This is a genomic window from Pseudanabaena sp. PCC 9330 (assembly GCF_055795045.1).
On sequence record NZ_JAYFES010000116.1, the window covers coordinates 112,443 to 227,785 of the forward strand.

The 115,343-nt window shown below is 58.4% G+C and carries 99 protein-coding genes, 2 tRNA genes and 2 riboswitches (1 of these 103 only partly in view); of the genes, 53 read left to right on the top strand and 48 right to left on the bottom strand.

Annotated features, from left to right (window positions below):
* The first annotated feature begins 71 nt into the window (after positions 1 to 71).
* The 8 genes from AC0QKW_RS21330 (at position 72) to chlP (ending at position 9,037) form a co-directional block, all read left to right on the top strand.
* Positions 72 to 884 (top strand): hypothetical protein, encoded by an 813-nt coding sequence (locus AC0QKW_RS21330; protein WP_473153118.1) that lies wholly within the window; start codon positions 72 to 74, stop codon positions 882 to 884.
* 160 nt (positions 885 to 1,044) lie between these two features.
* A complete protein-coding gene (locus AC0QKW_RS21335; RefSeq protein ID WP_473153119.1) occupies positions 1,045 to 1,896 on the top strand; it encodes a DUF4230 domain-containing protein in 852 nt (283 codons plus the stop codon).
* Positions 1,897 to 2,016: 120 nt separating this feature from the next.
* A complete protein-coding gene (locus tag AC0QKW_RS21340) occupies positions 2,017 to 2,820 on the top strand; it encodes a glutathione S-transferase family protein (protein ID WP_473153120.1) in 804 nt (267 codons plus the stop codon).
* A 3-nt stretch (positions 2,821 to 2,823) separates the two neighbouring features.
* Entirely contained in the window at positions 2,824 to 4,113 is a 1,290-nt protein-coding gene (locus AC0QKW_RS21345) for an FAD-binding oxidoreductase (RefSeq protein WP_473153121.1), read from the top strand.
* A 207-nt stretch (positions 4,114 to 4,320) separates the two neighbouring features.
* Positions 4,321 to 6,360 carry an elongation factor G gene (locus AC0QKW_RS21350; RefSeq protein ID WP_473153122.1) on the top strand — a complete coding sequence of 680 codons (2,040 nt, stop codon included), beginning with the start codon at positions 4,321 to 4,323 and terminating at the stop codon, positions 6,358 to 6,360.
* A gap of 216 nt (positions 6,361 to 6,576) precedes the next feature.
* Positions 6,577 to 6,999, top strand: coding sequence for a YeeE/YedE family protein (locus AC0QKW_RS21355; protein ID WP_473153123.1), 423 nt, complete (start codon positions 6,577 to 6,579; stop codon positions 6,997 to 6,999).
* Positions 7,000 to 7,031: 32 nt separating this feature from the next.
* The gene (locus AC0QKW_RS21360; protein WP_473153124.1) at positions 7,032 to 7,481 is read left to right on the top strand and encodes a DUF6691 family protein; all 450 of its coding nucleotides are present in this window, start codon (positions 7,032 to 7,034) and stop codon (positions 7,479 to 7,481) included.
* A gap of 320 nt (positions 7,482 to 7,801) precedes the next feature.
* Entirely contained in the window at positions 7,802 to 9,037 is a 1,236-nt protein-coding gene (chlP, locus tag AC0QKW_RS21365; protein ID WP_473153125.1) for a geranylgeranyl reductase, read from the top strand.
* Between the two features lie 372 nt (positions 9,038 to 9,409).
* Here chlP and uvrA read toward each other — a convergent pair whose 3' ends face one another.
* Both uvrA and AC0QKW_RS21375 read right to left on the bottom strand, forming a co-directional pair.
* Positions 9,410 to 12,490 carry an excinuclease ABC subunit UvrA gene (gene uvrA / locus AC0QKW_RS21370; RefSeq protein WP_473153126.1) on the bottom strand — a complete coding sequence of 1,027 codons (3,081 nt, stop codon included), beginning with the start codon at positions 12,488 to 12,490 and terminating at the stop codon, positions 9,410 to 9,412.
* A gap of 281 nt (positions 12,491 to 12,771) precedes the next feature.
* Positions 12,772 to 12,844, bottom strand: a tRNA-Arg gene (locus AC0QKW_RS21375).
* 163 nt (positions 12,845 to 13,007) lie between these two features.
* Between AC0QKW_RS21375 and cobO the strand changes: the two genes are divergently transcribed.
* Positions 13,008 to 13,676 carry a cob(I)yrinic acid a,c-diamide adenosyltransferase gene (cobO, locus tag AC0QKW_RS21380; RefSeq protein ID WP_473153127.1) on the top strand — a complete coding sequence of 223 codons (669 nt, stop codon included), beginning with the start codon at positions 13,008 to 13,010 and terminating at the stop codon, positions 13,674 to 13,676.
* A 43-nt stretch (positions 13,677 to 13,719) separates the two neighbouring features.
* Here the strand turns inward: cobO and murA are convergent, their stop codons facing one another.
* On the bottom strand, positions 13,720 to 15,075 hold the full coding sequence (gene murA, locus AC0QKW_RS21385) for a UDP-N-acetylglucosamine 1-carboxyvinyltransferase (protein ID WP_473153128.1): 1,356 nt from the start codon (positions 15,073 to 15,075) through the stop codon (positions 13,720 to 13,722).
* Positions 15,076 to 15,282: 207 nt separating this feature from the next.
* On the opposite strand from murA, the gene AC0QKW_RS21390 reads away from it, so the two are divergent.
* The 5 genes from AC0QKW_RS21390 to AC0QKW_RS21410 all read left to right on the top strand — a co-directional run bounded on the left by AC0QKW_RS21390 (position 15,283) and on the right by AC0QKW_RS21410 (position 19,168).
* A tRNA-Leu gene (locus AC0QKW_RS21390) sits at positions 15,283 to 15,366 on the top strand.
* A 32-nt stretch (positions 15,367 to 15,398) separates the two neighbouring features.
* Positions 15,399 to 16,175, top strand: a complete 777-nt coding sequence (locus AC0QKW_RS21395; RefSeq protein ID WP_473153129.1) for a TrmH family RNA methyltransferase — start codon at positions 15,399 to 15,401, stop codon at positions 16,173 to 16,175.
* A gap of 173 nt (positions 16,176 to 16,348) precedes the next feature.
* Entirely contained in the window at positions 16,349 to 17,785 is a 1,437-nt protein-coding gene (lpdA, locus tag AC0QKW_RS21400; protein WP_473153130.1) for a dihydrolipoyl dehydrogenase, read from the top strand.
* Positions 17,786 to 17,940: 155 nt separating this feature from the next.
* A complete protein-coding gene (trpC, locus tag AC0QKW_RS21405) occupies positions 17,941 to 18,834 on the top strand; it encodes an indole-3-glycerol phosphate synthase TrpC (protein ID WP_473153131.1) in 894 nt (297 codons plus the stop codon).
* 79 nt (positions 18,835 to 18,913) lie between these two features.
* A complete protein-coding gene (locus tag AC0QKW_RS21410; RefSeq protein WP_473153132.1) occupies positions 18,914 to 19,168 on the top strand; it encodes a DUF5340 domain-containing protein in 255 nt (84 codons plus the stop codon).
* Between the two features lie 231 nt (positions 19,169 to 19,399).
* On the opposite strand, the gene AC0QKW_RS21415 is transcribed toward AC0QKW_RS21410, so the two are convergent.
* Together AC0QKW_RS21415 and AC0QKW_RS21420 are read right to left on the bottom strand one after the other, a co-directional pair.
* Positions 19,400 to 20,308: a lipase family alpha/beta hydrolase gene (locus tag AC0QKW_RS21415; protein ID WP_473153133.1), complete on the bottom strand. Its 909-nt coding sequence runs from the start codon at positions 20,306 to 20,308 to the stop codon at positions 19,400 to 19,402.
* 7 nt (positions 20,309 to 20,315) lie between these two features.
* Positions 20,316 to 20,882, bottom strand: a complete 567-nt coding sequence (locus AC0QKW_RS21420; RefSeq protein WP_473153134.1) for an HdeD family acid-resistance protein — start codon at positions 20,880 to 20,882, stop codon at positions 20,316 to 20,318.
* Positions 20,883 to 20,999: 117 nt separating this feature from the next.
* Here AC0QKW_RS21420 and AC0QKW_RS21425 point away from each other — a divergent pair, with 117 nt between their 5' ends.
* On the top strand, positions 21,000 to 21,824 hold the full coding sequence (locus AC0QKW_RS21425; protein WP_473153135.1) for a sulfurtransferase: 825 nt from the start codon (positions 21,000 to 21,002) through the stop codon (positions 21,822 to 21,824).
* 31 nt (positions 21,825 to 21,855) lie between these two features.
* Here AC0QKW_RS21425 and AC0QKW_RS21430 read toward each other — a convergent pair whose 3' ends face one another.
* On the bottom strand, positions 21,856 to 22,671 hold the full coding sequence (locus tag AC0QKW_RS21430; protein WP_473153286.1) for a TerC family protein: 816 nt from the start codon (positions 22,669 to 22,671) through the stop codon (positions 21,856 to 21,858).
* A 207-nt stretch (positions 22,672 to 22,878) separates the two neighbouring features.
* Between AC0QKW_RS21430 and AC0QKW_RS21435 the strand changes: the two genes are divergently transcribed.
* Entirely contained in the window at positions 22,879 to 23,562 is a 684-nt protein-coding gene (locus AC0QKW_RS21435; RefSeq protein WP_473153136.1) for a hypothetical protein, read from the top strand.
* A gap of 195 nt (positions 23,563 to 23,757) precedes the next feature.
* On the opposite strand, the gene AC0QKW_RS21440 is transcribed toward AC0QKW_RS21435, so the two are convergent.
* The 5 genes from AC0QKW_RS21440 to AC0QKW_RS21460 all read right to left on the bottom strand — a co-directional run bounded on the left by AC0QKW_RS21440 (position 23,758) and on the right by AC0QKW_RS21460 (position 28,484).
* Complete coding sequence (locus AC0QKW_RS21440; RefSeq protein ID WP_473153137.1) at positions 23,758 to 24,954, bottom strand: hypothetical protein; 1,197 nt, start codon at positions 24,952 to 24,954, stop codon at positions 23,758 to 23,760.
* 284 nt (positions 24,955 to 25,238) lie between these two features.
* Positions 25,239 to 26,210 carry a PhoH family protein gene (locus AC0QKW_RS21445; RefSeq protein ID WP_473153138.1) on the bottom strand — a complete coding sequence of 324 codons (972 nt, stop codon included), beginning with the start codon at positions 26,208 to 26,210 and terminating at the stop codon, positions 25,239 to 25,241.
* Positions 26,211 to 26,269: 59 nt separating this feature from the next.
* Entirely contained in the window at positions 26,270 to 26,623 is a 354-nt protein-coding gene (locus tag AC0QKW_RS21450) for a KH domain-containing protein (protein WP_473153139.1), read from the bottom strand.
* 31 nt (positions 26,624 to 26,654) lie between these two features.
* Positions 26,655 to 26,933 (bottom strand): 30S ribosomal protein S16, encoded by a 279-nt coding sequence (gene rpsP, locus AC0QKW_RS21455; protein WP_473153140.1) that lies wholly within the window; start codon positions 26,931 to 26,933, stop codon positions 26,655 to 26,657.
* A 123-nt stretch (positions 26,934 to 27,056) separates the two neighbouring features.
* Positions 27,057 to 28,484: an NADP-dependent isocitrate dehydrogenase gene (locus tag AC0QKW_RS21460; RefSeq protein WP_473153141.1), complete on the bottom strand. Its 1,428-nt coding sequence runs from the start codon at positions 28,482 to 28,484 to the stop codon at positions 27,057 to 27,059.
* 268 nt (positions 28,485 to 28,752) lie between these two features.
* Between AC0QKW_RS21460 and AC0QKW_RS21465 the strand changes: the two genes are divergently transcribed.
* From AC0QKW_RS21465 to AC0QKW_RS21485, 5 genes are all read left to right on the top strand, one after another.
* A complete protein-coding gene (locus tag AC0QKW_RS21465; protein WP_473153142.1) occupies positions 28,753 to 29,388 on the top strand; it encodes a response regulator transcription factor in 636 nt (211 codons plus the stop codon).
* Between the two features lie 107 nt (positions 29,389 to 29,495).
* A complete protein-coding gene (locus tag AC0QKW_RS21470; RefSeq protein WP_473153143.1) occupies positions 29,496 to 30,200 on the top strand; it encodes a GUN4 N-terminal ARM-like repeat domain-containing protein in 705 nt (234 codons plus the stop codon).
* A gap of 2 nt (positions 30,201 to 30,202) precedes the next feature.
* Positions 30,203 to 30,343 (top strand): DUF2256 domain-containing protein, encoded by a 141-nt coding sequence (locus tag AC0QKW_RS21475; RefSeq protein ID WP_106868355.1) that lies wholly within the window; start codon positions 30,203 to 30,205, stop codon positions 30,341 to 30,343.
* Between the two features lie 88 nt (positions 30,344 to 30,431).
* A complete protein-coding gene (locus AC0QKW_RS21480) occupies positions 30,432 to 31,385 on the top strand; it encodes an isoaspartyl peptidase/L-asparaginase (RefSeq protein ID WP_473153144.1) in 954 nt (317 codons plus the stop codon).
* A 5-nt stretch (positions 31,386 to 31,390) separates the two neighbouring features.
* Positions 31,391 to 31,531: a hypothetical protein gene (locus AC0QKW_RS21485; protein WP_473153145.1), complete on the top strand. Its 141-nt coding sequence runs from the start codon at positions 31,391 to 31,393 to the stop codon at positions 31,529 to 31,531.
* A 229-nt stretch (positions 31,532 to 31,760) separates the two neighbouring features.
* Here the strand turns inward: AC0QKW_RS21485 and AC0QKW_RS21490 are convergent, their stop codons facing one another.
* On the bottom strand, positions 31,761 to 32,738 hold the full coding sequence (locus tag AC0QKW_RS21490; RefSeq protein ID WP_473153146.1) for an NAD-dependent epimerase/dehydratase family protein: 978 nt from the start codon (positions 32,736 to 32,738) through the stop codon (positions 31,761 to 31,763).
* Positions 32,739 to 32,966: 228 nt separating this feature from the next.
* Here AC0QKW_RS21490 and AC0QKW_RS21495 point away from each other — a divergent pair, with 228 nt between their 5' ends.
* The 3 genes from AC0QKW_RS21495 to AC0QKW_RS21505 all read left to right on the top strand — a co-directional run bounded on the left by AC0QKW_RS21495 (position 32,967) and on the right by AC0QKW_RS21505 (position 35,581).
* Positions 32,967 to 33,470, top strand: coding sequence for a type IV pilin protein (locus AC0QKW_RS21495; protein WP_473153147.1), 504 nt, complete (start codon positions 32,967 to 32,969; stop codon positions 33,468 to 33,470).
* Positions 33,471 to 33,609: 139 nt separating this feature from the next.
* Entirely contained in the window at positions 33,610 to 34,350 is a 741-nt protein-coding gene (gene ubiE / locus AC0QKW_RS21500) for a bifunctional demethylmenaquinone methyltransferase/2-methoxy-6-polyprenyl-1,4-benzoquinol methylase UbiE (RefSeq protein WP_473153148.1), read from the top strand.
* Complete coding sequence (locus AC0QKW_RS21505; RefSeq protein ID WP_473153149.1) at positions 34,337 to 35,581, top strand: DUF445 domain-containing protein; 1,245 nt, start codon at positions 34,337 to 34,339, stop codon at positions 35,579 to 35,581. Before ubiE ends, AC0QKW_RS21505 begins: the two co-directional genes overlap by 14 nt.
* Here AC0QKW_RS21505 and AC0QKW_RS21510 read toward each other — a convergent pair.
* Both AC0QKW_RS21510 and AC0QKW_RS21515 read right to left on the bottom strand, forming a co-directional pair.
* A complete protein-coding gene (locus AC0QKW_RS21510) occupies positions 35,578 to 36,513 on the bottom strand; it encodes a LysR family transcriptional regulator (protein ID WP_473153150.1) in 936 nt (311 codons plus the stop codon). The two genes, AC0QKW_RS21505 and AC0QKW_RS21510, sit on opposite strands and share 4 nt — an antisense overlap.
* Positions 36,514 to 36,695: 182 nt before the next feature.
* Entirely contained in the window at positions 36,696 to 38,921 is a 2,226-nt protein-coding gene (locus AC0QKW_RS21515; protein WP_473153151.1) for a hypothetical protein, read from the bottom strand.
* A 375-nt stretch (positions 38,922 to 39,296) separates the two neighbouring features.
* Between AC0QKW_RS21515 and ilvA the strand changes: the two genes are divergently transcribed.
* Together ilvA and AC0QKW_RS21525 are read left to right on the top strand one after the other, a co-directional pair.
* The gene (ilvA, locus tag AC0QKW_RS21520; RefSeq protein WP_473153152.1) at positions 39,297 to 40,808 is read left to right on the top strand and encodes a threonine ammonia-lyase, biosynthetic; all 1,512 of its coding nucleotides are present in this window, start codon (positions 39,297 to 39,299) and stop codon (positions 40,806 to 40,808) included.
* 124 nt (positions 40,809 to 40,932) lie between these two features.
* The gene (locus AC0QKW_RS21525) at positions 40,933 to 41,223 is read left to right on the top strand and encodes a hypothetical protein (RefSeq protein ID WP_473153153.1); all 291 of its coding nucleotides are present in this window, start codon (positions 40,933 to 40,935) and stop codon (positions 41,221 to 41,223) included.
* Here AC0QKW_RS21525 and AC0QKW_RS21530 read toward each other — a convergent pair.
* Genes AC0QKW_RS21530 through AC0QKW_RS21540 form a run of 3 tightly spaced genes read right to left on the bottom strand, consistent with a single transcriptional unit; the run spans position 41,195 to position 44,629 of the window.
* Positions 41,195 to 41,527 (bottom strand): type II toxin-antitoxin system PemK/MazF family toxin, encoded by a 333-nt coding sequence (locus AC0QKW_RS21530; protein WP_473153154.1) that lies wholly within the window; start codon positions 41,525 to 41,527, stop codon positions 41,195 to 41,197. The genes AC0QKW_RS21525 and AC0QKW_RS21530 overlap by 29 nt on opposite strands.
* Positions 41,528 to 41,529: 2 nt before the next feature.
* On the bottom strand, positions 41,530 to 41,748 hold the full coding sequence (locus AC0QKW_RS21535; protein WP_473153155.1) for a hypothetical protein: 219 nt from the start codon (positions 41,746 to 41,748) through the stop codon (positions 41,530 to 41,532).
* A 40-nt stretch (positions 41,749 to 41,788) separates the two neighbouring features.
* Entirely contained in the window at positions 41,789 to 44,629 is a 2,841-nt protein-coding gene (locus tag AC0QKW_RS21540; protein WP_473153156.1) for a tetratricopeptide repeat protein, read from the bottom strand.
* 381 nt (positions 44,630 to 45,010) lie between these two features.
* Between AC0QKW_RS21540 and AC0QKW_RS21545 the strand changes: the two genes are divergently transcribed.
* The 3 genes from AC0QKW_RS21545 (at position 45,011) to AC0QKW_RS21555 (ending at position 49,256) form a co-directional block, all read left to right on the top strand.
* Positions 45,011 to 46,213, top strand: a complete 1,203-nt coding sequence (locus tag AC0QKW_RS21545) for an argininosuccinate synthase (protein ID WP_473153157.1) — start codon at positions 45,011 to 45,013, stop codon at positions 46,211 to 46,213.
* A gap of 341 nt (positions 46,214 to 46,554) precedes the next feature.
* Positions 46,555 to 47,370: a sulfite exporter TauE/SafE family protein gene (locus tag AC0QKW_RS21550; protein WP_473153158.1), complete on the top strand. Its 816-nt coding sequence runs from the start codon at positions 46,555 to 46,557 to the stop codon at positions 47,368 to 47,370.
* A 63-nt stretch (positions 47,371 to 47,433) separates the two neighbouring features.
* Positions 47,434 to 47,520, top strand: a riboswitch (Fluoride riboswitch).
* A gap of 104 nt (positions 47,521 to 47,624) precedes the next feature.
* Entirely contained in the window at positions 47,625 to 49,256 is a 1,632-nt protein-coding gene (locus tag AC0QKW_RS21555; protein WP_473153159.1) for a cation:proton antiporter, read from the top strand.
* 184 nt (positions 49,257 to 49,440) lie between these two features.
* On the opposite strand, the gene AC0QKW_RS21560 is transcribed toward AC0QKW_RS21555, so the two are convergent.
* The 6 genes from AC0QKW_RS21560 to AC0QKW_RS21585 form a co-directional block, all read right to left on the bottom strand.
* Complete coding sequence (locus AC0QKW_RS21560; RefSeq protein WP_473153160.1) at positions 49,441 to 49,587, bottom strand: hypothetical protein; 147 nt, start codon at positions 49,585 to 49,587, stop codon at positions 49,441 to 49,443.
* Positions 49,588 to 49,626: 39 nt separating this feature from the next.
* Entirely contained in the window at positions 49,627 to 50,463 is an 837-nt protein-coding gene (locus AC0QKW_RS21565) for an ABC transporter ATP-binding protein (RefSeq protein ID WP_473153161.1), read from the bottom strand.
* 155 nt (positions 50,464 to 50,618) lie between these two features.
* Entirely contained in the window at positions 50,619 to 52,619 is a 2,001-nt protein-coding gene (locus AC0QKW_RS21570) for an ABC transporter ATP-binding/substrate-binding protein (protein ID WP_473153162.1), read from the bottom strand.
* Positions 52,620 to 52,891: 272 nt separating this feature from the next.
* The gene (ntrB, locus tag AC0QKW_RS21575; protein ID WP_473153163.1) at positions 52,892 to 53,737 is read right to left on the bottom strand and encodes a nitrate ABC transporter permease; all 846 of its coding nucleotides are present in this window, start codon (positions 53,735 to 53,737) and stop codon (positions 52,892 to 52,894) included.
* Positions 53,738 to 53,850: 113 nt separating this feature from the next.
* Entirely contained in the window at positions 53,851 to 55,167 is a 1,317-nt protein-coding gene (locus tag AC0QKW_RS21580) for a CmpA/NrtA family ABC transporter substrate-binding protein (protein WP_473153164.1), read from the bottom strand.
* A 608-nt stretch (positions 55,168 to 55,775) separates the two neighbouring features.
* Positions 55,776 to 56,270 (bottom strand): hypothetical protein, encoded by a 495-nt coding sequence (locus AC0QKW_RS21585; protein WP_473153165.1) that lies wholly within the window; start codon positions 56,268 to 56,270, stop codon positions 55,776 to 55,778.
* 129 nt (positions 56,271 to 56,399) lie between these two features.
* Between AC0QKW_RS21585 and dnaK the strand changes: the two genes are divergently transcribed.
* A complete protein-coding gene (gene dnaK / locus AC0QKW_RS21590) occupies positions 56,400 to 58,310 on the top strand; it encodes a molecular chaperone DnaK (protein WP_473153166.1) in 1,911 nt (636 codons plus the stop codon).
* 177 nt (positions 58,311 to 58,487) lie between these two features.
* Positions 58,488 to 59,834 carry a (Fe-S)-binding protein gene (locus AC0QKW_RS21595; protein ID WP_473153167.1) on the top strand — a complete coding sequence of 449 codons (1,347 nt, stop codon included), beginning with the start codon at positions 58,488 to 58,490 and terminating at the stop codon, positions 59,832 to 59,834.
* A gap of 149 nt (positions 59,835 to 59,983) precedes the next feature.
* Here the strand turns inward: AC0QKW_RS21595 and AC0QKW_RS21600 are convergent, their stop codons facing one another.
* From AC0QKW_RS21600 to AC0QKW_RS21615, 4 genes are all read right to left on the bottom strand, one after another.
* The gene (locus AC0QKW_RS21600) at positions 59,984 to 60,889 is read right to left on the bottom strand and encodes a pirin family protein (RefSeq protein ID WP_473153168.1); all 906 of its coding nucleotides are present in this window, start codon (positions 60,887 to 60,889) and stop codon (positions 59,984 to 59,986) included.
* A 155-nt stretch (positions 60,890 to 61,044) separates the two neighbouring features.
* Positions 61,045 to 62,700: an Ig-like domain-containing domain gene (locus tag AC0QKW_RS21605; RefSeq protein WP_473153169.1), complete on the bottom strand. Its 1,656-nt coding sequence runs from the start codon at positions 62,698 to 62,700 to the stop codon at positions 61,045 to 61,047.
* Between the two features lie 4 nt (positions 62,701 to 62,704).
* Complete coding sequence (locus tag AC0QKW_RS21610; protein WP_473153170.1) at positions 62,705 to 63,496, bottom strand: TIGR03943 family putative permease subunit; 792 nt, start codon at positions 63,494 to 63,496, stop codon at positions 62,705 to 62,707.
* A gap of 97 nt (positions 63,497 to 63,593) precedes the next feature.
* Complete coding sequence (locus AC0QKW_RS21615; protein ID WP_473153171.1) at positions 63,594 to 64,619, bottom strand: permease; 1,026 nt, start codon at positions 64,617 to 64,619, stop codon at positions 63,594 to 63,596.
* A gap of 236 nt (positions 64,620 to 64,855) precedes the next feature.
* Between AC0QKW_RS21615 and AC0QKW_RS21620 the strand changes: the two genes are divergently transcribed.
* The 3 genes from AC0QKW_RS21620 to pdxH all read left to right on the top strand — a co-directional run bounded on the left by AC0QKW_RS21620 (position 64,856) and on the right by pdxH (position 67,264).
* Positions 64,856 to 65,539 (top strand): zinc metallopeptidase, encoded by a 684-nt coding sequence (locus AC0QKW_RS21620; RefSeq protein ID WP_473153172.1) that lies wholly within the window; start codon positions 64,856 to 64,858, stop codon positions 65,537 to 65,539.
* Between the two features lie 163 nt (positions 65,540 to 65,702).
* Positions 65,703 to 66,623, top strand: a complete 921-nt coding sequence (gene thyD, locus AC0QKW_RS21625) for a thylakoid membrane protein ThyD (RefSeq protein WP_473153173.1) — start codon at positions 65,703 to 65,705, stop codon at positions 66,621 to 66,623.
* A 5-nt stretch (positions 66,624 to 66,628) separates the two neighbouring features.
* Positions 66,629 to 67,264 carry a pyridoxamine 5'-phosphate oxidase gene (gene pdxH / locus AC0QKW_RS21630; protein WP_473153174.1) on the top strand — a complete coding sequence of 212 codons (636 nt, stop codon included), beginning with the start codon at positions 66,629 to 66,631 and terminating at the stop codon, positions 67,262 to 67,264.
* Here the strand turns inward: pdxH and AC0QKW_RS21635 are convergent.
* The 6 genes from AC0QKW_RS21635 to hemF all read right to left on the bottom strand — a co-directional run bounded on the left by AC0QKW_RS21635 (position 67,253) and on the right by hemF (position 72,691).
* Complete coding sequence (locus AC0QKW_RS21635) at positions 67,253 to 67,759, bottom strand: lipocalin-like domain-containing protein (RefSeq protein ID WP_473153175.1); 507 nt, start codon at positions 67,757 to 67,759, stop codon at positions 67,253 to 67,255. The genes pdxH and AC0QKW_RS21635 overlap by 12 nt on opposite strands.
* 3 nt (positions 67,760 to 67,762) lie before the next feature.
* Positions 67,763 to 68,245, bottom strand: coding sequence for a peptidoglycan-binding domain-containing protein (locus AC0QKW_RS21640; protein ID WP_473153176.1), 483 nt, complete (start codon positions 68,243 to 68,245; stop codon positions 67,763 to 67,765).
* 109 nt (positions 68,246 to 68,354) lie between these two features.
* Entirely contained in the window at positions 68,355 to 69,905 is a 1,551-nt protein-coding gene (locus AC0QKW_RS21645; protein ID WP_473153177.1) for an ABC transporter ATP-binding protein, read from the bottom strand.
* Positions 69,906 to 69,938: 33 nt separating this feature from the next.
* Entirely contained in the window at positions 69,939 to 71,051 is a 1,113-nt protein-coding gene (cobD, locus tag AC0QKW_RS21650) for a threonine-phosphate decarboxylase CobD (protein ID WP_473153178.1), read from the bottom strand.
* Between the two features lie 7 nt (positions 71,052 to 71,058).
* On the bottom strand, positions 71,059 to 71,352 hold the full coding sequence (locus AC0QKW_RS21655) for an HU family DNA-binding protein (protein ID WP_473153179.1): 294 nt from the start codon (positions 71,350 to 71,352) through the stop codon (positions 71,059 to 71,061).
* A gap of 304 nt (positions 71,353 to 71,656) precedes the next feature.
* The gene (hemF, locus tag AC0QKW_RS21660; protein WP_473153180.1) at positions 71,657 to 72,691 is read right to left on the bottom strand and encodes an oxygen-dependent coproporphyrinogen oxidase; all 1,035 of its coding nucleotides are present in this window, start codon (positions 72,689 to 72,691) and stop codon (positions 71,657 to 71,659) included.
* 490 nt (positions 72,692 to 73,181) lie between these two features.
* Between hemF and AC0QKW_RS21665 the strand changes: the two genes are divergently transcribed.
* The 3 genes from AC0QKW_RS21665 to AC0QKW_RS21675 all read left to right on the top strand — a co-directional run bounded on the left by AC0QKW_RS21665 (position 73,182) and on the right by AC0QKW_RS21675 (position 78,614).
* On the top strand, positions 73,182 to 73,670 hold the full coding sequence (locus AC0QKW_RS21665; protein WP_473153287.1) for an SRPBCC family protein: 489 nt from the start codon (positions 73,182 to 73,184) through the stop codon (positions 73,668 to 73,670).
* A gap of 353 nt (positions 73,671 to 74,023) precedes the next feature.
* Positions 74,024 to 77,614 carry a sensor domain-containing diguanylate cyclase gene (locus AC0QKW_RS21670; protein ID WP_473153181.1) on the top strand — a complete coding sequence of 1,197 codons (3,591 nt, stop codon included), beginning with the start codon at positions 74,024 to 74,026 and terminating at the stop codon, positions 77,612 to 77,614.
* Between the two features lie 52 nt (positions 77,615 to 77,666).
* Complete coding sequence (locus AC0QKW_RS21675; RefSeq protein ID WP_473153182.1) at positions 77,667 to 78,614, top strand: bestrophin family protein; 948 nt, start codon at positions 77,667 to 77,669, stop codon at positions 78,612 to 78,614.
* Positions 78,615 to 78,684: 70 nt separating this feature from the next.
* Here the strand turns inward: AC0QKW_RS21675 and AC0QKW_RS21680 are convergent, their stop codons facing one another.
* Positions 78,685 to 79,239, bottom strand: coding sequence for a pentapeptide repeat-containing protein (locus AC0QKW_RS21680; protein WP_473153183.1), 555 nt, complete (start codon positions 79,237 to 79,239; stop codon positions 78,685 to 78,687).
* 120 nt (positions 79,240 to 79,359) lie between these two features.
* The gene (locus AC0QKW_RS21685) at positions 79,360 to 79,977 is read right to left on the bottom strand and encodes a hypothetical protein (protein WP_473153184.1); all 618 of its coding nucleotides are present in this window, start codon (positions 79,975 to 79,977) and stop codon (positions 79,360 to 79,362) included.
* A 269-nt stretch (positions 79,978 to 80,246) separates the two neighbouring features.
* On the opposite strand from AC0QKW_RS21685, the gene AC0QKW_RS21690 reads away from it, so the two are divergent.
* Positions 80,247 to 80,975 (top strand): PHP domain-containing protein, encoded by a 729-nt coding sequence (locus AC0QKW_RS21690; RefSeq protein ID WP_473153185.1) that lies wholly within the window; start codon positions 80,247 to 80,249, stop codon positions 80,973 to 80,975.
* A gap of 1 nt (position 80,976) precedes the next feature.
* Positions 80,977 to 82,047 (top strand): alpha/beta hydrolase, encoded by a 1,071-nt coding sequence (locus tag AC0QKW_RS21695; RefSeq protein ID WP_473153186.1) that lies wholly within the window; start codon positions 80,977 to 80,979, stop codon positions 82,045 to 82,047.
* A gap of 268 nt (positions 82,048 to 82,315) precedes the next feature.
* On the opposite strand, the gene AC0QKW_RS21700 is transcribed toward AC0QKW_RS21695, so the two are convergent.
* Entirely contained in the window at positions 82,316 to 82,489 is a 174-nt protein-coding gene (locus AC0QKW_RS21700; protein WP_473153187.1) for a hypothetical protein, read from the bottom strand.
* Between the two features lie 216 nt (positions 82,490 to 82,705).
* A riboswitch (Glutamine riboswitch) is annotated at positions 82,706 to 82,786 on the top strand.
* A 328-nt stretch (positions 82,787 to 83,114) separates the two neighbouring features.
* On the opposite strand from AC0QKW_RS21700, the gene recJ reads away from it, so the two are divergent.
* The 4 genes from recJ to AC0QKW_RS21720 all read left to right on the top strand — a co-directional run bounded on the left by recJ (position 83,115) and on the right by AC0QKW_RS21720 (position 89,748).
* Entirely contained in the window at positions 83,115 to 86,462 is a 3,348-nt protein-coding gene (recJ, locus tag AC0QKW_RS21705; RefSeq protein WP_473153188.1) for a single-stranded-DNA-specific exonuclease RecJ, read from the top strand.
* A 101-nt stretch (positions 86,463 to 86,563) separates the two neighbouring features.
* The gene (locus AC0QKW_RS21710) at positions 86,564 to 87,193 is read left to right on the top strand and encodes a lysostaphin resistance A-like protein (RefSeq protein ID WP_473153189.1); all 630 of its coding nucleotides are present in this window, start codon (positions 86,564 to 86,566) and stop codon (positions 87,191 to 87,193) included.
* Positions 87,194 to 88,130: 937 nt separating this feature from the next.
* On the top strand, positions 88,131 to 89,066 hold the full coding sequence (locus AC0QKW_RS21715) for a WecB/TagA/CpsF family glycosyltransferase (protein ID WP_473153190.1): 936 nt from the start codon (positions 88,131 to 88,133) through the stop codon (positions 89,064 to 89,066).
* A 535-nt stretch (positions 89,067 to 89,601) separates the two neighbouring features.
* The gene (locus AC0QKW_RS21720) at positions 89,602 to 89,748 is read left to right on the top strand and encodes a hypothetical protein (protein WP_473153191.1); all 147 of its coding nucleotides are present in this window, start codon (positions 89,602 to 89,604) and stop codon (positions 89,746 to 89,748) included.
* Positions 89,749 to 89,790: 42 nt separating this feature from the next.
* Here the strand turns inward: AC0QKW_RS21720 and AC0QKW_RS21725 are convergent, their stop codons facing one another.
* The 5 genes from AC0QKW_RS21725 to AC0QKW_RS21745 all read right to left on the bottom strand — a co-directional run bounded on the left by AC0QKW_RS21725 (position 89,791) and on the right by AC0QKW_RS21745 (position 95,963).
* On the bottom strand, positions 89,791 to 90,873 hold the full coding sequence (locus AC0QKW_RS21725) for a glycosyltransferase (RefSeq protein ID WP_473153192.1): 1,083 nt from the start codon (positions 90,871 to 90,873) through the stop codon (positions 89,791 to 89,793).
* Between the two features lie 474 nt (positions 90,874 to 91,347).
* Positions 91,348 to 91,869, bottom strand: a complete 522-nt coding sequence (locus AC0QKW_RS21730; RefSeq protein ID WP_473153193.1) for a LabA-like NYN domain-containing protein — start codon at positions 91,867 to 91,869, stop codon at positions 91,348 to 91,350.
* 1,555 nt (positions 91,870 to 93,424) lie between these two features.
* Entirely contained in the window at positions 93,425 to 94,219 is a 795-nt protein-coding gene (cobA, locus tag AC0QKW_RS21735; protein ID WP_473153194.1) for a uroporphyrinogen-III C-methyltransferase, read from the bottom strand.
* A 134-nt stretch (positions 94,220 to 94,353) separates the two neighbouring features.
* On the bottom strand, positions 94,354 to 95,328 hold the full coding sequence (locus AC0QKW_RS21740; RefSeq protein WP_473153195.1) for a sirohydrochlorin chelatase: 975 nt from the start codon (positions 95,326 to 95,328) through the stop codon (positions 94,354 to 94,356).
* 317 nt (positions 95,329 to 95,645) lie between these two features.
* Complete coding sequence (locus tag AC0QKW_RS21745) at positions 95,646 to 95,963, bottom strand: hypothetical protein (protein WP_473153196.1); 318 nt, start codon at positions 95,961 to 95,963, stop codon at positions 95,646 to 95,648.
* Positions 95,964 to 96,404: 441 nt separating this feature from the next.
* On the opposite strand from AC0QKW_RS21745, the gene fusA reads away from it, so the two are divergent.
* Both fusA and ftsH read left to right on the top strand, forming a co-directional pair.
* Complete coding sequence (gene fusA, locus AC0QKW_RS21750; protein ID WP_473153197.1) at positions 96,405 to 98,498, top strand: elongation factor G; 2,094 nt, start codon at positions 96,405 to 96,407, stop codon at positions 98,496 to 98,498.
* Positions 98,499 to 98,731: 233 nt separating this feature from the next.
* Positions 98,732 to 100,639, top strand: a complete 1,908-nt coding sequence (ftsH, locus tag AC0QKW_RS21755) for an ATP-dependent zinc metalloprotease FtsH (RefSeq protein WP_473153198.1) — start codon at positions 98,732 to 98,734, stop codon at positions 100,637 to 100,639.
* Between the two features lie 203 nt (positions 100,640 to 100,842).
* Here the strand turns inward: ftsH and selD are convergent, their stop codons facing one another.
* Positions 100,843 to 103,143, bottom strand: coding sequence for a selenide, water dikinase SelD (selD, locus tag AC0QKW_RS21760; protein WP_473153199.1), 2,301 nt, complete (start codon positions 103,141 to 103,143; stop codon positions 100,843 to 100,845).
* 127 nt (positions 103,144 to 103,270) lie between these two features.
* On the opposite strand from selD, the gene AC0QKW_RS21765 reads away from it, so the two are divergent.
* From AC0QKW_RS21765 to lysS, 6 genes are all read left to right on the top strand, one after another.
* Positions 103,271 to 103,921: a PRC-barrel domain-containing protein gene (locus AC0QKW_RS21765; protein ID WP_473153200.1), complete on the top strand. Its 651-nt coding sequence runs from the start codon at positions 103,271 to 103,273 to the stop codon at positions 103,919 to 103,921.
* Positions 103,922 to 104,137: 216 nt separating this feature from the next.
* Positions 104,138 to 104,791: a uracil phosphoribosyltransferase gene (gene upp / locus AC0QKW_RS21770; protein WP_473153201.1), complete on the top strand. Its 654-nt coding sequence runs from the start codon at positions 104,138 to 104,140 to the stop codon at positions 104,789 to 104,791.
* A gap of 149 nt (positions 104,792 to 104,940) precedes the next feature.
* Entirely contained in the window at positions 104,941 to 105,267 is a 327-nt protein-coding gene (locus tag AC0QKW_RS21775) for a ssl2009 family thylakoid membrane protein (RefSeq protein ID WP_473153202.1), read from the top strand.
* A gap of 110 nt (positions 105,268 to 105,377) precedes the next feature.
* On the top strand, positions 105,378 to 105,662 hold the full coding sequence (locus AC0QKW_RS21780; RefSeq protein WP_317035063.1) for a YggT family protein: 285 nt from the start codon (positions 105,378 to 105,380) through the stop codon (positions 105,660 to 105,662).
* A gap of 163 nt (positions 105,663 to 105,825) precedes the next feature.
* Entirely contained in the window at positions 105,826 to 106,362 is a 537-nt protein-coding gene (locus AC0QKW_RS21785) for a P-loop NTPase family protein (protein WP_473153203.1), read from the top strand.
* A gap of 53 nt (positions 106,363 to 106,415) precedes the next feature.
* Positions 106,416 to 107,957, top strand: a complete 1,542-nt coding sequence (lysS, locus tag AC0QKW_RS21790) for a lysine--tRNA ligase (protein WP_473153204.1) — start codon at positions 106,416 to 106,418, stop codon at positions 107,955 to 107,957.
* A gap of 142 nt (positions 107,958 to 108,099) precedes the next feature.
* Here lysS and AC0QKW_RS21795 read toward each other — a convergent pair whose 3' ends face one another.
* The 3 genes from AC0QKW_RS21795 to AC0QKW_RS21805 form a co-directional block, all read right to left on the bottom strand.
* Positions 108,100 to 108,543 carry an HNH endonuclease gene (locus tag AC0QKW_RS21795; RefSeq protein ID WP_473153205.1) on the bottom strand — a complete coding sequence of 148 codons (444 nt, stop codon included), beginning with the start codon at positions 108,541 to 108,543 and terminating at the stop codon, positions 108,100 to 108,102.
* Positions 108,543 to 108,824 carry a hypothetical protein gene (locus AC0QKW_RS21800; RefSeq protein WP_473153288.1) on the bottom strand — a complete coding sequence of 94 codons (282 nt, stop codon included), beginning with the start codon at positions 108,822 to 108,824 and terminating at the stop codon, positions 108,543 to 108,545. The genes AC0QKW_RS21795 and AC0QKW_RS21800 overlap by 1 nt, the downstream gene beginning before the upstream one ends.
* Positions 108,825 to 109,058: 234 nt before the next feature.
* Positions 109,059 to 111,989, bottom strand: coding sequence for a pentapeptide repeat-containing protein (locus AC0QKW_RS21805; protein ID WP_473153206.1), 2,931 nt, complete (start codon positions 111,987 to 111,989; stop codon positions 109,059 to 109,061).
* A 147-nt stretch (positions 111,990 to 112,136) separates the two neighbouring features.
* Between AC0QKW_RS21805 and AC0QKW_RS21810 the strand changes: the two genes are divergently transcribed.
* Together AC0QKW_RS21810 and AC0QKW_RS21815 are read left to right on the top strand one after the other, a co-directional pair.
* Positions 112,137 to 112,427, top strand: coding sequence for a hypothetical protein (locus tag AC0QKW_RS21810; protein WP_473153207.1), 291 nt, complete (start codon positions 112,137 to 112,139; stop codon positions 112,425 to 112,427).
* Positions 112,424 to 113,626, top strand: a complete 1,203-nt coding sequence (locus AC0QKW_RS21815) for an acetate kinase (RefSeq protein ID WP_473153208.1) — start codon at positions 112,424 to 112,426, stop codon at positions 113,624 to 113,626. The genes AC0QKW_RS21810 and AC0QKW_RS21815 overlap by 4 nt, the downstream gene beginning before the upstream one ends.
* Positions 113,627 to 113,753: 127 nt before the next feature.
* On the opposite strand, the gene AC0QKW_RS21820 is transcribed toward AC0QKW_RS21815, so the two are convergent.
* The 3 genes from AC0QKW_RS21820 to AC0QKW_RS21830 form a co-directional block, all read right to left on the bottom strand.
* Positions 113,754 to 114,257: a DUF421 domain-containing protein gene (locus AC0QKW_RS21820; protein ID WP_473153209.1), complete on the bottom strand. Its 504-nt coding sequence runs from the start codon at positions 114,255 to 114,257 to the stop codon at positions 113,754 to 113,756.
* A gap of 292 nt (positions 114,258 to 114,549) precedes the next feature.
* Positions 114,550 to 115,272, bottom strand: coding sequence for an acireductone synthase (mtnC, locus tag AC0QKW_RS21825; RefSeq protein WP_473153210.1), 723 nt, complete (start codon positions 115,270 to 115,272; stop codon positions 114,550 to 114,552).
* Positions 115,273 to 115,318: 46 nt separating this feature from the next.
* Positions 115,319 to 115,343, bottom strand: the 3' end of a protein-coding gene (locus AC0QKW_RS21830) for a methylthioribulose 1-phosphate dehydratase (protein WP_473153211.1). It continues 605 nt past the right edge of the window; the window shows 25 of its 630 coding nt (coding positions 606–630); its start codon lies off the right edge, out of view; the stop codon is at positions 115,319 to 115,321.

The window sequence follows — 115,343 nt, forward strand, 5'->3', positions numbered from 1 at the left end:
TCGGTTTTTTTCTTTTTGCTGTGAAGAAACGCTGGTCGTCTAGGTAATATCCTCAGAGCTGGGGAACACTGGTGGTCAGCCTTGCTAACTCTCTGGAGTACCCCGTGGCCATTGCCGAAGAGTCGCCCCCCGTCCCGAGTCCGGCTAGACTAGACGCCCGGCCCCAGTGGCTGGCGCGGCTGATTTCCCCCACCAACCACCAGCTCACTCTGGGAGGCCATGTAGCCCTGGCCGGTAGCCTGTTGTTGGGTAGCCTGGTGGTCAACCTGTGGATGTTTTCGTTTGCCAGTAGCCAAGAACGCGACTGGCTCAACCTCGGCACCGTAACCAAAACCGTTGAAGACAGCCAGGCACTCGCCACCAACGTGGGGGCTACCGCTGCCGAGCGCGCCCGCATGGTCGATCAATTTATGCTGGTGCAGGCCCGCACTGAGACTCACGCTCAGGTGATGGGTCTATTTTACAAACTCAACTTTATTGCCTTGGGCACCGTGGGTTTTGCCACCGGGTTGGCTTCGATTTCGCTATTTTTTATCAGCAAGGCGGGCTGGGAGCGGGTCAACAACGCGCTGATCAATTTATTTATTGTGTCGACGGGGCTGGTGATCTTTCACAGCAATCTGATTTTTGTCTTCAAGTTTCAAGACAACATTCGCCTCAACGGCCAGCTCTACGGCGAGTACACCCAGCTCTACAACGCCATTCTCACCTATTGGGCGATTCAGCCCAGCACTACGGAGAGCCCCGATCCGGCGGCATTCATCGTCGCTACCGATCAACGTCTGGCAGAATTGGGCAAAATCACCCTCGATTTTGACGTTAGCCGGGTTGACCAGTTAACTCAGCCGCTGGAGGATCTGGGCCAGGGCTCTCTGCCCGAATGACGCCACTACTGACCGGTCAATCTGCCGATGGCGGCGGTCATGATCTAGCTAGCGATCGCCGCTAACAGCCAAAGCAGTTGATGCTCACCAACAATGCGCAGTACATTAGAATTATAGCCGCCTCACCTCGCCACCCTGCTACCACCCCGAGCCACTGTCTATGCGCCCTGTACTCCCCGATCGCCCTACCCTCGCCTCGCCACCCTATGGCGATTCCAGTACTCCGGTCGAGCCCAGGCCTATCCCCCTCCCTCAGCCTGAGGTCAGTCAGCAATCGCGGTCGCAATTGCGCCCCCTTCGGGCTGCCTTTAATGCGCTGATCGGTGGTGCGGTGCTGGTGGGTCTGGCGGCAGGGGTAGGCTTTTGGCGATCGCCCGATCGGTTTCTCCAGGGCGTGCGGCTCATGCTCACCTCGCCCCCCAGCGAATCCCAGGTAGATGTGCGATCGGTGGTGGTGACTCAGCTGCGGGGGGCCAGCGAATTGACCACGGCGATCTTTGCTATGGAGGCGGTGGTGCCGACCAAGAGCGATCGCACTTTAGCCGGCTACGTGATTGGCTCTACCAACCTGCTCTACATTGCCTACGGCGAGGTGCGGGCCGGGGTCGATCTATCGCAACTCACCAGCGACATGGTGCAGGTCGGCGACGAGTCTTCGATCTATGTAACGCTGCCGCCCGCCCAGATTCTCGACAGCAAGCTCGACCTGAGCAAATCTAACGTCTACGACTACAGCCGGGGGTTTTGGGGCCTGGGGCCAGACGCCGCTCCCGAGCTGCAAGCCCAGGCCCAGCGAGAGGCCCTAGCCAAAATCGAAGCGACCGCCTGTACAGAAGGGCTGCTCACCGAGGCCAATCGTCGGGCCGAGCTGACCGTGGGCCAGCTCCTCGCCACTGCAGGCTTTGAAACCGTCACCGTGATCACCCAGCCGCCCAGCAATTCTGCCTGTGCAGGGCCGATAAATAGCGATACAGTGTTACCGGGTTTACCAGTACCCTCCCTGCCTCAATAGCCTGATCCTCGCATGTTTCAGTTAGCAGTCTGGCTAGGGAGTTAGCCAGGTTGCTTGGGTGGTGATCAGGCCTTGGCTCTGGTCGGGATACTGGGAAATGGAACACCTACAAGGATTGCCATGCTAGAGCTGTATCAGTTTGAAGCCTCTGCGTTTGCCGAAAAAATACGCCTGATTCTCGACTATAAGCAGGTGCCCTACCGCCAGGTCGAAGTCACCCCCGGTGTGGGCCAGGTCGAAGTGTTTCAGCTGTCGGGCCAGCGGCAGGTGCCCGTGCTCAAAGATGGTGAGCAGATTATTCCCGACTCGACGGCGATCGCATTTCACCTCGAAAAAGCCTACCCCGATCGACCCCTCATACCCACCGACCCCAAGCAAAAGGGGCTGTGTCTGGCCCTAGAGAGTTGGGCCGATGAGGCGATCGTGCCCAAGGCTCGGGTTGCCATGGTCGGGGCTTTTAAGCAGCACCCCAACTTTCGCACGGCGCTGCTGCCCAGTTTTACCCCCGCACCGCTGCGTAGTCTAGTAGGGGCTCTGCCCGGCGATATTTTGAACCTGGTGGGCACGGGGGTCGGCTTTGGCCCCGACGATATCAAAATCGCCACCGCTGGCCTGCGCCAGGATCTCGAAGCCCTGGTGCTCATGCTACAAACTAGCCCCTACCTGCTGGGCGATGCGCCCACCCTGGCCGACTTTGCCGTGGCTGCGGCCACCATGTACCTCAAATTTCCCAGCGCTGTGTATGTAGATCTGCCCGAGGGCATTGGCGGCAAGGGGGTGCCCGGCATTGCCGATGTGCCAGAGTTTGAGACGTTTTTTGCCTGGCGCGATCGCCTCTATGCTGAGTTTCGCATGGCCCGCACCAACGTGCCTCCGGCTGGCCCTAGCTCCAGCAGCGGCCCCACCCCCATCAGCATTGACTAGGCCATGACCAAGATTGCTGAAATTCTGGGAGATGTGGTGGGCCGTGACTGCATGCTCCCGCCAACATCCCTCGATCTGCCTGAATACCTGAGCCCAGAGGCGATCGCCTACCCCACCACCGAGGCCGAGCTTTCGGCGGTCATGGTCTGCGCCCATGACCACGGCTGGCGAGTTATACCCTGCGGTCGCGGCAGCAAGCTGTCCTGGGGTGGGCTGGGCACCGGGGTAGATCTGGTCGTCAGCACCGCCCGGCTCAACCAGGTGATCGACCACGCCGTGGGAGATATGACCCTCACTGCCCAGGCCGGGGTAACCCTAGCCGATCTGGCTCCTCAATTGGCCCAGCACAACCAGTTTCTTGCCCTTGACCCGGCCTACCCAGACCGGGCAACCCTCGGCGGCCTGGTGGCGACGGCCGATACCGGCTCTCTGCGCCAGCGCTACGGCGGCCTGCGTGACATGCTGATTGGCATTGCTTTTGTGCGCTACGACGGGCAGATTGCCAAAGCCGGTGGGCGAGTGGTCAAGAACGTCGCAGGCTACGACCTCATGAAGCTGCTGACCGGCTCCTACGGCACCCTAGGGGTGATTTCGCAGCTCACCTTTCGCCTGTACCCGGTGCAAGAGGCCTCTCAGACGGTGGTAGTCACTGGGGATGGCGCAGCGGTAGAGTCTTTTTTGAGCAATCTGCGGCTGTCGCCCCTGACGCCCGTGGCCCTCGATGTGCTTTCTCCTGGGTTGACCCGACACCTTGGCCTAGGGAATGCCCTGGGGCTGGTGGCCCGATTTCAGGCGATCGCGCCGGGGGTAGAGGAGCAGGTCAAAGCGCTGACAGCCATGGTGGGAGCCGGTCTGTCGGCCCAAGTGCTAGAAGGGGTAGCCGATGAAGATCTGTGGACGGCAGCCCGTGAGGCGTTGTTTCCCTCCAACAAGCCCTCTGAGCCAGCCCTAGTGGCTAAGGTGGGCATTGCCCCGGCCCAGGCAGTGGCCTGGCTGAGACAGCTGCCTGAGGATGGCCTGGCTAGAATTCATGCTGGCAGCGGCATAGGAACGCTACGTTTAGGGACAGCTAGGCCAGAGACAGTGGAGGCTCTGCGAGCCAGTCTGGGCAAGATCGCTAGCACCCAAGCTGCTAGAAACTCTAACTACCTCACCCTGCTCGAAGCCCCCGACTCCGTAAAATCTGCCGTGGATGTGTGGGGTTATGACGGCAATGCTCTCGGCGTAATGGGGGCGATCAAGGCCCAGTTTGACCCGCAGCATCGCCTCAGCCCCGGTCGCTTTGTCCTCTGATGGCGCTGTTTTAGTGGTGCTACACAATCCGACAAACCCCACCACAAAACTTCAACAGGTGAACTTTCTAGAACCGAGTTAATTCCCTGGTTAGGGTGGAGTTAACCTGAGATTAGACCCAGCGGAGTCGCTTCATATCTCGCTCGTCGAGCCTTCGTTCTGGGGGCTTTCCTTTACATGCCATCGCTACATGGCAAGGAGTTTTCTATGTCTCAAAATGTTTTGCTAGCCCGGCGCAATGTGGCGCTGGTAGGTGCCTACTCTAGCGGTAAAACCACCCTACTAGAGAGCATCTTGTCGGTGACCGGTGCCATCACGCGCAAGGGTAGCGTCGACGAGGGCAACAGCCTTGGTGATAGCTGCCCTGAAGCCCGTACCCGCCAGATGACCGTCGAGCTCAATGCCGCCAGTACTCAGTACGGCGGCATTTCTTTTACCTTTCTAGACTGTCCGGGGTCGGTAGAGCTACAGCAAGAGACCAGCCACGCCCTGATGGGCGTCGATGCGGCGATCGTGGTCTGTGAAGCTGACCCCAACAAGGTGCTCACCCTCTCCCCCCTGCTGCAATTTCTAGACGCCTGGGAAATTCCTCACCTGATCTGGGTCAACAAGCTCGATCGCGCCAATGGCACCTTTGCTGAGGTGCTCGCCGCTCTGCGCGGCATCTCAGCTCGCCCGGTGATCGCCCAGCAGTACCCGATTCGTCAAAACCACGACCTGGTGGGCTTCATTGATCTGGTGAGCGAGCAAGCTTTTCACTACCATGCCGGTGCCCCCGCCGACCCTGTGCCTCTGCCCTCCTCGCTTCAGACAGAAGAACAGGCCGCCCGCGCCGAAATGCTCGAAACCCTGGCCGACTACGACGACCACCTGCTCGAAGAACTGCTGGAGGATATCGCTCCCCCAGAGGACGAAATCGTCCGCGACCTAAAAATGGAGCTGGGGGCCGACCTGATCGTGCCGGTGTTTTTGGGGGTGGCGCTGAGCGACTACGGTGTGCGCCCCTTGCTCGATGCGCTGGTGAAGGAAGCACCAGAACCCGCCGTCACCTGCGATCGCCGGGGTATTGCCTGCGACGATGCCACCCTGGCCCAGGTGCTCAAGACCTACTACACGCCCCAGGGCGGCAAACTATCGCTGGTGCGGATCTGGTGCGGCGAGCTGAGGGATGGCGACAGTCTCAACGGCAATCGCATGGGCGGCCTCTACGACCTGATGGGCAGCCAGCAGAACAGCCTGAGCCGGGCCGAGGCCGGGCAGATTGTGGCCGTAGCTCGACTGGAGAATGCTCAAACCGGCGACACCCTCACCACAGATACCCTCGCCGGTAACCTCATTGCACCACTCCCCACAGCGCCAGCCATTGCCCCGGTCTATGCCCTGGCCATCACCCCCGCAAAGCGCAGCGACGAGGTCAAGCTCAGCGCCGCCCTGACCAAGCTGCTAGACGAAGACCCATCGCTGTTTTGGGAGCAGCACGGCGACACCCGCGAGGTGATTCTCTGGGGGCAGGGAGATGTGCATTTGAATCTGGCGATCGATCGCCTCAGCCGCAAGTACAACCTGCCTATGACTACCCACCTGCCGCAGGTGCCCTACAAAGAGACCATTCGTGAGGCCAAGGCTGAGGTGCACGGGCGCTACAAGCACCAGAGTGGCGGTCACGGCCAGTTTGGCGATGTCTATCTATCGATTCAGCCACTGCCGAGGGGCGCAGGCTTTTCGTTCCGCGACACGATTGTGGGCGGCGTCGTGCCCAAGCAGTACATTCCTAGCGTCGAAACTGGCGTGCGCGAATATCTCGACCACGGCCCCCTGGGCTATCCGGTGGTAGATGTGGCGGTAACTCTGACCAACGGCTCGTACCACAACGTCGACAGCTCTGACAACGCCTTCAAGCAGGCGGCTCGCATCGCTATGCAAGAGGGTCTGGCCGCCTGTCAGCCCACTCTGCTCGAACCCATCGTCCAGGTAGAAATCTCTGTACCCAGTATCTACACCGCCAACGTGCTGAAGCTAATCACTGGGCGGCGCGGTCAGATCTTAGGCTACGAGGGCAAGGCTGACTGGCCCAGCTGGGATGTGGTCACCGGGCAGCTGCCCCAGGCCGAGATGCAAACCATGATTTTGGAGCTCAGGTCGCTGACCCTGGGGGTGGGCTTCTTTAAGTGGGCCTACGACCACCTCGACCCGGTGCCCGAAAAGCTAACGGAGCGAATTTTGGCCAGCAGTGAGGGCGATCGCTAACCCGAAGATAGGCCGAGGTCAGTGCGCTTAGAAGAGCCACGGCTGATCCTAAGCGCACTCGGGTGGCGAACTGACGCATAGCCATCGCCCCAAAACACTGGCATGCCTCGGCCATAGCAATCCGGCTTTTCCGTTACCCCTTTTCATTAACCAGGGGAGGACAACTTAGCGGATTTATATTACTATATCGTTAAGTAATAAAAGAGGGACTCTTCCATGGCGTCGGAATGGCTCTACGGTCTTTTTGGAGGCCTGCTGATTGGCCTCAGTGCCACTTTTTTGCTGGCGCTCAACGGTCGCATTGCAGGCATTAGCGGCATGGTCAACGGGGCCATTACCTTTGCTGCTGGTGAGGCCTGGCGCTGGCTGTTTTTGGTGGGCCTAGTGGCCGGGGGGTTGATCTATGAGTACGTTTTGGCTCCTCAGCCCACCCCCACCTACGACTTTGCCCCGGTGACCATGGTGGTGGCTGGGCTGCTGGTGGGCTTTGGCACCCGCCTGGGTAATGGCTGCACTAGTGGCCATGGAGTCTGCGGGCTAGGGCGGCTGTCGGTGCGATCGCTGGTGGCGGTGGTTACCTTTATGACCGCTGGCATTGTCACGGTTTTTGTCACTCGGCACCTGCTGGGCTGGGGTTAATTTGGGCCTACGATTCAGGAGTATATCGACCGATGACAATGCAGAATTTATCTACGCAGAGCAGCCTGGCTCAGCATTTTGTCGCCCTCGCCTCGGGGCTGCTGTTTGGCCTAGGCCTGGGGTTTTCGCAAATGATTGACCCCCAGCGGGTCATTGGCTTTTTAGATTTGACGAGCAGTTGGGATCCTACCCTGGCTTTTGTCATGGGCGGAGCCGTTGCCGTGACGCTGATCTCGTTTCGCTTTATTCTGCGGCGACCGACGCCAATCCTGGGCAGCAGGTTCTTTGTGCCCTCCCGCAGCGATATCGATCGCCCCTTGATCATCGGTGCCGTACTCTTTGGCGTGGGTTGGGGGCTGGGGGGCTATTGCCCAGGGCCAGCGATCGCAGCGGTGGGGCTCGGCTCGGCCAATCCGCTGCTGTTCATCGTGGCCATGGTGGCGGGGTCGTTGGTCTGCAAAGCCCTCCATCGCCCGGCTTAGCTTCTGGCCCGATTTAGCCTGGGCATGGTTACGGCTCACTAGCGCCCTGTCAGCACCACTCGATCCAGGCCAGGCTGATGGCGGCAGTGTTTCTGTGGGGTGATGGGTCAGTTCCCATGGCGATGGGGCCTCGGCGTCTCGACTGGGAGCAGGGAAATCATAGAATTCTCTCTGGCTAGAGAATAGATTGTCGCCAGCACCCGTAACCCAATGTAAACGAGTGTTTCAATCGAGTTACAACCCGCGCGAGTGGCCCAATATGCCCAAAAACCCGTGATACGATGCATCGGTAGCTTTTTGCAATAGTGGAGTAGGCACCCTTGGTACTTCGGGTAGCAGTAGTAGGATCAGGTCCAGCAGGCTCCTCGGCTGCTGAGACATTAGTTAAAGCCGGTATTGAAACGTACCTCTTCGAGCGCAAGCTCGACAACGCTAAGCCCTGTGGCGGTGCAATTCCCCTGTGCATGGTCGAAGAATTTGACCTGCCCCCTGAGATCATCGATCGCCGTGTGCGCAAGATGAAAATGATCTCCCCCTCCAATGTGGAGGTCAACATCGGCAGCACCCTCAAGGATGACGAGTACATCGGCATGTGCCGCCGTGAGGTGATGGATGGCTTTTTGCGCGATCGCGCTGCCCAACACGGCGCCAAGCTGATCAACGGCACCGTCCACACCCTTGAGATTCCCACCACCGAGACTGGGGCCTACACCCTGCACTACACCGAGCACCGCGAAGACGGGCTGGTGGGCGACAACAAATCTCTTCAGGTCGATCTGGTGATTGGCGCTGACGGGGCCAACTCTCGCGTTGCCAAGGCGATCAAGGCTGGCGACTACAACTATGCGATCGCCTTCCAAGAGCGCATTCGCCTGCCCGAAGACAAAATGGCCTACTACGAAGACCTGGCCGAAATGTACGTGGGCAACGATGTTTCCCCCGACTTCTACGCCTGGGTGTTCCCCAAGTACGACCACGTGGCTGTCGGTACCGGCACCATGCGCGTCAACCAGGCCAAGATCAAGGGCCTCCAGGCGGGCATTCGCGCCCGTGCCGCCAAGCGCCTAGAGGGCGGCGAGATTATCAAGGTCGAAGCTCACCCCATTCCTGAGCATCCCAGACCCCGCCGGGTCGTCGGTCGGGTGGCGCTGGTGGGCGATGCTGCCGGTACTGTCACCAAGTCCTCCGGTGAGGGCATTTACTTCGCCGCCAAGTCGGCCCGCATGTGTGCCGAAACCATTGTGGAATTCTCCAACAATGGCCAGCGCATCCCCACCGAAGCCGACCTCAAGGTCTACCTGAAGCGCTGGGATCGGCAGTACGGCATGACCTACAAGGTGCTAGATCTGCTGCAAACGGTGTTCTACCGCTCCGACGCCACCCGCGAGGCCTTTGTCGAAATGTGCTCTGACATCGACGTGCAGAAGCTCACCTTCGACAGCTACCTCTACAAAACCGTGGTGCCTGCTAACCCGCTGGTGCAGATGAAAATCACCGCCAAAACCGTGGGTAGCCTGATTCGCGGCCATGCCTTGGCTCCGACTCGCAGCTGGTAGGTAGCGATCGTTCAGTTCCTTTCTAAACCCCTTAAGATGACTGGCTTTGACAATATTCTGTCAAAGCCAGTTTTTGTCTTTAGGCCAATTTGGGCAACAAAAGGACCCAAGATTTTTGGTTGCCGCCCGAGGGCGCAGACCCTGCACTCCGCCATAGGGGTATCTTGTTTCTCAAAAATCTCCCTAGTGGTCTGTCAAGCCTAAGTTTGTAGGTTGGGTGGCGCGCTAGCATAACCCAGCAATGCTGACTGCCGTTGGGTTACGCTCTGCTTCACCCAACCTACAGGAACCCCAATTTTTAGCTTTGACGCTGCACTAGGAGCAAGGGCAATTTGCCTGTAATACCAACCGATTAGGGCCTGGCCGATTGACCTAGGATGCAGAAACTGCCTCGCTGGCCGGGGGGTGTTGCTCTAGTACCTTGGCCAGGTACTTGCCGGTGTAAGAACCGGGTATCTGGGCCACAGTTTCGGGGGTGCCCACCGCGATCAGCTCGCCGCCGCGATCGCCCCCCTCTGGCCCCAGATCGATCAGCCAGTCAGAGCAGCGAATCACGTCTAGGTTGTGCTCGATTGTCAGTACTGAGTTGCCCTTGTCTACCAGGCGCTGCACCACGTCGAGCAGTTTGTGCACGTCGTAGAACGAGAGGCCTGTTGTCGGCTCGTCGATTAAGTAGAGAGTCTTTCCTGTAGAGCGGCGGGCCAGCTCTGTGGCCAACTTCATCCGCTGGGCTTCGCCGCCGGAGAGGGTGGGAGCGGTCTGCCCCAGGCGAATGTAGCCCAGCCCCACATCTACCATAGTTTGCAGCCGGGCCTGGGCCTGGGGAATGTTCTCGAAGAACCCCAGGGCTTCTTCGGCAGTCATATTCAGCACGTCGGAGATGTTTTTGCCCTTGTAGGTGACTTGCAGGGTGTCGCGGTTGTAGCGCGCCCCCTTGCACACCTCGCACTGCACGTAGACATCGGGCAGAAAGTTCATCTCGATGACGTTGACGCCCTGGCCACCGCAGGCCTCGCAGCGCCCGCCCTTGACGTTAAACGAGAACTGCCCCGCCTTGTAGCCCCGCGCTTTGGCTTCGATGGTTTCGGTGAACAGGTTACGGATCACGTCGAACACGCCGGTATAGGTGGCGGGGTTAGACCGGGGCGTGCGCCCAATGGGCGACTGATCGATGACGATTACCTTGTCCAGCGCCTTCAGCCCGTCGAGCTTGTCCATGCGCTTGGGAAAGGGCACCTTGCTGCCAAAGTGGTGCTGGAGTGCGGGGTACAGCAGCTCGTTCACCAGGGTTGATTTGCCCGAGCCCGAGACCCCGGTGACGCACACCAGCGCCCCCAGGGGAATTTCAACATCCAGGTTTTTTAGGTTGTTGTGGTGAGCGTTTTTGATCGTGAGCGATCGCCCATTGCCCGGTCGCCGCTCTGCGGGAGTCGGAATCGCACGGCGCCCCGACAGGTAGGCCCCGGTGAGGGAATCCTTTGCCGTCATTAGGGTTTTGAGATCGCCCTCGGCGACGATCGCACCCCCATGCACCCCCGCCCCAGGGCCAATATCAACTAAATAGTCGGCGGCGCGGATCGTGTCTTCGTCGTGCTCCACTACGATCAGGGTGTTGCCCAGGTCGCGCAGGCGGTAGAGGGTGTTGAGCAGGCGATCGTTGTCGCGCTGGTGTAGGCCAATGCTGGGTTCATCCAGCACGTACAAAACTCCAGTTAGACCCGAGCCAATCTGGGTGGCCAGGCGAATGCGCTGGGCTTCCCCACCGGAGAGGGTCATGGCGGTGCGGTGCAGAGTCAGGTAGTCTAGCCCGACATCCATCATGAATTGCAGCCGGGCGCGGATTTCGCGCAGCACTAGGGCACCGATTTGCAGCTGCCGGGCCGAGAGCTTGGGGGCCTCGCCCTCTTCGCCCACCAGGTTACGAATGCGCTTGAGGCATTCGCGAATGGAGACGTTGGTGAGATCGCTGATCGAGTGGGGGCCGATACGCACCGCGTTAGACTCGGGCTTGAGGCGGGTGCCCTGGCAGACTTCGCAGGTCTGGTCGATCAGGTATTTTTCGAGCTTTTGCTTGTGCAGTTCAGAGGTGCTGTCTTTGTACTGGCGATCGAGGATGGGCAGCACGCCTTCGTACTGGCGCTGGTAGCCTTTGCGCTCCCGATACCGCGAGTCTGACTCTATATATATTTTCTCTTCGCTGCCGTGGAGCACGATGTGCTGCTGCTCGGGGGTGAGCTGATCCCACCGGCTTTGAATTTCAAAGCCAAAGGCTTGGCCGACGCTGTAGAGCAGGGAAAAGTAGTAGGTGTTGTCTTTCTCAGACCAGGGGGCGATCGCCGCATAGACCGGCAGGGTGGGGTCGGGCACCACCAGATCGGCTGAAAATGTGCGCAGACTGCCCAGCCCGTGGCAGTGGGGGCAAGCCCCGTAGGGCGAGTTAAACGAGAACAGGCGGGGCGACAGCTCTTCCATCACCGCGCCGTGCTCGGGGCAGGCAAAGTTTTCGGAAAACACCAGCTCTTTGGGCTGTCCGTAGCTGCCCTCTGCCTCAGCGGCCTGGGGTAGGCGATCGGTTAGAGAGACGACGTTGCTACCTGGCTCCGTGGCGGCGGTCTCCTGGGGCTTCTCCGCCAGAATGTCAATTACCGCGATACCCTCGGAGCGCTTCAGGCAGGTGCGTAGCGAATCTGCCAGCCGATCCTCCAGGCCCTCTTTCTTCACCAGGCGATCGACCACCACTTCGACGTTGTGGCTGTGGTTTTTGTCCAGCTCAATGTTGTCGGTCAGCTCCCGCAGTTCGCCATTCACCCGCACTCGCACAAAGCCCTCGGAGGCGAGGCTAGAGAGTAGTTTCTTATGGGTGCCCTTTTTGCCCCGCACCACCGGGGCGAGCACCTGAAAGCGGGTGCGATCGGGCAGGGCCATCACCCGGTCAATCATTTGATCGATGGACTGGGGGGAGATGCTGCGATCGCAGTGGGGACAGTGAGGATCACCTGCCCGCCCGTAGAGCAGGCGCAGGTAGTCATAGATTTCCGTCACCGTGCCGACGGTGGAGCGGGGGTTGTGGGAGGTCGATTTTTGGTCGATGGAGATGGCCGGGCTGAGCCCCTCGATCGCATCCACATCGGGCTTATCGACCTGGCCGAGAAACTGGCGGGCGTAGGCGCTGAGCGACTCTACATAGCGGCGCTGGCCCTCGGCAAAAATGGTATCAAAGGCCAGAGAAGACTTGCCTGAGCCCGAAACCCCGGTAAACACAATCAGCTGGTTGCGGGGAATCTCTAGATCGAGATTTTTTAGGTTGTGCTGGCGCGCCCCGCGAATGCGAATGACGTTGTCGTCGAGGGCGGCATGGTGGTGGGCTAGACCAGTGTGTTCGTTGCCATTGCCGGACGCTCGGGCCTTTTTAGAGGCAGCGGTTTTCTTAGCAGAAGCGTCCGATTTGGGCATGTCTGGGGGCTTAGTGACAACGCATGTACCAATTTAACATTCTTAAACACTTGTCAAGATTCGACAACTCTGGACAAGAGGAATTAATGCTCACGGTTTCAGGCTTTAACCCGACAGGGGCCTGGGGCAATTCACGATGGGCAAAGTCGCAACACACCATTTCCCGAGGCTTTGATCGGTTGCGCTCGCAGGCAAAACCGTGAAACCCGCCCACTGGCCGAGGGATTCTAAAGCGCACAGAGACGTACAAGCGCCTAGCGCATCTTAAACATGTATGACAACGAGCATGGCAGGATTCGAACCTGCGACCGCTAGAACCGGAATCTAGTGCTCTATCCACTGAGCTACATGCCCTTAGGCTGAATTATCTTAGCATCTACTGGGACTGTTGAGACGACAGTCTGGTTTTGCCCCTAGGGATGGCGCTAAACCCTTAGGATAGGCAGAGCAGCGATCGCCCGTCACCGCCGCCAAAGCCTGAACAGGCGTGCCCATACCCCAATACTACTGACGACCCATGACTCAACCCACCGATCGCCTCGATGCCGCCGCCGCCAGCCTCAACCAGGAGGCCGAGGCGGCCAACCTGTCTGAGGATCAGTACCGCCGCAAGATGCAGCGCCGCCAGGAGGTGCAGCAGCAGCGCATTGCCGATCGCACCGTAGAGAAAGGCCTTGTAGTTGTCAACACCGGTAACGGCAAGGGCAAGACCACCGCTGCCCTGGGTATGGTACTCAGAGCCCTCGGCCACGGCTATAGAGTCGCCATTGTGCAGTTCATCAAGGGGGCGTGGGAACCGGCAGAAAAGGCCATCCTCGAGCGGTTTGGCGATCAGCTTATCTTTCACGCTATGGGCGAGGGGTTTACTTGGGATACGCAGGATCGCGATCGCGACACCCAGACGGCCCAGGCTGCGTGGGAAATGGCCCTCAGCTACATCCACAACCCGGAGTACAAGACTATTTTGCTCGATGAGGTAAATATTGCCCTCAAACACGGTTTTCTGACGGTGGATCAAGTCATCTCTGGCCTAGCCGACAAGCCGGAGATGACCCACGTGATTCTCACCGGGCGCGGTGCCCCCCAGGCGCTGATCGATCGCGCCGATCTGGTCACCGAGATGACCCTGGTAAAGCATCCCTTTCGCGAGCAGGGCGTTAAGGCCCAGCCGGGGATTGAGTTTTAGCGCGTTTCCCCAACCGGCGATGGGCTAGACCAGGGCCACGGGCCTAGGCCAGGGGGATGGGGCTGTCGGTGTGGTAACGGCGCAGGTTGGCCCCCAGCAGGCGCAGCTTGCCTTCTAGGTCGTCGTAGCCGCGATCGAGGTGTTGCAAACCCTGAATGGTAGTGGTGCCCTTGGCGGCCAGACCCGCCAGCACTAGAGCCGCAGAAGCCCTCAGGTCGGTGGCCAGCACCGGCGCGCCGGAGAGCTGGTGCACCCCTTTGATGATGGCGCAGTTGCCGTTGAGGCGAATGTCGGCCCCCATGCGGTTGAGCTCGGCCACGTGGCGCAGGCGGTTTTCAAACACCGTTTCGGTGATTAGGCTACTGCCTTCGCAGACCGCCATCAGGGCCATAAACTGCGCCTGCATGTCGGTGGGGAAGCCAGGGAAGGGGCCAGTCTGAATGTCGGTAGGGACGATGGTGTTGGCAGGCACGTAGCGCACCCGGTTGGGGCCGTCGATCACCACCTGGCCACCCATTTCGTGAAGCTTAGCAATGACCGCCGTGAGGTGCTCAGGAATAATCGGCGCAATGCTGATTTCGGAGCGGGTGATGGCCCCAGCCACCAAGAAGGTGCCCGCCTCGATGCGATCGGGAATAATGCCGTAGTCGGTACTGTGCAGACTGGGCACGCCGACAATGGTAATGGTATTGGTGCCCGCGCCGCGAATGCGCGCCCCCATGGCGCGACAGAAATTGGCTAGGTCAGTCACCTCGGGTTCTTGGGCGGCATTTTCGATAATGGTCTCGCCGTCGGCCAGGGTGGCCGCCATCATCAGGGTTTCGGTGGCCCCTACGCTGGGATAGTCGAGGTAGATCTTGGCCCCTTTCAGCCGCCCGCCGCTGCCGGGTACATAGGCATTGACAGTGCCATGCTCAATGTGAACATCGGCACCCATGGCCTGAAGGCCGCGCACATGGAGCTCGACCGGGCGGGCACCAATGGCGCAGCCGCCGGGCAAAGGCACCCGAGCAACCCCCATGCGGGCCAGCAGCGGGCCGATCACAAAAAAGCTCGCCCGCAGGCGGCTCACCAGGTCGTAGGGGGCCTTGGTGTGGGAAATAGTGCTGGCGTCAACTACCAGGGCATCGCCTTCGCGCTTAAGGCTAATGCCTAGGGCGGTTAACACCTCTCCCATGCGCTCAATATCCATCAGGTGAGGAATATTGCGAATGCGGCAGGGCTGAGAGCAAAGCAGGGTGCCCGCCATCACCACCAGGGCCGAATTTTTTGCCCCACTGATGGTGACCTGGCCAGAAAGGGGAGTACCGCCAGTAATCTCTAGTACAGCACCGTCCGTCTCGGTGACGATCGCAGGGCTGGGTAAACCAATGGATGTAACGATAGCGGTATCCTCCACAGCTGATAACTCCACCTTTTCCCAAATTTTCGTCTAGATTCTACTCGAAACCATCGATTTCGCCACAGTAATCCAGACCAATTTGCCAGGTTTGGCCACCCCAGAATAGCCGATTCGATTAAAATCACGAAATATTTTTTTACAGGCTTGACTCTGCTCCCATATCAAGGCATGATTACAAATCGCAGCACCAATAGTGCTCGGCCAGCGGAACTGGCGGAATTGGTAGACGCGCTAGGTTCAGGTCCTAGTGTTAGCAATAACTTCCGGGTTCAAGTCCCGGGTTCCGCATCTAGAACGACATAGCCAGGGGGTTACGGTCAATGCTCACGAGCTTGCAAAACCCTCTGGTGAAGTCCATCAAAAAATTGCATCAGGCTAAAGAGCGGCGATCGCAGCAGCAATTCCTCCTCGAAGGCACTCACCTGATCCAGGAAGCTCTAGCCGCCGACTATCCCCTAGACACCGCCTGCCATACCCCCGAGTGGGAGCAGCGGCATCCCGATCTAGCTCTGGCCTTGAGCCAGCGAACCCAGCGAATTGAGCGGGTCTCTGAAGCAGTTCTGACGGCGATGGCTACGACCCAGCATCCCGATGGGGTAGTGGCCATCGCCCCCCAGATTCTCCGGCCTCCCAATCCGGCGATCGCAGGGATAGGGCTAGTAGTTGAAACTCTCCAAGACCCCGGCAATCTGGGCGCGATTATTCGCACAGCGGTGGCGGCAGGGGCCGAGGGCCTCTGGCTCAGTGCCGACAGTGTCGCCCCCGACCACCCCAAGGTATTGCGGGCCTCGGCAGGGCAGTGGTTTCGTCTACCCATGGCCGTGGCTGACGATCTTCCCCGGTTATTGACAGGGTGGCGTGGGGCAGGAGTGCAGATCGTTGCCGCTAGCTCCCACGGGGCGGTGGACTACTGGGCCGTGGATTTTGCCAAACCTACGGTGATCGTGCTGGGCAACGAAGGGGCCGGGCTGTCGGCGGTGCTGGAGCAGCAGGCCACGGTGCGGGCACAGATCCCCATGGAGTCTGCGGTGGAGTCTTTGAATGTGGGGGTCTCAGCCGCGCTGCTGCTCTATGAGGCCAAGCGGCAGCGGCACTAGCTTGTCTGATTGCCCACCGTGGTCAAGAATGAAAGAAAAATCTATGGCCTGGTTGACGCAGCTAATCGATGCAATGTTTTGGGTTGAACCCCATGGTTGACGGAGGTCTGGGTTAGATTGACGTTGATCGGCCTCGTTGTTGTATTTGTGAATCACCTGTTCAGGAGCCTGCTGTGAGCGACGCATTTGATTACGACCTGCTGATTATTGGCGCTGGGGTAGGGGGCCACGGGGCCGCCATCCACGCGGTGAAGCGGGGGCTAAAGACCGCCATCGTTGAGGCAGACGTGATGGGGGGCACCTGCGTCAACCGGGGCTGCATTCCGTCGAAGGCGCTGCTGGCGGCCTCGGGGCGGGTGCGGGAGCTGCGCAACGAGCACCATCTCAAGTCTCTGGGCATTTCGGTGGGCAATGTCACCTACGATCGCGAGGCGATCGCCGACCACGCTAAAAGCCTGGTGAGCAAAATTCAGGGCGACATGACCAACAGCCTTACCCGGCTGGGGGTTGACATCATCAAAGGCTGGGCGCGGCTGGCGGGGGAGCAAAAGGCGGCGATCGCCACCCCCGACGGCGAAAAGATTGTTACCGCCAAAGACATTATTCTGTCGCCCGGCTCAGTGCCCTTTGTGCCCCCCGGCATCGAGACCGACGGCAAAACCGTTTTCACTAGCGATGAGGCCCTCAAGCTCGACTGGCTGCCCGACTGGGTGGCGATCATTGGCAGCGGCTACATCGGGCTAGAGTTTTCGGACGTCTATACCGCCCTGGGCTGCGAGGTCACGATCATTGAGGCATTAGATCAGCTGATGCCCACCTTTGACCCCGACATCGCCAAGATCGCCCAGCGAGTGCTGATTGCCCCCCGCGACATTGAGACGAGAGCTGGGGTGATCGCTCAAAAGGTGACTCCTGGTTCTCCGGTGGTGATCGAGCTGGCCGATCGCGAAACTCGCGAAGTGGTCGAGACCCTGGAAGTAGACGCCTGCCTGGTGGCCACGGGTCGCATTCCAGCGACTAAGGATCTGGGCCTAGAGAAGGTGGGCGTGGAGACCGATCGCCGGGGGTTCATCCCTGTTGATGACCACCTGCAAGTGACCCGCAACGGCGAGCCGGTGCCCCACCTGTGGGCGATCGGTGACGCCACCGGCAAAATGATGCTGGCCCACGCTGCCTCAGCCCAGGGCATTCTCACCGTCGAAACCATCTGCGGCGATGCCCGCCAGGTGAACTATATGAGCATTCCGGCGGCGGCCTTTACCCACCCTGAGGTGAGTTTTGTCGGCCTCACCGAGCCCGCCGCGAAGGCCAAAGCCGAGGCCGAGGGCTATGCCATTGATACGGTGAAGACTTACTTCAAGGGCAACTCTAAGGCTCTGGCCGAGGGCGAAGTCGATGGGCTGGCCAAGGTGATCTACCGCAAAGACACCGGGGAAATTCTCGGTGCCCACATTATTGGTCTGCACGCGGCGGATTTAATTCAGGAGGCGGCTAATGCGATCGCCAGCGGCCAGACGGTCACCGACCTATCGTTTTATGTCCACACCCACCCCACCCTCTCGGAGGTGCTCGACGAAGCCTTCAAGCGTGCCGTGGTCGTCCCCGCCTGATCTCCCTAGGGTGGGCATTGCCCACCTTCCCACCCTGCCTCGAACCAGTCAATCCTGCTGCTGCGTCGCTCCACGCTTCGCTCTGACTTACTGGTCTTTTCCTGGGGCTTCAGGGTGGGCATTGCCTACAATTTAAGATTAAAACCTCAAAATCGATGAAGATTCGCCGTCGCCCTCCCAACCCCGCTGTCGCGGTCAAACATTTGCAATACCAAATCAAAACCGACGACGCCGAGCCCAGACACATTCTTGAAAAAATTGTCTGGCACAAAGAAACCGAGGTTGCCCAGCTGCGGGAGAGACTGCCCCTAGCCGATCTGCAGCGCCAGGTGCTCGATGCGCCGCCGCCCCGCGACTTTGTCGCCGCTCTGCGGGATGGCAAAACCTCTCCTGCCCTGATTGCCGAAGTCAAAAAAGCCTCCCCCAGCAAGGGGGTGATGCGCGCAGACTTTGACCCGGTGGCGATCGCCCAGACCTACGCGGCCCACGGGGCCACCTGCCTCTCGGTGCTCACCGACAAAACCTTCTTTCAGGGAGACTTTGAATATCTGAGCCAGATTCGTCAGGTGGTCGATCTACCGCTGCTGTGCAAAGAGTTCATCATCTACCCCTACCAGATGTACCTGGCGCGGTCTAAGGGGGCCGATGCCGTGCTGCTGATCGCCGCCATTCTCTCTGACCAAGACCTGACCTACTTTACCCAAATTGCCAAAGCCCTGGGCATGGGGGTGCTGGTCGAAGTCCACACGCTGGAGGAGCTGGATCGGGTGCTGGCGGTGCCGGGTCTGGCGCTGATCGGCATCAATAACCGCGACCTAGAGACCTTTACCACCCGCCTAGAGACCACCGCAGATCTCATTTCGGCGCGCCGCGATGCTCTGACGGCTAGCGGTGCTCTGGTGGTCAGCGAGTCGGGCATTCACACCCCGGCAGATTTGCGAGCGGTGCAGACCGCCGGGGCTGGGGCCGTACTGGTGGGCGAATCGCTGATTCGTCAGTCCGATCCGGGGGTGGCGATCGATCAGCTTTATCAAAAAAACACAAACTAACCGTTGAAAGCTGGATCTGAGTTACCAAAATTTTCGTTTCAGTCTGGTTTAATCAACGGACATATCCCGGGGCACCGCAATGGCACAGTTGGGAAAACCCATTCCGCTACCGTCGCATATTCACTACGAGCTGCTGCTGCAGCTGCTTGAACAGCAGACCATGGCGGCGGCCTACCAAGACCCTCGGCTGCGTCTTCATGTACAAGAGCTGATTATTACGTTGCGCAAGGCGATGTCGCAGCAGCGCCAGCTAGAGGAGACTTGTAGGCACGCCAGCATTGATGTCGAGTACCAGTGGTCGACCAACCAGATGGGCGATCGCTTTGCGAGTTAAGACACCTCAGCTCGACTTTAGCCAATCAAGCGGTATGACAAAGTAACGCTCTCCAGGCGTCGAAGATCGTGCGAGAGACTTCACCCTGGGAGAACGAGGCGCAAACGCTATCGTCATGCCCCTACGGTTCGGCCTTTTGGGAATCGGGGTTATGGGACTCGGATTTGGTCTCAGACCCTCATCTCAATTCTGCTTGCTACTTTCTTTTGGATCAAGTGGCTAAAGTCGAGCTTAGGAGACTGGAGAAATCTCCGACGACAAGGCTCCATCGGCGGCGCGCAGAGCACCCAGGTCGTGCCACATCTCTCCGGTGTGCAGCCAGCCCACGTAGCCTGAATAGAGGCAGTCGCCCTCGGGCGAGGCCAAAAACACGTGGTGAATGCCCAAGGGGCTCCGCCACAGGCGAATGCTGGTGCCGTCGGCAAAGGTATGCCAGGGGGCAGCCTGGGCAAAGTCACGTTGGTGGGCATCGGTCATACCCGGTATCTGGCGGAGTTTTTGCACTAAATCATGGGGCCGAAGCAGGTCACTGAGGCTGCTGCCGCCCCAAAACTGCTGAATCTGATCGACCACGCGGGGATGACAGCGCAAGGCCGCATGGCTGATGCCCCCCAGACAGACAAACTGGGCATTGGGTACTCGTGTACTCTCAACGGGGATGGTGCCGTCGCTGCCGCCATCCACATCTCCAGCGATAGAGAGGGTAGTGATGTCGGCAGCAATGCGAGCGGCTAGGGAGCGGCGATCGCGCCCTAGATCTGCGGCGATGCCCACCCCCACCTGGAGCGGGTCTAAAATTCTCCCCAGGTCAGCCCCACCGACGGGCGACCCCACCAGGGTTAAAAACTCAACCCGTGGCCACCATTCTGGGTGACGATTGAGCACCTCTAGCCAGATCAGCCCGCCCATGGAGTGGCCCACAATGCGCACCGGCAGATCTGGCTGACGGGCCAGGGTCGCCGTCGCCAGGGCGTCAACTTCATCCACCAGGGGAGCAATGCGCAGCCAGGTCATCGCATAGTTGAGACAGGGGGCAACAATCTGCCCCTGCCCCTCTGCTAGCTGGGTTGCCAGGGTCATCATCGCCTGGTTGGTGTCGGCCCAGCCGTGCTGGACAAAGAGTAGATAGTTGTCAGCCATGGGTGTTCTAAGGCCGCTCTCGCCGAGCGGCTAGGGCCGCCCCTAGCAGAGAAGCGCCGTTCAAGATCAGGCTGAGGCCTACGTATAGCCCGATCAGCCACAGCGCCCCAAAGGGCCAGCGGTTGATCACCAAAATGCCTAAAATCAGCGTCACAATGCCGTTGATAGCCACCAACCACGACAGGGCACCCCCCACTCTGTAGACAAAGGCCATGAGAATAGTAAAAATACCCTCGGCGATAAACAGCACCCCCAGGGCCAAGGCAAACACCGCTGCCGATTTAACCGGATTTACCACCATATAGAGGCCAGCAATGGCGTAAAACACGCCCACCACTAAACTCAGGCCAATGCCCTTGACCGCATGCGCCTTTAGCGCCTGCACAATTTGTATAAAGCCGCTAAACAATACCAGCCAGCCAATGATGGAGGTAAAGAAGGTAATGGCTAAACTCGGTATGGCGATCGCAGCTACCCCCAGCACCATCAGACCAATGCTCAGGAGAATCACCCAGCCGGTCGCGATCCTGAGTTCAGTCCTAGGTTTGGAATCTAAGTGAGGGTCTATGGCCATGGCGCACACCTCAACGGTTAGGATCTGACAGCCATCTTATACCCTACTTTTACGGTACACCGCTATCCCCTGCAGGCTGAGACAGTTCTCCCCCATGCAACAAATTTGGCTGAACCAATGCCCTACTCCAATCCTTTGATCACTGCTGACTGGCTCGCCCAGCATCTAGACGACCCTCAGGTGATGATCGTCGACTGTCGCTTTGCCCTGGCCGACCCCCACCAAGGCCAGCAGCAGTACGCCGATGGCCACATTCCAGGCGCCTGGTACCTAGACCTCAACCGCGATCTGTCTAGCCCGGTACAGGCCCACGGCGGTCGCCATCCTTTGCCCAATTTAGAGACCTTTAGCCAACGGCTCTCTGCCCTAGGGGTCACCTCCGCTGGCCCAGACTCTACTCTAGTCGTGGCCTACGACGACTCACGCTTTGCCTTTGCCGCCCGGCTGTGGTGGCTGCTGCGCTACCTGGGCCACGATGCCGTAGCGGTACTCGATGGCGGCTGGGGCAGCTGGGTATCTGGGGGCTATCCTACCAGCACGGCTCTGCCCGTCGCCCAACCGGGCAATTTTGTGCCCTCGCCCCAGTCAGATTGGGTGGTGGATATTCAGCAGGTGCGCGATCGCCCGGCGGGCACAGTGCTGATCGACTCGCGATCGCCCGATCGCTACCGAGGCGAAGTTGAGCCCATCGACCCCGTTGCGGGCAGTATTCCCGGAGCGGCTAACTACTTTTGGCAGGCCGTATCCACCGACAACGGCCAGATGAAACCTCAAGCCGAACTCGTCCAGCACTGGGCCGACCTAGATGCCGCTGAGGAGGTCATTGTCTACTGTGGCTCAGGCGTCACCGCCTGCGTTAACCTACTGGCTCAAGCCGTAGCCGGTCGCCCTATGGCCAAACTCTACCCCGGCGGCTGGAGCGACTGGTGCTCCTATCTATAGCCAGCTCCATCGCGACTTCTTGGTCTTACGGCTAGTCTTGCTGCAGCGGGATGGCCGGGGTCGGGTCGTCCTGGCTAGACAAGGCTTCGACGGGCACCCTGCCCTGGGCCTCTAGCTCAGCCACCGTAGGCAATTTGCCATTTTCTAAAGGTATGCTTTCTCCGATCGCCTCGGCGTCGGTACGCTTGGAGAAACCCCAGGCAAACACACCGGCAATCACGGCTACCATCATCCACTCTGGCGGCACCAGGGTGGGGTCGATCACCCGCACCAGTAGGCGAATACCCACAAAGGCCACCGTGACAAAACCCGCATCTTCTAAATGCTCAAACTCTTCGAGCCAGCGGATAAACAAGCCCGCCATAAACCGCAGGGTAATAATGCCAATGGTGCCCCCTAGCAAAATCACCACCACATCCTTGGATAGAGCTAGGGCAGTGGTCACGCTGTCGAGGGAGAAGGCCAAGTCGGTAAAGGCAATAACCGGGATTGCTTGGAGCACAGTGGCAAACCGAGGCCCATGGTGCTGGGCCTCTGCGTCAGTTGCAGCGGTGAAGTGCTTGAACACCAGCCACAGCAGGTAGGCTGCCCCCATCACCTCAAACTGCCAAAATTGCAGCACCCAGCCCGCCGTCAAAATCAGCCCGACCCGCAGCACAAAGGCGATCACCAAGCCATAATTTAAGGCCCGACGCTGCATGGCTTCACTGTCGAGACCCTGGGCGATCGCCGCCAATGCGATCGCATTGTCAGCTGACAGCACCGCCTCTAGGGCAATCAACACCGGCAGCAACAGCAGGGTATCAACCCCAAAGTTGGTAGAAATATCCAGCAGTCGGTCTAGCATTAGCTCTATCCAGCCGCCCAGGGCAGCCATGGTAAAGGTCTAGGGTAAAAGCGCCACGATCGCAGACATACCAGGCGCAGACATACCAAGGAAATTTCCCCGCCTGCACTAAGCCTGCCAGGCCAGCGGCGCAATAGCTTCAGTCTAACGTGCCCCACTTCCTTAGAATAGTACGGTTACCATCCACCCGCAGGGGAGACCGCTGGAGTGCTAAGTACGCTGCTGACCCAATTTCGCCAACGGCACCCCCAGGGCAGCCTGATGTCAGATCTGCTCACGATCCACGATGGCCTGTATGTGGTGCGGGTCTGTGCCGCCGTCGAGGGCACTGTCTTGACCTGTGGCTTGGGGGCCACCACCAGCCTAGAGCAAGCCGAAGATCTGGCCACTACCCGTGCCCTTGAGCGGCTGAGCATTGCCTCTGCGACTGGCTCTGCCCCAGCGACGGCGATCGCATTTCCCTCTCTCCCTGCTTCGCCCCCTGCCTCCCCGACCTTGGTAGAACCTACCTCTACCCACCTTGCCCCATCTCTAACCTTGGTAGAACCGCCCTCAGACGACCTCGACCCACCTCTGACCTACTCAGAGCTAGAGTCAGCGGCAGAGGCCTTGACCGTTCCCCCAGCGCCCCAGATCACCCCGCCCCCACCGCTGTCATCCCCACCCCAGGACAATGGCCCGATCCATCTCGATGATTCCTCGCTAGCCCCCATCGACCTGTCAGACATCATTGCCCAGACCGATGTCGAGCTTCAGCGTCTCGGCTGGGGCGTCACCCAGGGCCGCGAATTTTTAGAGAAAACCTACGGCAAGCGATCGCGCCACGACCTCACCGACGACGAACTGCTAGAGTTCCTGCTCTTTCTTGAAACGCAGATTCCCCAGGCCTGAACCTCTGAAGATACTGGGGCACCTGGGCGCACCTTAGCCAACGCGCTGGTATGGCCATTGTGGTTAAGACAGGCCAGTGCGCTGGCTAGACGCCGCTTCGCCACCCGAGTCTGCGCCAGTGACGCTGACCGCCGTGCTAAGCCAGCTGGCCGGATAGATTTACAGTCTTGTGTAGCCCGCCACGGCAGTGATTGATTACTCTCCCGCTTGGGCATAGATCAACCGCCAGGCATCGACAGTGGCCGTCCCAATGGCGCGGGTGGCCATATCCCCATTGGTCTGTTCATAGCTGAGCCGGGGGGAGGCAGCTGGGGGATTTGCCAATGCCCTGGCCAGCTCATCACTGATGGGGAAGCGATTGTTGATACCGGTCAGCACAAAGGTCTGATCGCCAAGCTCTAACACGATCTGATCGACGGCCCAAGCCGTGTAACGTTGGGGGTCAGATTCGTAGAGGTGAATCGCTACTTCGTTGGCACTCCAGTTGGTCAAAATGCCGGTCGAGCTGCCCGACCAGCTATCGAGGCTGTAGGCCCGGTCGAGAACTGCCAGGTAGTCGCCGTCAAAATCATCGTGAACAATTACCGGTTGTGAGCAAAGCACATCGGACTGGGTGCGCCAGCGGGCTTCTTCGATGGTGGGCAAATCGGTGGGGAGACTGGCCGGTAGCCGCGACCTAGGCTCTGTTCCAGCTTCGGATAACGCCGCTACGTCTACGGGTTCGGCATCGTGATAGAGGGTGGCCCAGGCGGCGATAGTGGCTGGGCCAATGGGGCGCGTGGCATAGTTGCTGCCCCCAGCGATCGACACCCGGAGCCAGACCTGGTTCGGCTGAGCGGTTTTGAGCGCCCAGGCTACCTCATCGGGGATGGCAAAAACCCTGTGCTTGCCCGGCAGGTGAAACACGCGATCGCCCACCTTCAAGCTTGTCCCAGTCACCGGATAAATCGGGTGCTGTACGTCGCAGACTACGGCAAAATAACAGGTCTGCCACTGGCCGTAGCCATACACCTCTAGGCGATCGCGCTGCCACTGGCTGGCAATCCCCGGATTGCGAAAGTCGGCGGCAAAGCCCTCTTCATAGAAGCGATCGAGCACGGCCACAGCCGAACTGCCCTGGTCATTTTGCACCAGCACCAGAGTTGACCAGGGCACATCGGCCTCATTCATCCAGGTATCGGCATTGACAATGGGGTAGCCCGTTATCGGGTCAATGGCACGGCGCGGCGCAGGGGTGACTTCGCGATTAGTTTCGCGGCGCTCAGCCAGTAGCGGTGTGGCCCCATCAGCGAAAGTTAGCGGTTGGGTTGTCTCTCGGCCCAGAGCCTCGGCCCCAGCGAGCACCATCAGCGTAGCCGCCAATGCACTGACCAGCACAGAAAGACGTTTCATGGTTTTGCCCTCCACAGAGGCTCTCGCAAAGCGATGCACCAGGGCAATGTCAAAAGTTGGTTAAAACGCTGAGACTGAAGAGATGCAAGCGCTTAAACCAAGGCAACTATGCGTCGGAGTAGCTGACTCCACGAGTACAGCCCACACCTCTAGTATCGCGCTTTGTTACCCTAGGCGTTGGGTTTATTGCCCAAATGCAATATCCCAGAGCAACCTATTTTTTAGCAGTCGTCTCGACGGCCTCAGCAACCTGTGGCGCTTTGCCTGCAAGCGGCGATCGCGTCTTATCTTTGCCTGGCGGGCTTGGCCTCGTAGTTTTCGTAGGCCGCCACAATGCGCTGTACCAGGGGGTGGCGCACCACATCGGCCTGGTTGAGCTGGCAAAAGGCAATGCCATCGACCTCGCGCAAAATGGTTTTGGCGATCGCCAGCCCTGAGGTTTGATCGGCGGGCAGGTCGGTCTGGGTAATGTCGCCGGTCACCACCATGCGCGACTTAAATCCGAGACGGGTCAACACCATCTTCATCTGAGCTGGGGTGGTGTTTTGGGCCTCGTCCATAATTACAAAGGCGTTGTTGAGAGTGCGCCCTCGCATATAGGCCAGCGGGGCCACCTCGATAATGCCCCGCTCCATCAGGTTGGCAATTTTTTCGGGGTCAACCAGCTCGTGGAGGGCGTCGTAGAGAGGACGTAGGTAAGGGTTCACCTTTTGCTGTAAATCGCCGGGCAAAAACCCTAGCCGCTCCCCCGCTTCCACCGCCGGGCGAGTGAGAATCAAGCGCTCAAACTCGTTGTTCAGCAGCGCCTGAATGCCTACCAGGGTGGCCAGAAAGGTTTTGCCGGTGCCCGCCGGGCCGATGCAAAACACCATGTCCTGGCTACGCAAGGCTTTGACATACTGCTTTTGGCGAAAGGTCTTAGCCCGTACCGTCTCGCCTCGCCGAGTACGCGCCACGACATCTTGGTGGATGGCCTGAAGCTCGTCGGTGCGATCGGTGTCGAGGGCGTGCCGGGCCGTCATGATGTCGGCGGTGGTGACCATCTGCCCCTGGCTCCACAGGGGCTCTAGAGCCATCACCAGGCGCTGGGCAAGGGCTGCACCATTCTCGGTGCCTGAAATTAGTAACTCCTGACCCCGCAACACCAAAGCCGCCCCAGTTTGGGCGGCCAGGAGCTTAATGTTTTCGTCTCGGTAGCCGGCCAGAGCCAGGGCGCCCTCTGAAGTGGGCAACTCAATGCGCAAAGAAGAACTCATTTAAACCAAAAGGTTAGACCTTGCAGTGCCTAGAGATGCTAAGCGGCCTCCAGACCGAGCTAGTCAGTCCTAAGCTTGGGCCGCAGCTGAGGCTTGGGCTTGCTAGCAGAGCGAGGCGGGCTCTTCACGGGTCTGTGGTCACCCTCGTCATCTTGGTCAGAGGTGCCGTAGACATCGATGTAGGCCGACCAGCCCGAAAGCGCTGCCGTAGATCTTAAAATCGTGCGAATCGCCTGAATATTGCGTCCGCCTCGGCCAAACACCTTGCCCCGCTCATCGCCCTTAAAGGCAACTCTAATCCACACCTTCGCCTGAGTGGCATTTTCTTCGCAGTCTATGCGCAACGAATCTGGCGAGTCTAAGAAAGGCTCTACCAAAAACCGAACCAGTCCTGGGAAGTCGGGGCTATCCATGGCGGGGCGGGGGCTAAAGACAATCGGCGGCCTAGGCCTCTACCTTGGCCTCGGTGCTCACCTTGATAATACGCTTCTCAAGCAAGTTGGCTTTCTCAAGAATGTGGCGCACGGTTTCGGTGGGCTGGGCACCCTGCTCAAGCCGGCGGGTAATGGCGGGCACGTCAAGGCGAGTTTCGTCGGTGCGGGGATTGTAAAAGCCCACTTCTTCGAGGGGACGACCATCGCGGCGGGACGCGCTATTGATGGCGACGATGCGGTAGCTAACTTCCCGCTTTTTACCAAAACGCTTGAGTCGAAGCTTAATCATAGGGTTTGAGCAACATTCGTAAGGTTGAAGGGTTTGGGTAAAGACAGCAGCACCCAAATTAATCCACAGGTTTCTAATCCTACCATTAGAAACCCGTGGATTCAATCTATGAGTTTAGCGCAGCTAGTCTTCAAAGTGCTTGACGATCGCCTCGGCGAACTCTGAGCACTTCAGCGGTGGGTTGACCGGCGGCTCCATCATTCGGGCCAGGTCGTAGGTGACCTCGCGGGAGGCGATCGCCGCCCCCATACCTTTTTTGATCAAATCCGCCGCCTCTTGCCAGCCCATGTACTCCAGCATCATCACGCCGGAGAGAATGACGGAGCCGGGGTTGATGCGGTCTAGCCCCGCGTGCTTAGGAGCGGTGCCGTGGGTGGCCTCAAAGATGGCGCAGGTGTCGCCAATGTTGGCCCCTGGCCCCATGCCCAACCCGCCGACGATCGCCGCCGCTGCGTCCGACAAATAATCGCCATTCAGGTTCATGGTGGCGAGAATGGAGTACTCGTCGGGTCGGGTCTGGATCTGCTGGAAGATGCTGTCGGCGATGCGATCGTTCACCATGATTTTGTCTTTCCACTGGCCGTTGCCGTGGGTGTCCCAAATGGCGGCGAGAATGCTCTCGACTTCGGCATGAATGGCCGCTTTTTTCTCGGGGGTCAGCGCATCGTAGCCGGGCTCAATCTGGCGTGCATTCTCTTCGGTGGAGATATCCGGATTGGCTTCTTTATTGCCCAAAATCCAAGATTCGCGCTCGGTGACACAGTCGGCGCGAAATTCTGAGGTAGCCAGCTCGTAGCCCCAGTCACGGAAGGCCCCTTCGGTGTATTTCATGATGTTGCCCTTGTGCACCAGGGTGACCTGCTGCTTGTCTTTGGGCAGGCGCAGGGCGTGCTTCATAGCGCGGCGCACCAGGCGCTGGCTGCCGGTTTTGCTGATCGGCTTGATGCCGATGCCTGCATCGAGGGGAATCTGTTTTTTGCCGTGCTCGGGCGTGGCCGGAATCAGCTCGGTGTTGAGGTATTTGATCAGCTGGTCGCAGATCGGGTCGCCCTGCTTCCACTCGATGCCCAGGTAGATGTCCTCGGTGTTTTCTCTATAGATAATGACGTCGAGCTTTTCGGGGCTGCGGTGGGGGGAGGGGGTGCCAGGGTAGTACTTGCAGGGGCGCACGCAGGCGTAAAGATCGTTGATCTGCCGCAGGGCCACATTGAGGGAGCGGATGCCGCCGCCCACGGGGGTGGTCAGCGGCCCTTTGATCGCCACGCCAAATTCTTCGATCGCCTTGAGGGTGTCGTCGGGCAGGTACTGGTAGGTGCCGTACTGTTCGCAGGCTTCGTCACCGGCATAGACCCGAAACCAGACAATCTCGCGCTTGCCGCCGTAGGCTGCCGCCACCGCCGCATCAAATACCCGCTGGGCCGCAGGCCAAATGTCTACCCCCGTTCCATCGCCGCGAATGTAGGGAATTATAGGCATGTCTGGCACCACCGGCTCGCCATCTTTAAAGGTGATGCGTTCGCCCACGGTCGGGGGGGTGATCCGTTCGTACATCGCAAATTGCCCGATTAACGACAAAACATCCCATAGTCTAATGCGCTTTAACCGACATTTTTGCTCGTTTAGCAACGATTTAAGTTTGGGTCTGCTCTCAGACTGGACAGCCCCTGGGCTACCCTAGGTGGCCTGCCAAAGTCAGAGGCCAACCTAACGACTCTGGCCTGCCCCTGCGATCGCCCCTCTCGATTAAGTCTGTCTCCTTAGGCCCGTCTCTGCGCCCCTAAATACCCTCTCATCCTGCGTACTTTAAAGATCTGGATCTATGAGCACTGTCCTAATCGTTGATGATGATGCTGTTTTGCAGATGGCCCTGACTCGGCGTCTGCAAAGTCAGGGCTTTGAGGTGATGAATGCGACCTCGGGCGAAGAGGCATTGGCTCTAATTAAGGCCAGCCCGGCTGATGTGGTGGTCTCAGATGTCATGATGCCCGGTATGACGGGGTTTGAGTTTTGCCACCAGCTGCGATCGCAGCCCGAGGGTGAGATAGTACCGTTCATCTTTCTCTCTAGTCTGGGAGAAGTTACCAACCGGGTGCAGGGCCATTTGATCGGCGCTGACGACTACCTGGTCAAGCCCTTCTCAGCCCAGGAGCTAATTGCCAAGGTGAAAGGGGCGATCGCGCGATCGCAACGCCTCCACAGCGCCATGACGCGCCAGATCGAGCAAACCGCCCAGCCATCCCCCCTTCCCCTGTCGCCAGCCGAAGAGCGCGTCTTTTGGGAAGTGGTGCAGGGCTTTACCAACAAGCAGATCGGCGAACACCTGTTTCTCAGCCCCCGCACGGTGCAGACCCACCTCAGCAACATGCTGACCAAGCTAAAACTAGAAAATCGCTCTCAGATCGTGCGTTTCGCCTTTGAGCAAGGCTATCGGCTGCCGGCGGAGTCTGAGAAGTGAGGGTGGTGAGGATGGTGAGAAAGCACTTTCTCACCATCCTCACCACCCCTTCACCCCGCTACCCAAGACGTTCTATCATTGGGAATGGGCTCTCTCATGCGGTAGCTATGGTTTCGGACGGCGACACATTGGTGAATTTGCGATCGCAGCTGCAGGGCGATGCGCTCAAGAAGCAGCTTTCGGCAGTGCATGAGCTGTTGGCCCTGGGGCAAGAGGGGATCGAGGTCTTGACCAGCACCCTAGCCGATCGCAAAGACGAGCTGGCGGCGGTGCTAGACGGCAAAATTTTTCAGGTGCTCTACGCCACCCAGCAGGATAGCCTGCGAGAGTTTTTGGCCCAGCACTGGCCCCAGGGGCGGCTGGACACACCCTCGGAGTTGGGGGTTGACTACGAACCCCTGCAAAAGCTGCTGATTCAGCAAGACTTTGAAGAGGCTGACCGGCTGACGCTGGCCAAGCTGTGTGAGCTGGCGGGGCCAACGGCGGTAAAGCGCAAGTGGGTTTACTTCACTGAGGTAGAGCAGTTTCCGGTGGTCGATTTGCAGACCCTTGACCAGCTGTGGCAGATCTACTCAGAGGGCAAGTTTGGCTTCTCGGTGCAGCGGCGCATCTGGCTCAGCCTGGGCCAAAATTGGGATAAGCTCTGGCCCCGCATTGCCTGGAAGGACGAGAATATCTGGACCCGCTACCCCGGCGGCTTTATCTGGGACTTGAGCGCCCCCGATGGCCATCTGCCCCTGTCAAACCAGCTGCGTGGCGTGCGCATGATGGCGGCGTTGCTCAACCACCCGGCCTGGAGCCAGGAGGGCTAAAGGTGGCCAAGCAGCGGGCTAAGGCTGACCTGCCGACAAAGGTGTGTCCGGTGTGTCAGCGCCCCTTTACCTGGCGCAAAAAATGGGCCGACTGCTGGGATGAGGTGAAGTATTGCAGCGATCGCTGCCGCCGCCGTCGTTAGAATCTGGTCTGACGGTGCGATCGCCCCCGCTACAGTTCTCCGGCGATCGACCCTTTAAGATTAAGGGGCGTGCGTAAGGACAACCACTATGACCCAGGCTTTACCCAAGGTGATCATCCACGGCGGGGCCGGTAGCTCCCACGGCCATAAGGATCGGCTGATGACGCTGCGGGCAGACCTGCACAGCATTGTCAAGCAGGTCTACACCAAAGCCGAAGCCGGGGCCAGCGCCCGCGACTGCGTGGTGATGGGGTGCCAGCTGATGGAAGATTCGCCTCACTTTAATGCGGGCTATGGGTCGGTGCTGCAATCTGACGGCCAGGTGCGCATGAGTGCGGGGCTGATGGATGGCCATGCCCAGCGGTTTAGCGGCATTATCAACGTGTCGCGGGTGCGGCACCCGATCGATCTGGCGGCCTACCTGCAACCCGCCCCCGATCGCGTACTGTCTGACTTGGGCGCGGCTGAACTGGCGCGCGAGATGCGCCTGCCGCCCTTTGACCCGGTGACCGACCTGCGACTGCAAGAATGGCTGCGGGAGCGGGCCAACAACTTTCAGAGCGCTATGGCCGGGGTGGTGGCCGAGACGGTAGACGCCCCTGAGGATGTTGAAAGTCGGCGCGGCACCATTGGGGTGGTAGTGCTGGATCTGGAGGGGCATCTGGCGGCGGGCACCTCGACCGGGGGCAAGGGGCTAGAGCGCCTGGGCCGAGTGAGTGACTCGGCCACCGTGGCGGGTAACTATGCCAATGCCTTTGCGGCGGTGAGCTGTACGGGCATTGGCGAAGACATTATCGACGAGTGTCTGGCGGCCCGCATTGTGGTGCGGGTGAGCGATGGCATGGATATTTTGGCGGCGTTTGAAAAATCGTTTGGGGAAGCAGCGGCCAATGGGCGCGACTTTGGTGCGATCGCCCTTAGCCACCGGGGCCAAATCGCCTGGGGTAAAACCAGCGACGTGCTGCTAGCGGCCTACCATACGGGTGATGCCGTGGGTGATACCCTAGAGCTAAACTCAGGTACATTAACCGGAGTGGTGTAAGCCCCATGACTGACCCCAACTCGCCCAAGCGCAACCCCTCGGCCTCTGAGAAAAACGTGCTCAACATCGACGTGCCGACGCTGATGGTAATTTTGACCGCCCTGATTTTGCTGCCCCTGCTGGCGACGGGTTTTATTTCCCAATAGCTCATTTCAGTCATTTCGCAGTGGTTTCAGGCCCAGGGCAGAGAGTCTTGGGATTTGATCAACTCGCTATTGCGCTGACATATTGCACATTTCAAACAAAATCCTGCTTGGCTACCCCCGCTTGGTAGGGGCGTAGCATGCCAAGCCCCTACCAAGCGCCTACGAGGTTCCTGATTATGAATCGGGGCTGATCAAAGCGGATTTCGTATCAGCCATCTATAGCGAATCGCTATCGGCCCAAAATGCCGTGAACCCGCAGCAGGTCTGCCAGGGTGAGGCAGTAAGGCTCCATGCCAAAGCTGGCGGGGTTGACCGCCCCGGCGTAGACAAAGTGGCGATAGCGTATACAGAAATAGTCCCAGGGGGCCATCTGCACCCGAAACACCTTAATTAGCACCTCGGCCAGCCACAGGGACAGGGGAATGCGAAACCAGATGCGTTGGCCAAAGTAGCTGCTGATCTGCTCGACGGCCTGGTTGACCGTCAGGGGCGGGTTGCCCAGCACATACTCGCGATAGCCGCCGGTGGTGGGATGCTCGACGAGGTAGTTGACCACCGTGGCAATGTCTTGGGCATGGGCAAAGTGAAACCCGGCATCGGCCTGAAAAAACCGCACTAGACCTACCCAGCGGGTGACATCTTTGAGCCCAGCGGAGATAAACGAGTAGGGTTTGTCTTTGTCGCCCCCAAACACCAGGGTGGGAAACACCGTGGTGATTTTGTTGTAGATCGGCAGATTGGGCAGCCGCTGGTGGCATTCGTACTTGCTGCGAATGTAGTCGGTACCCAGTCGGCCCGCCTCGGGTAGGGGGTTGCTCTGCCGGTTCAAAATGCTGGCGGTGGAGAAATAGATCACCTGCTGGCAGCGCTGGGGGTCGAGGTGGGCCATCACGGCCAGGTTGGCGTCAATGTTGATGGCGTCGACGTAGGCGGGGTCGCCCCCCCAGGCGGCAGCGGTCAAAATGGCAATATCCATCGAGGCTAGAAGGTCGGCGAAGGGGGCGATGTTTTCTAGCCCCCCGTGCAGAATGTGCACCCTGGGATGGTCTTGCACCGGCAGCTGCAGCTTTTCGGGATGGCGCAGCAGTAAGAACAGCTCGTAGCGATCGCTCCCTAGCAGCAGTTCAAGAATATAGTGACCGATGCAGCCGCTGGCCCCGGTCATAAATACGCGCAGCGGTTCGGGGCGGGAGGGGGTGGAATGCACAGCGTCCAAAGCACACACAGGTCGAAGATCTATAGACAGACAGTTTAGACGGTTTTGGGAATAGGAAGGAAATGGCGGTCGTCTAGACGCCATAACTCTGCACTAGGGCCACTGTTGCGCTTGTTAAAGAGCCAATAAATCTACGCAGATCTACCCGGTTTTTTCAGAGAAATTGCGTAGATGGCTGAGAGACCTACTGGTGAGTGTTGAGTTTCTATGGCTATCTGGATGCCCCCTTCCCGCCACCGCCTCAGACGTTTGGGTACCTCTGACCCAACCGGGTTTACTCTGATCGAGCTGCTGATAGTGGTGGTGGTGATCGGTATCTTAGGGGCGATCGCACTGCCAAGCTTCTTAAGTCAGACCGCCAAAGCCAAACAGGCCGGAGCCCTCAAATACATCGGCGTGATCAACCGATCGCAGCAGATGTATTTTTTAGAGCACAACCTCTTTGCCCCCTCCTCGGTAGCGCTGGGTTTTGACCCAGGCAGTGCTCCGACCGGCTATACCTACAACATCGATAGCAACCAGGGCATTATGACCAGTGCCCAGGCCACTCCCACCAGTCCGGCTTTGCGCGGCTATGCTGGGGTGGCGTTTACCAATATGGATGCTGGGGGCGTGGCCAGGGTCGATACTCTCATCTGTCAGGGCACCCCAGCCGCCGTGCCAGCGCCCACCCTGGTAGAGACCGGCGGTGAGAAACAGGTGGCCAACTGCAACACCCTATAGTTTTGGGCTCTAGACGACGGGATGGGAGTGCTCTAGGCATTGGGGACGCCTTGCTCCATGTAACAAACCCCACGCGGTACTGTGGCTGAGGCCCAGGGGCAGCGCTAGAGTAAAGGTTGATCTTTCTGTCGCTGCCACCGTGGGACTCGCCCAGCCAACACCGCCAACCGCCGCTGAGATTCAGGGGCTGTTTAACCGCATTGCCCCGGTCTACGATCGCCTCAATGAGCGGCTCAGCTTTGGCCTGCACCGGGTGTGGAAGCAGATGGCTATCGGCTGGAGCGGGGTTGCTCCCGGCCACACGGCTCTAGATGTGTGCTGCGGCAGTGGCGACCTGGCCCTGATGCTGGCGCGATCGGTGGGGGCTACGGGTACCGTCTACGGGGTCGACTTTTCTTCTGAGCTGCTGGCGGTGGCGGCAGAGCGCTGGGCGCGGCGATCGCCCCTGGTGCCGCCCGCCACCCTGCAATGGATTCAGGGCGATGCCCTGGCTCTGCCCATCGAGACCGCCAGCATTGACGCCGCCACCATGGGCTACGGCCTGCGCAACCTCACCGACATTCCCCAGGGGCTGGCAGAGCTGCGGCGGGTGCTTAAGCCCGGTGCCAGGGCAGCCATTCTCGACTTTCACCGGCCCCAGGGGGGGTTAGCCGGGCAGTTGCAGCGGTGGTACTTAGAGGCGCTGGTGGTGCCCACCGCCCGAGAGATGGGGCTCACCGACGAGTATGCCTACATTGGCCCCAGCGTCGATCGCTTTCCCACCGGGCCTGAGCAGGTGGCCCTGGCTCGTCAGGCGGGGTTTGAGCGGGCGGTTCACTACCCCATTGCCGGAGGGCTGATGGGGGTGTTGGTCGTGGGCCGTGGCCATGATTGGATCTGATCTGTGGCTGCTATTGGCCCCGCCGGTGGTGGGCGGTGTGATTGGCTATTTCACCAACGATATCGCCATCAAGATGCTGTTTCGCCCCTACCGGGCGATTTATTTGGGCAAGCGGCGGCTGCCCTTTACCCCAGGGCTAATACCCAGCAACCAGGAGCGGCTGGCCCAGCGCATCTCTGACACGATTATGGGGTCGCTGCTCACCCCCGAAGAGCTGCAAAACCTGGCCCGCCGTCTGCTGCAAACCGATCGCACCCAGGCGGCGATCAAGTGGCTGTTGCAGTTAGCCCTCGACCAGGTGCAGAGCCGCGCCCAGGAGCGCACCGCTAAGATTGCCGGGGCCATTTTGCAAGACCTGTTTGGCAAGTCGCTGCCGCGCCTGATTCGGGTGTGGGCGCGGCGTGACGATTTTCTCGAACCGCAGCTCAACCAGCTGTTTGATCAGGTGCTGGTCGACTTTAAGCTCACCCCTGACCAGGCCGACCAGATCGCCACCTGGCTGCTGAGCGGGGTGTTTCCGCCCGATCGGGTCAGGCAGCTGGTGATTGACTTTCTTACCGATCGCAACATTCAGGTGATCGACACCATCTTTCGCGAGCGCACCAGCGGCACCTACTGGGTGGTGGCCAACCTGTTTGGTGTGCGCAATGCTCTCGGTCGCCTGCGGGCCTTTTGCCTCGACGAGCGGGAGGTGACCAACGCCCGCATTGGGGAGCTGATCGTGGCGCTGCAGCTTAAGAAACGGCTCCAGGATTCACTCCAGCGGGTGTCGCTGCAAAATCTGCCGGTCTCGACGGTGCGCCAGGTGCGCCGCAACCTGCGAGAGGCGGTGCAGGGCTATATTCAAACCCTGGGGCCTGATTTTGTGCGCGGTCTCGGAGCCTCGGTCAACTGGGAAACCCTGGCCACCCAGCTGCTCAACCGGCTGCAAAATTCGGCGGTGATCACCCAATCTCTCGACCCGGTGAGCGAAGAGCTGGCGCTGATTTTAGAACGCTACCTGGAGCGCGATCTGGAGTCGCTGGTGGCGCAGATTATCCCCATTCTCAATATTGATCAGGTGATTATCGACCGGGTGCGGGGCACCTCAGCGAAGGATCTGGAGCTGGCAATCCAGGGGATTGTGCGCAGCGAACTCCAGGCGATTGTCAATCTGGGGGGCATTTTGGGCTTTGCCATCGGTCTGCTCCAGGCGGTGTTTTTCTACCTCCAGCGATCGGGTCTCTCTTAGGGGGCCGGGGCGGTGGCCAGGGTTGCTGGCGCGATCGCCTGGCCGAGATTTTTGAGCACGTCGAGAAAGGCGTAGATGGCGGGGGTGTGCATGGCTTCGGCCAGCACCGCTGCCCCCACCACCCGCACCAGGGGCACCGGCAGCCCATACACCTGCACCGAAGCCGGAATGGGCTCCGCCGCCAGGCGGGGGAGCACGGTGGCACCCAAACCCTGGGCCACCAGATTGACGATGGTGGTGTCGGTCTCGACCTCAGAGACCACGTTGAGCTGGTAACCGTAGGACTGAATATGGTCGTAGACCTCGCGCATCATGATGCGATCGGCGGGGGGCATGATCAGCGGGTGCTGGGCCAGGTCGGCCCAGGTCAACTCGGCCCCAGCCGGCTTAAACTCTGGGGGAAACAGCGCTACGTAGGCGTTTTCTAGAATTTCCCAGGTGTCGAACTCGTCGCCAGCGGGCAGCAGGGTGAGACCAATGTCGGCGCGGCCCTCCCGCAGGGCTTTCTCTACCTGGAGGTAGTTGTCGTGCTCGCTGAGGTTGACGGCGATGTCGGGGTGGTGGTGCTTAAACTGGGCGATCGCATCGGGCAGCAGGTGAATGGCAATGCTGCGGAAGGAGGCGATGCGCACCTGGCCTCCCTGGAGCCCCCGAGCTAGGTCGGCCTCGCGGGCGATCGCCTCGGTCTGCTGCAAAATAGTGCGGGCATGGCTGACAATGCGATCGCCCACCGGGGTCAGCCGCGCCCCGTGTCGCCCCCGCGAAAACAACACCACCCCCAGATGGTCTTCTAGAGCCGAGATGCTGTGGCTCACCGCCGACTGCGACATGTCGAGGTAGAGAGCCGCCTCGCTAAAGGTCTCTTGGTCGGCCACAGCCACCAAAATGCGGAGCTGAGACAGCTTCATCTGGTTTTGATGGTTGTCTTTCATCGGTGTCTGCGTCAGCCCAAAACATCCTAGGAGCCTACCGCAGACCCAAACTGCAAACCGCTCATAGACGACATCAGAATCTTAGGCCGATGCGGGAACAAAAATACCGAAGACGTTTGTCGTCTGCCCAGGGCGCAGGCTCTGCGCCCCGACACGGGGAGATCTTCTTGCTCAGAGACGCTTTACTCAAAACGTCCGGTGGCCCAGGTCAACAGGTCGTAGCCCGTGGGGCGATGCACCACCAGCCCCATCGCTCCGCCTGGGGTCGCGGCGGTCAGAGCGACTAGGGTTTGGGCGGTCAGCAGGTCGCTATAGAGAATGGCATTGTTGGCCGTAAGAATGACGGTTTTGGGAGCATCGCCAGCGACCGGTATGCCAGCCCTTTTTAAGTCGGCTAGGGCGATCGCATCCCAGGTCAAGACCTGCTCTAGCTGGCCGTCACCGTTCAGGTCGAGGCTGTGCTGGCGAGGGGGCGCGGCCAGCTCCGAAGAAGATGCTGCACTGGCCAGATAGGGCCGGAGGGCGGCGGCGATCGCCCCAGCAGTCGGGGTATGGCTCTGGCTGCGATCGAGCCACACCAGAGCACCAGCGGAATAGACCAGCGGTGGCAGCACCGAGGCGGTGGCGGCGGGGCCGGTGGCCAGCAAAGTGGGGATGCCATTGGCTAGGGTGACCCCCCGCAGGGTGAGGGGGGCAGAGATGCCCGTGGTGGGGCTGACCCAGTGCAGAATTTGGGGCCATGGCCGAGCCGTCGGCTCTAGGGCTAGCCATACTGACGCCAGCTCTGCGTCGGGGGGCAGGGTGAAAGAGCCTGGCTGCCAGCCCTGGGATTGTTGCCTGGCCCGCAGCTCTACGGCATACCACTGGCCCAGCGCTGGGTCGAAAGACTGCCCTGGGGCGGCATAGCCCCCCTCGGGCGTGGGAATGGCAGTGGCCTGGCCTACGATCGCCTGCACCGGCTCTAGGGCCAGGGCTGATGCGGCGCTAGCTGAAGTAGCCGCCTGAGCATCGGTGGCCCCCGAAGCAGAACCTGAAACCTGAGCGACAGCCCCAGAGGAGAGAATCTGCGCCAACCGCTGGCGAGCGGCGGCAGACACCGACTGCCGATCGAGCCAGTCTTGGGTGGCCCCCTCTGACCGGCTGGGCTGGCTCTGCTGGGCCTTGAGGGCTAGGCCACCCCACACGTAGACGGCGGGTGTCGGGTCAGGCTGGCCCGCTGCGGTGCTAATGCGGTTCCACATGCGGCCGCGATCGCTACCCAGCCGATGCAGCAGCGCTGGAATAAGGTCTGGAGTTGATTCCAAGCGCAGCAGGGCATCTTCCCAACGCCCATCGATGAGCTGGGCCAAAATCTGCTGGGTGGGAGCCGACCAGTCTTGGTCAGCCTGGCGGCGGGTGATGGCGGCGTGGCGATCGCTCAGGCGCAGCTGGGCCTCGGCGGCAGGGTTCCAGACCCCAGGCTGGGCGGTTTTGAACTTGGCCAATTGGGCCTGGGCTGACCCCCACAGCCCCCCCCTGGCCAACCGCAAGGCCTGCTGGTAGGCCCCAGCCTGGCCCGCAGCATCTACCGGCACCTGCACCCACGATACTGGCCGTAGGCGCGGCGGTGCCCCAGCCAACACCTGCCAGCCGCGCAGCGCTGGCTCTAGGCCCAGGGTTTCATCCACAACCAGATCGGGCGGGCCGTCGCCATCGAGATCGGCCCACTGGGGCAGCTGATTGGCTGGGCTGCTCCAGGATGCTAGCGGCGTTAGGCGCTGGGCCTCGGGGTCAAAATGTAGGAGCTGCCCGTAGCGCAGGGTCAACCCCTGCTGTTGCCAGGTGCCCTCCAGAGTCAGCCAGAGGCCGTTGGCATCTGTCGGGGGCGGCGGCAGCGGCACCACTCGCATCAGCGCAAAGCTGGGGGGTACCGCCGTCGGCCCCTGGGAGCTGCGGAGCAGGGGGGCTAGTACCGTATCTTGAGCCAGGGGATCGATCGGCAGCGATGCGATCGCCCTCAGCTCTCCCTGCTGCGCCTGAAACACCGTGAGGGAGACAATGCTCTCCGATTCCAGTACCGGCAACAGCAGCACCTCATGGCCTGCGACGTCGAGGTCACCCAGCCGCAGCGGTTCGCCGAGCCGCTGGCTCCCCTCCAGGCTCTGTTGCAGCTCCTCTAGGGTGGTCGCTGGGGGCAGGGCCGTTTGGGGCGATCGCTGCCACTGAGCCAACGCCTGGGGCCATTTCTCTAGGGTGGCTGCCGGGTCAAGCATCAGCCGCAGACCCAGACGAAAGCTCAACCCCAGCAGCGCCACCCCGCCAGCCAGGCCACCCACCGCCAGCAAAACCCCCAACCAGCGCCAAAGCCGTGACGGTCTAGCCCTCACCCACACCTGCACCGGCCCAGCGGTGCCTGGGCGGCGGGCCAAAGACCGTTCAGTGGGCTGTCCAGCAGGACTTCCTGAAGGGCGTATAGAAGAACGAACAGACATAGGCGGAGTCACCGCACCAGTTTTATCTGCAACTCTATCTCACGATTCCAACTTGCGCTCCCCAGGCCTGCATCCCTCAGCTCAATCTTTGAGAAAGCCTGACTCTCCTGCTCGAAAACCCATAGCTGCAGGCCCATTAGTTACGTCATCCCATAGAGACGCAAAGCGTTCTAACCTGCCAACACGTCAACCTGCCAACGCGCCAACCCCCTCCGCCAAACTCTCCCCAGCGATCGATCTCCAGCCTGCCCCCTCAAACCCATCCCCCCCTCACCGTAGAATTAAGCTTGACCCCTTCGCCCTAGCTCCCCAATGCCCACCGACTACCTCGAACGCATTCTCACCGCCAGGGTCTACGATGTGGCCCAGGAAACCCCCCTGGAGGAGGCCCCTAACCTGTCGGCGCGGCTGCACAACCGGCTGCTGCTGAAGCGCGAAGATATGCAGTCGGTGTTCTCCTTTAAATTGCGGGGAGCCTACAACAAAATGGCCCACCTGTCGGCCGAGCAGCTGGCCGCTGGGGTGGTGGCGTCGTCGGCGGGCAACCACGCCCAGGGGGTGGCCCTGGGGGCCAAGCAGCTGGGCACCCGCGCCATCATCGTCATGCCCACCACCACCCCGGCGATGAAGGTGAATGCGGTGCGGGCCAGGGGCGGCGAAGTGGTGCTCTACGGCGAAACCTACGACGACGCCTACGCCCACGCCTGCCAACTGGCCGAGGAAAAGGGCCTGACCTTTGTCCATCCCTTCGACGACCCGGATGTAATTGCGGGCCAGGGCACCATCGGCATGGAGATTTTGCGGCAGCATCCCCGGCCTATTCACGCCATTTTTGTGGCGATCGGCGGGGGCGGGCTGATTGCGGGCATCGCCGCCTACGTCAAGCGGTTGCGCCCTGAGATCAAGATCATCGGCGTGGAGCCGATCGAGGCCGATGCTATGGCCCAGTCTCTCAAAGCGGGGGAGCGGATGCGCCTCAGCCAGGTGGGCCTGTTTGCCGATGGGGTGGCCGTGCGCCAGGTGGGCGAAGAGACCTTTCGCCTCTGCCAGCAGTATGTGGACGAGGTGATCTTGGTCAGCACGGACGACATCTGCGCGGCGATTAAAGATGTGTTTGAAGACACGCGATCGATTTTAGAACCGGCGGGGGCGCTGGCGATCGCCGGAGCCAAAGCCTACGTCGAGCGTGAAGGCATCGCTGACCAAACCCTGGTGGCCGTCGCCTGCGGGGCCAACATGAATTTCGATCGCCTCCGGTTTGTGGCCGAGCGGGCCGAGATCGGCGAACACCGCGAGGCCATCTTTGCCGTCACCATTCCTGAAACGCCGGGCAGCCTCAAGTCATTCTGCGAATGCATCGGCACTCGCAACCTGACCGAGTTTAACTACCGCATTGCCGACAACCACGAAGCCCACATCTTCGTTGGCCTAGAGGTGCAGGGCCGCGCCGACGCCCAAAAGATGGCCCGGCTGTTTGAGTCGGAGGGCCTCAAAACCCTCGATCTCACCGATGACGAACTCTCGAAAATGCACCTGCGCCACATGGTCGGCGGCAAGTCGCCCCTGGCCCATGACGAGCTGCTCTACCGGTTTGAGTTTCCCGAGCGCCCTGGCGCGCTGATGAAATTTGTCAGCGCCATGAGCCCCGACTGGAACATCAGCCTGTTCCACTACCGCAACAACGGCTCCGACTATGGCCGCATTGTCACCGGCATTCAGGTGCCGCCCGACGAAATGCCCCAGTGGCAGGCCTTTCTCGACGGCCTCGGCTACCAGTATTGGGACGAAAACCAAAACCCCGCCTACAAGCTGTTTTTGGGCTGAGGCTGCTAGTTCCAGTCGGATGGTATTCGGTCTTTAGGAGAATTTGGGCGGTTCGCAAATGCCACAATAGCGGTAGGAGGTGTTGCCATGGTGCAGACATTACCGATTGAGCAGTTGACCTTGTATGACCTGGAGCAGCACTTTGGGCTTCAGGAGGTCACCGATACTCTTTCAGGAGCGGCTTCGCCAACGCACGTTTTTCTCAGAATGGCAGGGCGATTTGTCTGCGCTGAGCCCAGCGGAACTGGAGCAGTTGGCGCGGGTAGAGGCGGCCTATGCCAATCTGGAACGGCGATCGCTGCTCGAAAATACCGTCAAGCTGGCGGTGGTGGCCCCCCTGCTCGACTTAGCTGGGCTGGTTTTGCCGCTGTTCTACGTCACGATCGCTATGGGCTTAGCCCCCATAGCACGTTGAGCACAGTCATAACCCTGGCCCAATCTTGGGCCGCAAGATGCCCCAAACAGCGGCTAACCGTACTTTTCTCTAGGGTCGCTAGCTTGTGTAGCCGGACGACTGAAGGCAGCAGCAAACCCGCCTCAGCCTGGTTTGTAAGGGCGACATCAAAAGCTGTGGTGTAGGGTTGGCTTGTAATGCGGGCCACCACAATATCTGGGTCGTCTGTATCTAGCAGCACCAGGGCTGGGCGCTGTTTTTGGCGAATGCCATCGGTGAAGGGAAACGCCAGCAAAACCACATCTCCCGGTTGATAGGTGGTCATAGTTACAGCGTGTCGTAGATGGCATCAGCTTCGCTGTAGCCTGCCAAAAACTGCTTAGCCGCCATCGCACGCCACTCGGCTTCTTCCTCGCCTTCGGGCGAGTCTTGAACGAGCACAATGACTCGGACAGCGTGATGCCCTGCCAACTGCGCCAGGGCAGACTCTGGCAATTTGAGCTGCCCATCGGCCATCACTTCCCCCGCAAACTCATAGGCTTTCATCGCTGCTTAATCCCCAAGTATCAATTCAAACAACGACCCACTACTCACCATTCTCTACTTTGGCTAAGTTTTCGCGGCAGCGCACCGTCCAGGGGTGCTCGGCCCCCAGTTTGGGTTCGAGGATGGCGATCGCTTGTTGGTAGAGCGATCGCGCTTCTTCGATGCGACCCTGGGCGGCGCGGAGGGTGGCGAAATCATCGAGGAAACGACCGTTAAAGTGGTGATCTGTGGGTAACGCTGCTTGGGCAATGGCTAACGCTTCTTGGCAAAGTTCTTCGGCGCGATCGTAGTTAGCCGTTTCGCGATAGCATCGGGCCAAGTTATTGAGGCTTACGGCTAAATTAGGATGCTCATTACCCAGAAACTGCCGAAACAGATTTATAGTTTCTATTAACAGAGGTTGGGCTTCGCCATAACGGCCTTGCTGTTGGTAAAGCGCCGCCAGATTATTAAGGCTATAGGCCACATCAGGATGCTCACAGCCCAACAGCCGTTTGCGCATCGCCAGGGCGTCTTGGTAGAGCGGTTGGGCTTCGTCATAACGACCTTGCTGTTGGTAGAGCACCGCCAGATTGTTAAGACTACTAGCCACATCAGGATGCTCATCGCCCAACAGCCGTTTTTTCATTGCCAGGGCATCCTGGTAAAGCGGTTCGGCCTTGCTGTAATGGCCTTGACCTCTGTAGAGTTCTGCCAGATTGTTAAGACTAAGAGCCACAGCGGGATGCTCGTCGCCCAACAGCCGTTTTCTCATTGCCAGGGCATCCTGGTAAAGCAGTTCGGCCTTGCTATAGTGGCCTTGACTATCGTAGAGCACTGCCAGATTGTTGAGGCTACTGGCCACAGCGGGATGCTCGTCGCCCAATAGCCGTTTTCTCATCGCCAAGGCATCCTGGTAGAGGGGCTTGGCCTCGCTGTAGCGGCCTTGATTATCGTAGAGCGCCGCCAAATTATTGAGGCTTTGGGCTACATCGGGATGCTCGTCGCCCAATAGCCGTTTTCTTATTGCCAGGGCATCCTGATAGAGAGCGGCGGCCTCGCTATAGCGGCCTTGATTATCGTAGAGCGCCCCCAGATTGTTAAGGCTCTGGGCTACATCGGGATGCTCGTCGCCAAATAACTGCTTCCTCATTGCCAGGGCATCTTGGCAAAGGGATTCAGCCTCGTTGTAGCGGCCTCGATAATACTCTAGCTGCCCAAGACTATTGAGACTAGAGGCAATGTCTTCATGCTCGTTCCGTAGCAGGCTTTGACGTAATCTTAGTGATTGCCGTAAGAGCGGATCAGCCAGGGTATATTGCCCCCGTTCTATCAGGTAAGCACTCATTACGTGAAATACGTCAGCGGCTCTGGTTGAGGCAATATTGCTCTGCTGGCAATGGCTAGCCAGTTCTTGGACATGGTTCACCAGTGGGGTCAAGGCGAGCCAATCTTGGTAATCAAAACCCTCGTCTTTCTCTGGGGTCAACTGCGCGATCGCCCTAAACAACGGTTCCACCAAGCTCTGGCAGCCGTCATCTCCTAGCTCAGCCCGTATCACCTCCTGCACCAGGCGATGCAGGCTAAAGCTCTGGCTCTCTGGCTCCACTCGAATTAGTGAATAGCTACACAGCGGGTTCAGTAAGTCGTAGAGTTCCAGGGGATCGTCGGCTGCGTCGGCCAGGGCCTTGGTCAGAGGCTCTCCCAGCTCTGCCGCCCCCTGGGTAAACAGGTTAAAGGGAATGCCGTCGGGATGCAGAAAGGCGCAGTAGTTCAGCAGGGCCGCAGCGGCGGGGGCGTCTTTCTGCACCTCCTTTAGGTTTAAGGCCCAGGTGGTAGCTACAGAGTCGGGGTAGTTGCCCAGCTTGGGTTTGGCTTTTTCGAGCCGCTTGAGCCGCTGTTTGCGGTAGCTGTTGAGGTAGTCGGTAAAAGGCACTCGGTTGGTGACGATGTAGGCGGCGGCCTGTTCGAGGGCGAGGGGCAGGTAGCCTAGTTCTGCGGCGAGGTCGGTGGCGGCTTGGAGTTCGGTGGTTGATTCAATTCCCCGCGTTGTGCGAATGCCATAGAGCCTCTGGCTCGGCTGCGCCAACGCCCCTACGGAGTTCATGCGTCCGGTACGGGTTAGGAGAAATGCTACGGCATCTTCTGCGTTCAGCGTCTCTATTGTTACCGGCTGCACAATGCCCAGGTCTTGAAAGTCTTGGGCTCGGGAGGTCACCAGAATATGGCCCTTAATCTCGCGGGGTAAAAACGGCTCCACCAGTTCGGGGCGATCGCCGTTATCGAAAATTAGCAGCCAGCCCTCTTCTCGCCCCAGCCACACCCGCACCGACTGCACGGTTTCATCCTGGTTTTCGGCATCTTTTAGCGGCAGGTTGAGGCGCTGGGCGATCGCAACATAGCCACTGGTCAGCTCCAGCTCCGTATCGGCCCCCACCCAAAACACATAGCGATAGTCGTCGCGATAGCGGTAGGCATATTCCACCGCCGTCTGGGTTTTGCCAATGCCCCCCAGCCCGCTAATTGCCTGGGTCTGCGAAATCGCCGCCGTTTGCCCCTCATTCAGCTGTTGGTACAGCGTCGTCAGCACCTCATCCCGCCCGGTGAAATAAGGATTGCGGCCATAGGGCACGATCCACGGCGGCTCTTCGCCATTGTTTTTACCTTCCTTATCCCCCAAACATCCTGGACAAATCTGCTCCAGCACCTCATTTAGATGCTCTAGCCCGCAGCCCGTTGCCCCTTCCACCCAGCTCAGCAGCGCCGCCACCCGGTTGCCCTGAGCTGCTACACCCTCGGGCACAATTCCCGGTGGTGGGTTGAGGGTAAACCGCAGTTGCTCAAATTGGGGAGCCGGTAAAGCGCTGAGTGTTTGAAACAGCGTCAGCCTGGGGTGGCGCATAGCGGGGGTGGGGCAAATACTGAGCTAATCCTAGCCGAAGATGTTTATGAGAAAGGTCAGTTGGCAACAGACTCAAACTATGGCGCTCAATTTTTTCGTGCTTAACCTAGCCTGTCGCTGCAAAACCTAAGAGGGCAAACCATAGTGAGACCGCCAAAACCTTTCAGCGATCGCTGTTGTCATAACCATGCGCCAGATGTCATCAGATCTTGCTAAATCGCCGTAGTGCAGGGCGGGCAACACCATATAAGATAGCCATGGCCAGATTGCCAGAGCCTCACTATACCTATTGAGGATTTGAGTTGTGGTAAGTTTGGCGGGTCGTCCTGCCCGGACGAGTGTTAAATAGAATCCCCATTATCGGAAAGCAGGAAGTTGCCCATGGGTCGCGCAGAGAAAGTTGTTTTAGCCTATTCCGGTGGTGTTGACACCACTGTGTGCATCCCCTACCTGATGCAGGAGTGGGGCGTCAAAGAGGTGATTACCCTAGCGGCGGATCTGGGCCAGGGCGACGAGCTAGAGCCGATTCGCCTCAAGGCGCTGAAAGCGGGGGTGAAAGAGTCGCTGGTGGCCGACCTGACCGAAGAATTTATTACCGACTACGCTTTTCCGGCCATTCAGGCCAACGCCCTGTATGAAAACCGCTACCCGCTGTCTACCGCTCTGGCCCGCCCGCTGATTGCCAAGGCCCTGGTGGAGGCCGCCGATCGCTACGGGGCCGACGCCGTGGCCCACGGCTGCACCGGCAAGGGCAACGACCAGGTGCGCTTTGATGTGGCGATCGCCGCTCTCAACCCCAGCCTCAAGGTGCTGGCCCCCGCCCGCGAGTGGGGCATGGGTCGCGAAGAAGCCATTGCCTACGGCGAAAAAAACGGCCTCAGCTTTCAGGTGAAAAAGTCTAGCCCCTACAGCATCGATCGCAACCTGCTGGGCCGCAGCATCGAGGCCGGGCCGCTCGAAGACCCCATGACCGAGCCGCTCGAAGAAGTGTTTTTGATGACCGAGGCGATCGAAAACACCCCCAACGAGCCGGAATATGTAGACATCGGCTTTACCAAAGGCCTGCCCACCCATCTCAACGGCCAGGCGCTCAGCCCGGTGGAGTTGATCACGCAGATGAATGCGATCGCTGGTCGCCACGGCGTGGGCCGCATCGACATGATCGAAAACCGCCTGGTGGGCATCAAGTCGCGCGAAATCTACGAAGCCCCGGCCCTGCTGGTGCTGATCGACGCCCACCGCGACCTAGAGAGCCTGACCCTGACGGCAGACGTCACCCAATACAAGCGCGGCATCGAAGAAAGCTACAGCCGCCTGGTCTACAACGGTCTTTGGTACAGCCCCCTCAAGCTGGCCCTCGATGCCTTCATTCAGCAGACCCAGGAGCGGGTGACAGGCACCGTGCGGGTGAAGCTGTTTAAGGGCACCAACCGGGTGGTGGGTCGTCAGTCTGAGCTGGCCCTCTACAGCGACGCCCTCTCCACCTATAGCTCTGACGACCAGTTTGACCACAAGGCCGCCGAGGGCTTTATCTACGTGTGGGGTTTACCCACCCGCGTCTGGTCTGAGAAACTGCGGGGGTAAACGCGCGAAACTAGGGTTCTGGCGGTTTAGCCCCAGACATGGGGGCGATCGGCTTCTCCGACTAGCTAAAGCTGGTCGGAGAACTTGGTCTTGTGGGCGTCATTGCCCTTTGGCAGGTTTGTGGATGCGCAACCAGAGCTGTCTATCGGCCCGGTGCTGCCTACTTGACGGTGATGACGGCAGCAGTTGGCCGGGGCTTTTTTTAGTCAAACGCAGTTGGCATGGTAGGGAGAGTGCATGAGTAGACGAGTGGGGGTAGGGAGCGGCTGCGATCGTCGCTTTCCACCTTTTACCTGCCTGCTTTCCCCGTACAATCAGCACGCAGAATAACGCAAAGAGATATGGGTGACATTTTCATTTTGGTTCTAGTGGGCATCGCGGCTGGGGTGCTCGGCGGCATTCTTGGTATTGGTGGCGGCACGATCATGGTGCCGGTGATGGTGGCCCTGGGGTTGTCGGGGGTCGAGGCGGTGGGTACCAGCACCCTGGCGATCGTGGTGATTTCGCTGGTGGGCAGTCTGCAAAACTGGCGCATGGGCTTTCTAAAGTTCAAAAACTTGCTGCTGCTAGGGCTGCCAGCGGTGGTGACGGCATTTGTAGGCACGCGGCTGGCAACGGCTTTTCCTGAGTACGTTTTGCTGGGGGTGTTTGGCCTGTTTTTGCTGCTAAATATCTACCTGGTCAACCTCAAAAAGCAAATTGTGGCCCAGGCCAAACACCGCGAAGCTCTCGCCCAAGAGGGCGGGGGTGAGCCGTTGGCCCCAGCCCAAGAGATTGACCCGGTGCTGGCCCGCACGGGTATTGGCGGACTGGCGGGGTTTTTGGCGGGGTTGTTTGGGGTGGGCGGTGGCGTGGTCATGGTGCCCCTGCAAATTTTGCTGCTCAAGGAAGATATCAAAACCGCCATTCAGACCAGCCTGGGGGCGATCGTGATTACGGGGCTGTCGGCCTTGACCTGGCACAGTCTGGCGGGCAATGTGCAGGCGCTGACTGGGGTGATTTTGGGTCTGGGGGGTGTGGTGGGGGTGCAAGTAGGCACACGGGTGCTGCCGCGCTTGCCCGATCGCACGGTAACGCTCTTATTTAGCGCCCTGCTGGCCCTGCTCTCGCTGTATTTCTTCTACAAGGCCTGGGGCAGCTACGCAGCTGTGGCCTAGACGGTCAGCCTAGCTTTTGGGCGTCGTCAATCTGCTGGTTAGCCCTGTGGCCCGTGGCATAATACCAGAGATGGCGATGGAGCTCGCCGAAACCGCCTGGCGTTGGCTGACTCGTTGGTAACGCACCAGGCTGATGGCTCCTACTGTTCCGGCTTGTGGCGGAAGGGTAGGGGCCTTAGGGCTTTTAAAACACTTTTGCAACAAGCCACGGTGGTAACCGCCTCAATCTCAGCGTGGCCCGAGAGTAAAAAACAGTGTTAGAAAGCATTCTTTGGATTTTACTGATGGGGTTTTTTGTCGGGCAGATCGCTCGGCGGCTAAAGGCCCCCGCCCTGGTGGGCATGGTGCTGGTGGGCATTTTGCTCGGCCCCCAGGTGGGCAATGTGATCAGCCCAGGGGTGTTAGACGCGGCAGATGGGCTGCGCACCATTGCCGTGATGGTGATTTTGATGAAGGCGGGCCTGGGCCTCGATCGCGAAAAGCTGGCCCAGCAAGGGTCGGTGGCGCTGCGGCTGGGGTTTTTGCCCGCTGCCTGTGAGGCGATCGCCGTTGCCGTTGCGGCCGTGTGGCTATTTCAGTTTGATTTTGCCACGGGGCTGCTGCTGGGCTGTGTTATCGGGGCCGAGTCGCCAGCGGTGATTGTGCCCGCCATGCTGCGGCTCAAAAGCCTGGGCTGGGGGGTTAAAAAAGGCATCCCCGACGCGATTTTGACCGGCAGCGCCCTGTCAGATGTGCTGCTTCTGCTAGGGTTTAGCCTACTGCTGGCGTTTCTCAGCCAGGGGGCGGCTACGGGGTTTGGCCTGCTCACCCTCAGCCCGGTGCAGCTGCTGCCGGTGCAAATCATCGCCCAGATTAGCCTGGGGGTCTTGCTGGGGTGGCTGACGGCGCACCTGCTGGTGTCACTGCTGGCCCGGCAAAACTGGACTCAAAATACCGTGCAAGATGCCCTGGTGGCGGCGGGGGTTGCCCTGTTGCTGGTGGTGGTAGCCGAAGATTTTCCGGTGTTTTCGGGCTATTTGGCGGTGATGGTGACCGGCTTTTTTCTGATCGAGCTAGATGCCCCCCTGGCGCGGCGGCTGCGGAGCGGCTTTGACGGTCTTTGGACGATCGCCCAGATCATTCTCTTCGTGCTGCTGGGGGCGAGCATTCAGCTCAGCGTGCTGGGCGATACGCTGGGGCTGGGACTGCTGGTGCTGGCCATTGGCACCCTGGTGGGGCGATCGCTGGGCTGGTATCTATCTACGGTAGGCAGCAACTGGACTTGGAAAGAACGGCTGTTTTTGCTGCCGGGCAACTCGGCCAAAGCTACGGTACAAGCGGCGATTGGGGCAATTCCCCTGGCCCAGGGCATTGAGGGCGGCGAGATTATTTTGGCCCTGTCGGCCCTGTCGATTTTGGTGACCGCGCCCCTGGGAGCCTGGGCGATTCCCACCTTTGCGCCCCGGCTGCTCGAACGGGGGGAAGTCGACCCCACCAAAGTCACCGTGGCCCGCCAGATTGTCTTGCTGGCGGCAGTAGATACCTCGGCCCTGGCCCGCCCGGTGCTCACCAAAGTTGCCGAACTGGCCCGCCGCAGCGATGGCGATGTGATCGTGCTGCACGTGATCCGGGTCGATGACACCAGCGGGGTAGAGCAGCTGCAAGCGTTGACAAAGCTGCTGCTGGCCGACATTCGCCATCGCTTTTTAACCACCGCTGGCCCAGTGCCCGAAGCCATTGTGCAAACTGCCCAGACCCATGGCGCAGCCGAGATTGTCATGGGTAAGCGGGGGCATCGCCCCCTAGACGAGGTGCTGGTGGGGTCAGTGTCGCAGTCCGTCTTAGAAACCAGCCCCATCCCGATCGTGGTCGTGGAAGACAACGCTGTGGTCGTAGATAAAATCTGAAACACCAGAGGCTTGCGGTGTTTCGTCGGATGGGCTTGCCGCCGACAGCACGCCTGTCGGCGGCATTGTCGCTGGGCACCACGGTTCTATGTTTGAAGAGGTCTAGCGGTAGGCATTTCAGAACAATGCCCTAATTTTCTCGCGATGGCTCGACCAGGCTGACCGAAGGCTCTGGGCCGCAGATTTAGGTGTCGTCGTGGGCGTGGCGGTGGTAGAGGAAATCGAGGGCCTCGTTGCGCAGCTCATAGAATTTGGGGTCTTCCATGATGCGGGCGCGATACTCCTTCGGAGTGGCTTCGCCAACGCGGGGGCGGGCAAAGGGCACCGCCATGACTTCGCCGCTTACCTCAGTCCTTTGGGCCTCTGAACGTTAGGTATCGGCGTGGGCGTGACGGTGGTAGAGGAAGTCAAGGGCCTCGTTGCGCAGCTCATAGAATTTGGGGTCTTCCATGATGCGGGCGCGATCACGAGGGCGGGCAAAGGGCACTGCCATGACTTCGCCAATTTGGGCGGCGGGGCCGTTGGTCATCATCACAATGCGATCGCTTAAAAACAGCGCCTCGTCAATGTCGTGGGTGATCATCAGCACGGTGATCTGGTGGTCTTGCCAGATCTTGAGCAATTCTTCCTGAAGTTCTTCGCGGGTGATCGGATCTAACGCACCGAAGGGCTCGTCGAGAATCAGCACTTTGGGGCGCAGGGCCAGGGCGCGGGCAATGCAGACCCGCTGCTTCATGCCGCCGGAGAGGGCGCTGGGCTTTTTGTTGGCCACATCGGCTAGGCCCACCATCTCTAGGTGCTCCATGACGATGTGCTTTTTGGCTGCTTCGGGCTTGTTAGCGAACACCGAGTTGACGCCTAGATAGATGTTTTCGTAGGCGGTCAGCCAGGGCAGCAGCGAGTAGTTTTGAAACACCACCATGCGATCGGGGCCGGGCTCGCGGATGGGCAGGGTTTGCAGGCGCACTTCGCCCTCGGTGGGCTGACGAAACCCGGCCACCATGTCGAGCAGGGTCGATTTGCCGCAGCCCGAGTGGCCGATGACGCAGACAAACTCGCCTTCGTTCACCGCCAGGTCGATGCCGTCGAGCACGACAAAGTCGCCCGTGGGGGTGGGGTAGACCTTCGACAGGTTGTCGATGATCAGGAACGGTTCCTGGGTCTGCTGGTAGGTGGTGGATTGGGTAGGGGAGTTGAGCACTTGCATGGTCGGGGTGGGTGAGTAAGGGGTGGGGAGTAGGGAGTGAGGGGTAGGGGGGGAGGGTAGGCAAATCCCCTCCTGGGAGGGGTAGGGGTGGGTTTTCCCCTGGCCAAGGCTGACCCACCCCGCCCTGCGGGCACCCCTCCGAGGAGGGGAGGGGGTTACCGGGTGCTGGCGGCGTCCAGCATGATTTCTTCGATGCGCAGATCGCGTTTGATGGCGAACTTGTCGAGGTATTTCAGCGGTTCGTCAGGGTCAAATTCTATGCCGTCGAAGAGGTGGCTACTGTGGCGATCGCGACCAATATCCAGCAGCCCCAGCTCGCGGGCGGCCTGGCCAAAGATGTCGGCTCGCTTCACCCGTTCGGCGATCGCCAGCCAGTTGCGCGGGAAGGGGGTAATGCCCCAGCGGGCCATCTGGGTCATCATCCACACCGCCTCGGAGACATCGGGGTAGTTGGCTTTGCCGGTGAAGAACTGGATGTAGTTGAGTATTGGCTCAGGGGTACTGCCGTCGCCGCGATCGTAGGGGTCAATAAAGCCGGGACGAATGTGGGCTTCGTCGGCCCCCACATATTCAGGCTTGGCCAACATTTCAGCAATTTCTTCGCGGTTGCGGCGATCGTCGCAGTATTCGCAGGCTTCGAGCAGGGCTTTGACTAGGGCCACGTGGGTTTTGGGATACTGTTCGGCCCAGGCTTCGGTGACGCCCAGCACTTTCTCGATGTGGCCGGGCCAGATGTCGTTGTCGGTGGCCATCACCACGCCCAGCCCTTCACTGACGGCGCGGGCGTTCCAGGGTTCGCCGACGCAGTAGCCGTCGATAGAGCCCGACTTTAGCGTAGACACCATCTGCGCCGGGGGAATAACAGTGACGCTAACATCGCGATCGGGGTCAATGCCGCCCGAGGCCAGCCAGTAGCGCAGCAGCAGGTTGTGCATTGAGGTGGGGTGCACGGCGGCCAGGGTGTGAACGCGATCGGGGCGGCGATCGATCGCCGCTTTGAAGTCGGCCAGGCTGCGCACGCCGTCGTCAAACAGGCGCTTGCTAAAGGTGATGGCGTTGCCGTTGCGGCTGAGGGTGAGGGCGCTGACCATGGGCCTGGGCTGCTGGTTGCCGTAGCCCAGGGTCATGCCCAGGGGCATACCGGCCACCATCATGGCGGCGTCGAGGCGACCGGTGGCGACCCCGTCGGCGATCGCATTCCAGCTCGGCTCCCGGTTCAGCGTCACATTGCTCAGGCCGTGGGCCTCAAACAGGCCCTTCTCCTTGGCCACCACCAGGGGCGCACAGTCCACCAGGGGAATAAAGCCCAGTTCCAGATTCACCTTCTCCAGACCGTTGGCGGCCATGGCCACCACGGGCTTGGCCTTGTGCAGCTTGGCCCGCTTCTGCTGATTGAGGAAGTAGACGATCTCGTTGCGCAGGCTGTAGTAGTTAGGGTGCTTGACCACCTCCATGCGCTCCCGGGGCCGGGGGAAGGGTACATCCACGATCTGGCCCACGTGGGCCTCGGGGCCGTTGGTCATCAGCACGATGCGGTCAGACAGCAGCAGCGCCTCATCCACATCGTGGGTCACCATGACGCAAGTAACTTCGTTCTCCTGGCAGATCTGCATGAGTTGTTCCTGCAGACCGCCTCTGGTCAGGGCATCCAGTGCCCCAAAAGGCTCATCCAGCAGCAGCAGCTTGGGGCGAATGGCCAGGGCGCGGGCGATCGCCACCCGCTGCTTCATGCCGCCGGAGATCTGGCCGGGGCGCTTGTTCGCCGCCTTTTGCAGCCCCACCATCTCAATGTGGTGGTCGATCATGCGATCGCGCACTGGCTGGGGGTGCTTCTGCATGACCTGGTTCACCGCCAGGGCAATGTTCTCGCGCACCGTCAGCCAGGGCAGCAGCGAATAGTTCTGAAACACCACCATCCGGTCTGGCCCCGGCTCCGTCACCTGTCGCCCCTCTAGCACAATGCCCCCCGTCGTCGGCTGATCTAGCCCCGAGAGAATGTTTAACAGGGTCGATTTGCCGCAGCCCGAGTGGCCCACCAGCGACACAAACTCGCCCTTGTGAATGTGCAGGTCGATATTTTTTAGGGCAATGTATTCGCCACCGCTGGGCAGCTTAAAGACGCGATCGACGTGGTCAACTTCAACAAAGACAGACATGGCACAACAGGGGATGAAGGTGCAGGCGAACAGAAGAATCTTGGACGGTCATCCCCTCCTAGGAGGGGCAGGGGTGGGTCTGCAAGAATTTTGGATTTGCGATTGTGGAACCGTAGGGTGCATCCGCGCAGCGATGCACCGCTAGGGAACCTCTGACGAATACATTTCGATGGGGAGAAGGTAGGGTGGGCACCGCCCACCACTCACCTCTGGCAGAATCACAGGTTGACTATTGTGGAAGCGAGGCTGAAACAGCCTTAGCGCTATGCACCCTACTGTTTTTGCTCCTCAGGGAGCACCAGGGTGCCGATGAAGACGATTAGGCGATCGAGCAGCAGACCCACAACACCCACGTAGACAATCGCAATGATGATGTCGCTGATGCGGGAACTGTTCCAGGAATCCCAGATAAAGAAGCCAATGCCCACACCACCAATCAACATTTCTGCTGCCACAATCGCCAGCCAAGAGAGGCCAATTCCGATCCGCAGACCTGTGAAAATGTAGGGCACCGTAGCGGGAAAGAGAATCTTAAAAAAGTAGGTGGGTTTGGATAGCTTCAGAACTTTAGCGACGTTGTTGTAGTCCTGGGGAATTTGGCGAACGCCCTCGGTGGTGTTGATGATAATGGGCCAAATCGCGGTGATAAAGATGACGAAAATAGAGGCTGGCCCCGCCTGCTGAAGCGCCGCCAAGGAAATTGGCAGCCAGGCCAATGGAGGGACCGTTCTCAAAATTTGGAAAATCGGATCAAGGGCGTTGTACATTAGCGAGCTAGTACCCACCAAAATGCCGAGAGCCACCCCAGCCACCGCCGCCAAAGAAAAGCCAATGGCCACCCGTTGCAGACTGGTTAGCACCTGCCAAAATAGCCCTTTATCAGTGCCGCCGTAGTCGAAAAAGGGATTGATAATTAGTTCCCAGGTATCTTGAACGGTGCGGATGGGGGTGGGCAGGGTGGCGCTGGGGCTCATGGTTAGCACTTGCCAAATCGCAAGGAAAATTAAAATGGCCACAGCGGGGGGAATCAGTCCTTTTAGCCCATTGAGCACCTGCTGGCTCAAGCGGGCTACATCAAACCGTGGTCGGGTTGGGCGAATGTCAAGGGGTGCGGTCATCGATGATCTCCAGTGGCGAGGTTGCGGGGCAGCGAGACGTCAAAGGGGGTGAGGGACGTAATTCCCCCCCCGATGTGCCCCCTCCCAAGGGGAGAGGGGTTGGGGGTGAGGGCTTAGACCTTTTTGATCTTGAGGCTGTCCAGGTAAGCCTGGGGATTTTCGGGGTCGAAGGTGACGCCATCGAAGAAGGTTTCTACGCCGCGAGAGGTGCTGGCCGGAATGGCTGCCTCTTGGCCAATGGCAGTGGCCGCTTCGCGCCAGAGATCTTCCCGGTTCACGCCCTCTACCCAGGCGTTGACATCGGTGTCCTGGGGCAGCAGACCCCAACGAATGTTCTCCACCAAGAACCAAAGGTCGTGGCTCTTGTAAGGGTAGGAGGCGTTGTCGGCCCAGTATTTCTGCATCAGGTCGGGGAGTTCTTCCACCCGGCCATTGCCAAAGTCAAACTTGCCCATAGAGCGATCGATGATGTCGTCAAAGGGCACGTTGAACCAGGCCCGCTCCGAGAGAATGCGGCACATTTCCTCTTTGTTTTCGGCCTGGTCGCACCACATTTGGGCTTCTAGCACCGCCATCAGCATTGCCTTGGTGGCGTTGGGGTTGGCATCCACCCAGTCGGCCCGCATCCCAAAGGCTTTTTCGGGGTGGTCTTTCCACATTTCCCCGGTGGTCAGGGCGTTGAAGCCAATCTGCTGGTTCACGGTTTGCAGAGGCCAGGGCTCGCCCACACAGAAAGCATCCATGTTGCCCACCTTGGCGTTGGCCACCATCTGGGCCGGAGGCACCACAATGGTAGAGATTTCGGTGTCGGGGTCAATGCCACCCGCCGCCAGCCAGTAGCGAATCCACATATCGTGGGTGCCGCCGGGGAAGGTCATCGCCGCCTTCAGGTCTTTTCCGCCAGACTTGAGTCGTGCAAACTCAGCCTTCAGGGGGCTGCTATCTACCCCGACATTGAGGCTGGCATACTCACTGGGCAGAGAAATGCCCTGGCCATTGACGTTGAGGCGGGCCAGGATGTACATCGGCACCTTGTTGCCGTCGGTGACAATGCCGTTAGAAATCAGGTAGGGCATGGGGGTGAGAATGTGCGCCCCGTCAATGCCGCCGCCGCCGGAACCCAGCACCAGGTTGTCGCGGGTGGTGCCCCAGGAGGCCTGCTTTTCTACTGACACGTCGGTCATGCCGTATTTGTCGAAAAAGCCCTTGACCTTGGCGATGATCAGCGGTGCCGAGTCGGTTAGGGCAATAAAGCCAAGCCTGGCGGTGGTGGTTTCAGGTGGATCAATTGCTACTGCGGCACCGGTCTCAGCTGGGGCCTCTGAAGAAGTGGAAGCTGGCCCATCTTGACTACAAGCGTGGAGGAGCACAGTACCCGCAGCGGCAGTACCTGCGGTGATCAAAAATTTGCGGCGATTTAATCGAGTCATGAGGTGCTTTCTCCAGCGGTATGCGATGCAAGAACGACGATACAAATAACAAAAAGAATCAGCCCGTTATCTAACAGGCAAGCTCAAACGCATTCGACTCTCTAATCTGTCACCACTACAATTTGACTCTCCATAAAATCAGACTTAAGTGAGTCAAACTGTGGCGACGCTAGCAGAATATTCGGAGAATACGTTTTCAAACAGAGACAATCAGGGCATTGACCGACTTTAGAAAGAGTCTTGCCCTAAGACAAGTAGGAAAACTAGGCTGATCTTTTGCAGATGGGTAATTCTGCTAGGAAAATAAGGTTCAGAGTTGACAAAATTGCGAGCCTTAAGGTGATCTAGCTAATTAAGATGCCAAGTAAAAACTTCCATTTCTGTATTTTTGCTCTGGGCATTTGAAGTTAAGTTATTCAAACTTTGCAGAGCGTTTTGTATTTTTGGTCACTCTTTAGAGCAAGTCATCCTTTTATCGCATGGGCAGAATGTAGGTTTTGCATAATCTGCGCAAAAAAAATGCCGGGGAGCGCTGCGCTCCCCGGCGAACTAACCGGCTGATCATCTTTCTCGGGCTTTGCTGGCGGGCCTAGGATGCTGCTCTGGATCTAGAGAAACTTGCTAGCCATGCTGATTAGCCCGGCCATCTGGCCCAGGTCAACCTCGCCCGAGAGCACCTTTTGCAATAGCCCGCCGCCCTGGGCGTTAGAGCCCTTGACCAAAAACTGGGCGATCAGAGGGGTGATGCTTTTGACCATGGCTGGGTCGGCCCCGACATGCTGAGCGATCGCGCTCACCTGCTCTGACGCTAGCAGCTGCTCTACGGCTCCGGTGGCGGCGACGGCTTGCAGCACCCCCATCAGTGCCCCAGGATTGCCTTGCCCTTTGGCCTGAAGCACGCCCTGAAGATCGCTGGCAATGCCGCCGATTTTGTTGTTGTCGACTGGGGCGTTGTTGAGGCTGCCCAGTAGAGACCCCATCAGACCGCCGTTAGCCTCAGTATCGGCAGCGGCGATCGCCTGATTGACCATGCCCATTAAATCCATTGAGTTCACCAGGGTATCTTCACCGCTCAGGCTAAGCGCTTTGCCGGGCGATCGCAAGGTGGTCTGGTTACGAGTCTGCTGGGCGATCGCTGCAACCCCGCCTTCGGCGGTTCGGTATCCCCCCCTTCAGAGAAATAGGCTTTGCTAGCACTATAGATATAGCTGTCAAGCCGGAGCAAAGAAAATATGGGAAAAGTAGTTGGAATTGACTTGGGCACCACCAACTCAGTGGTTGCTGTTATGGAAGGTGGCAAACCCACCGTGATCGCTAACGCCGAAGGCTTTCGCACGACCCCCTCAGTCGTCGCCTACGCCAAAAACGGCGATCGCCTGGTAGGCCAGATTGCCAAACGCCAGGCGGTGATGAACACCGAAAACACCTTTTACTCGGTCAAGCGCTTTATTGGCCGTCGTTACGACGAGGTGAGCAACGAGTCCACCGAGGTGGCCTACAAAGTGCTGAACGTGGGCAACAACCTTAAAATCGACTGTCCCCAGGCGGGCCAGCAGTTCTCCCCAGAAGAAATTTCGGCCCAGATCCTGCGCAAGCTGGCCGACGATGCCGGTAAGTACCTGGGCGAAAAAGTCACCCAGGCCGTGATCACCGTGCCTGCGTACTTTAACGACTCCCAGCGCCAGGCAACCAAAGACGCCGGCAAGATCGCCGGTCTCGAAGTGCTGCGGATTATCAACGAGCCTACCGCCGCGTCGCTGGCCTACGGCCTAGATCGCAAGAGCAATGAAACCATCCTCGTATTTGACCTGGGTGGCGGTACCTTCGACGTCTCCATTCTCGAAGTGGGCGACGGCGTGTTTGAGGTGCTGGCTACCTCTGGCGACACTCACCTGGGCGGCGACGACTTCGACAAAAAGATCGTCGACTACCTGGCGGGCGAGTTTCAAAAGCTCGAAGGCATCGACCTGCGCAAAGACAAGCAGGCCCTCCAGCGCCTCACCGAGGCCGCCGAAAAAGCCAAGATTGAGCTGTCAAACGTGACCCAGGCCGAAATCAACCTGCCCTTCATCACCGCCACCCAGGACGGCCCCAAGCACCTGGAAATGACCCTCACCCGGGCCAAGTTCGAAGAGCTCTGCGCCGATCTGATCGATCGCTGCCGCATTCCCGTCGAGCAGGCGCTGAAAGACGCCAAGCTAAACAAGACCAACATCGACGAAGTGGTGCTGGTGGGTGGTTCGACCCGCATCCCGGCGATTAAAGATGTGGTCAAGCGCACCCTCGACAAAGATCCCAACGAGACCGTCAACCCCGACGAAGTGGTAGCGGTGGGTGCCGCCATTCAGGGCGGTGTGCTGGCAGGCGAAGTCAAAGACATTCTGCTGCTCGATGTCACCCCCCTGTCTCTGGGGGTAGAAACCCTGGGCGGCGTCATGACCAAGCTGATTCCCCGCAACACCACCATCCCCACTAAAAAGTCGGAGGTATTCTCCACGGCCCAAGACGGCCAGACCAATGTGGAGATCAAGGTGCTCCAGGGCGAGCGTGAAATGGCCACCGACAATAAGAGTCTGGGTACCTTCCAGCTCTCCGGCATTCCTGCTGCGCCCCGGGGTGTGCCCCAAATCGAGGTGATCTTTGACATTGACGCCAACGGCATTCTCAATGTCACCGCCAAAGACAAAGGTGCTGGCAAAGAGCAGACCATCACCATCTCGGGGGCCTCGACCCTCGACGACAACGAGGTCGATCGCATGGTGAAAGACGCCGAAGCCAACGCCGCCGCCGACAAAGAGCGTCGCGAGCGCATCGACCTCAAAAATCAGGCTGACTCGCTCACCTACCAGGCTGAGAAACAGCTGGCCGACATGGGCGACAAGGTGCCCGCCGCCGACAAAGAGAAGGCCGAAGGCCAGATCGCGGCCCTGCGTACCGCCATCGAAGCTGAGGACTTTGACACCATCAAAACCCTCACCGGTGAGCTGCAGCAGACCCTCTACGGCATCAGCACCAACCTCTACCAGCAGGCGGGTGGCGAAGGTGCCCCCGGCCCCGAGGCCGCTGCCGGTAGCTCTGCCAGCGGTACTGACGGTGGCGACGACGTGATCGACGCCGAGTTCTCTGAGCCCGGCTCTAACTAAACCAGTGGCTCAGTCTCCTTGCTCTGGCTAGGCATAGAGCGGATAGCGATCGCTATCCGCTTTTTTTTGCCTTTTCCGTCCTCGGCCTATGGTGAGCATTGCAGAATCTTTGTCGCCATGGGGATCAAGGCAAGGGCAACCGCGCTAGGCTGAAATACAGTCCTTACCCGTGCGTCCATGCCGACCTCAGAGTCTTCTGCTACAACCCCTTTTTCCGGCGGGTTTGATGCCCAGCACCCCCCCGACCCCAAGCTGATTGACGCCTGTGTGCACTGCGGGTTTTGCCTGACCACCTGCCCCAGCTACCGGGTGCTGGGTAAAGAGATGGATTCGCCCAGGGGGCGCATCTATCTAATGGATGCGATCAACACGGGCGAAGCACCCCTGTCGGCCACCTCGGCGGGGCATTTTGACTCTTGCTTGGGCTGTCTGGCCTGTACGACGGCCTGCCCCTCGGGGGTGCAGTACGACCAGCTAATCGCGGCGGTGCGCCCCCAGGTTGAGCGCAACCACGATCGCCCTCTGGGAGAACGACTGGTGCGATCGCTGATCTTCAGTCTTTTTCCCTACCCTACCCGGCTGCGGGCGGTGGCCGGGCCGCTGTATCTGTATCAAAAGCTGGGTATTTCCAAGCTGGTGCAGAAAACTGGGCTGCTGGCCAAACTCTCCCCTAGCTTGGCGGCGATGGAGTCGCTGCTGCCCCCGATCACCGCCGAGAGTTTTCAGGATGACCTGCCTGAACTGATTCCCGCTGAGGGCCAAAAACGCTACCGGGTGGGCATGGTGCTGGGCTGTGTGCAGCGGGTATTTTTCTCCGATGTCAATGCGGCGACGGCGCGGGTGCTGAGCGCCAACGGCTGCGAAGTGGTGATTCCCCACGAACAGGGGTGCTGCTCGGCCCTGCCCGCCCACCAGGGGCAAGCAGCCCAGGCCCAGGCTCTGGCCCGCCGTATGATCGACTGCTTTGAGGCCGCCGAGGTCGACTTTGTGGTAATCAACGCGGCGGGCTGCGGCCACACCCTCAAGGAGTACCACCATATCCTGCAGGATGACCCCGCCTATTTTGAACGGGCCAAGGCTTTTGTCGCCAAAGTCCGCGATGTGCAAGAATTTTTGGCTCAGGTGGGACTGACTACACCTCTGCACCCCCTGGCCGAGGGAGCCTTGCCGATCGTCTATCAAGATGCCTGCCACCTACTCCACGGGCAAAAGATTGGCCTTCAGCCCCGACAGCTGCTGCGGCAAATTCCTGGCGTTACCCTGCGGGAGCCTATTGACGGGGCGCTCTGCTGCGGCAGTGCCGGGGTCTACAACATGCTGCACCCCGAGGTAGCCACCGAGCTGGGCCAGATGAAGGTAAAAAATCTGCTGAATACCGGCGCGGTGCTGGTGGCGTCGCCCAACCCCGGCTGCTCGCTGCAAATTCAGCAGCACATGGCCGACCAAGATCGCACCATCCCCCTGTTTCACCCGATCGAGCTGCTCGATTTCTCCATGCGCGGCGTACCGCTGCCGCTAGATTGAGATCAAATCCGACCCACAAAACCTCGGGTTAAAACCGATACCTGGTAGGGAGCATTGCACTGCAATGCCCCTACGAATCGGAGGTGTACAGACAGGATTTGCTATGAATCTGCAGGGTTACTGACTGTTTCCCAACCGTCACCCAACCGCTACCGGGGCACTAAAGCGCCCATTTTGCCGCTCTGGTAATCGGCGATCGCCTGGTAAATCTCCTCGGTGGTATTCATCACAAACGGGCCGTGGCCGACGATGGGCTCGTCGATGGGCTCGCCGCACAGCAGCAGGGCGACGCTGTCTTGTTCACAGTCGAGCATTAGCGTGGTGCCAGCGCGATCGCAGATGCCAATCTCAGCCTCGGCGATCGGCTCCGAGCCACCTACCTGCACCGCTCCCTTCAGCACCACAAGAATGGTGGTGTAGCCTTCAGGTACCGCCAAGCTCACCTGTTTGCCACCGGTCAGTCGCAGATCCCACAGGTTTATGGGGGTAAAGGTTTGGGCTGGCCCTTGAGCTCCCTCAAAGTCTCCGGCGATCACCCGCAGGCGGCCCTGGCCATCGGGCAACTCTACGACAGGAATGCGATCGCTGGTGATGCCCTGGTAGCGGGGTGGGGCCATCTTGTCTTGGGCGGGCAGGTTGACCCACAGCTGCACCATCTCAAAGGGGCCACCCGTCTGGGCAAAGTTTGGGCCGTGAAACTCTTCGTGCACCAGGCCAGCAGCAGCGGTCATCCACTGCACATCGCCGGGGCCGATGATGCCGCCGCCCCCGGCAGAGTCGCGATGCTCGACCTCGCCGTCGTAGACGATGGTCACGGTCTCAAAGCCCCGGTGGGGGTGCTCACCCACCCCCCGCCGCGCGGTCGTGGGTGAGAAGCTGGCTGGCCCAGCATAGTCGAGCAGCAAAAAAGGACTAATCGCCTGCCCCAGACCGTTGTAGGCCAGCAGCGTACGCACCGGAAAACCGTCGCCCACCCAGTGGCGATCGCGGGTGCGCTGAATGCTGTGCAGGCTCTTTGAACCGGAGGTCGTACTGGGCTGATTGAGGGTCGGCATGGCCACTTGCTCACCAATGGGTCTACTGATTAGGACAATTCTGGCAACAAAAATACCCAATAGTTTTGCTTTCTCCCTAGGGCGCAGGCCCTGCGCCCCTACAGGGGGGTATCTTCTTTTTCAAAAATGTCTTTATCTATCCAGGATAGCCAGGTTTAGGGCAGCCAGGTGGCTTGCAGCCCGCCAAAGGGGAAGGGCTCAGGCTCTAACACCGCCGGTACAGCGGTCGGAGCAGATGCTTCTTCCTCACCATTCCCGGCCCCTTCGCTAGAATCGGCAATCTCTGCCATGGCCGTCTCTTCCCCCTCTGGCTCTAGGGGTTGTTGTGCCACAGGCAGCAGCCAGATGCGAGCACCCGCTTCGGCCTCTGGCCTCTGGCTAGCTAGGTCTAGAAGCAGCGATCGCCCGTCGGGGGCCACATTCATGTGAATGCGCTGCTGCTGGGGCAGACGCAGCAGGGGGGTGACCGCACTATCGGCCAGAGTGACCGCCAGCAACAGGGGCTGCTCTTCATAGGCATCAGTCGCCTGGAGGGTGCCGGGTTCAGGGTCGGACTGGCCCTCCACCAGCTCGCTGGCCAGCACGTAGAGCACCTGCCCCCCGGGGTCAAACTGGGCGTCGAGAATGGCCCCATTCACCCGCATAAGCTCCTCTTCGCGGCCCTGGTTGGTGACCAAAAACAGCGACTCTGTAAAGCGCTTCTCGGGGTCATCTTGGTTGAAGTTGACCATGGCGGCGGCCCCACCGTCGGCGGCCATGTCGAGCACCCGACCGTAGTTGGGCAAAAAGTCGAGAGGCTGACGGGGGCCTCTGGTGCTATCGCCCAGGTCGATAATGGCGGTGCCCTGACCCTGGAGCAGCAGCAGCGACTGGCTGTCGGGGGCGATCAAAAAGTCGCCGCCGGGCTCGGTTTCGATGGGTTGGGGTGCCTTGCCCTCCCGCAGTAGCCAGGGGCCAAAGTCGGCGGGGTTTTGCTGGCTGACCCGCTGCACAACGATGGTCTGCCCATCGGCAGAGAGGTCAAATTTGAGATTTTGGTAGTCGCGATCGTCGAGTAGCAGGGTGAGCTGCCCAGAGGCGGGGGCGGCGGGCTGAGGCAAGAGGCGCTGCCAGACCGGGGGGCGCTCGGCCATGAAGTCTTCGGGGGGGCGGGGGGTAAGCCCAGTGGTGACAGTGTAGATCTGCTGGTTTAGCAGGCTGCTCTCCTGGCTGGTATCGGTGGCGGAGAAGAGCACGCGATCGCCCAAAGGGTAGGGTTTAAAGGCCATCACCGCCAGGTTTTTGGGGGTGAGAATGGTGCGTTCTTGCCTGCCCAAATTAGCCATTACCAGACGATTGGCCTCATCTCCCGCCGTACCGATGTAGAAAAATGCTCGGGGCCGGGTCTCAAACTGGCTCTGAAAAGGCTCGAAGCGACTGGACCGACCGGTGCGGTCGGCGTAGCGATCGCGCGCCCCCGCCAGACTCACCGTAAACGACTCGCCGTAGGGCAGGGGGGCCGTCAGGGTGTAGGCCATGCGCCGCCCGGCCCAGCTCAGCTTGCCGGGCAGCGGCGGGTCGAGCTTGAGATTTGACTCCACGCTGGCCACATCCATCGGGCGACTGAAGGTGATCAAAAACGCCCGATCTTCAGCCCCCACTTGGCGCTCTTGCCAGGTAAAGTCGCGCACCCGCGCCGTGGCGTGATCGCCCGAAAGCATCAGCAGCCCGAGAGCGAGGGAGAGCCCTGCCATCACCACCAGGGCAAGGCGATCGAGGGGCTGGGTAAGACCCAGAGTACGAGTACGGCGGCGGGGGTGGCGACGGGCCATAGATCTAGTATTCGTAGGGGGTACGGGGTTCAGGAATTTCGGTCAGAGAGGCAGAACCGATGGTGAGCTGGCGCTTGCCGTCGAGGGTGGCGGTCTCTAGGGTGCCCTCAACCTCCAGCCAGGTGTCTGGGTCGGGGCGCGGAGTGCCCGCCGGTAGCACCACCGGCAAACCCACCGGGTAGGCGTCGGCGGCGCAGCAGGTGAGCACAAACCGCGAGATCATAAAATATTCCTCGGGCCAGCCGGGGATGTGGGCGACAAAGCCGCTGACCTTGGCGATCTGCCCTGCGTAGGCGTCGGGCTCGGGGTAGACGTTGAGGGTGCGCACCCAGTCCACAATGGTGCGATCGCTCGAATCGCCGCTAAGAGAAAAGCGCTGGGGCCGCGATCGCGTCTGACCCAGCACATCGGTAATGCCCCGCTGAAAGGCGGTCTCGCTGGCGAAGGGGCGCGGAGTGTAGATCAGGCCAAAGATGGCGATCGCGATCAGCAGGCCCACGCTTACCTGGCGAGGCATCAGTGCCATATGCTCTTGGCTGCGAATGGCCTGCCCTTGCCCCTGGCGATAGCTAAACCAAATCTGCACCACCCGAGCCAGACCCATGCCCAGCAGCAGCACCATAGCCAAGTGGGACAGCCACATGTAGTCGGGGTGTAGCAGCAGGTAGAGCTTCCCTGTCACCGTAAAGCGCAGCAGCATCACTCCCCACAGCAGCAGCATCGCGGCATCGGTGAGAGCCTGCCAAGGAATGGCACGGCGAGGTCGGCGAGAGATGGTAGGAGTGGAGGGAGTCATGGAAAGAGTGAGGCAATGGAGGGATGGGCTAGGGGTAAACGGCGACTTGCCCTTGGGGTCTACGGTTCACACCCGGATTTTTCTATGGGATTTTGGGCTACCCCATGTAGAGGTTCATCACCAACGTGAGCAGGAAGGTGAGTTGTGCCGCCAGCACAAATAAATAGATGATCGCTCGGCCCTTAAATACCGTCAGCAGCAGGCTGATGTTTTTCAGGTCGATCATGGGGCCAAAGACCAGAAAGGCCAGCAGCGACCCACTGGTGAAGGTAGAGGCAAATGACAGCGCAAAAAACGAATCTACCGTAGAGCAGATCGACACCACCCAGGCCAGGGCCATCATCGCCAAAATCGAGGTGATTGGCCCCTGGCCCAGGCTAAGGATAATATCGCGGGGGACAGCGACCTGGACAAAGGCGGCGATCGCACTGCCGATCACCAGTACGGCCCCTAGCTCTCGCAGCTCCAGCACCATATTGTCGACCATCATTCGCAGCCGGGCAGCCATCGGGGGTTGAGCAACAGCCACCTGGGCCATCACCTGGGCCGGTGGCGCATCGAGCTGCAGCACCTGCCCCCCCGACTGCATGAGAAACGTGCCCGACTTGAGCAGGGGAGAAACCTCAGGCTCAGGGAGAGACGCCGGGGAGGTGGGCGCAGGCTCCCCCATCATGCGAGTGAGGTTTTCCTGGAGAAAGGGGCGCACGTCTGCTTGGGCGCTGAAAATGAGGGCAATGGCGATCGCCACGATCAGCGTAAAGCCCACCCGCAAAAATACAATCTCCGGCTGGTCGCGAAAGGCAATCCACGTCGCCCAAAACACGATCGGGTTGACCGTCGGGGCCGCCAGCAAAAACCCGATCGCCACCGCCGTCGGTGCCCCCTTGGTCAGCAGCCGCCGCGCCACCGGAATGTTGCCACACTCACACACCGGAAACAGAAACCCAATTAGGCTCCCTGCCAAGGCCGCCAGCACCACATTCTTAGGAATGACGTTTAGCAGCTTTTGCTCATCGACAAACAGCAGCAGCACGCTGGAGAAAATTACCCCCAGCAGTAGAAAGGGCATCGCCTCCACCAGCAGGCTAAAAAATAGCGTAATGCCGTTATTGAGTTGAGTCATAGCATGGGCTGCGGTGCAGGAAACCCGACCTGATGCATAAACATCTATAGGTCGAAGCACATCTTAGCTGATCTCGATGGCCCTTGTCGGTGGGCGGGGATCGCTAACCCTCAGGCAACCCGCACTCTACCAGGCAGCTTGAAGCCTAAAAGCAACTTAAGCTTAGGGGATCTTTATAACTGGGCTGCTATGATTCGCAGCATATAACTTACTCCTTTCTACCCCCGGTCTAGGCCATGTTCTTTGACCCCATCTATATTCTGCTCGTTGCCATCCCCACCGGCATTCTGACCTTTTGGGCTCAGAGTAAAGTAAAAGGCACCTACCAAAAATACTCCCAGGTGCAGTCCACCATGGGCATGACTGGGGCTCAGGTAGCCCAGACCATTCTTTCCAAAAAGGGCGTTCAAGGCGTAAAAGTTGAACCGGTGGCTGGCGAGCTCACTGACCACTACGACCCTCGCGCTAAGGCGGTGCGCCTTTCCCAGGGTATTTATGGGTCTACCTCGCTATCAGCGGCGGCGGTGGCCGCCCACGAGTGTGGCCACGTGCTGCAAGACGTGGAAGACTACAAGTTTATGAATCTGCGGGCATCGCTGGTGCCCGTGGTTAACCTGGGTTCTAGCCTGGGGCCAATGCTGATTATGGCCGGTCTGATTTTCAACATTCTCAACCTGGCCTGGCTGGGGGTTTTATTCTTTGCCACGGTGCTGCTGTTTCATGTCGTGACCCTACCGGTGGAGTTCGATGCGTCTAGCCGTGCCCTCCGCCTGGTCGACGAGCTCGGCATTCTCCAGGGCGAAGAGCACAAAGGTGCAAAGGCCGTGCTCAGTGCGGCAGCCTGGACCTATGTGGCCACGGCATTTACCGCCCTACTCAACCTGCTCTACTACGTCATGCTGATCAATCGCCGTCGGTAGATGGGGCGATCAAGCTGGTGAGCTTAAGAAACAATGCTCTGGGAGACCTCAACTCCCAGGGCATTGTTTCTTAGAGACTTGCGTGGGAGTGGCCCACCGGGATGGTTTATCCTAGACCAAGCCCCAGTTTTGAATGGGTGTTTTCTTCTGCAGTCAGGTGCCCATGAAAGTTGCAATTACTGGAGCTACAGGGTTTGTTGGCAGTCGCCTGGTAGAGCGATTGCAGAGCGAGGGCCACAGCGTTGTGGTGCTGACCCGCAGCGTTGACCATGGTCGCCGGATGTTTCCTGCTGGGGCCTTTCCTCAGGTTGAGGTGGTGGGCTATAGCCCGCTAGAGTCGGGCGATTGGCAGAGCGGCGTACTCTCGGGCTGCGATGGGGTGGTGAATTTAGCGGGTGCGCCCATCTCCGAGCGCTGGAGCGACGAGCACAAGCAGGCCATCATGGACAGCCGCAAGATCGGCACTGAGAAATTGGTCGAGGCTTTGGCCAAGGCCGACCCCAAGCCCTCGGTGTGGGTCAATGCCTCGGCGATTGGCTACTACGGCACCAGCGAAACCGCTGCCTTTGACGAAACCAGCACCCCCATCGAAGATGACTTTCTCTCCCAGGTGTGTCAGGCCTGGGAAGGGGCAGCCCAGCCCGTGAAGGATTTTGGTACCCGACTGGTGATTTTGCGGTTTGGCATTGTGCTGGGCATGGGGGGCGCGGTGGCCAAAATGCTGACTCCCTTTCGTATGTTTGCCGGTGGCCCCATTGGCAGTGGTCGCCAGTGGTTTTCGTGGATTCACCGCGACGATCTGGTGAATTTGATTGTGCAGGCGCTGCAAAACCCGCAGATGGAAGGTGTCTACAACGCCACTGCCCCCAACCCGGTGAGAATGGATGAGTTTTGCAAGACTCTGGGCAAGGTGCTCAATCGCCCCAGCTGGCTGCCGGTGCCTGACTTTGTGCTAGAGACCATTTTGGGCGATGGCGCCCAGGTGGTGCTAGAAGGGCAGCAGGTGCTCCCTAAGCGGACTGAGGCCAGCGGCTTTAGCTACCAGTACACCCTGGTCAAAAACGCCCTTGACGAAATTGTGTAACCTGCATGGATATTGGTGAGCTGCGCCGCGACTATACCCAGCGGGGGCTAGACCTGCCCGATCTCAACCCCGACCCCTTTGCCCAGTTTGAGCTGTGGTTTAAGCAGGCCCAGGAGGCAGAGCTGCTGGAGCCCAATGCCCTCGTGCTCTCGACGGTGTCGCCCGAGGGCGCGCCCTACCAGCGCACGGTGCTACTCAAGTACTTCGATCGCGACGGGCTGGTCTTTTTTACCAACTACGGCAGCCGTAAGGCCCAGCACATGGCGGGCAATGCCCAGGTGTCGATGCTTTTCCCGTGGTACCCGCTGGAGCGGCAGGTGGCGATCGCCGGTACCGCTAGCAAAATCTCAGTTGCCGAGTCGCTGCGCTACTTTTCGTCGCGGCCTCGGGGCAGCCAGCTGGGGGCCTGGGTGTCACAGCAGAGCACGATTATTTCGTCGCGGCAGCTGCTCGAAATGCAGTTTGAGAAGATGAAGGAAAAGTTTCTCCATCAAGAGATACCTCTGCCCGACTTTTGGGGCGGCTATCGGGTTAAGCCCATCAGCTTTGAGTTTTGGCAGGGGCGATCGAGCCGCCTGCACGATCGCTTTTTGTACAGCCTGAAAGATGGGAATTGGGCGATCGCCCGGTTATCGCCCTAGCCCGGCCTGGGCGTCTAGACGTTGCCAAACCAATTCAAAGATCAGGGAAGTGCCGCTCTTGATCAGCGCTGGGGTGCGCAGGGTCAGGCCGTCGCCGCTGAAACTAAACTGACGTACCAGGGTCGTGCCCACCCGATTGGGGATCGAGGCGGTGATCAAGTGATGGTGGACTTGGTCACCGTGCAGGGTGTAGGTGCCAGCGTAGGCGCTAAAACTGACAAACGCCTGGGCCAGCTCTTCCACCGGTAACGAGTCTAGGCTAAAGGGCGAGGTAGGGTTGCCGCTGAGCCGGGCGCGATCGCGCCGCTCAAACATCACCATCATGTGCCCTGGCCCAGGGGCTGGGCCAGAGACCGGCGCACTATAGCTGAGATAGCCCACTGGGTCTGCACCATAGACTTCAGGGTCAACGGTGCCATCGCCATAGATAGCTCTGATGGCCGAGAGTCGCCAGTGGCCCACTAGAAGATTGGGGGGCTGGGGGAGAGGTGCCAAGGGTTAGTGGTCTAATCCTTGAGACTGCTGAAACTGACGTAGGGCGCGCTGGGTTTTTGGCCCGTCCACCCCGTCCACAGGGCCAGGATCGTAGCCGCGCTTGGTTAACTGCCGCTGCACCTGACGGGTACCTTCGGCCAGGCTTTCATCGAGCTCATAGATCAGCTCTAGGGTCTCGTCCCCTGGGTGGGCGTGGTCGGTTAGGTCGATTAGCTCACGCAGGCGCGCCTTGAGGTTTTCGTTGACCGAGGCATAGACGCGGCTATAGCTGCCCAGGCCAATGGCATGGTCAATGAAGTGATCTGCTTCGTTAATCCAAAAGTTAAGTCGCCCGTCCTGCTCCGCTAGAGCGAGCAAATCATCCATGCGCTGAGATTCGTTCTCGCTTAAGCTGGGTCGAGTGGCTAGGTGGCAGTATTCTTGCACAAGCTCAAGGCAGTCGGCCTCGGCGATGCCGGGCATTTGGTGCGCTAACAATTTACCCATGGTCTGACTCGCGTGGTTCGGTTCGGTATCAGGAGATTGTGCCTACCGCTCAGTCTGTAGTTTACCCGCTGCAGGCCGGGGCCGAGGAGAGGAGAAACCCCTACCTGGGCTAGTGCCCAGCCATTTTGTGGCCGATGTCGGCGATGTCGGCCTGTTCGACAGCGCTCTCGTAGACCAACTGGCCGTCGCTGATGACAAAAATGCGATCGCTCAAAGCCAGCAGCTCATCGAGGTCTTCACTCACCAACAGCACCGCTACCCCACGGTTGCGGGCATCGACGATGGCATTGTGAATTTGGTCAACCGCCGCAAAATCTAGCCCAAAGCAGGGGTTGGCGGCAATCAGCAGGTTGACATCGGGCGAAGATAGCTCTCGTGCCAGCACCGCCCGCTGCACATTGCCACCGGAGAGATTTTGAATCGGGGTTTCGGGCGCAGGGGTTTTCACCGAGAAGGCGGCAATTAGCTCCTGGGCCGCCGCGCGAATAGCACCCAGCATCAGCCACAGGCGTCCCCGTGCCTGGGGCGGACGGTCAAAGGTGCGCAGGGCCATGTTTTCGGCCACGCTCATACCCGGTACGCAGGCATTGCGCAGGGGTTCCTCGGGCAGGGCATAGACGCCGTGGCGCACCATTTCGGCCCGGGTGGCCCCGTAGGGTTCGTCATTGATTTTTACCTGGCCCTGGGCGGGCGATCGCTGCCCTGCCAGCACCTCGACTAGCTCCCGCTGACCGTTGCCCGACACCCCGGCAATGCCGACGATCTCGCCGCTGTGGACGGTCAGGTCAAGGGGGCCAAAGGCGATCAGGCCATTGTCTTTTAGCGCTGCCAGCCGGTGGGCTGAGAGCACCGCCCGAGGGGGGGCCTCTGACTGGGTTTTGTCTACGGCTTTGGTGACCCGCTCGGCCCCTAACATCATGCGGGCCATGTCGGCCACGGTGAGGTCGGCGACTGCCCCAGTGCCCGCCAGATGGCCCTTGCGCAGCACCGTCACCTCATCGGTAAAGGCCAGCACTTCGCGAAACTTGTGGGTGATCAGCAGTACGCTCAGGTGTCCGGCCTGCACTTCCTGACGCAGCAGCCCTAGCACCTCGTCGGCCTCGTCGGGGGTGAGCACCGAAGTGGGCTCATCGAGAATGAGAATGCGGCTTTGCAGGTAGAGCTGCTTGAGAATTTCGAGCTTTTGTTTTTGCCCCGCCGCCAGCTGGCTAATGGGCACATCGAGGTCAACCTGAAAAGGCGATCGCGCCATAAATCTGCCCAGGTCGGCGTACTCTTGCTTCCAGTTGATCACCTGGGTGTTGTCGTAGCGACTGAGCACCAGATTTTCGGCCACGGTCATGGCCGGTACCGAGGTGAAGTGCTGATACACCATGCCGATGCCGTAGTGGTGGGCATCTTTAGGGCTCTTGATCGGGTGCACCTGGTCATCGATCAAAATCTGCCCAGTGGTGGGGGTATAAAAGCCCATGATGCACTTCACCAGAGTACTTTTGCCCGCCCCGTTTTCTCCGAGCAGACCGTGAAAAGTACCGGGTTTAAGCGTCAGAGAGACATCGCTGAGCGCCACCAGACTGCCAAACCGTTTGGTCATGTTGACCACCTTCAGCTCTGGGGGTGCATCCAGGGTAATCAGGGCAGGAGCAGGCAGCGTGGTCATAGATATCAAGGGTGGATATCGACAGTCAGGTCATCATACTGCCACAGCCTCCTTTAGGGCTGTTAGCAAACGGTCATTTTCAGCCGGGCTGCGCACCGCTACCCGAAAGTAATCGTGGCCCAGCTCGGCAAAGCTCAGACAATCTCGAATTAGCACCCGATGCCTCCGCAGCAGGCGCTCTTGCAAAATCGGTGCCGGGAGCGCGGTTTTGACCAATAGGTAGTTGGCGGCTGCGGCCAGGGGGGCGAGGCCAGCCATCGCCTGCAACCCCTCGAACAGAGTTTTGCGGGCCGGGGGCAGCCACTGCCAGGTGCGGGCTTGAAAGGCGGTATCTTGGACGGCGGCGATCGCCGCTGCCGCCGCCAGGGTATTGACCGGCCAGGGGTCGCGCCAGCCCTGCCAGCGATGCAGGCGATCGGGGTGACCCAGAGCGTAACCAATGCGCAGCCCCGGCAGGGTATAAAACTTAGTCAGCGATCGCAGCACCACTAGGTTTGAATAGCGCTCAAGGTGGCCTATCAACGACTGCTGCCGGTCAGGAGGCAAAAAATCCATAAATGCCTCATCGACCACCACGAGAGCAAAGCGATCGAGCAGAGGCGCTAGGCTGTCTATCGAGAACAGTCGCCCCGTGGGGTTGTGAGGGTTATTGATCAGCAGGCCGGTCGCCTCGGGTACAGGCCAAACCCGAGCCGTCTCGGGGGGCTCTTGGTTCGCCAGAGTGACCAACGACAGCGGCCAGGGCCGTAGGGGAACCTGGAAAGCCTCAAGGGCGCGACCATAGTCGCTGAAGGCGGGCGTTAATAAATGACAACCTCCGGGGCCGGGGCTCTCAGCCATATCGCGGGCGGCCCAGGTGAGCAACTCAGCGGCTCCGTTGCCAGGCAGCACCCAGTCGGCATCGAGGTCGTGATAACTGCCTAGGGCGCGGCGCAGATCGCTGTACTGGGGGTCGGGGTAGTGGCTCAGCTGCCCCAGGGCAGCGGCCATAGCTTGGGTCACCGACTCCGGCGGCCCCAGCGGATTAATACTGGCAGAAAAGTCTAAAAGAGAAGTGGGGGAACAGCCGGCGATCGCAGCCGCCCAGGCTAAATTTCCCCCATGAACGGGTCGAACAGAAGGCGTGTGAGGGGAGGTAGAACTCAAGGGGCGGTTACTTGGCCACTTTTTCCTTGAACAATTTGCCCGCAGAAAAGGCAGGCACCTTAGTGGCTGGAATCACCATGGTATCGCCGGTTTTGGGGTTGCGCCCTTCGCGCTCTTTGCGCTCACGCCGCTCAAAGGAGCCAAACCCTACCAGGGTGACTTTTTCGCCCGCAGCTACGGCTTCAATGATGGCGTCGATGGTAGCAGAGATGACCAGATCAACTTCTTTCTTAGTCACGGGCTTGTCGCTAGCAGCGGAGGCCTTCTCAGCCACCGTATCGACGAGTTCGGCTTTGTTCATAACTGTCTCCTATGGGCAAAAAACACTGGAGTAGCAATCGCATTCTGGCAATCGGCCCAGAGGGTAGACACCACCCCGGTAGCCAGAATGGCTGAAACCCCTGTCAATCCAGAATTTCACTGCCCCATTTTAAGGGCAACCCCGAAAAAGTGGATCGCTAAAAGCTTTAATTTATGTGGATTTCGGGGTTTTTTAAGAAAGTTAACAGCAAAACACCCAGCATTCGCCTCTGGGCGGATCCTGGGTGTGGTCTAAAATCCCTGCTGAGTCAGAGTTGATCGATAGATTGGGGGACTTGAGCGCTTTAGGCGGCTTCGCCGCCCGTCCAGTTGATCCAGTCTTGGGGCTTGAGAAACACATCGTAGAGACGGGCTTCGGGGCTGTCGGGGGTGGGGGTGTAGCCGTACTCCCAGCGCACCAGGGGCGGCAGCGACATCAAAATGGACTCGGTGCGACCGTTGGTTTGTAGCCCAAAAATAGTGCCCCGGTCATAGACCAGGTTGAACTCGACGTAGCGCCCCCGGCGGTAGAGCTGAAACTGCCGCTGGTGGTCGCCGTACTCAGTATTGTGGCGGCGCTCGACGATGGGCACGTAGGCCGGCAAAAAGGCATTGCCGCAGTCGCGGGCGAAGTTAAACAGATCGTCCCACGAGCGCTGAGGCAGTTCGCCAATGCTCTGGCTGGTTTGGTCGGCGGCTTTGCCCTCGTCGGGGCCACGGTAGAGCAGGCCCTGGCCGTCTTGGTAGTCAAAGAAAATGCCGCCCACGCCTCGGGTCTCGCCCCGGTGCTTGAGGTAGAAGTACTCGTCACACCAGGGCTTAAATACTTTGTAATACTCAAGATGGTGGCGATCGCACGTCGTTTTCAACGTCTGGTGAAAGTGCACCACATCGTCATCAAAGGGGTAGTAGGGGGTGAGGTCAATGCCGCCGCCAAACCACCACACTGGCCCCGCCTCAAAGTAGCGATAGTTGAGGTGCACCGTGGGCACGTAGGGGTTGCGGGGGTGCAGCACCATAGAGGTACCGGTGGCATAGAACCGATGCCCCGCCGCCTCAGGGCGCTGCACTAAGATCGACGGCGGTAGGCGATCGCCCCACACCTCAGAAAAATTTACGCCGCCCTGCTCAAAGATGCGGCCCTGCTTGATCACGCGAGAACGACCGCCGCCGCCCTCGGGCCGATCCCAGGCGTCTTGCTGAAACTGGGCACCGCCGTCGAGGGCCTCTAGACGGTCACAAATGCTGTCTTGGAGCTGCTTCAGCATAGTGCTGACGCGATCGCGAGAGTCGGCCGGTGGCGCAGTGGTAACGGGCTTAGAAGCAGGGGTAGTGGTCATGGGCGTCGAGAAAACAATATGTTATGTCGGCAACAGTTTGAATATGCCACACTGTGGAATGGTCTTAGCGCAGAACTTAGGGATCCATTGGTTTGACCGCTGTTTGGTTTTACCTCTTTAGGGTCTATCGCAACCGGGTAAGTTCGCTATTGAATGAAGTTGTGCCAGTGGCAGCCGGGCTGGGCGGCAGACATCAGCCTCAACAGTACACAGCTTCCTCACGCTACCGTGAAACTACACCCCGCACCCGGCTCACCCTCCAGGTTGAGAGAAATGTTTAGAAACCCAACGCTCTGTAGCAAAAGCCCTTAGTTAAAGTCTCTTCCCTTAGCTGCCCTGGCTAATCGATGTCCGGCTCAATGTACCGCCATGATTGTTTTGACCACCTTCCCCAGCCGCCGTTGTCCCCAGGCTCTAGTCTGGAGACATAGCGGTAGAGTGCTTTGCCATGTTTAAAGCATGGTCATTCCCCCGCCCGTTTCTCACCCTGATGCATCTTATTCAGCACTGGGTGCAGGTGCAACGGCAGCTAGAAAAGTCTTACCTCATCGTCAGCAGCGCCTCTGTCGACGTGCTGTGGCAGACGATTATGAATTTGGCCGATGTCTCCTGGCATCCGCTGCTAACCAGCACCAATGCTCCCCAAGGGCTGAAGCCCAAGCCAGGGCTAATCTACCGCGCCTTTACCCGCCTTTGCCCCATTCCGGTCAATATATTTGTGGAGCGAGTGCAGCCCCACGAGCTGATTAGCGTGCGGGTACTGCCCATTCCTGGGCTCGAAGAGCAGGTGACTTACCACCTCAAGTCCACCCTCCGGGGAACCCAAATTTCCTACTCAGTTACCCTGCGGGGATGGCTGTCTCCCTTGGCTTGGTCGCTGCTGCGGCCCTACGCCGCCAAGGTTGCCTCGGCCCTGGCCGAAGCCGCCGAGCACGGCCCCTCCCCAGAGGGGGCAAACTCCCGCTTCCAGGCCTGGTAACCCAGTTTCGCCAAAGGTTGCTTGAGGCCACCATGATTCTGGGGGTGCCTGGCTACGCGTGGGTGGAGCCTTACCTCGGCGTTGTGCACCCCATCAAGCTCAGCTATCTAGAATGGTACTGACATCGGGCGAGACAGATCTCAGGGGTCATCCCACAGATGGGATGTGCATCTATGGCTGACCAGAGTTCAAAGTTTGAATGTTTTAGCTTTAGCCGTCGCCCTTAAGGCAGAACTGTCAATCTCCATAACTAAACGATCGCTTCACTGTTCTGTGAGGGAAATATAAAGAAAATTCAAGCAATTTGGGTTTGTCGTACCTTCACCAATTCTTGTCGTTCAAAATCCATCTAGATGTATGACCTAGCGGGTGAAGCTGATCGACTGGCGGCGGTTCAGCGCTATCACATTCTTGACACTCCCCCCGAAGCGGTATTTGACAGAATTACGGCGACGGCAGCGAGGGTGTTTGCGGTGCCTATAGCGCTGCTGACGGTGGTCGATCGCGATCGCATCTGGGTCAAGTCACGCTATGGCCTCAGCCTTGATCACCTCGATCGCGAGCCGGGGCTCTGTGCCAGTGCCATCGCCCAGCGGGGCCTCTACGTTATTCCGGATGCTCGCAGCGACCCGCGTGCCCAGGGCCACTCTCTGGTGTGCGGCGAGTTGGGGTTGAGATTTTATGCGGCAGCCTCCCTTACCACTGCCGATGGTTACGGTCTGGGGGCTCTGTGCATTATCGATCGCCAGCCCCGCCAGATTGCTCTTGAGCAGCTGCAAACCCTGGTTGACCTGGCTGCCGTGGTGATGGATCAGCTCGAACTGCGCCAGACTAACCGCCATCTCGTCAGCGCCGCCACCGTCCAGCAGCAGACGATGGTAGATCTCTACCATCGCGCGCCCTGGGGCTACCATTCCCTCGATGCCGATGGCCTCTTTCTAGACATCAACAACACTGAGCTAGGGTGGCTGGGCTACGATCGCGCTGCCGTAGTGGGCAAGCTGCGCTTTACTGATGTGCTCACTCCCTCTAGCCAGGCCACCTTTGCCACTCACTTTCCTCAATTTAAGCGCCAGGGACAGATGCAAGATCTCGAGTTTGAGCTGGTGCGGGCCGACGGCTCTACCCTGTGGGTGTCGATCAACGCTATGGCTGAGTACGACGACCAGGGCCAATACCTGTGCAGCCGGTCGACGGTGCACAACATTGGCGATCGCAAGCGCACCAAGACTGCCCTGCAGCAGATCAACCAATCCCTCGAAGCCCAGGTGAGCGATCGCACGGCCCAACTAGCCCGGCGCAACGCCCAACTCGAAGCCAGCAACCACGCCCTACACCTGAGCAACCAGCGCTTTCGCAACGCCTTTGACTACGCCGGCATTGGCATGGCCCTGGTCAGCCTAGAGGGAAGGTTTATGCAGGTCAACCAGTCACTCTGCGAGATCACCGGCTACAACGATGGCGAACTGATCGCCGCCAATTTTCAGTCGATTACCCACCCTGAGGATCTGGAGGCTGACTTAGACCTAGTGGCACAGCTGCTCAGCGGCACCATTGGCCACTACCACCTCGAAAAGCGCTACCGTCACCGCCAGGGCCATTGGATCTGGGCTAGGCTTAGCGTCTCGCTGGTGCGCGATGCCCAGTTCCAGCCCCTATATTTTGTCGCCCAGATCCAGGACATTGACGATCAAAAGCAGGCAGAAACGGCCCTGCGCCAGAGCCAGGCCATGCTGCTAGAGGCCCAGACTATCGCCCACATGGGCAGCTGGGACTACGACGTGGTTAACCAAAAGGTTACCTGGTCAGCCGAGAAGTTTCGTATTTTGGGCCGCGACCCTACCCAGGGAGAGCCCGACTTTGACGAGCTGTTGCGCCGCTACCATCCCGACGATGGCGACCAAATGCGCCAGGCTGTCGCCGAGGCCCTAGCCCTGGGCAAGCCCTACCGCCTGCATCTGCGCTGCACCCGCGAGGATGGATCGATTCGCCACGTTGAAGAGCAGGGCCAGGTCGAGCGCAATGCCGCAGGAGAGATCGTGCGCCTGTATGGCATCGTCCAAGACATTACCGATCGGGTGCAGGCCGAGCAAGACTTAAAAGAGGTCAGCACGGCTCTGGCCCTGGCGGTGGAGGGCATCTCTCGCCTAGACAATGCCGGGCGCTATACCCAGGTCAACCAGGCCTACGCAGCGATGACAGGCTATGCTCCCGACGAGCTGCTGGGCCAGCTCTGGCAGGTCACTGTGCACCCCGACGACCGCGATCGCCTCTGCACCGCCTACGAGACGATGCTCGTCCAGGGCAAGGTCAAGGTTGACTCCCGGGGGGTCAGAAAAGATGGCTCTACCTTTCACAATCAGCTGATGATGGTGGTCGCCCGCGACGACTGGGGCCAGCGCCAGGGCCACTACTGCTTTATGAAAGACATCAGTGAGCGCGTGCAGCTCGAAGCCGATCGCAGGCAAGCTGAGATCGCCCTGCAGGAGAGTGAAGAGCGCTACCGGCTGATGGTCTCAGCGCTGTCGGAGGGGCTGGCCATCGTCCAGAGCGATGGCACCCTGCTGACCTGTAACGAGAGCGCTGCCCGCCTGCTCGGTCTGCCCAGCGCCAGCCTGCTGGGGCGATCGCTGGCCGAGCTGGAGGGGCAGATCATTGGCGACGACGGTGCGGTGTGCCCGGTTGATGACCTGCCGCCGCTGGTCACCCTGCGCACGGGGCAGGCCCAAGCCAACCGAGTGCTAGGGCTTGTCAAGCCGAGGCACATCACCTGGGTCTCGGTCAACACCCAGCCCCTGCGGCACCCCGGCGAAACCCAGCCCTACGCTGTGGTGGTATCGTTTGCCGACATTACTGACCTGCGGCGATCGGAGGTGGCAGCCCTGAGGCGGCAGGCTGAGCAAGAGCGGCTGCTCAGCGACATTGCCCAGCGCATTCGCCAGACCCTCGATCTCGACGCCATTCTCAACACCACCGTGATCGAGGTACAGCAGTTTTTGCGCACTGATCGGGTCATGGTCTGCCGCATCGATGAGGGCAACCAGGGCACCATTATCGCCGAGGCCACCACCGTGGAACCCTCACTGCTGGGGCAGCAGGTACAAGCCACGCTCTCACCTGACTGGCGAGCCGGCCGAGTAAATGCTGCCCTGACGGCGGTGGCCGATCTAGATATTGAGGTCGCAAGCCAGTCTCCCATCGATCGACTCACCCAGGCGCGGGGCAAGGTGGTGGTGCCGATTGTGCAGCACAGCCGTCTGTGGGGCCTGCTGTTGGCCAGCCACAGCGAGCCCCGCCCCTGGCTGGCCTCAGAGCTAGAGGTGCTGCAGCGGCTGGTGACCCAGATTGCGATCGCCATTCAGCAGTCGCAGCTATACCAACGCCTGCAGGGCATGAATCACCAGCTCGAACACCTCGCCACCCACGACGGCCTCACCCAGGTGGCCAACCGCCGCAGCTTTGACACCTATTTGCAGCAGGAGTGGGCTCGGCTGGGGCGCGACCAGGATCCTCTAAGTCTCATTCTTTGCGACATTGACCATTTCAAGCTCTACAACGACACCTACGGCCACCCCGCCGGAGATGTTTGCCTACAGCAGGTGGCCCAGGTGCTAGAGCAGGCGGTCAAACGCCCTGCCGACCTGGTGGCCCGCTACGGCGGTGAAGAGTTTGCCATTGTGCTGCCCAACACCGACGCTGCTGGTATGGTCACCATTGCCCACGACATTCAGCAGATGCTGGCTGAGCAAGCCATCTTTCACGGGGCTTCGCCCCTGGGGCGATACATTACTCTGAGCCTGGGTCTGGCCAGCACTCTACCCACCCCAGGGCGATCGCCCCAGACCTTGATCGACGCCGCCGATGCCGCCCTCTACACCGCTAAAAATCAGGGCCGCGATCGCTACTGCCTGGCCCCAGAGAATGAGAGTGAACCGCAAGTTTGAATTCAGAGCGTTTACAATGCCGGAAAGTTAGGGTCTTGATCAGGATTTACCCGTGCCCAATCCAGCCATCAAGCGCAGCCCCCACCGTCATGAAAGGCAGTGGTTTAGTCTGCTGTTTCGCCTCCAGGGGTCGGTGATACCGGCCATTATTCCAAGAACGCTGCTGTGCTGCGTCTTTTCGGTGGCGGTGCTGTTGCTGTACATCCAGGGGTGGCCGGTGTCGTCGCCAGCCCTGGGGTCGCTGGTGCCCAGCCTGGTGCTGGGTCTGCTGCTGGTGTTTCGCACCAACACTTCCTACGAACGATTTTGGGAAGGGCGCAAGCTGTGGGGCAACGTCGTCAATCTGACCCGCAATCTGGCCCGACAGATGTGGGTGGCGATCGAAACGCCTCAGCCCGGTGACCTCGACGCCAAGGCCGCAGCGGTGCGGCTATTGCCTGCCTATGCGATCGCCATGAAGCACCACCTCCGCGGCGAACCGCCCAGCGCTGAATTGGCCGAGTTGATCAGCCCCGAGCGCTTTGCCAAGCTCCAGGGCATGAACAATCTGCCCTTAGAAATTGGCTTTTGGGTGGCCGACTACCTGCAAACCCAGCAGTGTCGAGGCACACTTAACCCCTACCAGCTCACCTACTGTCTCGAAACCCTCGATGACCTAGTCGATGCCCTAGGCGGTTGCGAACGCATTCTCAAAACCCCAATACCGCTGGCCTACAACATTCACCTCAAGCAGCTGCTGCTGCTCTACTGCCTAGCGCTGCCCTTTCAAATGGTGGAGTCGGTGGGCTGGGGCACACCCTTGCTAGTGGGGCTGATCAGCTTTGCGGTGTTTGGCATTGAGGAAATTGGCATCGAGATTGAGAACCCCTTCGGCCACGACTCTAACGACCTGCCCCTCGACACCATCTGTCGCACCATGCGGCAAAATACCGAAGATTTGATCTCGCTGGTGCCGGGCTTGGGGCGATCGCCCCAGGCGTTCTCCGCCACCCCGAGATGAGACAGCGCAGTCTACAACCTGCCCCTGGCGTAGAGCAGCCCGTAGACAAAGTGGTGTAGATCGGCTGATTTTAGCAGTCGCGATTTTCGAGGGAGCCGTCGGGCATGGTGGTATTGCAGAGGCGCACCATGCTGCGGTTGGTGCCGCGCAGGTTGGCCCCTTTGAGGTTGGCCCCCTCCAGATTGGCATTGCCGAGAATGACGCTGAGCATGACCGCACCGCTGAGGTCGGCGTTGGAGAGGTCGGCGTGATCTAGGTTGGCCTGGGTCATTTCGACATTTATGAGTTTGGCCCCCGAGAGGTTGGCCCCCGGCAGGTTAGCCCCATTCATCTGGGCACCCTCTAGGTTGGCCCCGGCCAAATTGGCGTCTTCCATGTCGCTGAGCATGAGGTTGGTGGCGCTGAGGTCAGCCCCTGAGAGATTGGCCCCGGTGAGCACGGCAATTTTGAGGTTGGCACCGTGCAGGTCACTGTTGCTGAGATCGGCATCGTTGAGAATGCACACCTGGCACTTTTTGGTGTCGAGTAGCTTTTGCACATCGTCGGGAATGGCAGCTTCGGCGGGGGCGAGGCCGATGCTCCAAAACATGAGGGCGATCGCCAGCAGGGCCAGTAGGCGTTTCATAGTCTGTAAAAATCCTGTCTTGAGAAGTTAGGTCTCAGTCATTCTCCCACTCAATGGGGTGGTGGGGTAAGGGGGTGCAGCGGATGCCCGGACAAGGGAACGGGGAGTGGAGCGAGGGGGCTACGGATAGCCCAGCCAGAAGTTGGCCGGGTGAGGGTGGCGGCGGCAGGGAGGCCAGTAGCACAACCGCTCTGCGGATAGGTCGGGGGCAGGCAGCGGCAGGTCTTGGGCCAGACAGAGGTGAGCGATCGCCTCTCTAAACTCCCTGTCGTGGCCAGTGGTCTGGGTCACGGCGTGGGCCAGCTCGTGAGCCACTAGCCTGGGCCAGTGCTCGGGCACAATACGGCCAGGGTCAACCATCAGGGTGATGGGGACGCTGTGGTGGTTACAGAAACCATCTACACCAGCAGCGGGGGCGATGGGCACAGCAAAAATCTGCACCCTGGGCCGCTGCTCCAGGGCAAAGCAGTCGAGCAGATCTAGCAGCATGGCGTCAAGCTGCCGATTGATGTGGTGAAGGTGCAACCCCAGCCAGGTCAGCGCCACCCCCGGCGGATCGGCCACGTGGGCCAGGCTAACCCAGGCGGGCTGCACCGCCAGGTCTCGCACCATACTCAGGTATTGGCTGCCCCACACCTCCGCTGCAATCTGGGGTGTAGAGGGCTGACGCCAGCGATCGGCGGGGTTGAGCCCGGTGGGGCTAGCGATCGGGGCAGGAGATGGGCGATCGCAATCCATAGGCGAGAGGGTAAAAGCGGCGGAGTGGGCAGGCCGGTTTGAAATCTGAATGACCCAAATTTTCCCACAGGTTCTGGGCGATCGGTCAGTGACGAACAATCCAGAGCGCTGATTTTCGCTACGGTCAATAGGTATACTCCGCCGTATATGCGCTGATGGCTCAACGGGTAGATTGTCTCAAAAGCATATTTTTTTCCTCAGTCAACGGGTGGAAGTTATATATTTAATAAAGAACCCTAGGTAAAACAAAGAACTTATCGCCCAGATTCATGGTTGCCACCCCTAGTCTTAGCTCTACCAGTCAGCTTCCCCGCACGGGGGAAGCCGAAACGCTGAGAAAAATCTTTACGGCAATCGATGCAGCTAGCTGCCCCCACACCTACAACTTTCACATGCACACCGCTTGCTCCGACGGCAAGCTCGCCCCCGCCGCTCTTATGGATCAGGTGGTAGACATTGGTCTACAGGCCTTTGCGATCACCGACCATCACACCCTTAGAGGCTACCATCAGGCCAAGGCCTGGCTCGAAGACTGGCAGTGGCGCAACCCCACATCCCTGCGCAGTCGCCGCCGTGGAGCGGTACCTCGGTTGTTTACCGGAGTAGAAATTACCGCCCTATTGGCCGAGACCGAGGTGCACATTTTGGGTTACGGGTTTGCGCCCCAGCACAGTGCGATCGAGTCTTACCTGCGCGGCTATGCCCCCAGAGGTGAAGACAAAAAGGCCGGAGCCGTTATTCAAGCCATTCAGGTGGCGGGGGGCATTGCGGTGCTGGCACACCCGGCTCGTTACCGAGTATCGGCCCAGGGTCTAGTGCCCATTGCCGCTGCCCTGGGCATCGACGGGGTCGAAGCTTACTACGCTTATGCCAACCCCGAAGACTGGTCTCCTTGCCCTCGCCACACGCCGGTCGTAGAGCAGCTAGCCCAAGACTACGGCCTGCTCACCACCTGCGGCACCGACACCCACGGGTCTAGTCTGTTGCGGCGGCTATAGCATGGTCGCCTACGCCACCATCAAGCAGGTGCTTGAGGTCACCCTAAAGCAGCAGGAAGTCCAGTACGGTCTGATCGATAGTGCTCTGCACACTCGCTCCTGGCTGCACCCTCAGCCCACCGAGCGGGTCTGTCTCTTTTTTCATGGGTTTACCGCTGGCCCCTACCAGATGGAGCCCATTGGCCAGCACTTTTACCGGGCTGGCTACAACGTCGTTGCCCCTCTGATGCCTGGCCATGGCCGCGCTGGACAGTGGGCTAAAGACAACCCACCACCGCTACCTACTGACGTCGAGGTATACCAAAAATTTGGCCTCCAGTGGTTAAATCTAGCTACCCTACTCGGCAAGCAGGTGGTAGTCGGTGGGCTGTCTGGCGGGGGTACCTTGGCGGGGTGGCTGGCCCTAGAGCGATCGTCCCAGGTGCATCGGGCAATTTTGTGTGCCCCCTACCTCAGTGCCAGCAGCAAAGTCATTGATCTGTTTGTCAAAAAAGTTGATACCTACTTTGCCTGGGCCACCCCGACTCCAGACCTGGCCTTAAAGTCTCCTGTGATGCTGGGGTATCCAGGGTTTTCTACCCCGGCTCTGCGGGCGGTGCTCGAGTTGGGTCAGTTTTGTCAGCAGCGGGTCAAAAACATCCCCTCTGCCCCCACGTTTATCATTTCTAGCGAGAGCGACAGGGCCGTCAGCAACTTCGATCACCAGCATTTCTTTGAGGCTGCTCTCCAGCACCAGCCTATGAGCTGGCATACCCTGTTTAATCGGGTGCTCGACATTCCCCATACGATGATGACAGCGCAAGAGGGCAACCGCTACCAGCATCTGCTCAACGTGATGATTCAGGCCTTTGTGGAGAGCAACCTGACCTGGGCTGAGATAGAAGAAATTGCCTATCGCATGACTAAAAACCGCACCTTTAATGCAGTGGTGGCAGAGCTAGGTTGGCAGGCCAAGGTCTCGAAAGACATGCCCGCTATGATGACTATGGTCAACAAATGGGCGATCGCTGTGAAGCGTGAGCTAAACGCAGATAGACCTGGTAATCGACCGAGACCGCCGCGCGATCGCTAAAAAAGCCTTAGTTTGGGAGAATGCCGTCTCCGCCTTTGGCGGGGTGGGTCAAAATGACTATATTAAAGTATCGGCTAAATCCGGCGAACCGCCGCCGCTAGCCTCAACTGACCCTCCCCTTCCAAGAGTAGCAAGCTTGCTTGAGCAGAAAATTTTCTTATCCCGAACTCAGATTAAAAAAAGCCCTGCCAGCGCTAAGGCGGGCAGGGATCGTGTCATGTCTGGTCGAAAGATTGTGGCCAAAGAACGAAACTGAAGTTTGCCAAGGCTATAGCCCAGAGCCAAAACCTTTGCTCATTTCCAGGCCAAAGGTGGCTAGGGATTTAGGAGTCCAGGTATCGTCCACAGTGCTTGGCGGGGTGGCGTCAGCGCCAAAAACATTGGCCAGCCACAGACCAAACTTGGTCAGCTGAGTCGTAGTCCAAGCTTTGAATACTGCCATAACTGTGCCTCTAGGAGCAGGAGTTCAATCAGAACGTGGCCTCTTGCCACTCCTAGACAGTAGAAAATCGCATCGCAGACTACAAAAAGTAGCTTGCATCTCACTATGAGTAGATTTGATACAAGAGTGCCCATCGCCACGATTATTGCGAAATAACACAGAATTGTTGCGACCTAAAAAGTCGGGATAAAATGTGATTGTATATACAGAAAAGAATTCGTTCATCCTGTTCCTCTTCAGAATTGCTCGCGTAGCCGACAGGACGGAAGTAGAGATGACCTCTCGAAGGAACGCTAACTACCCTTTTTGCCTTGGGAGGCTCGTTAACTATGAACACTGCTCTGATTGCTGGACTGGAAATTATCGCCGTGGTCACCGTGATGACGGTGGTGGTGTGCCCTATGTTGCTCTGGGTGCTGCCCGATCGCAGCCATCCGGTTGTGTAGCCTAAAAATTATCGCGAATACCACAGCCCTACCTAGAGCCAACCCCACTTTTGGAGTTGGCTCTGTTGCTGTTAGGCCGCATCGCAGCTGAAATTTGAGCTAGGTTAAACCACAGTGGGATCTGGGGCTATGATAAGTGCACATGATCTAGTGCTTCTGGAGTACCTAGCGCTTTTTGTATGGTGACTGAGTCTGCACTTTCTAGGGCTAATCACGCTGGGGCAACAAGTGGCTCTACCGCGACCCTACCTCGCCAGCGGTGGCAGGTGGCGTCGGCCAATGCGCCTCTAGCGGCCACGTTGGCCCAGGCGACAGGGCTGTCGCCGCTGCTGACCCAGGTATTGATCAATCGGGGTATTGCGACTCCGGCTGAGGCCGCAGACTTTCTTGACCCTGAGCGGCAGCAGCTGCCCTCGCCCCTAGCCGAATTTCCCGATCTGGCCGCCAGTCTAGAGCTGTTGGTAACGGCGATCGACACCCAGCAGGCGATCGCTATCTGCGGCGACTACGACGCCGACGGCATGACCAGCACGGCGCTCTTGCTGCGAGCCCTGCGAGCCCTCGGGGCCCAGGTGAGCTATACCATTCCCAGCCGCATGGCCGAGGGCTACGGCATCAACAACCGCATTGTCGAAGACTGCTATGCCGAAGGGGTGAGCCTAATTCTCACGGTAGACAACGGCATTGCGGCGGTGGCCCCAATCGCCCGAGCACGAGAGCTGGGCTTAGCGGTGATCGTCACTGACCACCACGACATTCCGCCCCAGATTCCCCCAGCCAACGCGATTTTGAACCCCAAGCTGCTGCCTGAGACCTCACCCTACCGGGGGGTGGCGGGGGTGGGGGTGGCCTACATTCTGGCGGTGTGCCTGGCCCAGACCCTGGGGCGCACCCAAGATCTAACTGGGCCACTGCTGGAGCTGTTTACCCTGGGTACCATTGCTGACCTGGCCCCGCTGACGGGGGTCAACCGACGCTGGGTGAGGCGGGGGTTGGGGCTGCTGCCCCGGTCGCGCCTCTTTGGCATTCAGGCTCTGATCCAGGTGGCGGGGCTGGCCGATCAGAACAAACCGCTCAAGCCCGAGCACATTGGCTTTCGGCTGGGGCCGCGCATTAACGCCGTGGGCCGCATCAGCGATCCCCAGATTGTGATCGATCTGCTGACCACCGATGACGTTGGGGTGGCCCTAGAGCGAGCTATGCAGTGTGAGCAGATCAACGGCACCCGCCAAGATCTCTGCCAGACCATTGAGCAGGAGGCGATCGCCTGGTGTGAGCAGCAGCGCGCCCTGGGCACGGTAGATTTGGAGCGCGATCGCGTCCTGGTGGTTGTCCAGCCTGGCTGGCACCATGGCGTCATTGGCATTGTGGCCTCGCGGTTAGTGGAGCGCTACGGTGTGCCTGTCTTTATCGGCACCTACGAAGATGACGGCGACGGCGGTCACAAGGTCATTCGCGGCTCGGCCCGAGGCATTCCTGAGTTTGACGTGTTTGAAGCGCTGCAAGCCTGCCACGACCTGATGACAAAATTTGGCGGTCACCGGGCGGCGGGGGGCTTTTCGTTTTTGGCCAATCGGCTGCGCCAGGTGATGGCGCGGCTGTCTCACTACGCCTGTGAGACCCTCTCGGTCGATCTGCTCAGGCCCCTGGTCAAAATCGATGGCCAGGCCAGCTTGGTCGATATCAGCCAGGCCCTGTTTGACCAGATTGACCACCTGCACCCCTGCGGCATTGAGAACCCCGACCCGGTCTTTTGGACACCCAACCTGCGGGTGGTTGAGCAGCAGACTGTGGGTCGCAACCGCGACCACCTCAAGCTGGTGCTGGCAGAAGACGGTAGCAGTGACACAATCAAGGCGATCGCCTGGCGCTGGGGCGAATATTACCCCCTGCCCGATCGCCTCGATGTGGCCTACAAACTCAAGCAAAATGAGTGGCAGGGCACTACCACCGTCGAGCTAGAGCTGGTGGGGGTGAGACCTGTGGAGTCCAGCGCTGCCGGGCAATCGAGATCTGTAAAAGCTACCGCCAAAGGTCGTGCTGCCGACTCCCTGCCGCCTGCGCGATCGGGGCCATCGTTGCCAAACCTGATCTCAGTCTCGGCATCACCAGTGATGGTACCGGCATCACTGGCACCGGCACCAATGCCAATTACCCCTGTCCGCGTTGCCGAGACTGAGAGCGTTACTGGTAGTGAGGCGACTACCCCATTACCGCAGGTTGCCCCTACCCCGGCACCCAATCTATCCTCAGCGACTACCTCTGACTCTGCTGCCGACTTCACCTACAGCAACCGGCGCTACTCTGCGGCCACGCTGACCCTCTCCGGTACCACCACCCTGACTATTAGCAATCCTGAGAACCAGCGACTGGTGGTGAATCGGGGTGAGCAGCAGGGGTGGCTCTACCTACCTGGTGAAGCGGCCAAACCGGTTGATTTGAGCGAACCTCACTACGGCAATCTGGTGCGAGCCGGTGCCACAGCCATTGAGCTTCAGCAGATGGCCCAGCGGCTGGCGACAGCAGAAGCCGAGGTGGCTGCCCAAAAGACACTGCTAGCCGAGCAAGAGACTCTGATTACAACCCTGCGGGCCGAAAATGCCGACTTGCTGGCCCATAGAACCTGGGGTCCCGCGCCCCAGACCGTTCCCCTATCCACCGCTGATTCCGCCACTTCTGTCCCATCTCTAGGGGCAAAGACCCCGGTAGCGATCGCTCCTCTAGATTCGCAGATATCCCCAGGGGCAAAGGCATCGGCTGTAGTCTCCGTGGCGCAGGGTTCTCCCGCCGCAGGGGCTACCCAAACGCAGCCCCCGCCCGTGGCGTCGGCAGCTCCAGCACTTCAGTCCACCCCTGCGCCGACTCCAACAGTCCCGCCTTCCAAGGCCGATCTTGACCAGGCCAAGCAGCAGGTGCGTCAGGCCATTACCGACCAGGCGTGGTTTTGCCTCAGCTCCGCCAGCCAGACCGATCTGGGTTTGGCCAGCGCCTATCTAACCAACGCCCCTGCCCCCGCTACTGCCGTGGCCAAGCTAACCGCCACCCTAGAGCGGGAGCTATTGCAGCCACTACTCACAGACTTTGCCGACTACGGCGATCAAACCGGCGATCGCGACCTGATCGTCCTGGCCCAAGCGCTGACCCAGGCGTCGAGTCTGGCGGTGCTGCCACCGCTACTCAGCGAAACCTGGAAAATCCTCTCTCCGCGATCCCTAAGCGCGGCCAAAAAAGCCACCAAAGGCCTGCTGTGCAACACCAGCGCTGAGGCCGGTGCCGCGCCCTTTCCCATCGACGACACCCACCGGGTCATGCTCGATGAGTTTCTTCAGGGGTGGGATCATCCCATTGCCCGCTGGCTAGTGGCATCCGGTGAAACCGCCGCGTCGGAGCTGGCCCAGGTAGCGCAGATCCACGATCGAGCGCTGGAGGTAGGCGACGCCCTACCCCTCTGGCAGGGGCAGATGGTGCAGCAATTGGTGCTCGGTCAGCGCCAGAAACGCGGTATTCTCAAAAAAGTATTTGGCTAGGGTGGCGATCGCGTAATATCTCATCCCTTTACGTATTTGCCGAGGCAACGGGCAAACCCGTTAAGATGACATAGCCCAGCCCTGTTTTACCATTAACTATCTTGTCTTTTCTTGGTACGCCCCAGCCCCCGCAACATTCTGACCCCCAGCTTGAGCCCCTGACGCGGGTACAGTTGCTGGTGGCCATGGGGGTAACGGCGGTAGTGCTGCTGCTAATCGCCAAAGCCTGGCTACACTTCGACCCGGCAGGGCTCTTACCCCTGCGACTATCGTGGGTTGATGGGCTGTTAGGCTTGGGCTTGGGCTTGGCCATTACCCTGGCCAGCGGAGTGGTCTATCGTCTTTGGCCCGCCTACCAAAAGAGTGCCGACGCCTACCTGGCAATGGTGCTACAGCCCCTGCATTGGCCCGACTTGATCTGGCTCGGTCTCTTGCCTGGCCTGAGTGAAGAACTGCTGTTTCGTGGCGTCATGCTGCCTGCTATTGGCATGAACAGTCTCGGTATTGTGGTGTCGGCAGCAAGTTTTGGCGTGCTGCATCTCAGCAACCTCCAGCAGTGGACCTACGTAGTTTGGGCGACGGCTATTGGTCTGGTGCTGGCGATCGCAGCAGTATTGACCGGCAACCTGCTGGTGCCTATCGTCGCCCATACGGTAACAAACCTAGTCTCCAGTGCTCTGTGGAAACTGCGCCAAGAACGCTCAGAACAACAACTGAATGACGAAAATTGAAGAGCAGATAGAAAAACACCGGATAGCTGAAGCCCTAGACTTTGGTACCTATAGCCATCACCAGAACTGTTAATACCAATTGTCCATGCCGCTGGCGCGGCACCCCCAGGGATAAAAATCTATTTTTAGAGCAAATCCGAGTCACATAACCCCGATTCCCAAGAGGCCGATTCAGCAGGGTAAACGGTTGTTTGCCCTGCTGAATCGGGGGTAGCCAAGGACGATTAGTATAAAACCTGCCCTGCCCCCTAACGTGATGGGGCTTATGCCAGGGTGCCTATGTCTTGCGAAGAGCAGGAGTTAGGCACCCTGGCATCATAACCCTCTCTTCTCTATGAGTAACAGCTTCTGCTCCCCATCTTCGGACGGGCGAATGCCTTAGAGTCTCTGGCTTGGCGATGCCCACGCATTGACGGTCTGGTCCTGGGAGAATCTAGGAACCTGTGATGGGGATTCGGCACAACACCAAATCCTGCTTGCCTGCTCCCGATTCAGCAGGACAAACGGCAGTTCGCCCCTACAGGTTTGCCGTTTGGGAACCGGGGGTATGGAATTCGGATGCGACATAAGGCAACGACCCAGCATAAAAATCTCTACTCGGCCCAGGCAACCACAAGAGCCAGTGAACTTGCTTCATCTTTGTGTTCAACTTTAATAAACTCTCGGTATAAACAACTATGGGACACCAGCCGATAATCTAAGATTCCACTAGGTTTGGATTTTAGAGAGGCGTTACCGGGGGTACCTTGTGCCATCTATGCCTACATCATCGAAAGCCCTTTTTGTTGGCCAAACAGCTGATGAAGCATCAGACTGCATTTAAACCAAGTCAAATTTAAATATTCTTAGCACGTCATTACCCCATGTTAGTGCACTCAAAATTCATGACTCTCCGTTAGCCCTACTGCCTGCATCGCACTAAGTCTTTGGTAAAAACATGGAGCATCAGTCTACTCAGCTTCCCTCTGCAGAAGAGCTAGCTCAAACCTCTCATCAGCTAGAAACATTGTCTCCAACAGACTCACTTCCATCGCAGGGAGTGTCGTCGCAGGAAGTCAAAGACCTTTACCAAAAATTTCGTAGAGCTACCCTAGAGTCTACAGCCCGAGAACTGCGTAAGCAGCAGTATGAGCGGCTTCAGAGTCAGGTCAAGATCCTCGACATACCCATTGACAATATTTCAGTACAAGATTTCTTGGCCCGGCTTAAGCAGGGGGTAGTTTTCACCCCAAATGTCGATCATCTGATGAAACTTCAACAAGATCAAGATTTTGTTGAAGCTTACAGCAAAGCCGACTTTCGAGTTTGCGATAGTCATGTACTAATGTTCGCCGCCAAATTCCTGGGCACTCCAATTAAAGCTAAAATATCAGGCTCAGATCTATTCCCCATGTTTTGTGAGTATCATCGTCATAACGACGCGATCAAAATTTTTCTCATGGGGGGTGCAGAAGGGGTTGCCGCGAGGGCAATGGAGCGTATCAACGCACGCATTGGGCGTAAGATTATTGTGACAGCCCACTCTCCTTCTTTTGGTTTTGAAAAAGATGAAGCTGAGTGCGAACGAATTTTAGAGATGGTTCGTCAGTCTCCCGCCAATGTTTTAGTTGTTGGTGTTGGAGCACCGAAGCAAGAAAAGTGGATTGCAAAATATCGAGATCAGCTGCCCTCGATCGATATTTTTCTGGCTGTGGGTGCCGCGATTGATTTTGAGGCTGGCAACAAGCCCCGAGCGCCAGAGTTGCTCAGCAAGCTAGGGCTAGAATGGCTCTATCGTCTGAGTACAGAGCCCAATCGTCTATGGAAACGCTATCTACTAGATGACTTTCCTTTTCTATTGCTGCTGGTCAAGCAACGCTTTGCTCGTCGCTAGTGAATCGACAAAGCTGAAGCTTTGGGATCGATAGACTACTAGTTGTTATATCCTAATCATTCTGAAATGAAAGCCATAAGATTTCCCTTGGTCGGCACAATCTTATGGCTTTTGAAATAAGCAAGTAGACGAGCTTAACTACTTGCGAAGTGTATTGCAGCAGTCTGAATTGATTCATGAAAGCAGGATAAACATCTTGCCCAGGCAGGCAAGATGTTTATCCTACATGTTTTCACGATTCACACCAGATTGCTGTAGCACCAGCGTGGCAAAAAACTATGGCTTGGTAGCGTTACCTTTACTCTTAACACAGTCCTTTATCGAGGAAAAGATAAGCTCTTCCTTTTGTGCCAGCTTCTCTCTGACTCGACGCTTGTAGTCATGGATAAACCTGATTCGCGTAGAGAGTGAGCGCCAATTGAAGAAAGGCGGACAACTTCGCCTCGAAACTGAGACTCGCTACTTATGTCGCTTTTAGAATCATCCTTTGCTCAGCGCATTCGGGGCTGTTGGAGCGTTGCACCACGTTCGGGATGTGACCCAGGGAGAAGATGCTTTGCGCATCCGCATGCATCAGTTGCCGGAGATCTTCGCCGTTGCGCGTAACTTTGCGCTGAATCTCTATGGCTCTAACCAGTTCTCTAACATGGCTCAAGTTGAACGACTCTGCAAAATGGCCTAGATACCCTCAAGACAATTTTCAGAAGAAAATAGTTCTGGGGCACTAGACAACCAAAGAATGGGTATGACTGGTGGCTAATTGCTTAATCTTTTGAACAAAGTCGTGATTCTTGAAGTAGGCTTTATAGGTTTCTTGAGCGTTGAGAATGATCTGATTTGCTTCTTCTGGATGATTCAAGTAATAACAGCAGACATCATGCAAATCAGAAAAATCCCAAGCAATAGGAACGTAGGTTTTATGTGGAATAAAAATATTTGGCTCTGTGTCGAGATGATCCATCGCAGGCTTTACCAAGAGCCCACCTAAACAAACTGCCTCAAAGTCTCGCCAACAGGTCTCTCCCCATCCAAATGGGCTGAAGACAATACGACTTCTCCTCAATTCCCTGTTGTACTGTCTTTTTGACACCAACTTCCCGCCTGAAGCAGTACCGTTATATTTGACGTCATAGTCTTGAGATAGAGGCTCAAGCGCTTGCAATGCTGATGTTCGATATTTGCGGTACCAATCATGCTGAGAACCTGAAGACAGCCGACAAAATATATCGACTTTCTTAGGCCCCTCTCGAAACAACCACTTAGGGCGCTGTAATAAGTCCTTAAATCGCTTTGCAGTACCTAAGTTCCATCCGGGAAGGATACGATTTTCATACCCTTCAAACACCTGAGAGCTGACGTCCCACCCGGCGAGGTCATAGCCTTGACGGTTGACCAGGTAATCAGTGAATAAAGAACCCCCTACCATAGTTTTCTTGTAATTTTCAAGATCAGCGTAGCACTGACGCTTCACCAAGTAGTCAACATTAGGCAGAACGCCAAAGTAATAAGAAGTAGCCTGTGCAAATGGGTCGACAAACACAATTACTTTGCTGGGGTTAAGCTGTCGAATCTCATTGACAACCCTCACAACATCTTCTGCCGACTCACGCCAGAATGGCATCAAAAAGTAGATATCGAAATTACCCGGCTTACAGGCGTCGATTCCATCGGATAACTCTTCCACACTTTGGATTTTTACATCAATTCCGGCAATGTCTTTTAGCTCTTGGTGGTAGTAGTAGAATGGCTCCATTTGTGCAGCCGAGATGGTATCTTTGTTAGAGCATAGAAGCAACATTTTTCGCATGTCTGCGCACCACAATTTGAAGGCCATGTAATTTTAGCTAACTTTAATGGCCCTATAACGAAATGCTCACAGGAACTTTATCAAAACCTTTTGCAGAGGCCTGTTTTTATAAGGCTTAGATGCTTATTTGGACCCTCCAGGCCTATGGCAATCCGAATTGATTCATATGGGTTAGCACGAGCATTCTGCCTATGTAGGCGAGACGCCTGCATAGGCAGGATTTTCACGATTCACGCAGGATCGCTATATTTTACTCTGGAAAATGTCTTGAGCGTATCTAGGCCATTTTGCAGAGCCGTTCAACTTGAGCCATGTTAGAGAACTGGTTAGAGCTATAGAGATTCAGCGCAAAGTTACGCGCAACGGCGAAGATTTGCGGTAACTGATGCATGCGGATGTGCAAAGCATCTTCTCATTACTATCTTCCATTTCCCTTTAGAATGAAATGGTTCTGGCTTTTGGACTGAGGTTTGTTTAATCTTTCTCGATGTACTTTCGAACGCTATTTAGATCTATATATCGATCAGTAGCATTACGCAGTTCGCGAGCGATCATTCCTTCAGTAGAAACAACCGTGATATGGGTGTTTTTAGATCTTAAGAGCTCAATCGCTCGTTCAAAATCGCCATCGCCACTGAACAAGACAACCTCGTCATACTGATCGACTGTGTTGAACATATCAATGGCAATTTCAATGTCCAGGTTCGCTTTCTGAGAATATCGACCTGAGGTGTCGTCATAATATTCTTTGAGAATTTTGGTTCGAACTGTGTAGCCAAGACTGATTAGCGCGTCCCGAAAACCCCTCTGATCTTGAGGATCCTTGAGACCGGTATACCAGAATGCATTGACTAGTGTAGAACCGCCGTCGAGACCTAAAAAGTACTCAAGCACTCGTTTGGGATCAAAAAACCAGCCGTTTTTCTGCTGGGCATAAAACATATTGTTGCCATCCACAAAAATGGATAGGCGCTTTAGGCCATATTTATTAGACATACAATTTGAAATAAGTTGAGTAATTACAGGAAAATTGCCGACGCTAAATGTCTAAGACAGAAGCAATAGCGTTTTCTAACAAAGTGCTCTAAATGATAGATAAGACGCTTTTTAGCGTACCCGAGAAAAATATTTATCCCAAAAGAAATCGACAAAATAATCTCAAGCTATTAACTGAGACTGCAAGAAAATATGTGAAAGACTTATTGTCATGGCTTACTTTAGATAAGTTATAAATACTAGCTTTGAGTGTAGGACGGGCTAAAATGGCCTGCCAAGAACACAAATAATAGCGGAAAAAACACCTTTAGAGAGTTCAAGCTTTCAAAGTAGCACCCCTAGGGCTCTCGGTGAGTAGCGTATGTACGCAAATCAAGCATGTTGCCTTTAGTTTCAAGAAGCTCAGGCTGTGTTAATCAGCTAGCTCAAACCGCCATATTACCCTAATCACTGACATTATGCTGAATTGATTGGATTCTGTTTTAGTTGCGGCTAAACCTCCAAACTGGAACAGTCTGAGGCAAGCTTACTACAGCTCTCACTGTTTCTGAGTGCTGGCACAGTCGAACTATACCCACCATTGTTATGTGCCTGTAGATCTCAGCTTGGGTTTCACAGCTAAACTGATAAACGACTGAACCAGACTACCCCGGGATAAACCTTTTCAGATTTTAACAATTCTGAATAAACTTTATGAATAGACAATATCTGCTAACAATATATCAATCCCACTCGTGGTTTAGTCCAACCTATAGACAACGTCACGCTTGCTCGGCAGTAACTTCTGCTCCATGTAGTCTATCGTAAACCATTTTTTCTAAAGAACGCGGCCTAGGCGACCTGTCAACTTCCTGGCGTAAGGATCACTACTTAGCAGGGCTGCCCCGTCGGCAAGTTGGGATTGACGGGTGGCGCGGCGAGCGTCGCGGGGCGGAACTGAGCGACGCGATCGCCCTCAACAAGGAGCGGATTTGACAACCCGGCGGGGGACGGAAATCAGCCTTGCCCACCATTGTTAACATAGACGTTTTTTGCTTGTGCTGAAACGCCATATGGCGGGGTCGCCCATGGATGAAACCCTAAGGTAGACGAACCTCAAGCGTCACGAGATTGCCGACTTGCTTTGGGACGAGGGCATCACGGTGAGCGTATCGGTAGTAGATCAGTTGCTAGAAAAACACCATTTTCGCAAATGTAAAGTGGTGAAAACGCTGGCACTAAAGCCAATGAGCAGCGCAATGCGCTATTTGAGACCATTGAGCGACTAAAGGGAGCCGATCAATCGGTGGGTAATCCTGCGATGGCTATGGGCACAAACAAGGAAACTAATTGGTCAGTTGTATATTACCGCTGAAGCAAAATTGGATGATCCATGCTTTTCCAATCTCTGCTCTCATCTTGGGGACAGGGGATGGGTGATGAGGGGAAAAGCCCGAATAGCAAGGGTCTCAGAATTTACGTATACATAATAGCCCAAGGGAAGAGGTCTAGGGTGAGGGTTTTAGGGTCAGAATTGGCCTAAACAGAAGCTCTGGTAGGGACGAACTGCCGATCGCTATGGCCAAATGGTGGCAGTCGGTTGGCAGTGGCTAAACACCTGATGCCAGTCCACCACGTGGCCAATCACTGCGATCGCAGGCGCTTCAAATCCTGCTTCTGTCACCTGTTCCACAATCGTAGCTAGGGTGCCAATCAGGGTTTCTTGGTGGGGGTAGGTGCCCCAGCGAATCAGCGCTACAGGAGTAGTGGGGTCAAGGTCAGCGGCCAGCAACTCAGTGGTAATCGGCCCCAGATTGTGGATACCCATGTACACCACAATGGTTTCTGACCCCTGGGCCAGGGCACGCCAGTTGACCCCAGGCCGATACTTGCCTGCTGACTCGTGGCCGGTCACAAAGGTCACTGACGAGCTCTGGCTGCGGTGGGTGATAGGAATGCCTGCGTAGGCCGGCACCGCCACCCCGGCGGTAATGCCCGGCACTACTTCGACGGCAATGCCCGCCGCCACTAGGGCAGCCATCTCTTCGCCGCCGCGACCAAATACAAAGGGGTCGCCCCCCTTCAGCCTCACCACGACAGCGTGTTCTCTAGCCTGCTCGACAATCAGCTGGTTGGTCTCCTCCTGAGCTAGGGAGTGACGACCCCGGCGCTTGCCCGCGTTGATCACTTTAGCCTGGGGGTTAACCATGGCCAAGATCGGCGCGCTGACCAGGGCGTCGTGGATCACCACATCGGCGCATTCCAGCAGCATCTTGCCCCGCAGGGTAAACAGGCCTGGGTCGCCAGGGCCAGCTCCCACCAGGTAAACCTTGCCGGAGCCGGGATCGGGCTGAGAGACTGGTGTTGTCATAGGCAAAGGGCTTTGGATCAAAGTCTTGGGCAATCTCAGACGATAGCAGGAATGGCTAGCCCTCGGGCAGCGAAGAGCTTGGCTGAGGCGATGCCTTCTCTAACTGCCCTGCTCCATTGGTTAGGACAATTGGGTTAAGACACCATCGATGACGAGCGAATGGTATGGCGAAAGGCGACCCGCTGCATGGGCATAGCCACCTGCTGGCCCTTGGGGGGCAATCGATCTAAGGCTAGGTCAATCACTAAACCCGCCAGATCGGGCGATGGCCCCAGGGGTGGTAACAGGTGGAAGTTAACGCTAGAAAACCGCTCAGCCAGCTCTTCTGTAAGGTGAGTCACAGCGTCGGTAATGGTGCCTGCAAACAAAAAGTAGGGCAATATCGACAGCCGCTGCGCTCCCGACTGAATGTGGTGAATCACCTGGGCCTCTAAGCTCGGGGGCACCGCCCAAAACGCCGCTGTTCCCCCCAGCGACCGGGCCAGAGTAGCGATTCCATCGGTGCCCCGAGGCCTACGACTGCCGTGGGCCAGTAAAATCAGGGCCTCGCTAGAGGCTGCCCTGAGCTTAGCCTGTAGCAGATCCCTCAACCCTGGATGGCTCCCTAGGTGAGGGGCTACCTCCAGACTGATACCGTCGAGCGCCTGCCGCGCCAGATCCACCTCCGCTGGTATATCTTCCATGACGTGGACACCCGCCAGCAAAAACAGCGGAATGATCTTTAGCCGCTGCACCCCCGCCGCCTGGGCTCGGCGGCTAAAGTCAATCATCTGGCGGTGTAGAGGCAGGGCCTCGGTCTCTAGACAGGCGGTGCCCACCAGGGGTTCGCTCAGCCCGGCTGGCAGTGAGATCCGACTGCGACCCCGATTAAATTCTGCGGGCAGAGCACTCCTACTTGGGCTGCGCCAGTCTAGCGCTGACAGCGGCAATCGGGCGTCTGCGCGATCTCGGGAGAGGTGGGGCCGCTGGTCGGTACTGAGGCTAGGAAGACCTAGCCCGGCCTCCTGCGATCGCACAAACTGGGTCAGACGCTCCATACCCTGGCCAGGGCGTGGGTCGCGACTCCCGTGGGAGACCAACAGATAGGCAGTAGGCACAGATGCAGACACGGCAAACCCTAGGTGGAGATTTGGTTAATTTAAGCGCTAGAGCCAACGCGATAACCTGGCGAATGTGGCTCCCTTTTCATAGACGCTTGCAGATTCCCGCAGGGTAGGGGAAATTTAGGGGATCGCTCGCTTGGGCTGGTCATTTCCCAATCTCTAGAGGCGCCCGGTGAGAGGATCGGGGTCGCTACCCTTAGCCCCGCCTAACCTTCCTCAATTATAGAGACGTGCCTTCAACCATCCAGTATCAAATCCATCAAAATGCTGTTGGTACTGCTGTTGATACAGAGGCCTAGACCCACCAGACGCCAGTCCTGCGGTTAGGGTATTGACGCCTTTGCGATCGCAGTTTCAGCGCCCTCCGGTCGAATAACTAGGGTATTAAACAGGCTGATGTCGGTGCCATCGGGTACGGCCAGGTCAAACGCTCCTTCCCCTTTGGGCAGCGACCCCAGGGCAATGGGGCGCTTGGCCATGTTGCCGTTGATTGTGAGAAAGACCTCTAGGGACTCGGTAGCGGCGATCGCCACATCTTCGATCGTCACATCTCTAAACGAGAGCGTAATGCTGCTGCCCACAATGGCAGCTCCCACATAGCCCCTAGCGGTATGGCCCTCTGCCCCGACAACGCTACCCATAGCTGACTTCCTTAGCTCTAAAACTTGGCACCAAACCGGCACGGCCACCATTGTAGAGGCGACTGCAAATTTAAGGATGCGATTCGCGGAGCGTCAAGCTTGCGGCATTGTAGAAACAGAAACCGACTCGAAACGACTAGCCCAGCGGGAATTGCTGTCGGCAAATGATGGGTTTTCATCACCCATGGCAGCCCCCAGGACGGCTATCCTTGGATAAAGAACTCAGTAATACCGTTTCCCCCTTTCACGGATGTGTCAGGGGGTTTTACAATAGTTCATAAATTAGGTGTTGTTGCCTCGGCCCCAGCTCAGACTCCCCGTCATGGTCTCGTGATAGAGTTTTCTGTTGTCAAGGCTACTAGAACGACCACCAGACCCCGTCTGAGTAACCCATGAAGATGGTCACCAGCGGCCCATCGCCCAGAACCCGGAGAAGCAGTTATGGCTAAAGACATCACCCGTTATCGCAATATTGGCATCTTCGCCCACGTAGACGCGGGCAAGACTACCACCACCGAGCGCATCCTCGCCCTTACCGGCCGCATCCACAAGATCGGTGAGGTACACGATGGTGCCGCCACCACCGACTTCATGGAGCAAGAGCAAGAACGGGGGATTACGATTCAGTCGGCAGCCACCACCTGCTTCTGGAAAGAGCACCAGCTCAACATCATCGACACTCCGGGCCACGTTGATTTCACCATTGAGGTCTATCGCTCCCTTAAGGTGCTTGACGGCGGCATCGGCGTGTTTTGCGGCTCCGGCGGGGTAGAGCCTCAGTCTGAGACCAACTGGCGCTATGCTAACGACTCCAAGGTGGCGCGGGTCATCTACGTCAACAAGCTCGATCGCACCGGGGCCGACTTCTTCCGGGTGATTAAGCAGGTTGACACCATTCTGGCGGCCAAGCCCCTGGTGATGGTGCTGCCCATCGGCACCGAGACTGAGTTTGTGGGCGTGGTCGACCTGCTCACCCGCAAGGCCTGGGTATGGGATGAATCGGGCAAACCCGAGAACTACGAGATCAAAGATGTCCCCGAAGACATGAAAGATCAGGTTGAAGAGTACCGCGAGGCGCTAGTCGAGCTGGCCGTCGAGCAGGACGACGACATTCTCAGCAAGTATCTCGAAGGTGAAGAGGTCTCCATCGATGAGATTAAAGCCTGCATTCGCAAGGGCACCCGCGAGCTAGCCTTCTTCCCCACCTACTGCGGTTCCTCCTTTAAAAATAAAGGCGTACAGCTAGTGCTAGATGCGGTAGTCGACTACCTGCCCAACCCCCTCGAAGTGCCCGCCCAACCCGAAGTCGACCTAGAGGGCAACCCCACCGGCAAGCTGGCCCACGCCGATGCCGACAAGCCTCTGCGGGCGCTGGCCTTCAAGATCATGGACGATCGCTTTGGTGCCCTCACCTTCACCCGCATCTATTCGGGTCAGCTCAAGAAGGGCGACACCATTCTCGACACCGCCACCGGCAAGACCGAGCGCATCAGCCGCCTGGTCGAAATGCACGCCAACGATCGCGAAGAAGTGGAGTCGGCCCAGGCCGGTGACATCGTAGCGCTGATCGGCATGAAGAACGTGCAGACCGGCCACACCCTCTGCGATCCTAAAGACCCCGCCACCCTAGAGCCCATGGTCTTCCCTGACCCGGTGATCTCCATCGCGGTGTACCCCAAGAAAAAGGGCGACAACGAGAAAATGGGTATGGCGATCAGCAAGATGGTGGCCGAAGACCCCTCCTTCCAGGTGGAAACCGACGAAGAGAGCGGCGAAGTCATCCTCAAGGGCATGGGCGAACTGCACCTCGACATCAAAGTCGACATTCTCAAGCGCACCCACGGCGTCGAAGTCGAAGTGGGCAAGCCCCAGGTGGCCTACCGCGAGGCGATCACCAAGCGCCTGGCCGACAGCTACACCCACAAGAAGCAGTCGGGTGGTTCGGGTCAATACGCCAAGATCGACTACGTCATCGAGCCGGGCGAAGTTGGCACCAACTTCCAGTTTGAGTCGGCGGTGACCGGTGGTAACGTGCCCCGCGAATTTTGGCCCGCCGTGCAAAAGGGCTTTGCCACCAGCATTGACCGCGGCCCACTGGCCGGTTACCCGGTGGTTGACCTCAAGGTTACCCTCACCGACGGCGGCTTCCACGCGGTTGACTCGTCGGCGATCGCCTTTGAGATTGCCGCTAAAGCTGCCTATCGCCAGTCGCTACCCAAGGCTGGCCCCCAGCTGCTAGAGCCGATCATGAAGGTCGACGTGTTCACCCCCGACGACTACATGGGCGACGTGATCGGTGACCTCAACCGTCGTCGCGGCATGATCAAGTCCCAAGATCCCGCCGCTACCGGCGTTCGCGTCAAGGCCGATGTGCCACTGAGCGAAATGTTTGGCTACATCGGCGACCTGCGCACCATGACCTCGGGTCGGGGGCAGTTCTCCATGGAGTTTTCTCACTACGCCCCCTGTCCCAGCAACGTGGCCGAGGACGTGATCAAGGAAGCCAAGGAGCGCCAGGCTGCCGCCGCCAAATAAGCTGTCAAATAAGCGCAGTAGGGGCACAGCATGCTGTGCTCCTACCCCAGACGGTAAGACGCCCTGGCCAGATTCTGGCCAGGGCGTTTTTAGTCTCTCGAAACAAATTTGTATATGCATAGGAGCTCTCGATAGGGCAGTCATTTCAGAGCTAGAGAGTTAGACTAGACAACAGCCCATCCGGTATCTGGGGATACCCGCCTCGGGTACAGTCTCGCTGAGTTAAGCCCTCCATGACATCACGTTTTTCTGCTAAGCAACTGTCCTTGAGCCCTCGTCGGGGTGGCACTACCGCCACGGGGCTGATGACCATCGGCTGGTTTTTGTTGCAAAGCCTTATGCCCTTGCCTGCGGCCTTGGCCGACACCGAGCCTGAGGGGCTGAGCTACGGCCAGTTTTTGCAAAAGATTGAGCAGGGTCAGGTAGAACAGGTAGAACTCGACGAAGTCCGAGGTATTGCCTACGTCACCCTAGAGGGCGCGGCCGAAGATGCTCCCCCCGATCAGGTGGTGCTGTTTGCCGGAGAAAGCAATGCCGAGCTGATTCGCCGCCTGCGGGCCAACGATGTTGATGTAGAAATTCGCGATTCTTCCAGCAGTGGCGCTCTGGCCTGGTTGGCTACTAACTCGCTCCTGGCTCTGATTTTGATTTTTGGTCTGCTGATGTTGCTGCGGCGATCGGCGGCGGGTGCGGGCAATGCCATGAGCTTTGGCAAGTCAAAGGCCCGTTTTCAGATGGAAGCCAAAACCGGCGTCGTGTTTGACGATGTGGCCGGCATCGAAGAGGCCAAGGAAGAGCTGCAAGAGGTGGTCACCTTTCTCAAGAGCCCAGAAAAATTCACCGCCATTGGGGCGCGCATTCCTAAGGGGGTGCTGCTGATCGGCCAGCCCGGTACGGGTAAAACCCTGCTGGCGAAGGCGATCGCCGGAGAAGCAGGCGTACCTTTCTTTAGTATTTCGGGTTCTGAGTTTGTCGAGATGTTTGTGGGCGTGGGTGCGTCGCGGGTGCGCGATCTGTTTCGCAAGGCCAAAGAAAGCGCTCCCTGTATTATCTTCATCGACGAAATCGATGCGGTAGGTCGTCAGCGGGGCGCGGGTATCGGCGGCGGCAACGACGAGCGCGAACAAACTCTCAACCAGCTGCTCACTGAGATGGATGGCTTTGAGGGCAACAGCGGCGTCATTGTGATTGCCGCCACCAACCGGGTAGATGTGCTTGACCTAGCGCTGCTGCGTCCGGGGCGCTTTGACCGCCAGGTGGTGGTCGACCTGCCCACCTACAAGGGACGGCTGTCGATTTTAGAAGTGCACGCCCGCAACAAAAAAATTGAGCCTGATGTCTCTCTAGAGGCGGTGGCCCGCCGTACCCCAGGCTTTTCGGGGGCAGAGCTGGCCAACCTGCTCAACGAGGCGGCCATTCTCACCGCCCGTCGCCGCAAAGAATCTATGGGCATGGTTGAAATTGAAGATGCGATCGATCGCATTACCATTGGCCTCAGCCTCACTCCCCTGCTCGACAGCAGCCGCAAGCGCATGACCGCCTACCATGAAGTAGGCCATGCGCTGATCACTACTCTGCTGACTCATTCTGACGAGCTCAACAAGGTAACGATCATTCCTCGATCTGGCGGCATTGAAGGGTTTACCCAGTCGTTGCCCAACGAAGACATCATCGACAGTGGCCTCTACACCCGCAACTGGCTGATCGATCGCATCACCGTGGCCCTGGGGGGCTATGCCGCCGAGGCTGAGGTGTTTGGCGACGAAGAAACCTCCACTGGGGCCAGCGGCGACATTCAGCAGGTGAGCAATCTGGCCCGCCAGATGGTTACCCTCTACGGCATGTCTGAGCTAGGCCCCGTCGCCCTCGAAAGCATGGATAACCAAGTGTTTTTGGGCCGTAACCTGATGCCCCGCAACGAGGTCTCTGAGGAAATGGCCAGCAAGATTGATGCCCAGGTGCGGGGTATTGCGCTGTCTTGCCTCAATCGAGCCCGCACCCTGCTGCGCGAACACCGCACCTTGATGGATCACCTGGTGGACGTGCTGCTAGAACGCGAAACCGTTGACGGTGAAGAGTTTCGCCAGATTGTCAGCCAGTACACCCAGATTCCCGAAAAATTTCTTGTCAAAGCGAAGTAGAGCAGGTCTGTTGAGTACCGGCATTGGGCAAACAACCGTTTGCCCAATGCCGGTAGAACGACTTGTTCGTGGGGTATTTCTTGGCTGAAAATCTCCTAGTGGCCTGTCAAGCCTAGATTTGTAGGTTGGGTGGCGCGCCAGCAGAACCCAACCAGGCTCACTGCTGTTGGGTTCTACTGCGTTTCACCCAACCTACAGGAACTCTAGTTTTTAGTCTTGATGCTGCACTGGCTACTCTCGACTTTCAGAGTTAGGGGATAGTTATCTCCCAGACTACTACCTACCTCGCCGATGATAGCGGCAGCGGCGTAGCCATGGCTGTGCAGGGCGCTCAGGCAGGTTGACGCGACTGCGGCAGGTACCGTCGCCAACAATCCACCAGCGGTTTGAGGGTCAAACAACAGCCCATAGTAGGGATGATCGCGGTGATTGGGGACGATCGCCCCAGCTACCTGAAGATTTTGTGGCTGTAGGGTACTGACCAGTCCTGCGGCCAGGGTGTCGGTGGCTCCGGCTAAAATGGGTAGGGCTGCTAAATCTAGGGTGGCGGTTACCCCAGAGGCGCGCACCATTTCGAGCAGATGACCGGCTAACCCAAAGCCAGTGACATCGGTGCAGGCCGCGGCCCCGTGGGCACAGAAGATATTGGCGGCAGCCTGGTTGGAGGTGAGCATGGCGGCGATCGCCGCCTCGATCCACCGGCCCTTGGCTTTACCCTGCATGTCAGCGGCAAACAAGGTGCCTGTCCCCAGGGGCTGGGTGAGAATCAGCGCATCCCCCGGCTGCATGCCCCCTTTGCGCAGCAGCCGGTCGGGCTGAGCCAGGCCATTGCAGGCAAAGCCCAGAGCGAGGTTAGGGCCAACGGTGCTGTGGCCGCCGATGAGGGCCGTATCGTTGGCCAATAGCCCCTTGCAGGTACCCGCCAAAATTTGGTACAGCATTTCTGCCTGCTTGGCGGGAGTGGCATAGGGCACCTGCACCGTAGCCAGCACCGTGTGGGGCCGCGCACCCATGGCGTAGAGGTCGCTGAGGCAGTGCTTCAGACAGATCTGGGCAAAGATAAACGGGTCGTCTACCAGGGCGGTGAAATAGTCGACGGTGTGTACTGTGGCCATGCCAGGGGGGGGGATGACCACGGCGGCGTCGTCCGGCGCATCGAGCCCAATTAGAACTTCGTCTTTTGTGACTTGGGGAAAATCGTGACGGACGCGACTGAGGGCTGTAGCTAGGGCATCGCTGCCCACCTTGGAGCCGCAGCCGGAACAGGGTAGGGAACTGGGGGCACGGGGGCGGGGGGGAGCGGGGGCAGGAGACATTTGGCTTACGGGCAGATCGCGGAAGCGGGCCATAAATGTGCGATCGATGTAGTCTTTCCAGCGGTGGGCCAGGGGCGTCTCTAGGGCAAAGGGGCCACGGGCGGCGATCGCTCTCCCATTCCCAGTTTCGATCAGGGTGAGGAACTGGCGCTGGGGGCGAAAGGGCTGGAGCGGCTGGCCCAGCACATAGCGGCGCAGATTCTCAGTCAGGGGTGGCCCCTGGCGCACGGCAAACACCCCGGCCTTAGGCCGGGGGTGATTCACCATAGTCGCCACATCGCCAGCGGCAAACACGTTGGGGTGAGAGAGCGTTTGTAGGGTGTCGCCCACCGCAATAAAGCCCTGGGCGTCTAAGGAGAGACCAGAATCCTTTAGCCAGGCGGGGGCGCTGGCGCTGGTGACCCAAAAGACGCGATCGCACGCCACCTTCAGCCCCGACAATCCCTTCACGATGCGCCTCCCCGAGGCCTGATCCATAGCGATCGCCGCCACCGCTTCGTTCAAATGGAGCTGAATGCCCCGCGCCTTGAGCACCGCTGCCAGCCGTTGCCTAGTCCAGCGGTTGCGCTCTGGGGCCAGCTCGACACCCCGGTGAAACAGATGCAGGGTGACATTCGACCGGGGTTGTGCCGACTCTTTGAAGAGCTGCTGCAACCGCTCGTGTAGGCCAACGGTCAGTTCGACGCCACCCACGCCGCCGCCTACCACCGCCAGGGCGATCGCTCGCTCAGGATTTTCTTCCACCTCCGCCAGAAAGGCATCCCAGGCTTGTAGCAGGGTGGGTACGGGTTTGGCGGCGATCGCATAGTCTATTGCCCCTGGTACCGTCGCTGTGGCCGGGGTGCTGCCCGTGTCGATCGACAGCACATCGTAGGCAATGGGCGGATGGTTGGCACAGTGCACCTGCTGCGCCGCCGGATCGATGCCCGTGGCGCGATCGACTATCAGTCGGCACTGGGCCCAGCGGGTCAGGGGTCGCAGGTCGATGTGGGCTTCGTCAAAACTGTAGCGTCCGGCCACATAGCTGGGCAGCATGCCCGAGTAGGGCGTATCCACCAGGTCGGTGACTAGCGTCAGCCGCACGCCGGCAATAGGGGCCATGGCCCACCGCCGCAGCACCAGGGCGTGGGTGTGGCCCCCGCCTACCAGTAACACATCGGTCGCAATTTCTGGCTGTACCTGCATCATGGCCTACCCCCGCCGCAAATGTCTGTCTAATGTCTGTCTTTAGATATCGAGCTGCCCCCCGGTTGAGCGATGGAGCAGCAATCCCTACTCCATAGACTTTAACCAGTTGAATTTTAGGAGGCGGCCCATGCCTTTACATCGGCTCAAAGATTACTATCCCAACTACCGGGAGACCCTCGCAGACGGGCAGATGGATAAAATTACCCGCTACTCGGTCTACACCCAGGGGGATGACAAAGTCGGCAGTACCAAAGACTTGTTAGTCGATGACTCTGGTCGCTTTCGCTATCTGGTGGTCGATACTGGCCCATGGATTTTTGGCAAAAATGTGCTGCTGCCCATCGGCCTGGCCCGGTTTGACTATGACGATAGCCGCGTTTATGTCGATGGTCTGACCAAGTCCCAGGTAGAAAACATGCCTGAGTACAATAGCGACATCGTAGTGGACGATCGCTACGAAGAGAACGTCAGAACTATCTACCAACCCATTGCCCAGGGGCGCTCTAACCGCCAGTTTTTAGGCAATAACTATGCCCCATCTAGCAGTGCTGCCCCTGTAGGCGCAGGCGCAGGAGATCTACGCCGCATGCCCCCCTTGGGCAGCCCAGCCCAGCGGGGTGAGGTGAGCCCAGCGGGCGACCTGCGCCGGATGGGGCCGCTCGATGGCTCCAGCATCTACGATCGCGAAACTGGCTTCTATGGCCTCAGCGACCAAGACAACCACAGTCGGCTGCGCACCTACCAAGATGCCCTGACAGCCCAAAACGCTCGGCAATAGCTAAGGCAGTTCCGTCGCATCTGTCGTAATGGCGCATGCAACGGGTGTATTGCTGCCCAGTCCTAGCCCCCCCCGGCCTCTGAGAAAAGGGGCCGGGGGATTTTGGCGATGGCCCTAGGACACCCATACCCTGAATCTTGCCAGCCACCCTAGGCCCGATCGCGCCACTGAGAGCGTCCGGGGTATGATGTGGCAGATTTTGGTGGTAGTCGAGCGATGTCTTCATTTCAACTGCGTATCTATGTTCCGCCCCATCCCCTGGTGAAGCACTGGCTGGGGGTAGCCCGCGATGCCGAGACACCGGGGCCGCTGTTTCGTACCGCCATGGAAGAACTGGGCCGCTGGCTCACCTATGAGGCCATTCGCGACTGGATACCCACGGTGGAGACGACGGTGGACACGCCCCTCGGCGCCGCCCCAGCTACCTTTATCGACCCATCGGTGCCGACCATGGTTGTGCCAATTTTACGGGCGGGGCTGGCGCTGATGCCGGGCATTCAGGCGTTGCTGCCCCTGGCGTCGGTGTATCACGTAGGCTTTGTGCGCAACGAAGAAACCCTAGAGGCCAGCTGCTACCTCAATAAGCTCCCCGCCCAGCTTGACCCGGCCACCCGCGTCATCATCAGCGAGCCCATGCTGGCTACGGGCGGCACCATCATGGCGATGATGGCCGAACTCACCCAGCGAGGCATTGATCCGGCAGTGGTGCGGATTATTTCTATCGTGGCGGCCCCTCCAGCCCTACAAAAACTGGCGGTGGCCTACCCCACCGTGACCATCTACACCGCCATGATCGATGAAGAGGTCAATGCCCAGGGCTTTATTGTGCCGGGGCTGGGAGATGCGGGCGATCGCACCTTTGGTACCTAACTCGCTAGCTGGCCAGGGGCATGAATGAGTAACATCCTTTTGTGCTGCGCCTCTTGGCGTAAAGTACGGGGCTTTGTCACAATGGAGTATGCTAGGCGTCGGTTCTCTGGCTGAGCCTGTTGCTAACTAAGACAGATGGATGGCGTCCTATGAGTCAGCAAGACAACTTTGTCGGCGGTTTTTTGCTCGGCACCCTGGTGGGCGGTGCTCTGGGGGGTGTTGTCGGTGCCCTAGCGGCCTCGCGCAGGCAGCAGGCGGGCAAGCCCAAAAGGTCTTCTCTGCCCAAGGTCGAGCGCGAGCTGGCCTTTGGTGAATTTGACGATGCTGACGAAGACAGCATCGAGGCGGCTCGTCTCGGCCTCGAAGACAAAATCGCCCAGCTCAACGAGGCGATCGACGATGTGCGCCAGCAGCTCGGCGGCATTAATGGCCACTCCGAGCGATCGTGGGAAAGCCCATCGCGTCTCGACTCTTAACGATCTCTACCGGGTTTGCCGCCGCTGCCCGCTCAGCAAACCGTTACACTAGCTGACAGACAAAACCGTTCCGTGTATTGTTGGTAACGACTACCGCCCGAGGTTCTCAAATGGACATATTGGTACAAACCCTCACTACCTTTTTATCGATTTACACGATCCTGCTGATCGTGCGCATTCTGTTGAGCTGGTTTCCCAATGTGGATTGGTTTAGCCCTCCCTTCTCGGTGCTCAGCCAGCTGACCGACCCCTACCTCAATCTATTCCGCTCCATCATTCCCCCCCTGGGTGGTATTGACCTATCGCCGATTTTGGCGTTTTTGCTGCTGTCGTTTTTGCGTCAGGGTTTGGTTGCGATCGCCGCCGCCACTGCCTCCAGCTACGCCTACTTCTAGGCTGACTCGCTGCCATAGGGTTGTCATAATATTGTGTGCCTGGCTGCTAAGCTTTCCTTCTAAAGGAGAAGTTGGCAGCCAGGCTTACTTTTATGAATCCACAAATCGCCGCTCACAGGTCAACGCCTCCATAGAGCCCCCTTGTTCTACCGACAAGATCGTCATGAAAGTCATTCTTTTAGGCAACGCCGGAGCAGGAAAAAGTACTCTGGCCAAAAAACTCATCGCCAAGCAACCCGCCCCGCGCCTATCGCTGGATGAAGTAGCCTTTCAAAGCGGTACGGAAAGACGTGCCCTGCAAGACAGCATTGCCGATGTAAAGCGTTTCATCGCCAGCAATAACCACTGGGTTATCGAGGGCTGCTATGCCGATATCATTGACCCGGTATTGCCGCATTGTGAAGAACTTATCTTTCTCAATCCCGGTGTTGAGGCCTGCGTTGCCCACTGCCGATCAAGGCCCTGGGAGCCTGAGAAGTTTAGCTCCAGTCAAGAACAGGACGAAAATCTTGCCAATTTGATTGCGTGGGTTCGGTCTTACGACACCCGCACCGATGAATACGGGCTTGGCAGGCATCGCGAGCTCTACGATTCATTTCCTGGCAAAAAGCGCGAGTTCAATCATCCGAGCCAGTATGAATCGCTATTAGAGCTGGGTCTAGCATGGGGTACAGCCAGCCCTGCTAAACCGGAGCGTTGAGCAGAAGCCAGTGTTCCCTATAATGGGCGTTTGTGACGTTCTGCCATTCCCCTATGTCCTCCGACTCAAACCGCCCCAGCCAAAGCGCCTCTAGCCTCGAAGATATTCGCGCCGCGCGGCTGCAAAAAGTTGAGGATCTCAAACAGCTGGGCCAAAATCCCTTTGCCTACCGGTGGGCGGTGACTGCTTGCACCGCTGATTTGCAGGTCAAGTACGCCGACCTGGCCGCTGGAGAAGAGGTCGAGGCAGAGGTATCTTTGGCCGGGCGCATCCTGGCGCGGCGGGTATTTGGCAAACTGGCCTTCTTTACCTTGCAAGACGAGAGCGGCGTTATTCAACTCTACTTAGAAAAAGCCACCATTCAGACCCACATGGGCGAGGCCGACCCCCAGGCCTTTGATCACCTCAAACAGCTCACCGATGTGGGCGACATTCTGGGGGTGCGCGGCACCATCAAGCGCACCGAAAAGGGCGAGCTCTCCGTCAAGGTGACCGAGTACAACCTGCTGACCAAGGCGCTGCTGCCCCTGCCCGACAAATGGCACGGCCTGACCGATGTGGCCAAACGCTATCGCCAGCGCTACGTCGATTTGATCGTCAACCCCGCTGTGCGCGACACCTTTCGCAAACGGGCGCTGATCACCTCCGGCATTCGCCGCTATCTAGAAGACCGAGGCTTTTTAGAAATTGAGACGCCGGTGCTCCAAAGCGAGGCCGGGGGGGCCGAGGCGCGGCCTTTCACCACTTACCACAACACCCTGGAGATGGATCTCTACCTGCGCATCGCCACCGAGCTACACCTCAAGCGGCTGGTTGTGGGCGGCTTTGAGCGGGTGTTTGAAATTGGCCGTATCTTTCGTAATGAGGGGGTCTCGACCCGCCACAACCCCGAGTTTACCAGCGTAGAGTTTTACCAGGCCTACGCCGATTACCACGACTTTATGGATCTCACTGAAGACCTGGTGGCTACCCTCTGCAACGACATTCTCGGCACCACCCAGATCATCTACCAGGGCACCGACATTGACCTCACCCCGCCCTGGAAACGGGTCACCATGCATGACCTGGTGAAGGAGCATACAGGCATTGATTTTCACCAGTTCGCTACCCTTGACGAAGCCAAGGCGGCGGTCAAAGACCTGAAGCTGCCGGGCATCGACAACTGTGACTCGGTCGGCAAGCTGCTGAATGAGGTGTTTGAAGAAAAAATCGAGGCGACGCTGATTCAACCCACCTTTTTGATCGACCACCCGGTGGAGATTTCACCCCTGTCAAAGCCCCACCGCAGCAAGCCGGGGGTGGTGGAGCGGTTTGAGCTGTTTGTTGCGGGGCGCGAGACCGCCAACGGCTTCTCGGAGCTGACCGACCCCATCGACCAGCGAGAACGGTTTGAGCTTCAGGCAGCCCGCAAAGCGGCGGGAGATCTGGAGGCCACCGGAGTGGACGAAGACTTTCTCACGGCCCTGGAGCACGGCATGCCCCCCACCTGCGGCGAGGGCATCGGCATCGATCGCCTGGTGATGCTGCTTACCGACAGCCCCAGCATCCGCGATGTGATCGCCTTCCCGCTACTCAAGCCCGAGCGGGACGAGTGAGCTTTGCCGCCGTTCAAGTCTAGGAGAGGCATCAAGCTGAAGTTGTTGTTGTCAGCCCCTGTGCCCCCCAGTAAATGTTTCCCACCACCCGCCTTTAGGTCGAAGCAGCAGTCGATTTAGCCCTTGCCTAATCACTAGATCTTTAAGACTGTACCGGATCCTCTGCGGGAGGATGGCGGCCTATATCGCGATCCGCGCCGCGAATAACCTGGATGCGATCTCGATTGAGCCGCAGTAGTTCCACTGTCGCTCTACCGATTGGGCTTAACCCAAGAACGGTTAGCGTGTCTGCCGACCAGATGAAGTGCGCACTCCAGTCCTGAGTTCTGGGGTTGAAGAGGGGCGCTGGTTGCTGAGTTTGGGGGTCAGGGGCTGTCTGACAACCAGACTTGTAGCGGTTGCAGTGAAAACAGGCCAGTGCCAAGTTGTCTAAGCTGTTGAAGCCGCCCTGCTTGAGGGGCACAACATGATCGATGGTGAATTGAACGTACTGCCATTTCTCGTTCGTGTGGCAATACTCGCAGAGGCTGTTGGCTCTTTGCCGCACCTGGGCTTGAACCTCGCCAGAAAATTTGCGCCCAGGCATTAGAGAGAACCAGCGGACGCTGACTTGAGATACAGATTGCGAATGGTGCGGTTCACAAAGCTGAGGTAGTCGTCAATTTCTGCGTATCGGTCAAACTCAGCAATTTCGTCGGGGGTCAGTTCAGCATTGGTCTGTTTTTGCAACAGCACCTCGATTCGGTCTTGCACCCCTTGAGAAGCGCGAAAGGTGGGGATGCCGTCTTCCACAGCCAGGCTGATGGATCCCTCAACCAGCAGGGAACTGGGCAAGCTAGTGAATGCTGGGGGAATCAGAGTCGTCATAGACATTATTTTAGCGTCTAGCGACGAGAGGGGGCACATCAGGGGAGGTTTGGAAGCACTTGGTAAGGCAAGTTTAGAAACCGGGTTTCTGGGGCTGTGACAATAACCCTTGGCAAGGCAAAGAAGAAACCCGGTTGCTGGCAGCAGTAAATGTTTGGATGAATGAGTTTTGGTGTATTGGCTGGGCTGGGAATGTTGTAGCTTTGTCAAGCATGTTGGCCAACTGAAAGCACCCTATGGGCGATCGAGGCCAAGCTGGCGCTTTAGTTCATTGGGTACGCCAATAGCTTTGTCCAGGCCAATCACTCCTTTCCATTGTGTACGGCTATCCCATTTCACAGTATTTTTAAGCGTTGAAAATTCTGCATCACTAAAATCAGCACCACTAAAATCAGAAGCATCAAAATTAGCACCACTCAGCTCGGCTTTATGAAGGTTAGCGCACCTAAAATCGGCACTACTACAATCCGAATCATAAAGGCATGTACTGCTAAGATTGGCGTTGTTAAGATTTGCGGCATGAAGCTCAACATAAATTAGATTAGCGCCCTCAAGGTTGGCTGCGCAGAGATTTGTCTTTAATAGATATGCACCATAAAGATGAGCGCCACTTAGGTCAGCGCTGCTGAGATTCACAAGACTCAAATCAATATGATGAAGATCAGTGCGTCTTAGGTCGGAGCTGTAGAGAAAATTTCCCACTAAATCCTTAAAGGCAGAGCAGCTAATGCAATAGCTGATACCTACTAATTTTAATAGGCGCTCTCTGTCAAATTCATGAGGACTAAGGCGAGCACAGGGATGAAAAGGATATAAGCTTTCCAGGGTTTTAACACTTTTCTCTATTGGCTTTCCCGCCCAAGATAATCCGTAGCGATGCAACTCTAGCAATAGGATCATTACATTGAGGCCAGTATAGATATCTACCTGACGTTGACCAAGCCTCTTATCTCTGTCGGGTATTTGCTCACGCAAAAAACGCATTTTTTGTTGAGGCAAGTTTTCCGGTGGGCCATCAATAAATTCGCCGTCGCCCCAGCGCCAGTAGAAGTCGTAGAGGCGTTTGTGCAGCAGATCGAGGTGAGCGTCTTCGTGCTTAGTCAGTAATGCTGTCACGTATTCCACAATTTCTGGGGTCAGCACATGGCAACCCATCAGGTCATAGATACCCCAGCAAAACTCAGCGTCTTGGATGTCGTATTCGCGGTTGCGGCCGGGTTGGCACCAGTCGATTAGGCTTTTGACGATGCGTTCGGCGCAGAGAAATTCGCCAAAGCTTTTGTGGACAAACTCGATAGAGCCTTCGCCCTGGCGGCCTGACTGCATGTAAAAAGCGGCGAGGGCATTTCGCAACGGGGTGTCGTCGGTGGCAAGTTTTTTCTGGGCTGCTTCAAGGAACTGTTTGGCGGCGCTGTCTTGCTGAAGGCGCTGCTCGATCGCACCAATTCGCGCAAACTCCATACCCGACTGCACCACACACAACCCCGCCTCCATCAAAATGCGGCGCAGGCTCTCGGTGTCGAGTTCGGCAATGTTGAAGTTCAGTCGCTCGGGGCGTTGCTTTGTGAGCACCCAATCCAGCGCAGTTTCGTAGATCATTACCTTGGCTTTAGCGCCATCGGCATTGTTAAACATCCTCAGGTGCAGGGCACCGTCGCGGTGCATGGCCCCCAGTAGGTACAGCAGCAGCGGTTCGCGGGCCAGCTCTTGCAGGCGATCGGGCAGGCGCGGGTCTTTGAGAATGCCTTTGAGATAGTTGGGGTTTTGGCCCATGAGCCGACCCCATTTGGTGAACCACTGGGTTTGCAGGTCGTCGTCCATAGGCAAAATTTCGACCCGCTCCAGGTTGTTGGGCAGGCTGCGCTCGATCGCATGCAGCGACAGGGTGCGACCTGTAATCAGCACCCGGTGGTTCTTTTCGGAGTTGCGGGCGCACTGCTCTTGGAAGCGGCCCACTTGGTCGAGAAATTTATCCAGCCCGCCGCTGGTGCGGCCTTCCATCAGCAGCTCGTCAAAGCCATCGAGGATAAAGAGAAAATTGACGTTGCGGTCTGTGAGCCAGCCAGAGTCGGTTTTGGCAAAGTCGCGATCGATCGCCTTGGCCAGGGTTTCTTCAAAATCGTTCGACAGCACCGCCACATCCCGCAGGCGGATGAGAATCGGCGTCCAGCGAGGGTGCTCGTTGCGGCGCACCCAGTCGGCAAATAGGCGGCAAAACACGCTCTTGCCGCGCCCTGGGCCGCCCTGCACAAACGTGACGCGATCGGCCTTGGTCGGATCGTTGAGACACCACTTGGCCCAGTCTTCCAGCACAAAGGGTTCCTTGTCCGCGTCCCCCGCTGAGGTCAGGGCCTGGGCCTTGAGGGGTACATAGATGTCGTTAAAGGTGAATGCTTCAGCAAAAACTGGCTGGTGGGGGCCGGGGGCGATCGCCTCCTCCAGATAGCTATCAATGCTGAGGTATTTCTCAAACACCTGGTCGCCGCTCGTGCGGTACCACTCCGCAATGCGCTGAATAGCAGGGGCGGCATCGGCGATCGCGCTTCGCATATGCCGATTGGTGCCCTTGGCCACGGCTTCAGAAATCTGGTTGGCCTGCTCAGGGGTGGCCCCTATATGCACTAACCTCGCGCTTAGTGCATCGTTAAACGCCTTGGCCAGGGCCGACTGATGAAAGTGCAGGGTGGCCAAACGGGCCTCTGCATCGGTCAGCTCAAACAGTCCCAGGGCTTTGACGGCGGGGGTGATGGCCTTGGCCTGGGGGCTGCCGTCCTTGGCGTTCAGCCACTGCTCCACTTTAGGACGCTGTTTAACAAAGTCTCGGAAGCTCTCCAGATAGGCCGCCTGGCTGATCAGCGCTACAGATTCGGCCAGAGTCGGCTCCTTTTTCGTGGTCTCCAGATAAAACTTCAGCAGCCCGGTGCCGATCGGGACAAAGGGCAAGGTGGCCCCCACCAGTTTGCCTAGGGGCGAGTTCAGGGCATCCAACAGCGAGTCGAGCTGGTTGACCAGGGGGGCCAACGTTTGCACGTTGGGGCCTTCCTCCGCCAGCACCTCTGCTAGACCCAGCACCGCATCAGCGGCATCGACAGCGCGATCGGCGGTGTCGAGAGCAACCAGATCGCGCAGGTCGGTGGTGAGAAATTGCCAAAGACGGGTGGCCATGGTGCAGAAGTAGAAGGTAGATACAGCTGGGTGCGAACGGGTGCTCTTGAGCTTGGGGGGCGATCGCGCCCTTGGCCTCTTTACCCAGATTCTAGGGTTTGCCCTTAAAATCAGGGCAACTGAATTTGTTTCGGTTAGCAATTAATCATGGATAACAAAAAACCTGTCTTTGGCATCCACAGCTATAACCCGGTCAACACCGTCACTGAGCTGCACTCGTTCTGCCGAGACAGGCAGTCGTACTACCAAATTTCTCGGGGCGATCTGTTGGGTCAGCTAGAGGCGGCAGAAGGGGGTGACGAAATTCGTATCCATAAAGAACAGCAAGAGCTGAGCCGTAAAATCGAGTTTTACCACGTGCTAAATAATGCTGTGCCGATCGCCGATACGATGTTCCATACCCCAGAGATGATTGCCGAGTTTCGAGATAGTCAATGAAGATACTCGTGCTCAATGCCGGGTCGAGCAGCCACAAGAGCTGTCTGTTTGATCTCAGTCAGCCATCTCACGACGGCGCTGCTACTCCGCTGTGGCGAGCCGCTCTCGATTGGACCCACGCCGCAGGCCTAGTTGAGCTCACGGCGGAGAGCCAAGCTGGTGGTGAGTACAGGGCCAGTCTGCCCATTACCGATAAGGCCGAGGGCATTGCCGCCATGCTCAAAACCCTGGTCGAAGGGCGCACCCAGGTCTTAGAAGAGCTGTCAGACATCGATGCCGTGGGCCATCGGGTTGTCCACGGCGGCTGCGACTACATCAATAGCGTGCGGATCAGCACAGCGGTAAAAGATGCTATTCGAGACCTCATTCCCCTGGCCCCGGCGCACAACCCGGCCAACTTGCAGGGCATTGAGGCCCTAGAGGGCATTCTGGACGATGTGCCCCAGGTGGCGGTATTTGACACGGCCTTTCACGCCCATATGCCCCAGGCGGTGGCGACGTACCCCGGCCCCCACGCCTGGGTTGATCAGGGCATTCGCCGCTATGGCTTCCACGGCATTAGCCACCAGTACGTGGCCCGGCGGGCGGCGCAGATGGTGGGGCGAGATTTCAAAGACCTAAAGCTGCTCACCTGCCATTTGGGCAACGGCTGCTCGCTGGCGGCGGTCAAAGGAGGAATTAGCATTGATACCACCATGGGCTTTACGCCTTTGGACGGGCTGATGATGGGCAGCCGCTCGGGCAGCGTTGACCCCGGCATTTTGATTTATCTATTGCGCCAGGGCTATAGCGCTGACCAGCTCGATACATTGCTGAATAAAGAATCTGGCCTGAAGGGGCTCTCTGGCCTGGCCAACGATATGCGCCTAGTGGTCGAGGCGATGGAGCAAGGCAATCTCCAGGCGAAGCTGGCGATCGATGTGTTTATCCACCGGCTACGGCGCGAAATGGGGGGCATGATCGCCAGCCTGGGCGGGGTGGATGTGGTGGTGTTTACCGCTGGCATTGGCGAAAATAGCCCTTTGGTATGGCAGCGGGCCTGTGAGGCCTTTGCCTTTTTGGGGCTAAAGCTGAGGGATGATCTAGGCCGATCTAAGAAGGATCAGACTATTGCGGCAGCGGACTCTACGATACAGGCTTTGGTGATTCACACCCAGGAGGAATGGGCGATCGCCCAGAGCTGCATTGCGCTGCTCTAGCCCTTTAAAGTTTGGTGGTCAATGGTGGGCAGCAGGCTGCGTCTACCTAAATTTGAAGTCGTTCCATCCTGCGTTGTAGCGCTCAGGGCTTTGTCTGCCCTACAGAGCTCCGGCTAAACTAACAACATCAGAGACCATGGACATCGGCAAGGGCAGAATAGTCGTCGCCCTCGCTAGTCTGCATGATGACGCTGAAGGTGCCGTCGGTTTCCAAGACAACAGCAGCGACTTTTTCAAGATTGGCCCCGCCGCTAGAACGAACTGCGGCTCGAATTTCACCCTCGGTTACCCGTTCTCTAAGCATGGCACTGGACTTGAATTCTCCCTGCCATAGCAATAGAGTAGGATGGCCTTTAATCCACCGTTGCACAAAGAGCGATCGCACCGAAAGCCAAGTCCACAAAAACTGCCAGGCAATCAATAATCCTAGCGCCAGCACACCCTGGGTTAGGGACACATCGGGCGAGAGCAACATCGTTGCCAAAATCGAGCCAAACGCCACCGTGACGACAAAGTCAAAAGCATTCCATTTAGAAAGAGTGCGTTTGCCCGATAGTCGCAGAAAGAGAATTAGCGCCAGGTAGGACAGACTGCCGATAATTAAGGCGTGAAGCAGTGGATGGTTGGGCAAAGCAAATTCCTATGCCATAGGGCTGTTTCGACCATAGGGCTGTTTCGACAGATCTTTTAGGTGTCTAGTGATAAATCAGTAAAACCCTACCGATCAGGTGTCACCGAATCAATAGTATTAGCTGACCCATTGCCTATCCCATTAGCACCTGTTGCTGGTTTCAGGGTAAAGCCTGCCAACAGCATCGGGGTCTACTCAATGATAGAGAAATCAGCAGCGTGAAAATCTCTTACCAAAGACAGAGCCACGACAATTCAAGATAATTTGAAGTCAATAGAATATTGGTGCCCTCTCAATGGGCTGAGGGCGATCGCACCGTCAAGGGCAATTCGCCAAAATCGCGCACCACCCGCAGGCCTGACTCAAAGTCTGATGTACCCGGTCGCTGCACCGCGCACACCTGCCAGCCTGCCAGCCTAGCTGCCGCCAGTTCATCGGGGTGATCTGACAAAAACAGGAGTTGATCGGGGGGAATAGCCAGAGTAGCGGCAATTTTTTCGTAGGAGGTAGCGGCTACCTTTGGCCCGGTGGTGGTGTCAAAATAGTCCTGAAAACAGGGGGTTAGATCGCCTGCGACGGTGTGGGCAAAGAGCAGCTTTTGCGCCGCAATTGACCCTGACGAATAGATATAGAGCGGTAACCCCTGACGGTGCCAGGCCTGAATATGCTCGGCAGCGTCGGCGTAGAGGTGGCTGGTGTAAGCCTTGGTGCGGTAGCCCTCCTCCCAAATCAACCCCTGCACAGCTTTGAGCGGCGTTACCTTTGTGTCGGCCCTGGCCCAGGCCAGCAGATGGTCAATACAGCTCGATTGAGAGAGGGCTGGGTCACCCACCTCGTCGCGCACCTGGGCCAAAATGGCCTGCCCCTCGGCTGTAGGGGCAAACTCTGCCATGAACGCTTTTAGCCGAGCTTCGGCGTAGGGGAACAGGGTATTTTTGACGAAGGCAATGTCGGTAGTGGTGCCTTCGATATCTAGTACGATCGCCCCCAGGGGTCGGTCTTCAAACAAAAACATGGCAGTCAGAAAAATCTGCGGGGTATACAACAGGCAAATGCTAGGTCTAACGCGATGGTGGGCTCAGACGA

Coding starts and splice junctions, on each gene's coding strand:
- AC0QKW_RS21335 (WP_473153119.1), top strand. CDS start 1,045: ATGCGCCCTGTACTCCCCGATCGCCCTACCCTCGCCTCGCCACCCTAT.
- AC0QKW_RS21340 (WP_473153120.1), top strand. CDS start 2,017: ATGCTAGAGCTGTATCAGTTTGAAGCCTCTGCGTTTGCCGAAAAAATA.
- AC0QKW_RS21345 (WP_473153121.1), top strand. CDS start 2,824: ATGACCAAGATTGCTGAAATTCTGGGAGATGTGGTGGGCCGTGACTGC.
- AC0QKW_RS21350 (WP_473153122.1), top strand. CDS start 4,321: ATGTCTCAAAATGTTTTGCTAGCCCGGCGCAATGTGGCGCTGGTAGGT.
- AC0QKW_RS21355 (WP_473153123.1), top strand. CDS start 6,577: ATGGCGTCGGAATGGCTCTACGGTCTTTTTGGAGGCCTGCTGATTGGC.
- AC0QKW_RS21360 (WP_473153124.1), top strand. CDS start 7,032: ATGACAATGCAGAATTTATCTACGCAGAGCAGCCTGGCTCAGCATTTT.
- uvrA (WP_473153126.1), bottom strand. CDS start 12,490: ATGCCCAAATCGGACGCTTCTGCTAAGAAAACCGCTGCCTCTAAAAAG.
- cobO (WP_473153127.1), top strand. CDS start 13,008: ATGACTCAACCCACCGATCGCCTCGATGCCGCCGCCGCCAGCCTCAAC.
- AC0QKW_RS21395 (WP_473153129.1), top strand. CDS start 15,399: ATGCTCACGAGCTTGCAAAACCCTCTGGTGAAGTCCATCAAAAAATTG.
- trpC (WP_473153131.1), top strand. CDS start 17,941: ATGAAGATTCGCCGTCGCCCTCCCAACCCCGCTGTCGCGGTCAAACAT.
- AC0QKW_RS21410 (WP_473153132.1), top strand. CDS start 18,914: ATGGCACAGTTGGGAAAACCCATTCCGCTACCGTCGCATATTCACTAC.
- AC0QKW_RS21415 (WP_473153133.1), bottom strand. CDS start 20,308: ATGGCTGACAACTATCTACTCTTTGTCCAGCACGGCTGGGCCGACACC.
- AC0QKW_RS21420 (WP_473153134.1), bottom strand. CDS start 20,882: ATGGCCATAGACCCTCACTTAGATTCCAAACCTAGGACTGAACTCAGG.
- AC0QKW_RS21425 (WP_473153135.1), top strand. CDS start 21,000: ATGCCCTACTCCAATCCTTTGATCACTGCTGACTGGCTCGCCCAGCAT.
- AC0QKW_RS21430 (WP_473153286.1), bottom strand. CDS start 22,671: ATGCTAGACCGACTGCTGGATATTTCTACCAACTTTGGGGTTGATACC.
- AC0QKW_RS21440 (WP_473153137.1), bottom strand. CDS start 24,954: ATGAAACGTCTTTCTGTGCTGGTCAGTGCATTGGCGGCTACGCTGATG.
- AC0QKW_RS21445 (WP_473153138.1), bottom strand. CDS start 26,210: ATGAGTTCTTCTTTGCGCATTGAGTTGCCCACTTCAGAGGGCGCCCTG.
- AC0QKW_RS21450 (WP_473153139.1), bottom strand. CDS start 26,623: ATGGATAGCCCCGACTTCCCAGGACTGGTTCGGTTTTTGGTAGAGCCT.
- rpsP (WP_473153140.1), bottom strand. CDS start 26,933: ATGATTAAGCTTCGACTCAAGCGTTTTGGTAAAAAGCGGGAAGTTAGC.
- AC0QKW_RS21460 (WP_473153141.1), bottom strand. CDS start 28,484: ATGTACGAACGGATCACCCCCCCGACCGTGGGCGAACGCATCACCTTT.
- AC0QKW_RS21465 (WP_473153142.1), top strand. CDS start 28,753: ATGAGCACTGTCCTAATCGTTGATGATGATGCTGTTTTGCAGATGGCC.
- AC0QKW_RS21470 (WP_473153143.1), top strand. CDS start 29,496: ATGGTTTCGGACGGCGACACATTGGTGAATTTGCGATCGCAGCTGCAG.
- AC0QKW_RS21480 (WP_473153144.1), top strand. CDS start 30,432: ATGACCCAGGCTTTACCCAAGGTGATCATCCACGGCGGGGCCGGTAGC.
- AC0QKW_RS21485 (WP_473153145.1), top strand. CDS start 31,391: ATGACTGACCCCAACTCGCCCAAGCGCAACCCCTCGGCCTCTGAGAAA.
- AC0QKW_RS21495 (WP_473153147.1), top strand. CDS start 32,967: ATGCCCCCTTCCCGCCACCGCCTCAGACGTTTGGGTACCTCTGACCCA.
- AC0QKW_RS21505 (WP_473153149.1), top strand. CDS start 34,337: ATGATTGGATCTGATCTGTGGCTGCTATTGGCCCCGCCGGTGGTGGGC.
- AC0QKW_RS21510 (WP_473153150.1), bottom strand. CDS start 36,513: ATGAAAGACAACCATCAAAACCAGATGAAGCTGTCTCAGCTCCGCATT.
- ilvA (WP_473153152.1), top strand. CDS start 39,297: ATGCCCACCGACTACCTCGAACGCATTCTCACCGCCAGGGTCTACGAT.
- AC0QKW_RS21525 (WP_473153153.1), top strand. CDS start 40,933: ATGACCTGGAGCAGCACTTTGGGCTTCAGGAGGTCACCGATACTCTTT.
- AC0QKW_RS21530 (WP_473153154.1), bottom strand. CDS start 41,527: ATGACCACCTATCAACCGGGAGATGTGGTTTTGCTGGCGTTTCCCTTC.
- AC0QKW_RS21535 (WP_473153155.1), bottom strand. CDS start 41,748: ATGAAAGCCTATGAGTTTGCGGGGGAAGTGATGGCCGATGGGCAGCTC.
- AC0QKW_RS21540 (WP_473153156.1), bottom strand. CDS start 44,629: ATGCGCCACCCCAGGCTGACGCTGTTTCAAACACTCAGCGCTTTACCG.
- AC0QKW_RS21545 (WP_473153157.1), top strand. CDS start 45,011: ATGGGTCGCGCAGAGAAAGTTGTTTTAGCCTATTCCGGTGGTGTTGAC.
- AC0QKW_RS21550 (WP_473153158.1), top strand. CDS start 46,555: ATGGGTGACATTTTCATTTTGGTTCTAGTGGGCATCGCGGCTGGGGTG.
- AC0QKW_RS21560 (WP_473153160.1), bottom strand. CDS start 49,587: ATGGCGGTGCCCTTTGCCCGCCCCCGCGTTGGCGAAGCCACTCCGAAG.
- AC0QKW_RS21565 (WP_473153161.1), bottom strand. CDS start 50,463: ATGCAAGTGCTCAACTCCCCTACCCAATCCACCACCTACCAGCAGACC.
- AC0QKW_RS21570 (WP_473153162.1), bottom strand. CDS start 52,619: ATGTCTGTCTTTGTTGAAGTTGACCACGTCGATCGCGTCTTTAAGCTG.
- ntrB (WP_473153163.1), bottom strand. CDS start 53,737: ATGACCGCACCCCTTGACATTCGCCCAACCCGACCACGGTTTGATGTA.
- AC0QKW_RS21580 (WP_473153164.1), bottom strand. CDS start 55,167: ATGACTCGATTAAATCGCCGCAAATTTTTGATCACCGCAGGTACTGCC.
- dnaK (WP_473153166.1), top strand. CDS start 56,400: ATGGGAAAAGTAGTTGGAATTGACTTGGGCACCACCAACTCAGTGGTT.
- AC0QKW_RS21595 (WP_473153167.1), top strand. CDS start 58,488: ATGCCGACCTCAGAGTCTTCTGCTACAACCCCTTTTTCCGGCGGGTTT.
- AC0QKW_RS21600 (WP_473153168.1), bottom strand. CDS start 60,889: ATGCCGACCCTCAATCAGCCCAGTACGACCTCCGGTTCAAAGAGCCTG.
- AC0QKW_RS21605 (WP_473153169.1), bottom strand. CDS start 62,700: ATGGCCCGTCGCCACCCCCGCCGCCGTACTCGTACTCTGGGTCTTACC.
- AC0QKW_RS21610 (WP_473153170.1), bottom strand. CDS start 63,496: ATGACTCCCTCCACTCCTACCATCTCTCGCCGACCTCGCCGTGCCATT.
- AC0QKW_RS21615 (WP_473153171.1), bottom strand. CDS start 64,619: ATGACTCAACTCAATAACGGCATTACGCTATTTTTTAGCCTGCTGGTG.
- AC0QKW_RS21620 (WP_473153172.1), top strand. CDS start 64,856: ATGTTCTTTGACCCCATCTATATTCTGCTCGTTGCCATCCCCACCGGC.
- thyD (WP_473153173.1), top strand. CDS start 65,703: ATGAAAGTTGCAATTACTGGAGCTACAGGGTTTGTTGGCAGTCGCCTG.
- pdxH (WP_473153174.1), top strand. CDS start 66,629: ATGGATATTGGTGAGCTGCGCCGCGACTATACCCAGCGGGGGCTAGAC.
- AC0QKW_RS21640 (WP_473153176.1), bottom strand. CDS start 68,245: ATGGGTAAATTGTTAGCGCACCAAATGCCCGGCATCGCCGAGGCCGAC.
- AC0QKW_RS21645 (WP_473153177.1), bottom strand. CDS start 69,905: ATGACCACGCTGCCTGCTCCTGCCCTGATTACCCTGGATGCACCCCCA.
- AC0QKW_RS21655 (WP_473153179.1), bottom strand. CDS start 71,352: ATGAACAAAGCCGAACTCGTCGATACGGTGGCTGAGAAGGCCTCCGCT.
- hemF (WP_473153180.1), bottom strand. CDS start 72,691: ATGACCACTACCCCTGCTTCTAAGCCCGTTACCACTGCGCCACCGGCC.
- AC0QKW_RS21665 (WP_473153287.1), top strand. CDS start 73,182: ATGCATCTTATTCAGCACTGGGTGCAGGTGCAACGGCAGCTAGAAAAG.
- AC0QKW_RS21670 (WP_473153181.1), top strand. CDS start 74,024: ATGTATGACCTAGCGGGTGAAGCTGATCGACTGGCGGCGGTTCAGCGC.
- AC0QKW_RS21680 (WP_473153183.1), bottom strand. CDS start 79,239: ATGAAACGCCTACTGGCCCTGCTGGCGATCGCCCTCATGTTTTGGAGC.
- AC0QKW_RS21685 (WP_473153184.1), bottom strand. CDS start 79,977: ATGGATTGCGATCGCCCATCTCCTGCCCCGATCGCTAGCCCCACCGGG.
- AC0QKW_RS21690 (WP_473153185.1), top strand. CDS start 80,247: ATGGTTGCCACCCCTAGTCTTAGCTCTACCAGTCAGCTTCCCCGCACG.
- AC0QKW_RS21695 (WP_473153186.1), top strand. CDS start 80,977: ATGGTCGCCTACGCCACCATCAAGCAGGTGCTTGAGGTCACCCTAAAG.
- AC0QKW_RS21700 (WP_473153187.1), bottom strand. CDS start 82,489: ATGGCAGTATTCAAAGCTTGGACTACGACTCAGCTGACCAAGTTTGGT.
- recJ (WP_473153188.1), top strand. CDS start 83,115: ATGGTGACTGAGTCTGCACTTTCTAGGGCTAATCACGCTGGGGCAACA.
- AC0QKW_RS21715 (WP_473153190.1), top strand. CDS start 88,131: ATGGAGCATCAGTCTACTCAGCTTCCCTCTGCAGAAGAGCTAGCTCAA.
- AC0QKW_RS21725 (WP_473153192.1), bottom strand. CDS start 90,873: ATGCGAAAAATGTTGCTTCTATGCTCTAACAAAGATACCATCTCGGCT.
- AC0QKW_RS21730 (WP_473153193.1), bottom strand. CDS start 91,869: ATGTCTAATAAATATGGCCTAAAGCGCCTATCCATTTTTGTGGATGGC.
- cobA (WP_473153194.1), bottom strand. CDS start 94,219: ATGACAACACCAGTCTCTCAGCCCGATCCCGGCTCCGGCAAGGTTTAC.
- AC0QKW_RS21745 (WP_473153196.1), bottom strand. CDS start 95,963: ATGGGTAGCGTTGTCGGGGCAGAGGGCCATACCGCTAGGGGCTATGTG.
- fusA (WP_473153197.1), top strand. CDS start 96,405: ATGGCTAAAGACATCACCCGTTATCGCAATATTGGCATCTTCGCCCAC.
- ftsH (WP_473153198.1), top strand. CDS start 98,732: ATGACATCACGTTTTTCTGCTAAGCAACTGTCCTTGAGCCCTCGTCGG.
- selD (WP_473153199.1), bottom strand. CDS start 103,143: ATGATGCAGGTACAGCCAGAAATTGCGACCGATGTGTTACTGGTAGGC.
- AC0QKW_RS21765 (WP_473153200.1), top strand. CDS start 103,271: ATGCCTTTACATCGGCTCAAAGATTACTATCCCAACTACCGGGAGACC.
- upp (WP_473153201.1), top strand. CDS start 104,138: ATGTCTTCATTTCAACTGCGTATCTATGTTCCGCCCCATCCCCTGGTG.
- AC0QKW_RS21775 (WP_473153202.1), top strand. CDS start 104,941: ATGAGTCAGCAAGACAACTTTGTCGGCGGTTTTTTGCTCGGCACCCTG.
- AC0QKW_RS21780 (WP_317035063.1), top strand. CDS start 105,378: ATGGACATATTGGTACAAACCCTCACTACCTTTTTATCGATTTACACG.
- AC0QKW_RS21785 (WP_473153203.1), top strand. CDS start 105,826: ATGAAAGTCATTCTTTTAGGCAACGCCGGAGCAGGAAAAAGTACTCTG.
- lysS (WP_473153204.1), top strand. CDS start 106,416: ATGTCCTCCGACTCAAACCGCCCCAGCCAAAGCGCCTCTAGCCTCGAA.
- AC0QKW_RS21795 (WP_473153205.1), bottom strand. CDS start 108,543: ATGCCTGGGCGCAAATTTTCTGGCGAGGTTCAAGCCCAGGTGCGGCAA.
- AC0QKW_RS21800 (WP_473153288.1), bottom strand. CDS start 108,824: ATGACGACTCTGATTCCCCCAGCATTCACTAGCTTGCCCAGTTCCCTG.
- AC0QKW_RS21805 (WP_473153206.1), bottom strand. CDS start 111,989: ATGGCCACCCGTCTTTGGCAATTTCTCACCACCGACCTGCGCGATCTG.
- AC0QKW_RS21810 (WP_473153207.1), top strand. CDS start 112,137: ATGGATAACAAAAAACCTGTCTTTGGCATCCACAGCTATAACCCGGTC.
- AC0QKW_RS21815 (WP_473153208.1), top strand. CDS start 112,424: ATGAAGATACTCGTGCTCAATGCCGGGTCGAGCAGCCACAAGAGCTGT.
- mtnC (WP_473153210.1), bottom strand. CDS start 115,272: ATGTTTTTGTTTGAAGACCGACCCCTGGGGGCGATCGTACTAGATATC.